General features: G+C 50.5%; 84 protein-coding genes, 19 tRNA genes, 3 rRNA genes and 1 pseudogene (2 of these 107 only partly in view). 24 read left to right on the top strand and 83 right to left on the bottom strand.

Going from position 1 to position 115,343, the window contains the following annotated elements:
• The 5 genes from ACYVUT_RS04935 to ACYVUT_RS04915 form a co-directional block, all read left to right on the top strand.
• Positions 1-45, top strand: the end of a protein-coding gene (locus ACYVUT_RS04935; protein ID WP_484501562.1) for an ABC transporter ATP-binding protein. 1,713 nt of this gene lie to the left of the window's left edge; only the last 45 of its 1,758 coding nucleotides appear in the window; its start codon lies beyond the left edge, outside the window; it ends in the stop codon at positions 43-45.
• Entirely contained in the window at positions 38-1,801 is a 1,764-nt protein-coding gene (locus ACYVUT_RS04930; protein WP_484501561.1) for an ABC transporter ATP-binding protein, read from the top strand. Before ACYVUT_RS04935 ends, ACYVUT_RS04930 begins: the two co-directional genes overlap by 8 nt.
• A gap of 126 nt (positions 1,802-1,927) precedes the next feature.
• The gene (locus tag ACYVUT_RS04925) at positions 1,928-3,856 is read left to right on the top strand and encodes an alpha/beta hydrolase family protein (RefSeq protein WP_484501560.1); all 1,929 of its coding nucleotides are present in this window, start codon (positions 1,928-1,930) and stop codon (positions 3,854-3,856) included.
• Between the two features lie 47 nt (positions 3,857-3,903).
• Positions 3,904-4,905: a D-2-hydroxyacid dehydrogenase gene (locus tag ACYVUT_RS04920; protein WP_484501559.1), complete on the top strand. Its 1,002-nt coding sequence runs from the start codon at positions 3,904-3,906 to the stop codon at positions 4,903-4,905.
• Between the two features lie 157 nt (positions 4,906-5,062).
• The gene (locus ACYVUT_RS04915; protein ID WP_484501558.1) at positions 5,063-5,971 is read left to right on the top strand and encodes an alpha/beta hydrolase fold domain-containing protein; all 909 of its coding nucleotides are present in this window, start codon (positions 5,063-5,065) and stop codon (positions 5,969-5,971) included.
• A 119-nt stretch (positions 5,972-6,090) separates the two neighbouring features.
• Here the strand turns inward: ACYVUT_RS04915 and nth are convergent, their stop codons facing one another.
• The 7 genes from nth to ACYVUT_RS04880 form a co-directional block, all read right to left on the bottom strand.
• Entirely contained in the window at positions 6,091-6,720 is a 630-nt protein-coding gene (nth, locus tag ACYVUT_RS04910; RefSeq protein ID WP_484501557.1) for an endonuclease III, read from the bottom strand.
• Positions 6,721-6,740: 20 nt separating this feature from the next.
• Complete coding sequence (locus ACYVUT_RS04905; protein WP_484500111.1) at positions 6,741-7,388, bottom strand: DnaD domain-containing protein; 648 nt, start codon at positions 7,386-7,388, stop codon at positions 6,741-6,743.
• Positions 7,389-7,478: 90 nt separating this feature from the next.
• Positions 7,479-8,777 (bottom strand): asparagine--tRNA ligase, encoded by a 1,299-nt coding sequence (gene asnS / locus ACYVUT_RS04900; RefSeq protein WP_484499122.1) that lies wholly within the window; start codon positions 8,775-8,777, stop codon positions 7,479-7,481.
• A gap of 62 nt (positions 8,778-8,839) precedes the next feature.
• Positions 8,840-9,334, bottom strand: a complete 495-nt coding sequence (locus tag ACYVUT_RS04895; RefSeq protein WP_484501556.1) for a hypothetical protein — start codon at positions 9,332-9,334, stop codon at positions 8,840-8,842.
• 1 nt (position 9,335) lies between these two features.
• Complete coding sequence (locus ACYVUT_RS04890; RefSeq protein ID WP_484500109.1) at positions 9,336-12,119, bottom strand: helicase C-terminal domain-containing protein; 2,784 nt, start codon at positions 12,117-12,119, stop codon at positions 9,336-9,338.
• Positions 12,120-12,147: 28 nt separating this feature from the next.
• Complete coding sequence (gene addA, locus ACYVUT_RS04885) at positions 12,148-15,831, bottom strand: helicase-exonuclease AddAB subunit AddA (protein WP_484500108.1); 3,684 nt, start codon at positions 15,829-15,831, stop codon at positions 12,148-12,150.
• Between the two features lie 12 nt (positions 15,832-15,843).
• Positions 15,844-19,383, bottom strand: a complete 3,540-nt coding sequence (locus ACYVUT_RS04880) for a PD-(D/E)XK nuclease family protein (protein ID WP_484500107.1) — start codon at positions 19,381-19,383, stop codon at positions 15,844-15,846.
• A gap of 133 nt (positions 19,384-19,516) precedes the next feature.
• Between ACYVUT_RS04880 and mvk the strand changes: the two genes are divergently transcribed.
• From mvk to fni, 4 genes are all read left to right on the top strand, one after another.
• Positions 19,517-20,428 carry a mevalonate kinase gene (gene mvk / locus ACYVUT_RS04875; protein ID WP_439775859.1) on the top strand — a complete coding sequence of 304 codons (912 nt, stop codon included), beginning with the start codon at positions 19,517-19,519 and terminating at the stop codon, positions 20,426-20,428.
• Between the two features lie 55 nt (positions 20,429-20,483).
• Entirely contained in the window at positions 20,484-21,443 is a 960-nt protein-coding gene (gene mvaD, locus ACYVUT_RS04870; protein ID WP_484501555.1) for a diphosphomevalonate decarboxylase, read from the top strand.
• A 76-nt stretch (positions 21,444-21,519) separates the two neighbouring features.
• Positions 21,520-22,602 carry a phosphomevalonate kinase gene (locus ACYVUT_RS04865; protein WP_439775861.1) on the top strand — a complete coding sequence of 361 codons (1,083 nt, stop codon included), beginning with the start codon at positions 21,520-21,522 and terminating at the stop codon, positions 22,600-22,602.
• Positions 22,603-22,612: 10 nt separating this feature from the next.
• Entirely contained in the window at positions 22,613-23,638 is a 1,026-nt protein-coding gene (gene fni / locus ACYVUT_RS04860; RefSeq protein ID WP_484501554.1) for a type 2 isopentenyl-diphosphate Delta-isomerase, read from the top strand.
• Positions 23,639-23,973: 335 nt separating this feature from the next.
• Here fni and ACYVUT_RS04855 read toward each other — a convergent pair whose 3' ends face one another.
• The 4 genes from ACYVUT_RS04855 to parE form a co-directional block, all read right to left on the bottom strand.
• Positions 23,974-25,341, bottom strand: coding sequence for an IS4 family transposase (locus tag ACYVUT_RS04855; protein ID WP_484499632.1), 1,368 nt, complete (start codon positions 25,339-25,341; stop codon positions 23,974-23,976).
• Between the two features lie 226 nt (positions 25,342-25,567).
• On the bottom strand, positions 25,568-26,503 hold the full coding sequence (locus ACYVUT_RS04850) for a manganese-dependent inorganic pyrophosphatase (RefSeq protein ID WP_484501553.1): 936 nt from the start codon (positions 26,501-26,503) through the stop codon (positions 25,568-25,570).
• 104 nt (positions 26,504-26,607) lie between these two features.
• Entirely contained in the window at positions 26,608-29,091 is a 2,484-nt protein-coding gene (parC, locus tag ACYVUT_RS04845) for a DNA topoisomerase IV subunit A (protein WP_484501552.1), read from the bottom strand.
• Positions 29,092-29,104: 13 nt separating this feature from the next.
• Positions 29,105-31,039, bottom strand: coding sequence for a DNA topoisomerase IV subunit B (gene parE / locus ACYVUT_RS04840; RefSeq protein ID WP_439775869.1), 1,935 nt, complete (start codon positions 31,037-31,039; stop codon positions 29,105-29,107).
• Positions 31,040-31,131: 92 nt separating this feature from the next.
• Here parE and plsY point away from each other — a divergent pair, with 92 nt between their 5' ends.
• On the top strand, positions 31,132-31,776 hold the full coding sequence (plsY, locus tag ACYVUT_RS04835) for a glycerol-3-phosphate 1-O-acyltransferase PlsY (protein ID WP_439775865.1): 645 nt from the start codon (positions 31,132-31,134) through the stop codon (positions 31,774-31,776).
• A gap of 106 nt (positions 31,777-31,882) precedes the next feature.
• Here plsY and ACYVUT_RS04830 read toward each other — a convergent pair whose 3' ends face one another.
• From ACYVUT_RS04830 to ACYVUT_RS04800, 7 genes are all read right to left on the bottom strand, one after another.
• Entirely contained in the window at positions 31,883-33,706 is a 1,824-nt protein-coding gene (locus ACYVUT_RS04830; protein WP_484501551.1) for an ABC transporter ATP-binding protein, read from the bottom strand.
• 1 nt (position 33,707) lies between these two features.
• A complete protein-coding gene (locus tag ACYVUT_RS04825) occupies positions 33,708-35,432 on the bottom strand; it encodes an ABC transporter ATP-binding protein (protein WP_484501550.1) in 1,725 nt (574 codons plus the stop codon).
• Positions 35,425-35,907: a MarR family winged helix-turn-helix transcriptional regulator gene (locus tag ACYVUT_RS04820; RefSeq protein ID WP_439775868.1), complete on the bottom strand. Its 483-nt coding sequence runs from the start codon at positions 35,905-35,907 to the stop codon at positions 35,425-35,427. Before ACYVUT_RS04820 ends, ACYVUT_RS04825 begins: the two co-directional genes overlap by 8 nt.
• 120 nt (positions 35,908-36,027) lie before the next feature.
• Positions 36,028-36,831 carry an HAD family hydrolase gene (locus ACYVUT_RS04815; protein ID WP_484501549.1) on the bottom strand — a complete coding sequence of 268 codons (804 nt, stop codon included), beginning with the start codon at positions 36,829-36,831 and terminating at the stop codon, positions 36,028-36,030.
• Positions 36,832-36,955: 124 nt separating this feature from the next.
• A complete protein-coding gene (locus ACYVUT_RS04810; protein WP_484501548.1) occupies positions 36,956-37,537 on the bottom strand; it encodes a hypothetical protein in 582 nt (193 codons plus the stop codon).
• Positions 37,538-37,543: 6 nt separating this feature from the next.
• Positions 37,544-38,704 carry a diguanylate cyclase gene (locus ACYVUT_RS04805; RefSeq protein WP_484501547.1) on the bottom strand — a complete coding sequence of 387 codons (1,161 nt, stop codon included), beginning with the start codon at positions 38,702-38,704 and terminating at the stop codon, positions 37,544-37,546.
• A gap of 42 nt (positions 38,705-38,746) precedes the next feature.
• Complete coding sequence (locus ACYVUT_RS04800) at positions 38,747-40,432, bottom strand: EAL domain-containing protein (RefSeq protein ID WP_484501546.1); 1,686 nt, start codon at positions 40,430-40,432, stop codon at positions 38,747-38,749.
• Between the two features lie 387 nt (positions 40,433-40,819).
• Here ACYVUT_RS04800 and ACYVUT_RS04795 point away from each other — a divergent pair, with 387 nt between their 5' ends.
• The 6 genes from ACYVUT_RS04795 (at position 40,820) to ACYVUT_RS04770 (ending at position 46,504) form a co-directional block, all read left to right on the top strand.
• Positions 40,820-41,434, top strand: coding sequence for an ECF transporter S component (locus tag ACYVUT_RS04795; protein ID WP_439775905.1), 615 nt, complete (start codon positions 40,820-40,822; stop codon positions 41,432-41,434).
• A complete protein-coding gene (locus ACYVUT_RS04790) occupies positions 41,431-42,207 on the top strand; it encodes an energy-coupling factor transporter transmembrane component T (protein WP_484501545.1) in 777 nt (258 codons plus the stop codon). The genes ACYVUT_RS04795 and ACYVUT_RS04790 overlap by 4 nt, the downstream gene beginning before the upstream one ends.
• Positions 42,186-43,004, top strand: a complete 819-nt coding sequence (locus tag ACYVUT_RS04785; RefSeq protein WP_484501544.1) for an energy-coupling factor ABC transporter ATP-binding protein — start codon at positions 42,186-42,188, stop codon at positions 43,002-43,004. Before ACYVUT_RS04790 ends, ACYVUT_RS04785 begins: the two co-directional genes overlap by 22 nt.
• The gene (locus tag ACYVUT_RS04780) at positions 42,994-43,761 is read left to right on the top strand and encodes an energy-coupling factor ABC transporter ATP-binding protein (protein WP_484501543.1); all 768 of its coding nucleotides are present in this window, start codon (positions 42,994-42,996) and stop codon (positions 43,759-43,761) included. Before ACYVUT_RS04785 ends, ACYVUT_RS04780 begins: the two co-directional genes overlap by 11 nt.
• Positions 43,762-44,008: 247 nt before the next feature.
• Positions 44,009-45,553, top strand: coding sequence for a YfcC family protein (locus ACYVUT_RS04775; RefSeq protein ID WP_484501542.1), 1,545 nt, complete (start codon positions 44,009-44,011; stop codon positions 45,551-45,553).
• Positions 45,554-45,919: 366 nt separating this feature from the next.
• Positions 45,920-46,504: an NUDIX hydrolase gene (locus ACYVUT_RS04770; RefSeq protein ID WP_484500102.1), complete on the top strand. Its 585-nt coding sequence runs from the start codon at positions 45,920-45,922 to the stop codon at positions 46,502-46,504.
• A 36-nt stretch (positions 46,505-46,540) separates the two neighbouring features.
• Here the strand turns inward: ACYVUT_RS04770 and ACYVUT_RS04765 are convergent, their stop codons facing one another.
• Entirely contained in the window at positions 46,541-47,611 is a 1,071-nt protein-coding gene (locus ACYVUT_RS04765) for a glycoside hydrolase family 18 protein (RefSeq protein ID WP_484501541.1), read from the bottom strand.
• 63 nt (positions 47,612-47,674) lie between these two features.
• Here ACYVUT_RS04765 and ACYVUT_RS04760 point away from each other — a divergent pair, with 63 nt between their 5' ends.
• Positions 47,675-48,331, top strand: coding sequence for an NUDIX hydrolase (locus ACYVUT_RS04760; RefSeq protein ID WP_484501540.1), 657 nt, complete (start codon positions 47,675-47,677; stop codon positions 48,329-48,331).
• A gap of 331 nt (positions 48,332-48,662) precedes the next feature.
• On the opposite strand, the gene abc-f is transcribed toward ACYVUT_RS04760, so the two are convergent.
• Positions 48,663-50,168 (bottom strand): ribosomal protection-like ABC-F family protein, encoded by a 1,506-nt coding sequence (abc-f, locus tag ACYVUT_RS04755; protein WP_484501539.1) that lies wholly within the window; start codon positions 50,166-50,168, stop codon positions 48,663-48,665.
• Between the two features lie 401 nt (positions 50,169-50,569).
• Here abc-f and bsh point away from each other — a divergent pair, with 401 nt between their 5' ends.
• Positions 50,570-51,544, top strand: coding sequence for a choloylglycine hydrolase (gene bsh, locus ACYVUT_RS04750; protein WP_439775914.1), 975 nt, complete (start codon positions 50,570-50,572; stop codon positions 51,542-51,544).
• Between the two features lie 73 nt (positions 51,545-51,617).
• Here the strand turns inward: bsh and ACYVUT_RS04745 are convergent, their stop codons facing one another.
• From ACYVUT_RS04745 to ACYVUT_RS04715, 7 genes are all read right to left on the bottom strand, one after another.
• The gene (locus ACYVUT_RS04745) at positions 51,618-53,276 is read right to left on the bottom strand and encodes a sensor histidine kinase (protein ID WP_439775915.1); all 1,659 of its coding nucleotides are present in this window, start codon (positions 53,274-53,276) and stop codon (positions 51,618-51,620) included.
• Positions 53,276-53,953 carry a response regulator transcription factor gene (locus ACYVUT_RS04740; protein WP_439775916.1) on the bottom strand — a complete coding sequence of 226 codons (678 nt, stop codon included), beginning with the start codon at positions 53,951-53,953 and terminating at the stop codon, positions 53,276-53,278. The genes ACYVUT_RS04745 and ACYVUT_RS04740 overlap by 1 nt, the downstream gene beginning before the upstream one ends.
• An 85-nt stretch (positions 53,954-54,038) precedes the next feature.
• Entirely contained in the window at positions 54,039-54,677 is a 639-nt protein-coding gene (gene phoU / locus ACYVUT_RS04735) for a phosphate signaling complex protein PhoU (RefSeq protein WP_439775917.1), read from the bottom strand.
• An 18-nt stretch (positions 54,678-54,695) separates the two neighbouring features.
• Positions 54,696-55,454 (bottom strand): phosphate ABC transporter ATP-binding protein PstB, encoded by a 759-nt coding sequence (gene pstB, locus ACYVUT_RS04730; RefSeq protein WP_439775918.1) that lies wholly within the window; start codon positions 55,452-55,454, stop codon positions 54,696-54,698.
• A complete protein-coding gene (gene pstA, locus ACYVUT_RS04725; RefSeq protein WP_439775919.1) occupies positions 55,454-56,329 on the bottom strand; it encodes a phosphate ABC transporter permease PstA in 876 nt (291 codons plus the stop codon). Before pstA ends, pstB begins: the two co-directional genes overlap by 1 nt.
• A 2-nt stretch (positions 56,330-56,331) precedes the next feature.
• Positions 56,332-57,240, bottom strand: coding sequence for a phosphate ABC transporter permease subunit PstC (pstC, locus tag ACYVUT_RS04720; protein WP_439775920.1), 909 nt, complete (start codon positions 57,238-57,240; stop codon positions 56,332-56,334).
• Between the two features lie 19 nt (positions 57,241-57,259).
• Positions 57,260-58,144 (bottom strand): phosphate ABC transporter substrate-binding protein, encoded by an 885-nt coding sequence (locus tag ACYVUT_RS04715; protein ID WP_439775921.1) that lies wholly within the window; start codon positions 58,142-58,144, stop codon positions 57,260-57,262.
• A 355-nt stretch (positions 58,145-58,499) separates the two neighbouring features.
• Here ACYVUT_RS04715 and ACYVUT_RS04710 point away from each other — a divergent pair, with 355 nt between their 5' ends.
• Complete coding sequence (locus ACYVUT_RS04710) at positions 58,500-60,461, top strand: EAL domain-containing protein (RefSeq protein WP_484501538.1); 1,962 nt, start codon at positions 58,500-58,502, stop codon at positions 60,459-60,461.
• 58 nt (positions 60,462-60,519) lie between these two features.
• Here ACYVUT_RS04710 and ACYVUT_RS04705 read toward each other — a convergent pair whose 3' ends face one another.
• The 18 genes from ACYVUT_RS04705 to ACYVUT_RS04620 all read right to left on the bottom strand — a co-directional run bounded on the left by ACYVUT_RS04705 (position 60,520) and on the right by ACYVUT_RS04620 (position 64,256).
• Positions 60,520-60,762 carry a hypothetical protein gene (locus tag ACYVUT_RS04705; RefSeq protein WP_439775923.1) on the bottom strand — a complete coding sequence of 81 codons (243 nt, stop codon included), beginning with the start codon at positions 60,760-60,762 and terminating at the stop codon, positions 60,520-60,522.
• Positions 60,763-60,851: 89 nt separating this feature from the next.
• Complete coding sequence (locus ACYVUT_RS04700; RefSeq protein ID WP_484501537.1) at positions 60,852-62,471, bottom strand: peptide ABC transporter substrate-binding protein; 1,620 nt, start codon at positions 62,469-62,471, stop codon at positions 60,852-60,854.
• A gap of 363 nt (positions 62,472-62,834) precedes the next feature.
• Positions 62,835-62,919, bottom strand: a tRNA-Leu gene (locus ACYVUT_RS04695).
• A gap of 17 nt (positions 62,920-62,936) precedes the next feature.
• Positions 62,937-63,021, bottom strand: a tRNA-Leu gene (locus ACYVUT_RS04690).
• Positions 63,022-63,049: 28 nt separating this feature from the next.
• A tRNA-Cys gene (locus tag ACYVUT_RS04685) sits at positions 63,050-63,120 on the bottom strand.
• A gap of 29 nt (positions 63,121-63,149) precedes the next feature.
• A tRNA-His gene (locus ACYVUT_RS04680) sits at positions 63,150-63,222 on the bottom strand.
• 13 nt (positions 63,223-63,235) lie between these two features.
• Positions 63,236-63,306 (bottom strand) — tRNA-Trp (locus ACYVUT_RS04675).
• 4 nt (positions 63,307-63,310) lie between these two features.
• A tRNA-Tyr gene (locus tag ACYVUT_RS04670) sits at positions 63,311-63,392 on the bottom strand.
• Between the two features lie 8 nt (positions 63,393-63,400).
• A tRNA-Phe gene (locus tag ACYVUT_RS04665) sits at positions 63,401-63,473 on the bottom strand.
• Between the two features lie 6 nt (positions 63,474-63,479).
• A tRNA-Asp gene (locus tag ACYVUT_RS04660) sits at positions 63,480-63,553 on the bottom strand.
• A gap of 3 nt (positions 63,554-63,556) precedes the next feature.
• Positions 63,557-63,630, bottom strand: a tRNA-Met gene (locus ACYVUT_RS04655).
• Positions 63,631-63,639: 9 nt separating this feature from the next.
• Positions 63,640-63,727: transfer RNA gene (locus ACYVUT_RS04650), tRNA-Ser, on the bottom strand.
• A gap of 41 nt (positions 63,728-63,768) precedes the next feature.
• Positions 63,769-63,840: transfer RNA gene (locus tag ACYVUT_RS04645), tRNA-Glu, on the bottom strand.
• Between the two features lie 3 nt (positions 63,841-63,843).
• A tRNA-Val gene (locus tag ACYVUT_RS04640) sits at positions 63,844-63,916 on the bottom strand.
• A gap of 2 nt (positions 63,917-63,918) precedes the next feature.
• Positions 63,919-63,992: transfer RNA gene (locus ACYVUT_RS04635), tRNA-Arg, on the bottom strand.
• Between the two features lie 29 nt (positions 63,993-64,021).
• Positions 64,022-64,093: transfer RNA gene (locus ACYVUT_RS04630), tRNA-Gly, on the bottom strand.
• A 13-nt stretch (positions 64,094-64,106) separates the two neighbouring features.
• Positions 64,107-64,180: transfer RNA gene (locus ACYVUT_RS04625), tRNA-Pro, on the bottom strand.
• A gap of 3 nt (positions 64,181-64,183) precedes the next feature.
• Positions 64,184-64,256, bottom strand: a tRNA-Asn gene (locus tag ACYVUT_RS04620).
• A gap of 533 nt (positions 64,257-64,789) precedes the next feature.
• Between ACYVUT_RS04620 and asnB the strand changes: the two genes are divergently transcribed.
• Positions 64,790-66,382, top strand: a complete 1,593-nt coding sequence (gene asnB / locus ACYVUT_RS04615) for an asparagine synthase B (protein ID WP_484501536.1) — start codon at positions 64,790-64,792, stop codon at positions 66,380-66,382.
• Positions 66,383-66,423: 41 nt separating this feature from the next.
• On the opposite strand, the gene ACYVUT_RS04610 is transcribed toward asnB, so the two are convergent.
• The 6 genes from ACYVUT_RS04610 to ACYVUT_RS04585 form a co-directional block, all read right to left on the bottom strand.
• Positions 66,424-67,299, bottom strand: a complete 876-nt coding sequence (locus ACYVUT_RS04610; RefSeq protein WP_484501535.1) for a TrmH family RNA methyltransferase — start codon at positions 67,297-67,299, stop codon at positions 66,424-66,426.
• Between the two features lie 108 nt (positions 67,300-67,407).
• Positions 67,408-67,524 (bottom strand): 5S ribosomal RNA (rrf, locus tag ACYVUT_RS04605).
• Positions 67,525-67,591: 67 nt separating this feature from the next.
• Positions 67,592-70,498: ribosomal RNA gene (locus ACYVUT_RS04600) — 23S ribosomal RNA — on the bottom strand.
• 127 nt (positions 70,499-70,625) lie between these two features.
• Positions 70,626-70,698, bottom strand: a tRNA-Ala gene (locus ACYVUT_RS04595).
• 68 nt (positions 70,699-70,766) lie between these two features.
• A tRNA-Ile gene (locus ACYVUT_RS04590) sits at positions 70,767-70,840 on the bottom strand.
• 114 nt (positions 70,841-70,954) lie between these two features.
• Positions 70,955-72,516 (bottom strand): 16S ribosomal RNA (locus ACYVUT_RS04585).
• The 16S, 23S and 5S rRNA genes sit together here with 2 tRNA genes alongside, the layout of an rRNA operon.
• A 611-nt stretch (positions 72,517-73,127) precedes the next feature.
• Here ACYVUT_RS04585 and adhE point away from each other — a divergent pair.
• Entirely contained in the window at positions 73,128-75,830 is a 2,703-nt protein-coding gene (gene adhE, locus ACYVUT_RS04580; RefSeq protein ID WP_484500091.1) for a bifunctional acetaldehyde-CoA/alcohol dehydrogenase, read from the top strand.
• 110 nt (positions 75,831-75,940) lie between these two features.
• Here the strand turns inward: adhE and ACYVUT_RS04575 are convergent, their stop codons facing one another.
• The 5 genes from ACYVUT_RS04575 to ACYVUT_RS04555 all read right to left on the bottom strand — a co-directional run bounded on the left by ACYVUT_RS04575 (position 75,941) and on the right by ACYVUT_RS04555 (position 85,102).
• Positions 75,941-76,711: a formate/nitrite transporter family protein gene (locus tag ACYVUT_RS04575; RefSeq protein ID WP_439775495.1), complete on the bottom strand. Its 771-nt coding sequence runs from the start codon at positions 76,709-76,711 to the stop codon at positions 75,941-75,943.
• A 201-nt stretch (positions 76,712-76,912) separates the two neighbouring features.
• A complete protein-coding gene (locus ACYVUT_RS04570) occupies positions 76,913-78,808 on the bottom strand; it encodes a hypothetical protein (protein WP_484500090.1) in 1,896 nt (631 codons plus the stop codon).
• Complete coding sequence (locus ACYVUT_RS04565; RefSeq protein ID WP_484501534.1) at positions 78,795-80,639, bottom strand: glycosyltransferase; 1,845 nt, start codon at positions 80,637-80,639, stop codon at positions 78,795-78,797. Before ACYVUT_RS04565 ends, ACYVUT_RS04570 begins: the two co-directional genes overlap by 14 nt.
• 18 nt (positions 80,640-80,657) lie before the next feature.
• Complete coding sequence (locus ACYVUT_RS04560; protein ID WP_484501533.1) at positions 80,658-81,962, bottom strand: nucleotide sugar dehydrogenase; 1,305 nt, start codon at positions 81,960-81,962, stop codon at positions 80,658-80,660.
• A gap of 23 nt (positions 81,963-81,985) precedes the next feature.
• A complete protein-coding gene (locus tag ACYVUT_RS04555) occupies positions 81,986-85,102 on the bottom strand; it encodes a polysaccharide deacetylase family protein (RefSeq protein ID WP_484501532.1) in 3,117 nt (1,038 codons plus the stop codon).
• Between the two features lie 278 nt (positions 85,103-85,380).
• On the opposite strand from ACYVUT_RS04555, the gene ACYVUT_RS04550 reads away from it, so the two are divergent.
• Positions 85,381-86,001 (top strand): DUF3862 domain-containing protein, encoded by a 621-nt coding sequence (locus ACYVUT_RS04550; RefSeq protein ID WP_439774824.1) that lies wholly within the window; start codon positions 85,381-85,383, stop codon positions 85,999-86,001.
• 164 nt (positions 86,002-86,165) lie between these two features.
• Here the strand turns inward: ACYVUT_RS04550 and ACYVUT_RS04545 are convergent.
• The 15 genes and pseudogenes from ACYVUT_RS04545 to ACYVUT_RS04475 all read right to left on the bottom strand — a co-directional run bounded on the left by ACYVUT_RS04545 (position 86,166) and on the right by ACYVUT_RS04475 (position 99,002).
• Positions 86,166-86,249: transfer RNA gene (locus tag ACYVUT_RS04545), tRNA-Leu, on the bottom strand.
• A 54-nt stretch (positions 86,250-86,303) separates the two neighbouring features.
• Entirely contained in the window at positions 86,304-86,969 is a 666-nt protein-coding gene (locus ACYVUT_RS04540; protein WP_484501531.1) for a biotin--[acetyl-CoA-carboxylase] ligase, read from the bottom strand.
• 9 nt (positions 86,970-86,978) lie between these two features.
• Positions 86,979-87,743 (bottom strand): enoyl-ACP reductase FabI, encoded by a 765-nt coding sequence (gene fabI / locus ACYVUT_RS04535; RefSeq protein WP_439774822.1) that lies wholly within the window; start codon positions 87,741-87,743, stop codon positions 86,979-86,981.
• A gap of 9 nt (positions 87,744-87,752) precedes the next feature.
• Positions 87,753-88,520 (bottom strand): carboxyltransferase subunit alpha, encoded by a 768-nt coding sequence (accA, locus tag ACYVUT_RS04530; RefSeq protein WP_484501530.1) that lies wholly within the window; start codon positions 88,518-88,520, stop codon positions 87,753-87,755.
• The gene (locus tag ACYVUT_RS04525; RefSeq protein WP_484501529.1) at positions 88,513-89,361 is read right to left on the bottom strand and encodes an acetyl-CoA carboxylase carboxyltransferase subunit beta; all 849 of its coding nucleotides are present in this window, start codon (positions 89,359-89,361) and stop codon (positions 88,513-88,515) included. Before ACYVUT_RS04525 ends, accA begins: the two co-directional genes overlap by 8 nt.
• Positions 89,348-90,716 (bottom strand): annotated as a pseudogene (gene accC, locus ACYVUT_RS04520) (acetyl-CoA carboxylase biotin carboxylase subunit). Before accC ends, ACYVUT_RS04525 begins: the two are co-directional and overlap by 14 nt.
• Positions 90,709-91,152 (bottom strand): 3-hydroxyacyl-ACP dehydratase FabZ, encoded by a 444-nt coding sequence (fabZ, locus tag ACYVUT_RS04515; RefSeq protein WP_484501528.1) that lies wholly within the window; start codon positions 91,150-91,152, stop codon positions 90,709-90,711. Before fabZ ends, accC begins: the two are co-directional and overlap by 8 nt.
• Before the next feature lies 1 nt (position 91,153).
• Positions 91,154-91,621, bottom strand: coding sequence for an acetyl-CoA carboxylase biotin carboxyl carrier protein (gene accB, locus ACYVUT_RS04510; RefSeq protein ID WP_484501527.1), 468 nt, complete (start codon positions 91,619-91,621; stop codon positions 91,154-91,156).
• 2 nt (positions 91,622-91,623) lie between these two features.
• On the bottom strand, positions 91,624-92,844 hold the full coding sequence (gene fabF / locus ACYVUT_RS04505) for a beta-ketoacyl-ACP synthase II (protein ID WP_484500079.1): 1,221 nt from the start codon (positions 92,842-92,844) through the stop codon (positions 91,624-91,626).
• A 9-nt stretch (positions 92,845-92,853) separates the two neighbouring features.
• Positions 92,854-93,576 carry a 3-oxoacyl-[acyl-carrier-protein] reductase gene (fabG, locus tag ACYVUT_RS04500; protein ID WP_484501526.1) on the bottom strand — a complete coding sequence of 241 codons (723 nt, stop codon included), beginning with the start codon at positions 93,574-93,576 and terminating at the stop codon, positions 92,854-92,856.
• Positions 93,560-94,504 carry an ACP S-malonyltransferase gene (locus tag ACYVUT_RS04495; RefSeq protein WP_484501525.1) on the bottom strand — a complete coding sequence of 315 codons (945 nt, stop codon included), beginning with the start codon at positions 94,502-94,504 and terminating at the stop codon, positions 93,560-93,562. Before ACYVUT_RS04495 ends, fabG begins: the two co-directional genes overlap by 17 nt.
• Before the next feature lie 12 nt (positions 94,505-94,516).
• Positions 94,517-94,762, bottom strand: a complete 246-nt coding sequence (locus ACYVUT_RS04490; RefSeq protein WP_484501524.1) for an acyl carrier protein — start codon at positions 94,760-94,762, stop codon at positions 94,517-94,519.
• Positions 94,763-94,838: 76 nt separating this feature from the next.
• A complete protein-coding gene (locus tag ACYVUT_RS04485) occupies positions 94,839-95,798 on the bottom strand; it encodes a beta-ketoacyl-ACP synthase III (protein WP_484501523.1) in 960 nt (319 codons plus the stop codon).
• Positions 95,799-96,078: 280 nt separating this feature from the next.
• On the bottom strand, positions 96,079-97,152 hold the full coding sequence (locus tag ACYVUT_RS04480) for an AI-2E family transporter (protein WP_484501522.1): 1,074 nt from the start codon (positions 97,150-97,152) through the stop codon (positions 96,079-96,081).
• A 74-nt stretch (positions 97,153-97,226) separates the two neighbouring features.
• Entirely contained in the window at positions 97,227-99,002 is a 1,776-nt protein-coding gene (locus ACYVUT_RS04475) for a DUF2207 family protein (RefSeq protein WP_484500074.1), read from the bottom strand.
• 233 nt (positions 99,003-99,235) lie between these two features.
• Between ACYVUT_RS04475 and ACYVUT_RS04470 the strand changes: the two genes are divergently transcribed.
• The gene (locus ACYVUT_RS04470; RefSeq protein ID WP_484501521.1) at positions 99,236-99,859 is read left to right on the top strand and encodes a hypothetical protein; all 624 of its coding nucleotides are present in this window, start codon (positions 99,236-99,238) and stop codon (positions 99,857-99,859) included.
• A gap of 70 nt (positions 99,860-99,929) precedes the next feature.
• On the opposite strand, the gene aspS is transcribed toward ACYVUT_RS04470, so the two are convergent.
• The 5 genes from aspS to prmA all read right to left on the bottom strand — a co-directional run bounded on the left by aspS (position 99,930) and on the right by prmA (position 107,206).
• Positions 99,930-101,774 carry an aspartate--tRNA ligase gene (gene aspS / locus ACYVUT_RS04465; protein WP_484500072.1) on the bottom strand — a complete coding sequence of 615 codons (1,845 nt, stop codon included), beginning with the start codon at positions 101,772-101,774 and terminating at the stop codon, positions 99,930-99,932.
• Positions 101,775-101,789: 15 nt separating this feature from the next.
• Positions 101,790-103,076 carry a histidine--tRNA ligase gene (gene hisS, locus ACYVUT_RS04460; protein WP_439774896.1) on the bottom strand — a complete coding sequence of 429 codons (1,287 nt, stop codon included), beginning with the start codon at positions 103,074-103,076 and terminating at the stop codon, positions 101,790-101,792.
• 286 nt (positions 103,077-103,362) lie between these two features.
• Positions 103,363-103,809, bottom strand: a complete 447-nt coding sequence (dtd, locus tag ACYVUT_RS04455; protein ID WP_484501520.1) for a D-aminoacyl-tRNA deacylase — start codon at positions 103,807-103,809, stop codon at positions 103,363-103,365.
• Positions 103,810-103,837: 28 nt separating this feature from the next.
• Positions 103,838-106,099: a RelA/SpoT family protein gene (locus ACYVUT_RS04450; protein WP_439774898.1), complete on the bottom strand. Its 2,262-nt coding sequence runs from the start codon at positions 106,097-106,099 to the stop codon at positions 103,838-103,840.
• Positions 106,100-106,261: 162 nt separating this feature from the next.
• A complete protein-coding gene (gene prmA / locus ACYVUT_RS04445) occupies positions 106,262-107,206 on the bottom strand; it encodes a 50S ribosomal protein L11 methyltransferase (RefSeq protein WP_484500069.1) in 945 nt (314 codons plus the stop codon).
• Between the two features lie 62 nt (positions 107,207-107,268).
• On the opposite strand from prmA, the gene ACYVUT_RS04440 reads away from it, so the two are divergent.
• Entirely contained in the window at positions 107,269-107,775 is a 507-nt protein-coding gene (locus tag ACYVUT_RS04440) for an aminoacyl-tRNA deacylase (RefSeq protein ID WP_484501519.1), read from the top strand.
• 62 nt (positions 107,776-107,837) lie between these two features.
• On the opposite strand, the gene ACYVUT_RS04435 is transcribed toward ACYVUT_RS04440, so the two are convergent.
• The 7 genes from ACYVUT_RS04435 to ACYVUT_RS04405 all read right to left on the bottom strand — a co-directional run.
• Positions 107,838-109,196 carry a threonine/serine exporter family protein gene (locus ACYVUT_RS04435; RefSeq protein ID WP_484501518.1) on the bottom strand — a complete coding sequence of 453 codons (1,359 nt, stop codon included), beginning with the start codon at positions 109,194-109,196 and terminating at the stop codon, positions 107,838-107,840.
• Positions 109,197-109,363: 167 nt separating this feature from the next.
• On the bottom strand, positions 109,364-110,527 hold the full coding sequence (locus ACYVUT_RS04430; protein WP_439774902.1) for a hydroxymethylglutaryl-CoA synthase: 1,164 nt from the start codon (positions 110,525-110,527) through the stop codon (positions 109,364-109,366).
• Positions 110,528-110,530: 3 nt separating this feature from the next.
• A complete protein-coding gene (locus tag ACYVUT_RS04425) occupies positions 110,531-111,757 on the bottom strand; it encodes a hydroxymethylglutaryl-CoA reductase, degradative (RefSeq protein ID WP_484501517.1) in 1,227 nt (408 codons plus the stop codon).
• A 1-nt stretch (position 111,758) separates the two neighbouring features.
• Complete coding sequence (locus ACYVUT_RS04420) at positions 111,759-112,859, bottom strand: thiolase family protein (protein WP_484501516.1); 1,101 nt, start codon at positions 112,857-112,859, stop codon at positions 111,759-111,761.
• A 154-nt stretch (positions 112,860-113,013) separates the two neighbouring features.
• Complete coding sequence (locus ACYVUT_RS04415; RefSeq protein ID WP_484501515.1) at positions 113,014-114,273, bottom strand: sensor histidine kinase; 1,260 nt, start codon at positions 114,271-114,273, stop codon at positions 113,014-113,016.
• 2 nt (positions 114,274-114,275) lie between these two features.
• Entirely contained in the window at positions 114,276-114,944 is a 669-nt protein-coding gene (locus tag ACYVUT_RS04410) for a response regulator transcription factor (RefSeq protein WP_484499202.1), read from the bottom strand.
• A 2-nt stretch (positions 114,945-114,946) separates the two neighbouring features.
• On the bottom strand, positions 114,947-115,343 hold the 3' portion of the coding sequence (locus tag ACYVUT_RS04405) for a GTP pyrophosphokinase (RefSeq protein ID WP_484501514.1). It continues 212 nt past the right edge of the window; only the last 397 of its 609 coding nucleotides appear in the window; the start codon falls outside the window, past its right edge; its stop codon occupies positions 114,947-114,949.

The following is a 115,343-nucleotide window of genomic DNA, read 5'->3' as shown; positions in this document are numbered from 1 at the left end:
ATCGTCTCTTCACAATTGTCAAAGGAGGAAATGAGCCATGAGTAAGAAAAATACAGGTTTTGCCTCCAACCTGAAGACCGCTAAAGAGTTTATCGCCTACCTGGGCCGCTACCGGCTCGGCTTGATTCTTTCCATCATCGTCGCGGTTATTGGTGCCCTTTTGAACGTCTGGGGACCAAGCAAGCTGTCAGAAGTCACCAACTTGATCTCCGCAGGCTTGACCGGCCCGATGAACATGAAGAAAATTGGCTCAATTGGTACTTTATTGATAATAATCTATTTCATTGCCGGCCTCTGCAACCTTTATCAAGCCTGGACCATGTCCACGATTACGCAGACTATGACCAAGCAGATGCGGCAGGATATTTCCGCAAAAATCAACCGCATCCCCCTAAAATATTTTGACGGCCACACAACCGGCGACACCTTGAGCCGGGTAACCAACGACGTTGACACCATTGGGCAAATGATGAACCAGAGTATTTCCAACCTGGTCTCCTCTTTGGCCATGCTGGTCGGTTCCATCGTCATGATGCTCATGACCAACTGGATCATGGCCCTGGCCGGGATGATTACCGCCCTCCTAGGCTTCATCTTCTCCACCGGCCTCATTTCCTCATCACAGCGCTACTACAACAGCCAGCAGCAAACGCTGGGCACTTTGAACGGGAAAGTTGAAGAAAGCTACACTGGCTTGGCAATTGTCAAGGCCTACAATGGAGAAAAGCAACTTGGCCAGGAATTTGACCAGGTCAATGACCAGCTTTATGAATATGCTTGGAAATCCAATGCTCTTTCCGGCTCCATGAATCCAATCATGCAGTTTGCCGGCAACGCTGCTTACGTGGTTGTCTGCATCGTCGGCGCCATCGCTGCCCACCAAGGGCAGATCGGCTTCGGGACCATCGTGGCCTTCATGATCTACATCCGCCTTTTCTCAGAGCCCTTGCAAAACCTGGGGCAAATGGCTTCGAGTTTAGAAATGCTGCTGGCCGCTTCCCGCCGGGTCTTCGACTTTTTGGACGAAGAAGAAATGCCAAAAGAAGAAGGCAAAAAGCAGCTGAACCAGGTCAAGGGCCAGGTCAGCTTCCAGCACGTGGTCTTTGGCTACAACTACCCAGAGCAGGTCATCGTCCACGACTTCACCGCTGAAGTTGCTCCTGGTGAAAAAGTTGCCCTGGTTGGGCCAACCGGCGCCGGCAAGACCACTATCGTCAACTTGCTGATGCGCTTTTATGAGATCAATTCCGGCTCAATCAAGATCGACGGCGTCTCTACCAAAGATATTACCAGAGAAAACGTCCACCAGCTCTTTGGCATGGTCTTGCAAGACACCTGGCTTTTTAACGGGACTCTGAGAGAAAATTTGGTCTATAACCAGACTGGAGTAAGTGATGAACGCTTGGATGAAGTCTGCCAGGCAACTGGCCTCAGCGACCTGGTTGACCAGATTGGCTATGATACCCCGATCAAGGCCGACGACCTGTCAGCCGGGCAAAAGCAACTGATTACCATTGCCCGGGCCATGATCAAAGATGCCCCGCTTTTGATTCTGGACGAAGCAACGTCCAGTGTTGACACCAGAACTGAACTCAAGGTCCAGGCTGCCATGGACAAGCTGATGGAAGGCCGGACCAGCTTCGTTATTGCCCACCGCCTGTCTACCATCCGAGATGCTGATCTGATCCTGGTTATCAACCACGGTGACATTATGGAGACTGGTAACCACGAGGAGCTCCTGGCCAAGGGCGGCTTCTATGCTAGCCTTTATAACTCGCAATTTGAAAACGCTAATGACTGAAAAAGCTGGAATACTTGCTGTAAAAAAGCAGGTATTCCAGCTTTTTTATCTGCTAAAATATATGACAACAGGATAAAAACAAGAATAACTGTCAACAAGACTTACAAAAATAGAAAAGAGGAAATTATGGAAGCAATTCAAATTGAAGACATCTTGCACTATGCCAACCTGGGCAAGCTTAAGGCCAAGGGGCAGAACCTGGTCTGGGTCAAGGGCCTGCCAGACGCCGGCAAAAAGGACAAGTACCTCTATACCTTAGAGACACTAAAAAACGGGCAAGTCACCCCGCTTAGCTCCTTTGGCCAGGAAAAGGACTTCGTCTTTCTTGATGAAAACACGGTCTGCTTTGCCGGTAACCGAAGAAAGGAAAAAGGCAAGACTTTTATCTACCAGCTCTCTTTAACTGGCGGTGAAGCAAGGGAAATTGCGGCTTTAGAGGGAGAAGATTTCGCGGTCGAAAAGGTCCTAGAAGACGGCCGCCTGCTTTTAGGCCGGCGGGTTGACCTGCGCGAAGCGGAAAAGAAGCAGGATCCGGATGAAAAAGATTATGTGGTCTTAGACGAATTCCCTGCCTACTTCAACGGCGATGGCATTATTTCCAAGTTCCGCGACCGCCTCTTCATTTTTGACCCGGCCAAAAATGAACTGACCGAACTCTTAAAAGATGACCCATACTTCAACTTTGACCTCCACTATGTGAGCGGCTCTGTCCTCTACTTCACCGGGGACTCTTACACCAAGTCCAAGGCCCGCAAGTCCGCTCTCTACCAGCTGGACTTAAAGAGCTTGGAGTACCGTCAGCTTTTGCCAAAAGAAGAATGGTCAATTTTTGCCATTTGCATTTTAAAGGGCCAGCTCTACCTGGTGGCCACTGATGAAAAGCGCTACGGGTCAGAAGAAAATCCGCAGTTTTACAAGTATGACTCAGAAAAGCAAGAATTATCCTTAGCCGCGGCTTGGGAAGACTGCTGGGGCGACTGCGTTGACACCGACCTCTGCCTGTTAGACGTGCGAACCAGTCAAGTCTTTGACGACTGCCTTTACTTCACTACTACCAAGGTCGACCACACGGTCTTGGAGTGCTTTGACGGTGAAAAAATTACCCCAGTCTTTGAATTCCCCTCAATCGAATTCTTTGACTTTACGGAAGATGGCACTTGCTGGTTCACCGGTCCAAATGCCAACGAGACCCAGCAGCTTTACAGCTTTAAAGACGGACAGCTGACCAAGCACTCCAGCTATAACGAAGCTGCCTTAAAGGACCGCTATGTCGCTTCCGCTTTTCAAGTTGACTACCAGAATTATGCTGGCAATACTCAGCACGGCTGGGTTCTTTACCCGAAAGACTTTGATGAAAAGCAAAAATATCCGGCTATTCTCGACATTCACGGCGGGCCAAAGACCGTCTACGGGACGCCATTTTTCCATGAAATGCAGGTCTGGGCAGGCAAGGGCTACTTTGTCTTCTTTGCCAACATCTACGGTTCTGACGGCCAGGGCAACGACTACGCCAACATGCGGGGACACTGGGGCCGGGAAGACTACAATGATTTGATGAAATTCACCGATGCAGTTTTAGCTCAAATCCCGCAAATTGATGAAAGACGCCTGGGTATTACCGGCGGCTCTTACGGGGGCTACATGACCAACTGGGTAATCGGCCACACTAACCGCTTCAAGGCTGCCGCCAGCCAGCGATCCATGTCCAATTGGTTGAGCGATGCCTTTATGTCTGACGTGGGTCCTTGGGATGACCTTTACTCCATTGATGCTAAGGATCTAGATGAAAAGCTGGACTACGCCTGGCAGCAGTCTCCTTTGAAATACGCTAAAAAGGTTACCACGCCGACCTTGTTCATTCACTCATTGGAAGACTACAGATGTCCTTTGCCGGAAGGGATGCAAATGTTTCGGGCCCTGCTCTACTACGGGGTAGAAAGCAGAATGTGCCTCTTTAAAGGCGAAAACCACGAGCTTTCCAGAAGCGGGCAGCCAAAACACCGGATCCGCCGCTTGCAGGAAATTACTGCCTGGTTTGACCAGCATTTGCGGTAGAATATAAGTAGTAAAAAGCAAAAGCTGAAGTAACAAAGGAGTTTTTTATGACTAAAATTGCCATGTATAACGTCAGCCCGATCGAAGTGCCTTACATTGAAGACTGGGCTAAGAAGAACGATGTTGAAGTCAAGACGACTGACCAGGCCTTGACCAGCGCGACTGTTGATTTAGCTGAAGGCTGCAGCAGCGTTTCCATCAAGCCCCTGGGCCCGGTTGACGAAGAAGTTGTTTACCAAAAATTGAGCGAATACGGGGTCAAGTGCATCGGCCTCAGAATCGTCGGCTTCAACACCATCAACTTTGACTGGACCAAGAAGTACAACTTACTGGTGACTAACGTCCCAGTCTACTCCCCGCGGGCCATCGCTGAAATGACGGTTACCCAGGCCATGTACCTCTTGCGCAAAATCGGGATCTTCCGCTATCAAATGGACCATGACCATGACTTCACCTGGCCAAGCAACTTGATCAGCAATGAAATCTACAACTTGACTGTCGGCTTGATCGGGGTCGGCCACATCGGCAGCGCTGTAGCGGAAATTTTCTCAGCCATGGGGGCCAAGGTCATTGCCTATGACGTGGCTTATAACCCGGAATTTGAACCATTTTTGACCTACACCGACTTTGACACGGTTTTAAAGGAAGCTGACATTGTCTCCCTTCACACCCCACTCTTCCCATCAACTGAAAACATGATCGGCGAAAAGCAACTGAAGGAAATGAAGAAGTCTGCCTACTTGATCAACTGTGCCCGGGGTGAATTAGTCGACACTGAAGCCTTGATCAATGCTTTGCAAGATGGTGAAATCGCCGGTGCCGGCCTGGACACCTTGGCTGGGGAATCCAGCTACTTCGGCCACAAGGACCTTAAGGACAGCGAAATTCCAGAAGACTACAAGACCCTGGCCAAAATGCCAAACGTCGTCATCACTCCTCACTCAGCCTTCTACACGGAAACTTCCATCCGCAACATGGTGCAGATCTGCCTCAGCGACCAATTGACCATCGCCAAGGGCGGTCGGCCAAGAAGCATCGTCAACCAGTAATTTTTACTGAATCTATAAACGCGAAAACACCGTCAGTTTAATCTCTGCCGGTGTTTTTGGTGTATTGTAATTTCTATTGAAAACGCTGACTTTTTGCCTGGAATAATCCTTTTTCCTGCCCTACAATTGAATTAGCATGTGAAAAGGAGAAAAAATTATGGAAATTAAAAAATGGTCTTACGCGGATTTTCCGGAATACCAAACCGACTTGCCTGACGTAAAATATATCGACAGTACAGGCGATGAAGTCAGAGTCCTCTACCACCCAAACGTTGAATACGCTGATTATGGCGGGCAGAAACTAAGCTTGCAGATCTTGGAACCATCCACGCGAAATCATCCAAATGATCTGACTTACCCGATCTTTGTTTACGTGCAAGGCTCTGCCTGGATGAAACAAGATGTTTACCGGGACCTGCCCCAGATGGCAAAAATTGCCGCTCTCGGCTATGTCGTCGCGGTTGTCGAATACCGGGGCAGCGACGTGGCTTCCTTCCCCAAGCCGATTCTGGATGCCCAAAACGCCGTTCGCTTCATGAAGCTGCATGGGCCCGAATACCAGGGCGACCCAAAGCGGGTTATTTTAGCGGGCAACTCTTCTGGCGGCCACACTGCCGTTTACGCCAGCTTTTTCCCGGAAGGCGAAGACAATCTCTACCCTGATGTAAATGCCAAAGTAAGTGGTGTAGTCGACTTTTACGGCTCTGTCTCCGTCATGCGGGAAGACAGCAACCCGACAACCATCAACCACCTGCAGGCTGACAGTCCTGAAGGGATGGAAATGGGCCGTGTCGACTTAAGAGAGCAGGCAGACCTGCGCCGGAAATTGTCAGTTGAGTGCAATATCAGCAAGGACACCGATATTCCGCCAGTTTTGATCATTCATGGCACAAAAGACCGGACGGTCAACACAGCCGGCAGCACCGACCTCTACTTGAAATTAAAGGAGTGCGGCAAAGAAGCCTCCTATATCTTGATCAAGGGTGCTGACCACGGCGGCGGGGAATTCACCTCTCCAGCTGTTTTAAAGGAACTGGATGCTTTTATCAAGCATGTTTTAGCATAATATATATAAAAAAGGCCGCCTTCTCCGGCGGTCTTTTACATGCCCAAAACTTCTTTTTTAATCGTGTCAAGGCAATCAATTTTATCACTGCTAGCTCCTCAAATTTTTTTTTTCTCAGCTTAATCTAAATAGCTGTAGGGATCCGGGTTCTTGGCCCGGGCGGGCATCTTGTAGCGGCCAAAGAAGATCATGGCATGGTGGGTGTGGATCCACTCGTCCTTTGGCAGCAGCTCTTCCAGCCGCTTCTCCACCTGCAAAGGAGTTGCCTTTTCCGGCACGATCTTGAACTTCTTGGCAATCCGGGACACATGGGTGTCGACCGCGATGGCCGGAATCCCCCAGCCTTCAGCCAAAACGACATTGGCCGTCTTGTTGCCGACCCCGGCTAATTTGACCAGGTCCTCCTTCTTGCCCGGTACCTGGCCGCCGTATTCATCAACCAGGGTCTGGGACATTTCCTTGAGGTGCTTGGCTTTAGAATGATAGAGGCCAAGCCGGGAAATATCTGCCTCGATTTCCTCCTGGCTGGCCGCCGCCATGGCTTCCGGGGTCGGAAAATCCGCGAAGAGCTGCGGGGTCACCTTGTTGACCATCTTATCTGTCGTCTGGGCGCTGAGCAGGACAGCGCAGATCAGCTGGAAACGGTTGTCCCAGTTCAGCTCCCCTTTAGCCTCCGGGAACATGGCATCGATCCGCTGTAAAACGCTTCTTGCTTCTTCATCACTCAAGAGCTTTTCGTCTTTTCCCATCAAAATCCTCCGTAAACTTACTAACGATTTCTTTCCAAGTACTGCTGGACCTCGCTTGCGGTCTTTAAATTCATTCTCTGCCAATTCAGCAAAATCCGGTCAACGTACTTGAAGCTCATAGCCCGGGACAAGACTGCTTCCCGAAGAGCCAGCTTGATTATCTCCGGGGCATAGTGATCCAAATTCAGCCAGTCCTGGATTTCTTCCCGCTCAATCGGGGTCAAGTAGCGGCCAAATTCAATCTCAAACTCCCGGGCCAGGTCACTCATTGGGTCGTTGTTCAAGCTGTCCTTAGCTTCTTCCAGGACTTCCCCATTCATGTCCTTGACCTGGACATGCTGGTCTAGATACTGGTCCAGCTTGTCATAGAGCTCATCCAGGCTGTAACGGCTGCTGATCTTCCCGCTGGCGTCCTTTGCCTGCCTCAGTGACAGGCAGCCCTTGTCCAGCAGGCTCTGGATCAAGAGAGTGACGTCGCTGACGCTGAAATTGGTGTTGGCCGCGATTTTTTCATTGCTGGGGAAGTAATTTCCCCTTTGAAAAAAAGCTTCCAGCTGCAAGACCAGGGCCAGTTCCGCTTCAGTTAGGCCCAAGCGGGCATAGTAGGCAATCAAGCCATTGCTGATGCTGGTCACTCCCAGCTGCCGGTAAAAATTGTAACTTGGCATTTTCTCACGTTCTTTCACAAAAAATAAAAGAGTGAGTTAACTCACTCTTTTATTTTAGCTTTTATACTTGTTAAAAAACAACTAATGCGCTTATGGCTGCATTCTGTTGATCATTCTTGGGAATGGAATAGCTTCACGAACGTGGTCCAGCTTGCAAATCCAGGCGATAACCCGTTCAAAGCCCATCCCGAAGCCGGAGTGCGGCACGCTGCCGTACTTTCTCAGGTCCAGGTACCAGGAGTAGTCATCCAGGTTGAGGCCTGCTTCTTCGATTTGCGCCTTCAAGGTGTCGTAGTCAGCTTCACGTTCTGACCCGCCCATGATTTCCCCGTAGCCTTCTGGTGCTTCCACGTCGGCACAGAGGTAAGTCAATGGGTTTTCCGGGTTCTTCTTCATGTAGAATGGCTTGATGGCCACCGGGTAGTTGACGATGAAGAATGGCCGGTCGAATTGTTCTGACAGGAAGGCTTCATCTGGCGCGCCGAAGTCGTCGCCCCACTTGAAGTCCTTGCCGGCTTCTTGCAGCATCTTAACCGCGTCATCGTAGGACAGGCGGGTGTAGTTGCCTTCAGCAGCTGGGCGCAGCTTGTCCAGGTCCCGGCCCAGGATGCTCAATTCGTATTCACAGTGCTCCAGGACTTGGCCAACTACGTAAGACAGGAAGCGCTCTTGCAGGTCCAGGGATTCATCTTGGTGCATCCAGGCCATTTCCGGTTCCATCATCCAGAATTCAGTCAAGTGCCGGCGGGTCTTGGAAGCTTCTGCCCGGAAGGTTGGCCCAAAGGTAAAGATCTTGCCGAAGGCTTCTGCCCCGACTTCCCCGTAAAGCTGGCCGGATTGTGACAGGTAAGCATCGTGGTCGAAGTAGTCAATGTGGAAGAGTTCCGTAGTGCCTTCTGGCGCTGAGTGCATCAAAAGCGGCGCGTCAAACTTCACGAAGCCTTCGTTTTCAAAGAAGTCGACCGTGGCCTTGAAGATCCGGTTTCTGATCTGCATGATGGCAAATGGCCGCCGGCTTCTCAGCCAGAGGTGACGGTGGTCCAAAAGGAAGTCGATCCCGTGTTCCTTGTTGGTGATCGGGTAGCCTTCGTTGTTGGAAACAACTTCCAGGTCGCTGATCTGGATCTCATAGCCAAAGTGGGACCGGGCGTCTTCATGGATGGTCCCAGTGATGTAAAAGGAAGCTTCCTGGCGCAGGCCCTTGGCTGCTTCAAAAACTTCCTCGCTGACATTGTTCTTGCGGACAACGCCTTGGAAGAAGGCCGTGCCGTCTCTTAATTGCAGGAAGACGATCTTCCCGCTGGACCGCTTGTCAGTCAGCCAGACATGCATTCTGACTTCTTCGTCAACGTGCTTGGCTGATTCTCTGATTGAAATCAATTCTGTCATTCTTTTTTATTCCACCTTATTTTATTAACTCTATCCATGATAGCAGATTTTTGCCCGCTCTTCTATAACTTATCGACTAGAGACAGGAGCTTGCCGTCTTTAAACTTGTAAATGGCATAGCAGTAGCTGCCATCGCTGTTGACCGCCGTAACTTCCCAGACGGCTTGCTTTTGATACCAGCCCAGGTTGACTTCCTTGATGGTCTTCTTTGGGTATGACTTCTGGAAGTTGGCTTTCACCGTGCTTTCGCTAACGCCGTCATTAGCTGAATAATAGTAGGCTTTGTGGCTGCCAGGCAAATAGATGAAGTAGGCCGCCTTGCCCTTGCTGGTTTTCCCGCTGGCTGAATAAGAACTGACGCCGCGGTTTAAGTGATAGTACTTGTCAATCTGCTTCATGGAAGTCTGCTTGATCAGCTTGGCGACTTTCTCCTTGTGCTGGCTGTAAGGCTTGGCGGCCTTAGCTACGACGGCTACCGTTCCCGCGTAAAGCAAAAACAGGAAAAAGACCAGCCAGGCCAGATATTGCAGAACATTTTTGACTCTTTCGTTAAGCATTTTACCTCTCGAACTTTAACTTATTTTTTAATTCACTTGCTTTGACCTTCTGCACCGGAGCCGGCAGGCTGGACCGGAAGGCCGGGCCATAGCTCTTGGTCCAGATCCGGGGATCCAGGATCAAAAACTGCCCGTAATCATCCTCGCCCCGGATCAAGCGGCCGCATCCCTGCCGCAGGCGGAGAATCGCCCGGGGCAAAGAGTCTTCTTGAAAGACATCCCAGCCTCTTTGGGCCAGATAGTGCTGCCTGAGGCTAACCTCCGGCAGGTCCGGCGATTCAAATGGCAGACGGGTAGCAATGACCAGGTCAATCCCGCAATTGTGGAAGTCCACCCCTTCCCAGAAGCTGTCCGCCCCCAGCAAAATTGACCTTTCCGCGATAACGAAGCGGCGGGTGATCCGCTCGTTTGACCCAGTCAAGCCCTGGGCCAAAAGCTCATAGTCCTTAACCCGGGGATCATTCAGCAGTTCAAAATAGAGCTGCTTGATCAAGTCCAGGTTGGTAAACAGGCACAAAATATGCTTTTGCCCGCTTAAGTCCTTGGTCAGGATATTTTTCAATTCTTCCAAAAAACGCGGACTGTCTGGTTCCGGCTGTCCTTCCCCCATGGCCAGGATCTCTAAGTGGTCGGCCATTGGGAAGCTGGCCTTGCCCTTGTAGCAGGAAACGCCCAAATTTGGCAGGGCCAGGACCTGCTTGGCAAAGGCAAAATTGCCGTCATTAGTTATTGTCGCACTGATCATGCTGATATGGTCAAAGCGGTCGTAAATTTTATGCAATTCTTCAGAACTGTCCAGGCTGAGCCAGTGAAGGTTGCTGCTGAGAGCATCTTCGGGATTGGTCACGTTGACCACAAAGCCCAAATGATCTAAGAGCGGTTGGTTCAAGAGGTCAGCCAGCTGGTAGCTCTTTTCCGTGTAGAATTCCAGCAAGTCAACCTGGTCGTTCAATTCTTCCAGCAGGGATTCTTCATCTGTTAAAAAGCGGTCTTTTTCCTGCTCCAGCAAGTAGCGGATCTGGTTGGTATGGATCCGGACCTGTTCCAATTGCTGCTGGAACTGTCTGAGCAGGGGCTTAAACTGGGAGTTCTCCGGGAAGAGATCCTGGCCCTGGATAGTGAGCTGTAGGCTCTTGTTGGGCAAAACCACCTGGCTGATTGCCTGCCCCTTGTGCTGGTAGAGATACTTTTGCATCCGGTTCAAACTGTGAATCAGGTCCAGGCTCTCCTGGTCCAAGAGATCCAGCATGAACTGCAGCTGGACATTTTCCTCACTTTGCCTGAGCAAGTTGTTGTCCGTAAAATAGAGCAAATTGCGCAGGTGGCTGATGCTGCCCCAGATCGCTTCCAGGCGAAGTGAGTCCGTCCGGGCCGTCTGCAGGTTTTCGCTGAAGCGGTGGGCTTCGTCAATTACCAGGTAAGGGTTCTGTCCCCAGATGGAGTCCATGTAGTGGTTGACCAAGTAAGCGTGGTTGGTCACCAGAATGTTGGCCTGCTCCTGCCGGCGGCGGGCCAGGTTCCAGAAGTCAACGCTGGCGAACTGGCTGGCCACCCGGGCATCCCCGGGGTGCTTGAGCTGGTTAAAAATCGGCAGCTGCTGGCTGGTCAGCTGCAATTCATCCATGTCCCCCGTCGTCGTTTCCGTCAGCCAGACCAGGATCTGCATCTGCAAGAGCAAGGTCGCCTTGTTAGGTGAATTCTGGTAGAGGGTTTGGGCAAAACCGTCCAAATCCAGGTAGTGGCTGCTGGACTTGACCATTTCCGCGTTTAAGCCCAGGCCCGTAACCCGCAGGAGCTGGGGAATTTCCTGGTCTAAGAGCTGCTGCTGGAGAACCTTGGTCGGCGTGGCAATGACCAGTTTTTTGCCAGAGTAAAGCTGGTAGGCATAGGCGAAAAGGTAGGCAAAAGTCTTCCCTGTCCCATTTGGGGCCTCAGCCAGCATGACTCTTTGCCCTTCTTCTTCGACAAAGTCGTGCAGGCGGTCGATCAAGTCCACCTGGGCTTGCCGGTAATTGATCTTGCCTTTAAAAAGCTTGCGCTTGTCAGCGTCTTTAACTGGGAAATGCCCGTTTTCCCCATGTTCAACCGCGGGAATTTCCTGCCTCTTCAAGACCAGGTTGCGGACCTGGATCTTGTCTTTAGGCAGCTTGCGCCGGCTTTGCCGGGACTGGTCGGCAATCTCCTTGATCACATCGCCCGTGTCCCGGATTAACCCCCCGGCCAAAGAGCCCAGGACATTCAAAGTTGCCTGGGGCAAGGAGGCCAGCTTATCGATGATCTTGATGAGCAAAACGGCTGTCCCATAAGCATCAGAATCGGCCTTGTGAGGGTTGGCGTGCTTAATCTCCAGGCTGGCCGTCAAGTCTCGCAATTTGTAAGAAGGCAGGGTCGGAAAAGCGATCTTGGCCAGTTCAACCGTATCAACCGCCTTGCAGGTCAAGGCTTCAAAGCCGGCATTGGTCAGTTCATAGTTCAAGAAGGGAAAGTCGAAATTGACATTATGGGCCACAAAAACCGTATCCTGCAAAATCTCGCGGATTTTCGGGGCATAGTGCTTAAAATCAGCCTGGCCAGCCACCATCTTTTGGTCAATCCCGGTCAGATTGGTCACGGCTAGTGGAATTTCCCGGTGGGGGTTCATCATAAAAGAATAGGTCTTGACCACTTCGCCGTCTTTGACCAAGGCGCAGCCAAACTGAATGATCCGGTCCCCCTCCTCCTTGCGCGTCCCGGTCGTTTCCAAGTCAACGACCGCGAAGGTTTCGCCGGCAAAAAAATCCGCCATTTTCCGCTCCTTTCACTCCTAAAAACTTCTAATCAACTTCAACAATTTCCCGGCAGCTCAAAAGCACCAGGTACTTTTTCAAAACAGGCAGCCGGCCTGATTCGTTCAAGGCTCTTTCATAGAGGCGCAGCTGGCCCTGGTACTTCTCTTTCAGCTTCTGGATTGCTTCATCCTGCTTACGCGGGTTAACGTGGTCAGTCTTGTAGTCAAATAAAATGATACCATTCTCTGCTTCATAATAGCCATCGATTGTCCCATGAACCAAAATTTCTCCTGGAAAATCGCTGAAATCCTTAAATAAAGTCTTCGGTGACAAGATGGTGGCAAAATTTTCTTCCCGGTAAAGGCGGTCGGGGTGCTGGTAAAAGTCCTTGGCAAAGTCGCTCTTGACAAACCAAGACAAGGCTTCCCGATCCAACTTGCTGGCCAAAGTTGGGCTCAGCCGGCCTTTTTCAACCAGGCCGGCAATGCAGCTGTCAATTGCATCCCTGTCGCCCTTGGCATAGTCATAGTACTGCAAGACCAAGTGGCTGGCCGTCCCCAGTTCAGCTGAGCTGACCGTGTTTTGGAAGAGGAATTCTGGCTCAGTATCGATCGGCTGCAAATAGCGGTTGGCTGACTGCAGTTCTGAAATGTGGGAGTCGGCCAGTTCGTCTTCGATCGGGTCGCCAAAAGCCTTCTTGATTTCAGAGACCGCCTGGTAGGCCGTCGTCCGGCTGGCATCCAAGTAGGGATAGCCGCCCTGGCTGAAGGCATAGAGTTTTTCCGCCTGCTCAAAGACGGCTTCTTCCTCTTCAGTCAAGTCTTCCCCGCCGGCAGCTGCCGCTTCATTTGCCGGCAGCTGGGCCTGGTCTTTCTTTGGGTCAAAGTGGACAAAGACCAGACTGTCTTCCTGGCCAACTGCCAAGTCACTGACGGCTTTTTCTCCCAGCCGCTTCACTTGCTTGGCGTGGGCTAAGGCCGGGGCTAAAAAGTCCAGGGGCTTGGCCACCTTCATCTTGTCCAAAAGGGGCAGGCGGCCAGCTGAAATTTCCTTGGCCCACTTCTCTTCCAGGCCTGCCAGGTCAGTTTTAGCCGGCAGCTTGATATTTGCCGCCAGGATCAGCTTCTGCTTAGCCCGGGTCAAAGCTACGTAAAGCAGACGGGCTTCTTCTTCCAGCAGCTTCTGCTTTTTGGCAATCTTCAGCCAGGCATTGACCAAAGTATCTGCCCGGTATTCCGCTTCATCAAACGGGTAGGCAAAGGACAAACCCAGCCCGCTGGCATCTAAAACATAGTTGCCGGTGATGTCTTGCTGGTAATTGTAGCGGTGCTCCAAGCCCAGGACAAAGACGACCGGGAATTCCAGCCCCTTTGAGGCGTGAATGGTCATCAGCTTGACTGAATTGTCAGCATTTTCGCTCAAGATCGGCTGGGCCAGGTCCTTCTGGTTCTTCCGCATTCTGGCGATAAAGTTGATGAACTGGTAAAGGTCCTTGAAGCCCGAGCTTTCGTAGGCGCTAGCTCTTTCATACAGGGCGGTCAAATTGAGCCGGCGCTGCTGGCCGTTGGTCATGGCGGTCACGATTTCCAAAAAGCTGGTCCGCTCATAAATGGTCCAGAGCAGTTCTGAAATCCGGTGGCTCAAGGCAAAGTCCCGCAAATCTTGCAATTGGTCCAAAAAGTCCCGGCAGCGGGCAGCCAGATCAGTATCTTTTTTAGCATATGTTCTTAAAGCCGCGTAGAAGCTGATGCTCTTGTTGACCAGGCGGATTTCCGCCAAATCAGAACTAGAGAAGTTGAAGATCGGAGACCGCAAAACCGCCACCAGGGGAATGTCCTGGTCCGGATTGTCGATGATCTTCAAGTAGGACATGATGACCGTCAATTCAAAGGTCTGAAAGTAGTTCTGGACATCCATGACAAAAAGCGGAATCCCGTAACGGTCAAATTCCTGCTTGATGTCCAGGTTGCTGGTCTTGGACCGGGTCAAAATGGCAATGTCTCCATAGCTGATCGGCCGGGTCTGCCCGGTCTTTGGGTCAAAAATTGGCGTCTGGTCGTTAAGCAACTTTTGGATCCGGCTGATCACCATGGCCAAATCGCCCTGGTCCAATTCCCCGTCATCTTCTGAAGCAGAAGAATCTTCTTGGTAGAGGACTTCTGTTTCTGTTGGCAAGGCAGCGTTTGGATCATAACCGGCCGCGAATTTCAGCTGCCCTTCGTTTTTGTAGTCAATCCCGCCAAAGTCCTTGGTCAAGAGGCTGTCAAAGATCAAGTTGACGGCCTGGGTGACCGGCTGGCTGGAGCGGAAGTTTTCGGCAAAAATAATCCGCTTCTTGCCTGCCGAATTTTCCTGGCCATATTCGTCATACTTGGCAATAAAGAGACTGGGCTCCGCCTGGCGAAAGCCGTAAATTGACTGCTTGACGTCCCCAACCATAAAGAGGTTGTTCTTCCCGTCTTTTTTCAGCCGCTGGATCAAACCGTCCTGCAAGGCGTTGGTGTCCTGGTATTCATCGACCATGATTTCCTTGAAGCGGTTTTGGTAGTAAGCCCGGGCCAAGTCGGAATTTGAACTGTCCTGGGTCAGGATTTCATAGGCTAATTGCTCCATGTCGCTGAAGTCCAGAACCCGGTCATTCCGCTTTAACTCATTGAAGCGATCGATAAAGGCCAGCTCGACTTCAGCTGCTGTCTTCACGATTTCAGCCCCCTTGGCCAAAAGGGCCTGCTGGTCAGCATTGCTATTTGCGTAAAAACTGGTGTAGACATTGAAGACCAGCTGCTTGCCAGCTTCTTTAACCTCCTTTGCCTCCTCGACAAAGTCGGCGATGTCCTTGTTAGTCCGCAAGGTCCCGTCAAACCGGCAGCTGGCCAGCAAGTCTCTTTGCCGGTCAAAGGGATCATCTGTAGCCAGGCTTTCCCGGTAGCTGGATAAGCTGGCGGCGAAAGCCCTAAAAGGTGGCTGGTATTTGACAAACTTTTCATGGTCAAAGTCTGCTTCGGCCATCAAAGCCGTCAGCTTGTCAGCCAGGTTGGAAAATTCTTCTTCCAGGTAAGGCTTGATCTTCTCCTGCCACAAGGGGCTGTCGACGACGTCGCTGGTCTCCAGCTGGTAAGAGGCAGGCAATTTTTGCAGCCAGCCTCGGTAGTTTGGCCGGGCCATGGCAAAATGGTATAACTCCAATAGCAGGTCTCTGGCCGCGTCCACGTTGCTGTCGCCGGCAAACGCATCGTAAAAGGCCCTGAAGCGGTCTTTTTTCTTCTGGTCTTCATTTTGCAGGTAGCCGTTTTCGACATCCCGAAGAGCTCTTTCCTTTAACAGCTCAATCTGGGTCGCGTCAGTTAAAATGCTGAAGTCCGGGTCGATATCAATCACGAAGTAGAAGCGGCGGATGACATCCAAACAGAAGGAGTCGATCGTGGAAATGATCGCGGTATCAATCTGGGCCAGCTGCCGGCGCAAAAAGTCGGCCTGGCTGCTGTCTGTTTCCACTTGCAGGCGCTCTTGCAGTCGCTGCTTGATCCGCTGCTTCATTTCACTGGCCGCGGCCCGGGTAAAGGTGATGACCAAGAGCTGGTCAACTTCCAAGTGGTCTTCCATGATTTCCCGGATGACCCTTTCAACCAAAACGCTGGTTTTGCCTGAGCCGGCAGAAGCCGAGACCAAAAGATCCTGGCCCCGGCTTTCGATAGCGCTGGCCTGGTCTGGTGTGTATTTTACAGCCATACTTTTTCCTTTCTATATACCCTGCCCCAGCCTTTTTTCAATCAAGGCCAGCAGCTCAGCCTTTTTCAGGCTTGGCAGGTCCCGGTAAGAGTTGGTCGGCAGCTGCTGGTCAAAGTAGAAGATGTCCTTGTAGTCACTATATGTTAGGCCAGTGCTGGTCCCCTGCCGGAAGGGATTTAGGGCGATCTGCCCGCTCAAGATTTCGCTGGCCGCGTCTTCGATCAAGGCTTCGACATACTCTAAGAGCTCCCTCATTTCGTCCTGGCTGAAGAAGTTGTCTTTTTTGCCAAAAGTGCCACTCTTATTCAGCTTAAGGCCCCGATAGACCGGACTGGCTGACTTTTTCTCCAGGACTTGGTCAACTTCCTGGTACCAGGCTGGCTCGCTGACAAAGACCCCGGACAGTTTCAGCTTGTCTTCCCCGCCCAAAAGGTTCTCTTTCAGCTGCAGCTTGCTGTCAAACAAGGCCCCATTTGATGAAGAATTGACGGAATTCAGCTTCCGGGTGACATACTGATAAAAGGCACCAAGAAGGTCAAACTGCCGCCCGCCAGCCAGGAGGTCCCGGTTCTTTTCCAAGACATCCAGGTAGGCAATCATCTGCAGATCCACCCCGCCGGCAAAACGGGCCAGGTTGAAGCTGTGGTCAGAAGACTTGTAGTCAATCAGTTGCCCTAAAACGTGCTGGTCCCCGTTAAAGAGGTCGACCCGGTCAATCTTGCCCCGGAGGCTGATCTTCCGCTGGCCGGCAAACTTCTTCAAAGGCAGGACCAGGCCGGCCAATTTTTCCGCCGGGCCAAAGGCCAGTTCCCCGTATGTAGCCCGCATTTTGTTCTCCTGCTGCTTTCTCCGGTAGTTCTGGGCCACCTTGCTGGTCGTCTTGTCAAAAGCTTTGAAGAGATATTGATTAAAGGGATCGCGCAAAAACTGTTGGTAAAGGGGTTCTTGCAGGATCTCGCTTCTGACCTGCTTGAGCAAAAGCTCCAGGTCCAGCTCGCTGAGCTTGTCAATTTCGATATTTTTCTTTTGCATTTCCTTGAGCAAAAGCTCAAAAGTCCGGTGGAAGTAGTTGCCGGACTGGATGGCGTTCAGCTCGTTTTCTGCCCGGGGCCGCAGGCGCAGGCCATAGTTAAGGAAGTATTCAAAGGAATTCTGGTAGTAGCTTTCCAGCTGGGAGACCGATGACAAAAGGTCTTTGCCGTACAGGCGCTCAGCCAGGTCCTCTGAGATGTCTTGCGGATTGTTGTCGTAAGCCATCCCTTCCGCGATTTCTTCTGCCTTTTCTTCTTCATACTGCCGGCTGAGTTTGACTAATTTGGTCACCAGCGGACTTTGGGCGGAATTTTCCTCTGCATAGGCCAAATAGCCCAAGCTGGCCTTGGGACTGGTCAAAAAGAGCAAAAGCTGACGGGCAAATTCGGTCCGGTCTTTTTCGCTGTTGTCTGGCAGGTCCCTTTGCCGGTATTCCCGGCCGTTAACCATCTTCAACAGACGCTTGTAATAAATAGAAGGATCCAGCAAGTCGTTATTGGAATTGATTACCGGATAGGAAATGTAGACCCGGTCAGAGGCCAGGGCTAAAGCATTGCCAAATTGGTATTCCTGGTCCAAGTTGCGGAGCTGCTGGGCATCTTCTAGGTAGGCGTCTTCAGCAAAAAAGTCAGCCAAACTGGCCAGGTTTTCCGTGGTCAAAAAGTTGGGCTGGTCACTGATTTGCGGCAGGCTGCCATTGGCTGCCCCGATGATGAAGACCTGCTTGTAGCCACTGGTCTGCACCATCCCGTATTCTGACAAAGTGACAGCGTCCAGGCTGGCTGGAATCGTCGCGAAATTGGCCTGGGAAAAGGCCGCCGTCAGCATCTTAAAGAAGTCAGCCCAGGCAAAGTTTTCCGGGTTGACCAAAAGGTAGTCTTTCAGAAGAGACAAAAGCAGATTCCAGCACTGTTCCGGCTGCTGGGCCTGCTGCAAGTCCCCGCTCTCGCTGGCTTTTAAGCGCCAAGCTTCCAGGCGGGCACTGACCCCGTTTTTGACCAAGAAGTCAAAGAAGAGCTTAACGGCGGTCATGCTGTCTTTTTCATTTTTCAGCTGGCTGGAAAGGCGGGAGATCTTGCTGACAAAAAAGTCCCGCAGCTTATCCAAACGCTCCAGGCGCTTTTGATATTGCTCTTGGTCCAGGGCAATCACCTGGGCCTTGGTGAAGTCCTTGAGGGGCTTTTGCCAAAGGCTGTACTTGATCCCGTGGGCTAAGGCAAAATTTTCCAGCTGGTCGACATCGCGTAAATACGCGGCTTCCCCAGCTTCTTCATCCCCTTCTAAATACCAAGCCGGGATCAAGAGGCGGGTCTTCATGAGGCTCAAAAGAGCTGGCGTATCGCCTGGCTGCTGGAGAAGCTTGCCTAAATTTTCCAGCAAAATCACCAAAGGGTGGTACTTCATTTGCTGCTGCAAGTCATCAAAGAAGGGAATCTGGTTTTGCCGCAAGATCGGGGCCAGGTAAGTTTCATACTCTTGCAGGTTCGGAGCCAGGACCAAAAAGTCCCGGTACTGGCAGCCTTTTAAGGCCACCTCGTCATAGATGGTCCGGGCCACGAAATAGGCTTCGGCGTAGCGGGAATCCGCCTTGACCAGCTGGAGGTTGTTTAAGTCCGGCACGCTTTCCCCCTGCCAGGCCCTGTTTAAACTTTCTGCCGGGCTGCTTTGGCTGGTGATTTTTTCACTTTCCCAAGCAAAATCATGAGCAGAGAAATAGCCAGTCAAGTCCCGGATGGTCTTCTGGACCACGTAGTCGTATTCGCCTGCCACGGGTTCGAGCAGGCTGCCGTCAGCGGTCTTGAAGGCAAAAGTCATGTCGCTGGCAAAAGCCGCCAGCAGCTGCATGGTCATTTTTTCTTGAATGGAAAAATGGGAGAAATCAGTCACATAGAAGCTGGCCTGGCTGACCAGGTCTGGCTGGCTGGCCAGAAGCTGGTTCAGCTGGATATTCAGTTCATCCTTGGTGGCAAAGTGCTTGTCGCTGACAACTTGCAAAAAATCCTGGTAGATCAAGTCCAGGTCATGCAGCTTATCTCTGGTTTCATTGTCCAGGTCCAAGGATACTGCCGGGTCAGCTGCCCGCTCTAGAAGGCTGGCCAGGTCCAGCTGGCCGGTATGAACCTGCAGGATCGTGCTGTAGACTTGCTTGATCATGCCAGAATTGGCGTGGGTGTTTTTAAAAAGCAAGAGTTCATCCCTGCGCTTGTTGATGATCTGCTCCAAAATCATGGTCGCGGCCGCGTCATCCAGGCTTTCTGGCATGAGCAGGTCAGCTTTTTTAAAGAAAAACCAGGCCAGGCGGGAGAAGGACAGGACGTGCAGGTGCTTAACGCTGGTCTCTTTCCGCCCTTGAAGTTGGGCGACTTTGCCTATTGCGGCAACTTCTGTGTTAAACTTGATATGGTTTGGAACAATAATAAAAGTATCTTTGCCAGGCTGAGCCAGATAATTTCGGGCAGCCCGGCCGATGATTTCAGTTTGCAGGGGATCGGACTGTCTGCCGGTTAAAATTTTGATCATTGCTTCCACTCCTTTGTTGACTGATCGATCAATCTAAATTTTATCAATCTCTTTCCTTTTTGGGAACTGATTGCCATTGATTCTAAGCAAACGTTAAGCGAACTAGCGAAATTGTTTATTGAGGTGATTCTTTTTGCAGACTTCTTGTACTGCTCATGGAAAAGTAATTTTGATCGGCGAGCATTCCGTTGTTTACGGCTATGACGCCCTGGCCATGCCGATTCAGGCTCTCCACATCAAGACGACTGTCAGTGATTATGCCGGTCCGGTCTGGATGGATACCAAGCTCTACCAGGGTCCTTTTTTTGACGCGCCGGACGACTATAACGGCCTTAAGTATGTCGTCAAGGAACTTTTTGCCAGAAGCGGGAAAAGTCCCCAGATCAAACTTACCTATACCGGGGAAATTCCCATGGAGCGCGGGCTTGGCTCCTCAGCCACTGTTGCCTATGGCACTACCGTCGCCTTGAGCCAATACCTGGGCCTTGAGCTGAGTGAAAGCGAAGTTATGGACATCACCAACCAGGCAGAAACGATCAACCACGGCAAGGCTTCTGGCTTGGACGCGGCCACGGTTAATTCCGATTACCTGGTCTTTTTTAATAAGCAACAGGGCGTTAAAAAGCTCTCCTCGAAATTAGGCGCCAGCCTCTTGATCATGGACACGGGCGATTTGGGCAATACCAGAGAAGCCGTCACCATGGTCGCCAAGCTTTTAAATGAGTCTCCGGACGCGCAAGCAAGAATGCGGCAGTTGGGGCAACTGGCTGACGAAGTCAAAGCTGCCTGGCTTCTTCAAGACCCAGAAAGCGTTGGTAAATTTTTCAATCAAGCCCAGGAGCTTTTAGCCTCCTTTAATTTGTCGACGGCCAAGATCGACCGGATCTGCCAAATCGCCCAAAAAGGCGGGGCCTTAGGCTGCAAATTGTCCGGCGGGGGGCTGGGCGGGATCGTCATCGCTCTTTGCAAAGATGCCGGTGCTTGCGAAAAGCTTGCCCAAGCCTGCCAGGCTGAAATCAGTGACTACTGGATTGAAGAAATTTGATTTTTGGCAAAAAGTTATTGAAAAACAGAATTGCACAGTAAAGGAATGAAAAAAGATGAGTAAAACTGCCCGCGCCCATACCAATATCGCCTTGATCAAGTACTGGGGCAAGAAGGACGCCAAATTGCGCCTGCCGCTCATGTCCAGTCTGTCCATGACCCTGGATGCTTTCTACAGCGACACCAAAATCTCAGACAGCGAGCAAATGTCCTTTAAATTGAACGGCCAAGCCGTTTCGGGCCCGGCTGCTGACCGCGTTTTCGCCTACCTCCGGGCTATGCAAGACCGCTTTGGGGTCAAGGGAAATTTGGCGGTTGAATCAGTCAACCAGGTGCCAACCGCGGCTGGCCTGGCCTCTTCCAGCTCAGCTTTCGCGGCCATGGCGGCGGCTTTTGCCGACCACTACCAGTTAGGCGTTGACAGACGGGAACTGTCCAGAATGGCCCGGATGGGGTCTGGCTCTGCTTCAAGATCTGTTTTTGGCGGCTTTTCCGTCTGGCAAAAAGGCGACAGCGACGAAACTTCTTATGCTTACCCGCTGGATGAAGCGCCTGACATGGACCTCCGTCTTTTGGCCGTTGAAATCAACGACCAGGAGAAGAAAATTTCTTCAACCAAGGGAATGGAAATGAGCAAGAGCTCACCTTTCTATCAACTTTGGCTGGACAGAAACGACAGTGAAATCGCCGAGATGGAAGAAGCAATCAAGCAGGCTGACTTTAGCAAATTGGGTTCTCTGGCTGAATTAAATGCTAGTGAGATGCATGCTTTGACTTTCACTGCTGTCCCTGGCTTCACCTATTTTGAGCCTAATACCATCAAGGCTATCAAGCTGGTTCAGGACCTGCGCCAGCAAGGGCTGGAATGCTACTACACCATTGATGCCGGCCCGAATGTCAAGGTCCTCTGCCAGGGAAAAAATTCTAAAGATATTATTAATCACTTTGAGTCCTCCTTTGATCGTGTTAAGATTATTGAGGCAGGTTTTGGTCCAGGAGTCACTCTGTTGGACTAAAGCTTATTTAATTGGCTATAATGTCTAAAGGCATAAAATAAAAGAAAAAATTAAAAGAATAAGAGGAAGAGTTTTTTTGATTACTGAAAAAGCACCAGGCAAGCTTTACATTGCCGGGGAATACGCTGTTTTGGAACAAGATTGTCCAGCCATTCTGGTCGCCCTTGACCAGTACGTCAGGGTCTCAATCAAGCCAAGCAGCAGCGATACTGGTTTGATTCACTCCAAGCAATACTCCCAAGATTCAATTCACTGGGTCAGACGGGGGTCAAAGATGGTGATCGACAACCGGGACAATCCTTTTGAATACATTCTGTCAGCAATTTCTTTTACCGAAAGATACTGCTTGGAACAAAAGGTCAAGATGGGCGTTTACGACTTGTACGTCAACTCTGACCTGGATTCAGCAGATGGCAAGAAGTATGGCCTGGGTTCTTCAGCCGCGGTAACGGTCGCGACCGTTAAGGCAATCCTGCGCTTTTACGGTGTCCAGGCAAGTAAGGATTTGATTTACAAACTCTCCACCATTTCCCACTACTCAGTCCAGGGCAACGGCAGTGCCGGCGACATCGCGGCCAGCGTTTACGGGGGATGGATTGCCTACCAGACCTTCAACAAGCTTTGGCTGAAAGAAGAACTGGCAAGCAAGTCCCTGTCAACAGTGGTCGGTGAAGCCTGGCCAGGTCTGAAGATCCAGCAATTGGTTCCGCCAAAGGGCATGGAGCTCTTGATTGGCTGGAGCCAACAGCCGGCTTCAACCTCCCGCCTGGTTGACAAGACCAACGCCAACAAGAACAATCTGCGGACTGAATACGCCAAGTTTTTGGCAGACTCGCGCAAGTGCGTTTTGAAGATGATCCGCGGCTTTGAAGAAGCAAACATTGCTTTGATTCAAAAGCAGATTGGCATCAACCGCCGCTTGCTGCAGCATTTTGCCGCTATCAACAATATTGCCATCGAAATTCCCCGCTTGACTGAGCTGATCGAAATCGCCAACAAGTATGGCGGCGCGGCTAAGACCAGCGGCGCGGGCAACGGCGACTGCGGCATCGTCATCGTCAACAAGGACACCGATATTGACCGCCTTCGCAAGGACTGGGTCAAGAACAACATCCTGCCCCTGGAATTTCACATTCACCAATCTGAATTAACCTACTAAGAGCATTGCGATGTCACAAAGATCTATAAGAAAAGAAGAACATCTGGCTTTGACACAGATGTTTTTTAATGCCCAAAAAACGAATTCCTTTGACCAGGTTCACCTGCTCCGCCCGGCCCTGCCAGAAAGCCAGGTAAAGCTGAACGCGATCAAGACGACCTGGTTTGGCAAAGAACTGTCTGCCCCCTTCTTCATCAACGCGATGACTGGCGGGTCGGAAAAGTCCAGGCAGATCAACCGGCAGCTGGGTGAAATTGCCAATAAGCAGCAAATTGCCTTGGCCTTAGGTTCGGCCAGCATCTTGACCAAGGAAGAAGACCAGCTGGAATCCTTCTATGTGGCTAGAGAAGCCAATCCAGACGGCCTATTATTTGCCAACGTCAATCCCTTGACCCCAGCTAAAGCGGCCGCCAAGATCGTCAAGGATCTGCAAGCAGATGCCCTGCAGATCCACCTTAACGTGGCCCAGGAGATTCCCATGCCTGAAGGTGACCGCGACTTTGTCTGGCTGGACCGGATGCTGGAGATTAAGGAAGCAGCTGGCGTGCCAGTCATCGTCAAGGAAGTCGGCAGCGGCTTAGACCCAGTCAGCCTGCAAAAGCTGCAGGCAGCTGGCTTTAGCTGGTTCGATATCGGGGGAGCTGGCGGCACTAATTTTGCCCAAATTGAAAATTCCCGCAATCCCCACCCCATGGCTTATTTGAATGACTGCGGCCTGCCAACGGCCCTGGCTGCCCTTTTGGCGGCTCCATTGACCAAGCGGCTGATCGTCTCTGGCGGAGTCAGAAACCCGCTGGACGTCTTCAAGGGCTTGGCCCTGGGCGGCAAATTTGTGGGCGTAGCCAACCACTTCCTCCACACCCTTTTAAACGAGGGAGCTGACGGACTGGATGAAGAAATCGGCCGCTGGAAGGAAGAGCTTGCCTACCTTTTTGCCTTATATGGACAAGACAGCTTGCCAGTCAAGCAGCCGTATTACTTGGACTTGGAACTGAAAAACCAGTTTGACCAGCTTAAGCAGCATTCTGGCAAATAAAGCTACAAAGAAAGAACAAAAGAAATAACTGTTGACAAATTCTCACCCAGGATTTACTTGTTAACAGTATTTTTATTGGCGCGGCAGAGCCGCGCTTTTTATTTTTTATAAAAATTGTAGTAACGAGTAGGACTTTAAAAATGCAACAAAAAAAGAATCCAGTTTACACTCAATGTCATTAAGTTAAGGGATTGACATTGACCATAGATCGGTTCTAAATAAAAACTTGTTCAATATCACGCCGTTTTGGTGTGATCCTTGAACAAGTTTTTTTGTTTCTACGCATGACAAAATAGTCCTTAGTAGGACTTGAAAGCTATGCAAACCTTACAAAATTAGAGCCGGTAATTGAAAACTACTGCACTTCTTGGATGTATATTTCGATTGTAACTTCGGTTTGGCCTAATCATCCCGATATACATCGAAATCATATACAGTAACTCCTCATAATTCTTCTTTAGCCATCCAGCACCTAGTAAATAATGTGCTAAAAAGAACGCCATGGATAGGTTTATCTGGTATGGGCTGTCAGATTTTGACTTAGGATGCGGAGCATAAGCCTGGTTCACCATGGTCATTATCACATTGTAGGCAATCAGATGGGCATACAGCTCCATCTTTACAAACTCGTCTTTCTTGGAATGGAACTGGATTCCGCAGTCATCGTACTTAAGTGTCTTGAAAGACTTCTCAATTCCCCAGCGTAAATTGTATAGTTCTTTCATTCTGTCGAGCGGAAACTTATCTGCGTCAAGATTAGTTACCAGGACTTCCCACTGCTCCTTATTCGGAGCATCATCAGGGTTGATTCTGAACTTGCATACACGGAATCTCACATGACAAAACTGTTTAAAGTCCCAGCTGTTGTCCTTACTATTCTTGGATTTGAACTTCTTGTACTGATGATTTACATGGTTTACCAGATGTATATTGAGATGATCTTTGTTTTGGGTATAGAAATGGTTAGATGTAGTTACCCAGCAGTCAAGGATACCGTCATATTCTTCATCGGGCAGCTGGCTGATTTCCTTGATCGCAGTGAAACCCGTTTTTGACCTTATCACGTAGTAGCAGTCTTTGTTTACGTTGCAGTGCTGAATCATATTGAAGGATAGATATCCGCGATCCATCAAGACGATATATTTTCCGCAATCAAGCCTAGAAAGCATCTCAACGGCTGCCTTTCGTTCATCCATCCTGTTCTTAGGTTGAATCACACAATCTTGATAGATCTTATTTTCAAGATCGTACAGGGCATTAAGATGAACCTGGCAGTAAGGTTTGCGATTGGCGCCTTCAAAACGGACGATATTTTCAGATTTAGGATTCCATACTTGATTAAAGTCTGAGCCGTCAATGGCAAACAGTCTATATTCATCATTGTATAGTTTTAGACTCGTAAGATTCATATTAAGCTGGTCAAAAATGTATCTGAATATGTCAGGTTTAAGCTTAGCTTTGGCTTGTACAAAAGCGGAAGCTGTAATACTACAGCCAGAAAGCGATATGTTCTTGAACAGCTCCTTCTGAATGCTCTCGGACTGCATATTGATGATCAACATAATCAGCTTAGAAACGTCAATCACACGGTGTCTGCTAAAAGCAGTTGGTTTGGTGGTAAATTCCGAAATTTTGGATACCGCTTCATTGATAATAGAATCAAGTAGAGCTAAAATATTTACAGGTAGAGATTGAGATTTCATAGTTTACACAGCTTTCAATATATTTCTACTGTTTACGAAAAACGTGGGAGTGCTAATGACACTTCCACGTTTATTTTTATTCCGAATCCTACAAAAGTCAAAAGAACCGTACTACCCAAATTTTGGATAATACGGTTCTTTCTTGTTGTCAATCCCTTAACTTAATGACATTGAGTTTACACTGGATTCTTTTAGTTTCTATTTTCGCTTATTGCTACTTTGCTAATTAAGCTTCAAATGCCCGGGTCAATGGCGGAACGATTTGCTTCTTCCGGGAAACGACGCCTGGCAGGTGAGCTTCTGAGTCAACCAGTTCCTTGCCGAAGGCCTTGGCAAAGACTGACTTGCTTTCGTCGTCCCCGATGAAGAGAACTTCTGAGTCTGAGTCCAAAACGTTGGTAATTACCAGCATGAACAGGTCGTAGCCATTTTCCTTGGCATCCTTTTCCATGGCTGCCAGGAAGGCATCCTTGCGTTCCAAGGCTTCTGGGACGTCAACAACGTTGACTTGGGCGATCCGGGCAGTCTTTGAACCCAGTTCGAAGCTCTTGGCGTCCAGGTCGATCAGTTCTTCAACTGACTTAGCAGCAATGTTGGTACCAGCCTTAAGCAATTCCAGGCCGTATTCCTTGTAGTCAACGCCGGCAATCTTAGCCAGGTCTTCAACTGCTTGCTTGTCGATATCAGTAGTGGTTGGTGACTTCAAGAGCAAGGTGTCGGAAATGATAGCACTCAGCATGATACCAGCAATGTTGGCTGGAATTTCCATATTTTGTTCCTTGAACATTTCCCACAAAACAGTGGAAGTGCAGCCAACTGGTTCAGCCCGGTAGAACAAGGGGTCGATCGTCGCGAAGTTGCTGATCCGGTGGTGGTCAATTACGTGGGTAACCTTGACTTGATCCCGGTCTTCAACGCTTTGTTGTGGTTCGTTGTGGTCAACCAGCATGATGGCCTTGACTTCGTTTGCGACAGTCTTGACCACGCGTGGTGCTTCAAAGCCGAACTTCTTCAAGGCAAAAGAAGTTTCGTCGTTGGCTTCACCCAAAGCAACAGCTTCAGTGTTGTAGCCATGTTGGTTCTGGAAGTATGAGTAGGCAATCGCCGTGCCGATCGCGTCAGTATCTGGGTTTCTGTGACCAAAAATCAGTTCTTTTTCCATCTTGGAATTTTCCCTTCTAGTTTTAGCTAAAATTAATTCTCTCTAATTAAGTCTACTAGAAAATCAGCGCTTTGTTCAATCTTTTCGCAATCTTTTTTGCTTTTTTAGAACAAGCGGCTGACATCCTTGGCCTTGTCCGGCAAAGGCCGGCCCATGAGCAGCTCCTTGGCTTCCCCATCTGTCCTGACATCAATGACAAAGGAGCCATTGCTCTGCCGGTCGCCGACTGGCTGATCGCTGGTCCGGATGACCTGCTTGCGCAGGCTGGAGGTGATCAAGATAAGCTCATGGTTTTGCCCGTAAGCCTTCAAGGCCACGATCCGGTGCGGCTTGGTCTTCAAATTACGCAGAACCAGAACTCCCCGCTTGGCCCGGCTGGTCTTGCCGATCAAGTTCAGCGGCATCTGCTTGAAGGCCCCTCTTTGAGTTACCAGTCCCACCTTGAGCAGGTCTTCATATTGCGGGTCAGTTACCAGGCAGGCAACGACATAGTCGTCTTCCTTCAAGTTGATTGACTTGACCCCAGCTGCCCGGGCCCCGACTTGCGGAACTTCGTTAATATCATACTTCAAGGCAAAGGCCTGGTTGGTAAAGAGGGTAATTTCCCGCTTTTCACTTGTCTTGACCAGGTCCACAGTGATGACGCGGGAATCCTCCCCCTTCATCTTCATGGCCATGATTGCCCGGGATTTGTAAGTTCTGGTTGGCTGCAGGTCAGCCAGGGCCACCTGCTTGATATAGCCGTCGTTTGTGGCCAGCAAGAAGGAGAAGTCCGGATCATCCAAATGATCCAAGGCAAAGACCTGGATGATGCTTTCGTCAGCCGCCAGGCCCAGTTCCTGGGACAGGTGCTGGCCAACATCCTTCCACTTGCTTTCAACCAGTTCATGGACCGGCCGGTAGATCAAGTTGCCATGGTTGGTAAAGAGGTAAAGGTTGGTCAAAGTCGACAGGGTCCCTTCATAAACCACCCGGTCAGTTTCTGGCAGGCCGTTGTCGCCAGCTTCAGTTGACTGGAAGGACCGCAAAGATGACCGCTTGATGTAGCCGTCGCGGCTGATCAAGACCCGGACGGATTCTTCCGTGATCAAGGCTTTTTCATCGACTTCAACTCTGGCGGTTTCATCACTGATTTCGCTCAACCGGTCTGAACCAAATTCCTTCTTGACTGCCCGGAGTTCCTTGATAATTTCCTTTTGCAAAACCTTGGGGTCAGCCAAAATCTTTTCGTAAGCCGCGATCTTGCCTGTCAGTTCCTTTTCTTCAGCTTGCAGGGCCAAAACGTCAGTGTTGGTCAAGCGGTAAAGCTGCAAGGAGACAATAGCTTCGGCCTGGCGGTCAGTGAAGGAAAATTCGGCAACCAGGTTCTTCTTGGCGTCAGACTTGTTCTTGGAAGCCCGGATGACCTTGATCACCTGGTCCAAGATACTCATGGCCTTGATCAGGCCCTGGATGATTTCCAGCCGGTCTGAGGCCTTCTTCAAGTCAAACTGGGTCCGCTTGGTTACAACTTCTTCTTCGTGTTCCAGGTAGGCAGCCAGAATCCGCTTAAGGCCAACTTGAACCGGAGTCATGTGGTCAATGGCCACCATGTTGAAGTTGTAGGAAACCTGCAAGTCAGTATTCTTCAAGAGGTAGTTGAGGATGTTCTGGGCGTCAGCGTCCTTCTTAAGCTCGATAACGATGGAGAGACCGTGACGGTCCGTTTCGTCTCTGACTTCGCTGATCCCGTCCAGTTCCCGGCTGACCCGGATTTCGTCGATCTTCTTGACCAGCTGGGCCTTGTTGACCAGGTAAGGAATTTCCGTCACCACGATCTGCTGGCGGTGGCCCCGGATCTCTTCGATATGGGTCTTCGCCCGGACCTGGATCCGGCCTTTACCAGTCTTATAGGCATCCCGCAAGCCCTTTTTACCCATAACAATCCCGCCAGTCGGGAAGTCTGGCCCTTTAACAAAAGTCATCAAGTCTTCCAAGCTGGCATCTGGGTGCTTAAGAAGGTGGATAGTCGCGTCTAAAACCTCGCCCAAGTTGTGGGGCGGAATTTCCGTAGCGTAACCAGAGGAAATCCCAGTTGACCCATTGACCAGAAGATTAGGAAAGCGGGCCGGCAAAACCGTTGGTTCATAAGCGGTGTCGTCGAAGTTGAGCACCATTGGCACGGTTTCCTTGTCAATGTCTTCCAGCAAGACATTGGAAATCTTAGACAAGCGGGATTCGGTGTAACGCATGGCGGCAGGACTGTCGCCGTCCATTGACCCGTTGTTGCCATGCATTTCGATCAAGGGCTCTCTCATCTTCCAGTCTTGAGACAGGAAGACCAGGGCCCCGTAGATGGAGCTGTCGCCGTGCGGGTGGTAGTTACCCATGATGTTACCGACAGCCTTGGCTGCCTTCTTAAAAGGCTTATCAGCCGTGTTGCCGTCACGGTACATGGCGTAAAGAATCCGCCTTTGCACCGGCTTGAGCCCGTCGCGGATGTCCGGCAGGGCCCGTTCTTGAATAATATATTTGGAATAGCGGCCAAAGCGTTCGCCCATGACCTGTTCCAAAGGCATTTCACGAATTCGCTCGTGAGTTTCTGGCATAAATTGCTTCCCCCTAATCATTTACCTTGTCTAAGATCGACTCTTCATCGCCCAGGCGGAACTTGACGTTTTCCTCAATCCACTTTCTTCTGGCGGAAGCCTGGTCCCCCATCAAGGTGGTCACCCGGCGCTCAGCCAATTGGGCATCATCGATTCTGACCCTGATCAGCATCCGGCTTTCCGGATTCATGGTCGTCTCCCAGAGCTGGTCAGCGTTCATTTCTCCCAGCCCCTTGAAGCGCTGCAGGGCATAACCCTTGCCAACCTTCTTTTCATCCTCGTCGCGCTCTTCATCAGTCCAAGCGTAAAGGTTAGTCTGCTTCTTGCTGATCCGGTAAAGCGGCGGCAGGGCGATGTAGACCTTGCCTGCTTCAATCATCGGCCGCATGTAGCGGTAGAAGAAGGTCAAAAGCAGGATCTGGATGTGAGCCCCGTCGTCGTCGGCGTCAGTCATGATGATGATCTTGTCGTAGTTGGAGTCTTCGACCTTGAATTCGGTCCCGACCCCGGCCCCGATCGTGTGGATCATCGTGTTTATTTCTTCGTTCTTAAAAATGTCAGCCAGCTTGGCCCGCTGGGTGTTCAAGACCTTCCCCCGCAAAGGCAGGATGGCCTGGAAACGCCGGTCCCGGCCTTGCTTGGCACTGCCGCCGGCTGAGTCCCCTTCGACCAGGAAAAGCTCGTTTTTCTTAGGGTTTCTGGACTGGGCCGGGGTTAATTTCCCGGACAGGACTTCCTTCTTGTGCCGCTTCTTCCCGTTTCTGGACTCGTCTCTGGCCTTCTTGGCCGCTTCTCTGGCATCCCGGGCCCTTTGGGCCTTCTTAACCAGGTCCTGGGCCCATTCACCATTTTCCAGCAGATAGTAGGACAATTTCTCGTACACGATGCTGTCGACCGCGCTTCTGGCCTGGGGAGTCCCCAGCTTGCCCTTGGTCTGCCCTTCAAATTCCAGCAGTTCTTCCGGGATCTTGACGCTTAAAACGGCGCTGAGCCCTTCCCGGTAGTCGGACCCTTCTAGGTTCTTGTCCTTCTTGCCCAAAAGGCCCTGCTTCTTGGCATAGTCGTTAAAGGCCCGGGTAAAACCACTTCTGGCCCCAACTTCATGAGAGCCGCCGTCCGCGGTCCGGACATTGTTGACGAAGGAAACAAAGTTCTCTGAGTATGAGTCACTGTACTGGCCGGCAAATTCGATTTCCATCCCATCCTGGCTGCCTTCAAAGTAGAAGACCTTGCCGATCGTTCCCTTGCCTTCGTTGAGGTAGGCAACAAAGCTTTCAATCCCGTCGTCATACTGGAAGACGTCGTGGTGGTTGGGCGTGCGCTCGTCGGTCAGAGTGAACTTGACTCCCTTGAGCAGGAAGGCCGATTCCCGGATTCTTTCCTGGATGGTCTCGTAATTATACTTAGTCGTTGAAAAAATCATCGGGTCCGGCTTGAAAGTGATCGTAGTCCCCGTCTTTTCCTTGGTCGCCCCCAGGCAGCGGAGGGTGCCGATTGGGTGGCCGCCATTTTGGAATTCTTCCTCGTAGGCCTTGCCGTCACGCACCACGTGCACCTTCATGTAGCTGGACAGGGCGTTGACAACGGAAGAACCGACCCCGTGCAGACCACCGGAGGTCTTATAGTTCTGCTCCGTGAACTTGCCGCCGGCATGCAGGACAGTAAGGATGACTTCAATGGTTGGCCGGCCTGAGGCATGCATCCCTGTCGGCATCCCCCGGCCGAAGTCCTGCACGGTCACGGAATTGTCCTCGTGAATGGTCACGTTGATTTCCTGGCCAAAACCAGCCATGGCTTCATCGACTGAATTATCAACAATTTCATAGACCAGCTGGTTCAAGCCGTGGATGTCGGTTGAACCGATGTACATCCCTGGCCGCTTACGGACTGCTTCCAGCCCGTGCAGAATTTGAATTGAAGAATCATCATAGGTGTTCTTTGGCAAAATAAAACATCTCCAAGCTTTAGATTAATAACTTCGTATCAATTCAGTCCGTTATTTGTTAAAATAGCAGGTACAAGATAAACGGAGTTGATTTGATGTTTGCAATAAAATTTGCATTACTTTTAATTTTAGCATACTTAATTGGTTCTTTTCCGACCGGTGTTTTAGTCGGCAAGCTCTTTTACCACAAGGATATCCGGGACTATGGGTCACACAATATCGGGACCACCAACACCTTCCGGGTTCTGGGCCCCAAGGCCGGCACCCTGGTCTTCCTGGTTGACTTCTTCAAGGGGACCCTGGCTACCTGCCTGCCCCGGATTTTTCACTTGGGCGACCACCACTTGTGCTTGATTTTCGGGGCAGCAGCCATTTTCGGCCACGCCTTCTCAATCTTTCTCAAGTTTAAGGGCGGCAAGGCCGTGGCCACAACAGCCGGTTTCCTCCTGGGCTACAATGTCCAGTTCTTCGGCCTCTGCGCCTGCTTCTTCATCCCCTTGCTCTTAATCACCAGCATGGTGTCCTTGAGCAGCTTGATTTCAGTAGTCCTAATTTTTATTTCCAGCTTCTTCTTCCATGATACTTTCCTAACTATCATGTCAGGGGTCCTGGTTGTCCTCATCTGGTGGAGCCACCGGGCCAACATCAAGCGGATTGCCGCCGGAAATGAAAACCTGGTCCCCTTCGGCCTTTACTATCACATCAAGCAAAAGCAAGGCAAGGACAAAAAGCAGAAGTAATTTTTGAACCAATCCTATTATACGGAACACATGTTCAAAATGCAAAGGGGTATTTTTTAAATATTGCTAAAGCAAAAGCCATGATTCAGTTGAATCATGGCTTTTTTCAGATTTCCTGGCCTAAAAACTGGCTCTGGTAAAGGTCAGCGTAAAAGCCGCCCTTGGCCAAAAGGCTTTGGTGGTTGCCACTTTCGACGATCTGGCCGTGGTTGATCACGATGATCTTGTCGGCATCTTGAATGGTTGACAGGCGGTGGGCGATCACGAAGCTGGTTCTTTCCTGCTTGAGGTCCGCCATAGCCTTCTGGATCAAGCTTTCAGTCCGGGTGTCAACTGAGCTGGTTGCTTCATCCAGGATCAAAATTTCCGGATCGGCCAGAAAGGCCCGGGCAATCGTCAAGAGCTGCCTTTGCCCCTGGGAAATATTGGACCCTTCTTCGTTTAACAGAGTCTGGTAGCCATCCGGCAATTGGCGGATAAAGCTGTCGGCCCTGGCCAGGCGGGCAGCCCGGTAAACTTCCTCATCACTGGCAGCTTCTCTGCCGTACTTGATATTGTCAAAAATCGTCCCGGTAAAGAGCCAAGTATCCTGCAAGACCATAGCAATATGGCCGCGAAGCTCTTCCCGGCTCATTGACCTGGTTTCCCGGCCGTCTAAGTAGATTTGCCCGCCCTTGACATCATAAAAGCGCTCCAGCAGGTTGATGATCGTGGTCTTGCCGGCCCCAGTTGGTCCGACGATAGCCACCATCTGCCCTTTTGGCACTTCCAGGCTGAAGTTTTCAATAAAAGGCGCGTCAGTATAGCTGAATGACACGTCTTTAAAAGTCAGTTTAGCATCTGTTGCCAGTTCAGCTGCCGGATGGACTGTTTCATCCATGTCTTCAGCATCCAGAACGGCAAAAATTCTTTCCGCTGAGGCAATGGTCTGCTGAATCGTGCTGGACATGTTGGCCAGCTGGGTCAAGGGCTGGGAGAACTGGTTGGAATACTGGAGGAAGGCCTGGACATTGCCCAGGCTGATGGCCCCCTTGATGACATCGATAACCCCAAAGACGGCAATCAAGAGATAACCGACATTTTTGACAAAGTTCATCAAGGGGAAAATCATGATGGAAAGAAATTCTGCCTTCCAGGAAGCGTCAAAGTAGGCGTCATTATGGTCAGCAAAAGTCTCCTCTTCATTTTCTTCCTGGCCAAAAACGCGGACAATGCCTACCCCGGCATAGATTTCTTCTACCTGCCCGTTGATCTTGCCCAGCTGCTCTTGCTGGCGGCCAAACAGCTTCTGGGCCTTAGGGGCAATCGTACCCGTGATCAAAACGGAGACTGGAACGGTCAAAAGAGCCACTAAAGTCAGCTTCCAGGAGATCGTGAACATGACGGCCAGGGTTCCGACCAGGGTAATAGTACTGGTAATCAGCTGGATCAAGGTCTGCTGAAGAGTGCCGGAAATATTGTCCATGTCATTGACCATCCGGCTCATTAGGTCACCTTTGGAGTGGGTATCGTAGTAGGATACCGGGACATGGCGCATTTTTTCTTTAAAATCAGCCCGCAGATGGCAGACAACCTGCTGGGAAATCCGGGTCATGATGATCTGCTCGGCAAAATTGAAGACGCTGGAGATCAGGTAAAGACCGATTACCCAAAGCCCGATCTTAAAGACGCCGGCAAAGTCGATTGGCAAGCTGGTCAAATGCTGGCCGGCCTTCTCTTGAGCATAGCCCTTCATCACTCCTTGATAGATCAAGGTCGTGGCCTGGCCCAAGACTTTCGGGGCAAAAATCGAGAAAACCGTGGCAATAATGGCAAACACTATCGACAAGCCCACGCCAAAGCGCCAAGGGCGCAGATATGCCAAAAGCCGGCGGCTGGTCGGCCAAAAGTGCTCAGCCTTGTCAATTTTTCCTTTATGACCGTGATGCATCCTAATCCACTCCTTTCTGGAACTGGGAAGCGACAATCTGCTGGTAGTTCGGGCAGGTCCGCTTCAATTCTTCATGCTTGCCCTGGCCGACTACCCGGCCGCTGTCTAAGACCAGGATCTGGTCAGCAGACGCCACCGTAGAGACCCGCTGGGCCACGATGACGGTAATGGCCTGCCGCATCTTCGGATCAGTCGCCAGGGCCTTTCTAAGGGCCGCGTCAGTCTTAAAGTCAAGGGCAGAAAATGAGTCGTCGAAAATATATACATCGGCATCTTTGATGATGGTCCGCGCGATGGCCAGTCTTTGCCGTTGGCCGCCGGAGAAGTTGGCCCCGCCGGCTTCGACCGTGCTGTCCAGGCCCCCGTTTTCTTTGACAAAGTCTGCTGCTTGGGCAATTTCCAAGGCCTGCCACATCTCTTCCTCACTGGCATCCCCCTTGCCAAACAGCAGGTTTGACCGGACTGTCCCTTTAAAAAGCACGGCTTTTTGCTGGGTCAAGGAGACCAGCTTGTGCAAATCTGCCTGTTTCAAGTCAGTCACCTTAACCCCGGCAAGTTTGACCGCGCCTTTTTCCACGTCCAAAAGGCGGGGAATCAAATTGACCAGGGTCGACTTGCCCGACCCGGTTCCCCCGATCAAAGCCAGGGTCTGGCCAGCCTTGACTTTAAAATTAATTCCTTCCAAAGCTGCTTCTTCAGCTCCGGCATAGCGGAAGGAGACCCGGTCAAATTCCAGCTCTGCCGGGCCTTTTGGGAGGGGTGCCGGCTCTGCTGGGTCCTGCAGCTGATTTTTCGCGTCCAGTACTTCATTGATTCTTTTGGCTGATACAGAAGCCCGCGGAATCACGATAAACAGCATGGACAGCATCATGAAACTCATCAGAATCTGGGTAGCATAAGTCAAAAAAGTCAAAAGACTGCCGACTTCCATGACCCTGCCGCTAATCAAGCGGCTGCCCAGAAAAATGATCCCCACGTTGGTCAAGCTCAGCACTAGGGTTACGGCTGGTTGCATGAAAGAAATGATTGTGTAGGCCTTGATGCCGACCTTGGTATAGTCCAGATTAGCCGCGGCAAAGCGGTCCTGCTCGCGCTGGTCCTGCCTGAAGGCCCGGATGACCCGGACCCCTGTCAAGCCTTCTCTGAAGATCAAGTTGATCCGGTCGGTCTTTTGCTGGATGCTCTTAAACAAGGGCATGGCAAAATGCATGAGCAAGAAAATGATGGCCGCCAAAATTGGCAAAGAAATGGCGAAAACTTTTGCCAGGCGGGGCTGCTGAAGATAAGCCAAAACGGTCCCAGCCACCAGCATGATCGGGGACTGGAGCAGCATCCGCAAGAGCTGCATAAAGGTCATCTGAACCTGGACGACGTCATTGGTCGTTCTGGTAATTAAAGAGGACTGGCCAAAGCGGCTGATCTCTTCATCAGAGAAAGTCAGTACCTTGGCAAAGAGCATGGCCCGGAGGCGCTGGCCAACCTGCATGGCCTGGTGAGAGGCAAAATAGATGTTGCCAAAAGCAGCCAGCAGGCCCAAGGCGGACACCAAAAGCATCTTGCCTCCGGTTTGCCAGATATAAGGCAGGTTCTTGCCAATGATCCCCTTGTCAACCAGGTCAGCCGTCACCGTCGGCAGGTACAAATCACATGCAACTTGTACTAATAAAAAAAGACTTGCCAGGCAAGTCGCCCAGCAAGTCAATGTTTTTCTAGCAATTTTAAGCATGGTTTTCACCCTCTTTTTTGGCATTTTCTTCCATGCGTTCTTCCAAGAATAATGCCTGTTTGTCCAGCTTCTTCAAGATGTTCAAGTATTCGGCCTTTTCGCCTTCGCTTAAGGGGCTCATCAAATCGCCAACAAAGCCCAGCCAGCTGGAGTGGTTGCGCTCATTTTGTTCTCGGCCCTTTCCAGTCAAGTAGAGGCGGAAAACCCGGTGGTCGCTGTTGTCCCTGCGCCGTTCGATCAAGCCGTGCCGCTCCAGGCGGTCAACGACTTCACTGATTGAGGACGGCCTTACTCGGGCAAAGCGGGCCAGTTCTGCCTGCTTCATCCCTTCATTCTTGCTGAGCAGCGCCAAAGTCCGGTTCTGCCCCCGAACGCCGCCATGCAGCTTCTCATACCGCATCCCCATTTGGGCCAGTTGCCGCTGCAAACGCATGCTCCGGTGAAACAATTCTTCATTGAGTTCTTCTTCTGCCATCCTGCTTGTCCTTTCTGCAAAAAATAATCAAGAAATTAATATTCGGTACCTAACTATCAAGTATACCTGGATCATGCACAATGTAAAGCAAAACAGCCGCCAAAAGGCAGCTGCCAACAATTAATCAAACAATTTTCGCAGAATTTGCATTACTCCTTCATCGTTGTTGCTTGGAGCAATATGGTCAGCAATCTTTTTAAGGTCCGGGTGGGCATTGACCATAGCATAGCTGGTCCCGGCTGCCTCTAACATGGTCAAGTCGTTTAAGTAGTCGCCAAAAGCCAGGGTCTCTTCTTTCTTGATTCCCTTTAAATCTGCGATCTTCTTCATCGCTGCCCCCTTATTGGCGTCCTTGTTGACAATGTCAATCCATTCCGGCCCGGCCAAAACCGCGCTCAAATTGCCCGGCATTTCCGGCAATTGCCGGTAGATTCTTTCTGCTGCCCCGCCTTCAATATAGGCTGTAAACTTGATAATTTCATCGCTGCTTATTTCAGCTTTGAGATCAGTAACATACCGCCGCTTGATATAGTAGGTATCCAGCTGCTTTAAAAAGTTCTGGTCTCCTTCCGGGTCGCGGCAAATAGCCTGGCTGGCCCCGCAAAGGATCGGATTGGCTAAAGGTTCTTTTTCAAAAAGATCAAGGCAAAATTCAGCTTCTTCAGCCGTAATGCCGGCCTTGGCCAAGACCTTGCCCTGCTGGTAGATCAAACCGCCATTGTCGCCAATGAAGATCAAGTGGTCCTTAATGTCCTTGAAAAGCTCTTCATTGGTGTAATATGGCCGGCCGCTGGCGATCACCATCTGCTGGTCGGGGTGATTCAAAACCCAGGGGGCAAAAGACGCTGGCACTTCTTTGGCGTCATTGACCAAAGTGCCATCCATGTCGGTCGCGATTAATTTGATTTCTTGCTTATTTTCCATGTAAAATGCTTTCCGTAAATTAATTCTCTCTATTGATTCTTCCCTTATTATTCCATTATTTTTGCAAGAATTCAAAGATTTTCAACTAAAAAAGCAGGCTGTCGCCTGCCGATAATTCTTGCTTTTAGCCATAAATATTGTTGACTGCCTGCCGGTAGAGGTCGACTGACAAAGCAGAAGGATCTTCATTTTTCAAGCGGAGATATTCACCGCGCAGGTCTTCCCACTGGTCCCAGTCCTTGATCGTCTCTTCCTGGATGGTCAAAAAACGGCTGTTAAAGGCTTCGCTCCACTTGCCCCCATCAGTTTTAACCAAGCGGTATTCATCCCCGTCTTCTTCCTTGATGACGGTCAAGTCTAACTTGAAGTTGACCTTGCCGCTCTTCTTGGCCCGGTGCAGGAAGGTCAAAGCCTGGCTGTTCTCCCGGCCTGCTTCAAATTTATCCGCCAGGCCCGCCATTAAGCCCTCGCTGATTTTACTGAGCAAAAGTGCTGGATCTTCTTCAGCTGACTTTACCAGCTTTAACTGGTAGTCCAGGTCCACCACCCCGTCGTTTTGGGTCACGAAGTTGCCGGCCGTCCCGACCGTGCTCTCCAGTTCCAGGCTGATGCCCTCCTGGCGCAAATCCGCCAAAGCGGCATTGACCGCATCAACGGTCAAATAGCGGTAAATCTTGATTTGTTCTTTTGGGATGTAGCTGTACATAATGCCTCATTTCTGCTTTTCGCCAACAATCTGGTTCTTGCCTTGGTCCTTGGCCTGGTATAGATAGTCGTCAGCCAGCTTGATTATTGCCCGCAGCTCTTCTTCATCATCGATTCTACCGGTAGCATAGCCGATGCTCAAGGTGGCTGGCTCTTTTAACTGCCGGTTTAGTTTAGCATATTCTTTTTGAAAAATCTGCAATTTTTTGACAAAAGCGCCATCTTCCATGCCCGACGCGATAATTAAAACCTCGTCGCCGCCATAGCGGTAGCTCCGCAGGTGCGAGTTCATCCAGTCTTTTTGCAAGTAGCGACCAAGTCTAGTCAAAACCAGGTCCCCATATGCATGACCATAATTGTCATTGAAACGTTTAAAGTCATCCAGGTCAATCATTGCCACGCCAATCTCTTGCTTGAGATAATTTGGAAAATCTTCCCGCAAGGCAAGCCGGTTGTAAAGACCAGTCAATTCATCCGTCCGGCTGCTGACAAAGAGTGATCCATTTGCCCGGTGCAAGATGTAGTTGTACCAGGATGCCTGCCGAAACCAATGTCGGCGCAAAATAATACAGGATTGGCAAATAAAGTAAAAAAGAAACAAGTCATATGCATCCTGCCCGGCGACCTGGACATGATTTATAAAAATAACTGACAAAGTTGACAGCAGACTCAATGCCACCAAGGCAATGCCGCGGCCTTTTTTATAATATGGCAGAACGCAGATGACCATCATAATCAAGACCAGCTCAAAATAGTAGCTGCTTCCCTCTTGAGTACTGTATAAAGTAAGGCCCGATAAAAGAGCATTGATGGCCATGTTTGCAAATATTATTCTGATTTCTTCTGCTGCTGGCTGCCGGTGTTTATTCAGCCAGATCAAAAAGAGCAAGTGGGGCAAGTTGGACAAGATCAGCAAAAGGTAGATCCACTCACTTGGAATCATTGGGAAGGCCGAAATGTCCGCATAATATGAATTAAGGCCAAACATGCCTAAAAAGCCGATAACCGTGATCAAGCTGGAGACAGCAATTCCCATGGTGATATTGTTGTCAGCAACCTCTTTTTGAAATTCTTCAGAATCAAGATAATCAGCATACACCGCCTCTTTTTCATTGACTAATTGCCAGCTGAGGCCATGAACTTTTCTCCTGTTCCCTTTCTCTTTCATAGTAATCACATCACTTTTCAACATCCAACACTAGCGCGTTGCCTAAGAAACAACCTGCTGGTTTTCATCCAATTTGACCGGTTTGCTGAAAAGAAAGCCTTGGAGCAAGTCGCAGCCAGCTTCTTGCAAAAAATCTCTCTGCTCTTCGGTTTCTACCCCTTCTGCCAGCACCTTCATTCCCAACAGGTGGGCTACTTTAGCGATTTCCGGTATCAAAAGCTGGTTTAAAGGCCCGTCATCAAGGTGGCGGACAAAGACCATGTCGATCTTGACCAGGTCAAAGCTGTAGTCATTTAATGCATTCAAAGATGAGTAGCCGCTGCCAAAGTCGTCCATCCAAACCTCAAAACCATAAGCGCGCAGCTGCTTGATCTGCTCTTTTAACCGGACAGTGTTGGTCGACAGATCCCGCTCGGTAATTTCAATCTTGATCAAAGACCGGTCCAGGCCTGCTCCAGTAACCAGGTTGTTGATCTTTTCAACCATATTGGGCATTTCAAAGTCTTCATGGGCCAGATTGACGGACACTGGCTTGAGGTTCAGGCCACGCTTTTTCCACTGCCGCAATTTGGCAACCACTTCCCAGAGCATGTACATGTCCAGGTAATAAGTCAAATGGTGCTTTTCAATCACTGGGATAAAGGCGGCAGGTGAAACCAAGCCCTTTTCCGGGTCCTCCCAGCGGGCCAGGGCCTCATAAGAAGCAGTTTTTCCGTCTTTTGCCGAGCAAATTGGCTGGAAGTAGGATGTCAGCCAGCCTTCATCCATGGCCCGGCTGAAGTTGTCCAAAAAGTAGCTTTCTTCCAAGTCTTCCTCTTCAACGGTCGGATTATACTTCTTTACGTAAAAGCGCCGGTCATGGCCGATCTCCTTCATGGCCTGGTTGGCCCGGTGAGTGATCGTCATGATATTCTGATCTTCGTCTTGAATGTCATAAAGGCCAAATTGCAGGTCCACGGCCTCGTTTTTGGCCAGGCTAATAATTTTTTCATGGATTTCCTTAATTTTTTCGTCAAGACCATTTGCAGTCGTCAAAATCAAGAAATGGTCATCCCGGTTGTAATAAACATGGCCCTCTGTGATCTTGCTTACCAAAAGCTCAGCCAGTTCTTTCAAGAGCTGATCGCCCAATTTCAAGCCATAGAGATTGTTATAGACGCTCATGCCAGCAATGTTAAGACTGACGCAGACCGGCTGCTCTTTAGCCAGGCGGAGCTTGGCCACTTCTTCCATGCCAAAAATTTCCATAAAGCGGCGATTTGGCAGATTGGTCAAGCGGTCCTGGTACATCTGGTCATTGGCATACTTTTGGTAGTGGGTGTCTAAAATCTGGTTGTTCTTGCCAGATTCTTCCGCGTCCGTATAAAAAAAGAAACCTAAAGGAACGCCGTCGACCATCACATGGTTGGCCACAGAGTGAAAGATGTGGTAATCCTCCATGTTTGGCGTCTTCCAGCGGAAAAAGACGTCGTATTTCTCATCTGAGTGTGCCGCGAACTGCTTGCCAAAATATGCCATCCGGCCGATGTCGTCTGGGTGGACAAAACCAAACATGCTCTTGTCAAGATTGGCCACTAAAAAGTCGCGGTCAACCCTCAGCATTCTGCACAATTCATCGGTAACCAGCAAGGTTTTGATTTTGCCATCAATAATTTGATAAATTGCCATCCCTGTTGGCAGATTTTCATAGTCTTTCCTCTTCTGGTCTGAAAATTTGATTTCTTCCATGGTACTTGCTCCTGTTTTTCCGCTACCCGGTTATCGGGATTTCGTGCGCTTACATTCATTATAAAATAAGAATGATATTTATTAAAGAAGAAAAATAGTATTTCCGTAAAATCGGCCAATACTCTCTTTTTTTCTTAAATAATCATAGTTTACCTATAATGCAAAAATTATCATTTTAACAAACGCTATAGAAAAAATTATATCTCAGCAAAAAGACTTGCAAAAATCTTTTTTTAATAATCCCTTGTCCTTGCCAGGATCTGGTGGTAAGCTTGCAGTAAATCATTTTCATAAAAGTATAGGTTACCTTTACTTTTATGAGTGGTTCGACGATCGCCTGTTTTTATGTCATTTTCTTTTTGTTTATATTTTTCACGAGGTTGCAAAATGGATTCTAAAGAAATCAATTCTAAAAACAAGGCCAGCTTCTGGTCCTTCAAGCTTTCCGCCCACGCCATGACCCTAATTCCGGCCGCCGTTGGGATCAACTATGTCGCCAAGGCCTTTGCTGAAGGACTTAAATTGCCGGTCTGGCTGGGATCACTGGGTACCTTCCTGGCCAGCATGCTGGCTGGTCCTGTCGCCGGGGCCATCAGTGGCTTTATCAACAATGTCATCTACGGTTTGACTTTGTCCCCTATTTCTACTGTTTACGCTTTGACCAGCATCGGGATCGGCCTCGCAGTTGCCTGGCTGAACCAGCGGGGCTTCTTCAAGCGGCCAGTTACTGTCTTGCCGGCGGCTATTATCATTGCCCTGGTTTCAGCCCTGATCTCTACCCCGCTCAACGTCATCTTCTGGAGCGGGCAAACTGGGATTGCCTGGGGGGATGCCCTCTTTGCCTCCCTGGTTGCCAAGCACGTCAACATCTGGATCGCGTCTTTTCTTGATGAATTCGTCCTTGACCTTCTGGACAAGACGGTCGTTAGCTACCTGGCCTTTTTGATCTACAAGCAGCTGCCAAAGCGCCTGGTCTACTTCTTTAAGGGGACTGAAGAATGAGAAATAACGCGGAAGACCTGGCCCTGCCCGCCTGGCAGGCAGCCATTGATCCTATCAGCAAGTTGCTCTTGATCCTCCTTTTCACGATCGCGGCTTTTGCTGCCGGCAATCTGCCTAGTGCTATCATCATCCTCGCTGCCAGCTTCATCCTGGCCCTTTTGACCAAAAATTTCCATGCACTTTGGGGAATGTGCGCCTTCAGCCTCTTCCTCATCTTGACCATGCTTTTGATCCAGGGGCTCTTTTGGCCACAAAACCATACCGCGGCTTTTGCCATCGCTTCTGTGACTTTTTACCAGGAAGGACTTGACCACGCGGCTCTCTTAGCCTGCCGGATTTTAATCATTATCTTCTCCAGCAGCTTTTTCATCCAGACGACGACCATTTCAGAGAACGCCCGCTATTTGGAAAACTCCGGTTTGTCCTACCAGCAGGTCTATGTCCTTATGTCAGTCTGCTATATCCTGCCGCAGATGCAGCAAAACCTGCACAAGATCCAGCTGGCCCAGAAGGCCCGGGGGATTGCTCCAGCCAAGTCTCTGCTCTCCTGGATCAAAAATCTCTTTCCTGTCCTGTTGCCCTTGATCGTGAAGAGTTTCCAGCAGGCCATGAGCCGGTCAATTGCCCTGCAGCTGCGGGGCTATGCCAACCCAAAAAGGCGGCCAGCCAGTCTGAAAAATGAATACTGGAAAGACAAGTTCTGCCACCGCCTGCTCATTGCCAGTTGCCTGCTTCTTTTAGGAGTGAAAGCATGTCTGATAATTTTCAACTAACCATCAATGAGCTCTGTCTTCGCTATGTCGGCTTTGACAAACTAGCTTTAGAAAAGATCACTGCCGAAAGCCGCGGCCAGCGCATCGGCATTATCGGACCCAGCCATGCCGGCAAAAGCAGCCTTTTGGCCCTCTTAGCCGGAATTGCCGGCAAAATGATTCCCGCCAAGTTTTCCGGTTCAGTCCGGATCAACGGCGAAGACCTGGAAACTTGGAAAAGCCAGCACGAAATCGCCCTGCTTCTGCAAGACCCGGCCAGCCAGCTCTCTGGCCTTTCTGACACGGTTTATGACGAATTAGCCTTCTCCCTGCTCAACCAAGGCAAGAGCGATGAAGAAATTGACGGAGCCGTTAAGCGGGCTGCTGACCAGCTGGACTTGACCAATCTGCTGGGCCAGTCGCCAAACCAGCTTTCTGGCGGGCAAACCCAACGGGTAGCGATTGCCACCGCCCTGGTTACTGAGCCCGACCTGCTTTTGCTCGACGACCCGACCAGCCAGATGGACCCTTTGGGCCGCCTGCACTTTTTCAGCTGGCTGGCAAAGCTCTCCTGTCCTTTCCTGATCGTCTCCAGTGAGCTTGACGACTTAGCCGCCCTCTGTGACCAGATCTGGGTCTTAAAAGACGGCCGCCTGCTTTTGGCGGACTCTCCCCAGGAAGTCTTCAACCAGTTGGATGACCCGGCAATCGACAAGCCAGTCGCTTGGAAAATGGCGAAAAAGCTGGACCTCACGCTGAATGGTTGCTATCCGGTCAATGCCAGTGAACTTAAGAAAGCTGCCGAAAATGCAAATTAAGATTGAAAACCTTCATTACACTTACCCAGAGTCAAATTTTGTCCTGGACATCCCGAAACTGACTTTTTCTCCCGGCTTGATCTGCCTGGTTGGCCAGAACGGGTCTGGCAAATCCACCCTTTTGAAGCTTTTGGCTGACCTCTTGCCAGCTGGCAAGGCTATTTCCGCTGATGGCCAGGCTTTGGCGGATTACCTTGCTTGCGGCCGCTTGAGCAAGATTGCCTATGCCTTTCAAGACCCAAATGACCAGCTGTTCAACTCCAGCGTGGAAAAAGAGCTGGCTTGGTCCATGAAGCAGGCTAAATTGCCGGAAGCTGAAATTGCCAGCCGGACTGAAGCCACCCTTAAAGAATTTGGTCTGGCTGAATTCCGGGACTTGAATCCATATGACCTCTCTCTTTCAGGAAAAAAATTATTGACCATCGCCAGCGCCCTGGTCCTTGACCCAGAGGTCTGCCTGTTAGACGAGCCCTTGATGAGCCTGGATTATCCCGGCCGCTGCCTGGTCACCCAGTTAATCCAAAAAAGGGTGGCCCGGGGCAAAACCGTGATCATGATCACCCACGACATGGACTGGCTGGCTGAAGAAAGCCAGGAGGTCTACGCAATGAGCCAGGGCCGCTTGATCTACCATGGACCAGTTCACCAGCTCTTTAGCGACCAGGAAATGTTGGACCGGCTGGGCCTTTTGCCGGCCAAGACCTGGCAGCTCAGCCAGTTGCTTGGGCTCAAGCCGGAATTGCTTACGTTAAAATAAACCGCCGCATTGACAAAAATATCGTAAATATTATGTATGCGCTTCATCTCACTCTCATTTACCTAACTTCTTCTTAGGCCCGGCACTATAACTTTTAGTTTGCTTTTCCCGCTTTTTAACCTAAAAATCCTCTTAAAGGCAGGTAAAATCAAGCTTAACTTTATACGAAAGCGTTTGCAAAATCATCCCCACTTTCTTACAATTAATTGTGTAAGGAAAGCAAAAGCAAACAAGGAGGATGATTTTGATGCTTTTTCACCGCAGTGGGAGCAAGAAACGCAAGCATGAATTTCCGACCGCTTATTCGGTCATCATTATCGTTTTGGTGCTCGTCCAGCTTTTAACCTTTTTCATACCGGCCGGCAACTATGCCACGGTCTCTTATGACCAGTCGGCCAAGGATTTTGCCATCACCATGCCTTCTGGCAAGGTCAAGCATGAGCCAGCTACGCAGAAGACTCTTGACCGCTACAAGGTCAAGATCGATGCTAAAAAATTAATCGACGGCACTATCTACAAACCGGTGGCTATTCCAGACTCTTACGAAAGAGTCAATGTCAAAAAGCCTAATTTCCGGGAAGCTGTCGTCCAGTTTTTGACTTCCCAGGTGCAAGGGATTGCCGATTCAATCGACATTATCACCTTTATCTTGATCCTCGGTGGGATTATCGGGGTTGTCTACGCCAATGGGGCCATTAATTCTGGGATGCAGGCCTTGTCTGAACATATCAAGGGCAAGCAGATCCTCTTGATCGTCATCGTTATGGGCTTGATCGCCCTGGGCGGGACCACTTTTGGCCTGGCCGAAGAAACCATGGCCTTCTACCCGATGCTGATCCCGGTCTTCTTGGAGGCCGGCTATGACACGATGACCGTGGTCGCTACCATCTTCCTGGGCACGACTTTGGGGACTTTGGGTTCAACCATCAACCCCTTCTCAACCGTTATTGCTTCAAACACGGCTGGGGTCAACTTCGCCCGGGCCCTGCCTTTGAGAATCGTCATGCTCCTGGTTTCCCTGGGGGCCGGGATGCTCTACACCATCATCTATGCGGAAAAAGTCCGCAAGGATCCAAGCAAGTCCTTGGTCTACGACCAATACGAGGAAAACAAGAAGAAGTACCTTGCTTTTGACTCACAAGCTGACAAGGGCGACTTCACCTGGCGGCAAAAATTAACTTTGCTCACCTTCGTGGCCGGCTTTTTGGTCATGATCTGGGGCGTGCAGAGCCAGGGCTGGTACTTTACTGAGATCGCGGTCGTCTTCCTGGCCGTTTCCTACCTGCTTTTCCTGGTTTCCGGCTTAAGCGAGCACCGCTTCATGGAAAGCTTTGTCAGCGGTGCGGCAGACCTTTTAGGGGTTGCCTTGACGGTCGGTTTGGCCCGGGCGGTCTCCATCGTGATGGATGAAAGCCACACCAGCGACACGATCATGTACTTCTTCAGCAAGCAGATCACTGGCATGAACAAGCTGGCCTTCGTCTGGGTCCTCTTCTTGATCTACATCGTCCTCGGCTTCTTCATCCAGTCATCATCTGGTTTAGCTGTGCTGTCCATGCCAATCATGGCGCCGTTGGCCAACATCGTCGGTGTCGACCGGGCCAGCGTGATCGATGCCTACAACTGGGGGCAGGGCTATATCGGCTTAATCGCACCAGTTGGCCTGATCTTGATGTCCCTGGCCATGGTCAACATCAGTTTTGACCGCTGGTTTAAGTTCATATGGAAGCAACTGGTCATCCAGTTCGTGATCTGTCTGATCTTCCTGGGAATCGGCCTCCTGGTCTACTAAACAGTTAACACTTTACAACTGCTTCAAAGAAGCAAGGCAAGGGAAATTCTTTTGCCTTGCTTTTTTGGTCAATATTTGACTTTTTCCACTTTTACCGTTTCACGCTGTCGCGATTTTTTAGCCTTTCTTTTTTAAAGGCCATAAAACGCTTGGTATAACTAGTTACATCGTTAAATTTATGCTTTTAACAGCCTTGGTGCACAAATGATTTTTGTCCAGTTTTTAAAAGAAAAAGCTTGGTATTACGGGATTCCTTCTCTTTCGCTTGTAACCGGTTAAAGTAGCATTTTTGTTTCACATAGCCATGACAAAAAGCCTTTTTGCTGGTAAAATCGCCCTAAAAGCGTTGAAAATTCGAGGTAAACTATGGAAATTCTTGATATTGTGGATAAAGAGGGCCGGCCAACCGGGCAGACCATTGAACGGAATGAAGCCCACCAGATTGGGGCCTGGCACCGCTGCGCCTCTGTTTGGATCATCCGGCAAAAAGAGGGCAAGTGGCAGGTCCTCCTGCAGAAAAGATCAGCCAATAAGGACTCCTACCCAGGCTGCTTTGACACCTCTTCAGCTGGCCACATTGATGCCGGAGACGAACCCCTGGAGACTATCATCAGAGAGCTGGAAGAAGAACTAGGCATCAAGAGCCAGGCCGCTGACTTCACCTTCATCGGCACCTTCCACAACTGCTATGACGAGGTCTTCCACCATGCCGAATTCAAGAACCGGGAAGTTTCCTTTGTGCATGTCTACTCTAAGCCTGTTGACGAAAAGAAATTGCACTTGCAGGAAGAAGAAGTTTCAGCTGCCTCTTGGTTTGACTTGGATGAAGTCTGGAAAAAGTCTTTGGCCAAAGATCCGGCCTTCTGCACCCCGGTGGGCGGATTAAAGCTTTTACGGGAATACCTGCAAAAACTATCGACGAAAGAAAAGCAAGAAAAGAGAAAAAACTAGCTGATTTTTCAGCTAGTTTTTCTTTCCTATATCAGTTTATTCCATCCGCCAAATGCTGATGCCGACCTTTTTCCCGCTGGCCTTGTCCAGGGTCTTGGCCCACAGCTGCAGGGTAGTTTGATCGGCATACCAGACGGTATGGGTGCCATATTTGAAGTAGAGGGCGCCGCTGTTTTTATCGCGGACGGCCTTGGCCTTGTATTTCTTTTTAATTTGCTGAGCTTCAGGGCCTGTCACGGAAGTTACTTCATCCCCGTTAAAGTCAAAGCCCCCGTTTGACAAGGCATAAGAAATATTGCCTAAGCTGGAGAAGTCCTTGACCGTCTTCTTCAAGAACTTGTAGTCAGCCTTGGGTCCTGGATTCGTCCCGTAGCCATAAAGGTTGTAGCACATCACGACATATTCTGGTCCCTTAGGGAAGTTGATCTTGCTTACCGGCGTTGACGGCTCAAGCACGATCCGCAAGTCCAGTCCTGCCTTCTTAGTCCGGGCGTAGAGGGCTTTTTCAAAGACTAAAAACTTCTTCCACAGGCTGAGATTGTCCCTAATCTGCTCATAGTCGATTTCCACCCCGGTAAAATTGTACTTTTTGGCCAGAGCCACGACTTCTTTAGCATGCTTGTCCGCGTTTGACTTGCTGGACAGGAGGGTCTCCAAGAGCTCGGTGCTCTTGTCTGCCGTCCGGGTGTCATTAACCACGGTCATGTAGCGCTTGATCTTGCTGGTCTTGGCCGTAGTCCGCATTTCCTTGCCCAGCTTCTTGCTGCCATCTGCTAAAAAAAGCTCGTAGTTCTTGTTTTCATCGTAAAAAGCCGCGAAGGTCCCGACCGCGTCGATATTCTGGCTTTCTTTTTGAATGGTCTGCCAAGGCTTGTCTACGTCCCAGTAGACCGTCCAGGCAAACAAATCCCGGCCCTGGCTGAGTTTCGCCAAAGTCCCGGTCGCCTTCTTACTGGTCTGACTGGTCTTTGTCTCAGTTTTGCTCTTAGTCTGCTTGGCCTTTTGCCCCTGGCTGCATCCCCCGACTAACAGGCCCAGGGCCACAATACTCAAAAATTTGCTGATTTTCTTCATGACTGCTCCATTCTTACCGTTAAATTTCAGCAAAAAAGCTCTCCAGCTTTTTTCCTGGAGTAAAATAAAAGTGATATAAGGAGGACTGACACTTTTATGCAAGAACCCAAAATTTCCCGTGACCAGAGCAAGACTCTGGCCGCTACCAAATACGTCAAGCTTTACGACCTGGCTTATGAAAACGGGGTCCACTACTATGACGCTTCCAGAAGAAATCCTGACCAGCTCTTTGCCTTCAAGCAGGACCCAGAGCTTGGCAGCGCCCTGCCCGACGCGGCTTGCGCCTACGTCATCGTCAAAGAAGCGGGCCAGGAAGACAAGCTCCTGCTCTTTTATGAGTACCGGTATCCAGCCGGCAGCTACCTGCTCGGCGTGCCTGCAGGCTTGATTGACCCAGCTGACCTGGCCAGCTCCGACCCAATCAAAACAGCCATGATCCGCGAGATCAAGGAAGAAACAGGTTTTAGCGTCGGCGAAAATGACACGGTTGAAGTCATCAACCCCTTGGTCTTCACGGCTTCCGGCTTTAGCGATGAAAGCAACGCCATCGTCAAGGCTGTTATCCATGTCGATGACTTGTCCGCGCTTAACCACAAGGGCGCGGAAGGGACTGAAGTCTTTGGCGATTTCAAATTGGTTGACAAGGAAGAAGCCCGTCGCCTTTTAAAAGAAGGCAGAGACGACTATGGCCACTACCTGCCCTTGGTTGCCTGGGCAGCCCTGTGCTACTTTGTCAGTGACCTCTGGAAATAATTGTAGCAAGCCTTTGTTACATAGATATTACAAGACGAAAGCCACGGCAGAAAATGCCGTGGCTTTTTAGCGCAGTTGTATTTTTGAGAAGAGTTTATCAATGAGTAAGCTATGCCGTCAGCCCCAAATATGCCGTGGCGATGATGCCAAGTACAATAAAAGCAATGATGCTCCAATAAGTCAGCTTGGGCTTGTCCGGTTTGCATAAAACGTACCGTGTCATGCTTTTCCGCCCCCTTTAGTTAACAGAATAAACTAAGGAAGTAAAATCAAGTAAAAGGCTCTTATTAAATTAATGTAAATTTTAGGGCAGGACAGGCATTTTTGCAAATTATAAGACTGGCCGCAAGCTGACTTTTTCTTTGGCGACCGCGTCGATAAAGGCCTGGTCGTGGTCAACCAAAAGCATGGCCGGTTGCTCTTTTTTCAGCAGGTCAATCAGCTGGTCCTGGTTGAAAAGGTCCAAATAGTTGGCCGGTTCATCCCAAAGATAGAGGCTGGCTTCTTCAGTTAAGGACTTGGCTAGGGCCACCCGCTTCTTCTGCCCCTGGCTCATCTCCTCAATCTTTTGTTTAAAGGCCTCCCGCTCCAGGCCTAATTTTTTCAGCTGGTTTAAAAAGTTTTCGTAGTTTAAGCCATGTTCTTTGGCAAAAGCTTCCAGCCGGCCCCGGTAACTTGACAGGTCTTGGGGCAGGTAGCTGATTTTAAGCCCCGTCTGCAAATCCCAATCCCCTTGGCAGGCCAAATCTTCTTTCCCTAAAAGCCAGGAGAAAAAACTGGTCTTGCCGCTGCCATTTGGCCCGGTCAAAGCCACGATGCCTCGGCTGGACAATTCCAAATTCAGCCCCTTAAACAAGGTCCGGCCGGCAATCTCTAAGCTTAGATCGCGCCCGGTAAAGATGGTCTGGTGGTAATTGGGCTTAAAATTCAAGTTTAATGCCGGTGCTTCTTCAATATTGGACAAAAGTCCCTGCTTAGCTGCCTCCTCTTTTTCCTGCCGGCGGGCTACATTTTTCGACCGCTTCATTACTTTGGCAGCTCGCTTGCTCAAAAATCCCTTATCACTCAATTCTGCCCTGCGGTCCGGCTTGATTTTCCCCTTAGCATGGATGCTGCTCTCAGCTTTTTGTGCATTGGCCGCCAGCTGTTTGCGGCTCTTCTCCAGGCTCTTGATCTCCCGGCGCAGCTGCTGGTCTTTCTCTTGATTGGTCTGGTCTCGCTGCTTTTTGGTCACTTGGTAGCCGGCAAAGTCATCCTGGTAAAGGTGAATTTCCCCGTTCTCCAGGGCCAGGACATGGTCGCTGACTTCTTCTAAAAAAGTCCTGTCGTGGCTGACCACGATATAGCCGGTCTTGGATTTTTTCAGGTATTCAGCTACTTCTCGCCGGCTGGCGCTGTCTAAGTGGTTGGTCGGTTCATCCAGCAAGGGAAAGACGCCATCTTGGCTGAAGGCCAGGGCCAAAAGCAGCTTGCTCTGCTCTCCCCCGCTGAGAAGGCCAAAGGGCTGGTAGAGAAGTTCTGGCTCTAAGTTCAGCCGGTTCATTTCTTTTTCCAAGCGCCAGAGTTCAAAACCTGCTTCGTCCATCAAGCTGAAGTAGGCCGCTTCATCTTTTGGCAAAAAGCGAGGATAGTAAGTAAAGGTCAAAGGAGACTTGACTGCTCGCTGGTCTCCCAATTGTCCGGCCAAAAGACGGAGAAAGGTTGTTTTGCCCCGGCCGTTCCGGCCAACCAGGGCCAGCTTCCAGCTAGAGTCTAAATCCAGCGACAAATCACTAAAAATCGCTTCTGCCTGGCTGGGATAAGTGTAGGAAAGGTGCTTAATCTGAATATTTGTCATAATTTATACCTCGAAAAGAAAAAAGAGAGTCTGCACCCCTGCAATGGACAGACTCTCCGCGGCAAAAGCAGCGTCAATCTTGCAAAAGTGCATAGTAACCCCCTTGACCGCGCAACAAATAAAGCTGCTTGAATCATGATGGTTGCCTATGGAAAATGCAAGATTACAGACGCACCGCTTTCGCCTCCTTTTCGATCATTTATTTGCCTTGTATACTACCATAACTTGCGCAGGGCGAGCAAGCACTTTTTTAAACAGTTTTGCTAATATTCTAATTCTAAGGATTATTGCCCTATTTTTTATTTGTTTTATTATATTTCTCTCTACTAAAATTTAAGTAATTTTGCTTTCCTTTTCCGGTGAAAAGTTCTACAATAACGTTAACAGGAGGTATTTATATCATGTGTACAGCAATTACTTTCGCAACTGACGACCACTACTTTGGCCGTAATTTGGACCTGGACTTTTCTTACAATGAAACAGTCACCATCACTCCAAGAAACTATGTTTTCCCAATGCGGAAAGTACCGGACCTGGACAGCCACTATGCCATTATTGGGATGGCAACAGTTGTCGGCGACTACCCGCTTTACTATGACGCCGTCAACGAAGAAGGGCTGGGCATGGCCGGCTTGAACTTCGCGGGCAATGCCTACTACTTCCCTGACCAGGAAGGCAAGGACAACATTACTTCCTTTGAATTCGTCCCATACATTCTGGGGACCTGCAAGAGCGTGGCTGAAGCCAAGGAAGCCTTGAAGAACATCAGCATCTCTGCCGAAGACTTTTCAAAAGATTTCCCAACCAGTACCCTGCACTGGATGATCGCCGACAAGGACGCTTGCATCGTGGTTGAATCAATGGAAGACGGCCTGCACGTTTACGACAACCCAGTCGGCGTCATGACCAACAACCCGCCATTCCCGATTATGAAGTTCGCCTTGAATGACTACTACGCCCTTTCAGCTCACCGTCTGGACCACAAGTTTGCTGACGGCGTTGAACTCACTGAATACTCCCGCGGCATGAGCGGTTTAGGCCTGCCGGGCGACTTGTCCAGCAAGTCCCGCTTCGTCCGCTGCGTCTTCACCAAGTACAACAGTCTCTGCGACAAGGATGAAGCCAGCTCAGTCAACCAATTCTTCAAGATCCTGGGCTCAGTTGAACAAGTCAAGGGCCTGTGTGAAGTTACCCCAGGCGAATATGAATACACCATCTACTCATCCTGCATGAACCAGGAAAAGGGGATCTACTACTACACCACCTATGGCAACCCGGATGTCCACGCCGTAGACATGCACAAGACCGACCTGGACAGTAAGGAACTGACCAGCTACAAGCTGCAAAAGGACCTGCAATTCCACTTCGACAACTAAACTTATTTTTTAAACATATAGTAAAAACCAGTCCACTGCTTACAGTGAACTGGTTTTCTTCTGTCATTCTGCTTTATTTGCTATTTTCTTCTGCTTCCGCTGGCATAGCCGGGAAAATAACCGTAAAGGTTGACCCCTTGCCTAACTCACTTTCCAGGCGGATGGTCCCGTGGCACTGCTGAACGGCATGCTTGACGATCGACAGGCCCAGGCCCGTCCCCCCAGTCTTGCGGCTGTGGCTCTTATCCACCCGGTAAAAGCGTTCAAAAATGCGGCTCTGGGCTTCTTGGGGAATCCCAATCCCAGTATCTGCCACCTGCAAGATTGCCTGGCCCCGGTGCTTCTTAACCGTGACCTTGGTCTTGCCCTTTTCCTTGTTGTAGCGGATGCTGTTGTCAATCAAGTTGTAGGCAATTTCATAGACGAGACGGAAGTTGGCAATAATCATGCAGTCGCCCAAGTCAGTTTCCAGCTTGATTCCGTGCCGGTCAGCTGACCCCTGCAGGGCTTCCAAAGCCTCCGTCACCGGACTCTTCAAATTAAGCTTGATTTCTTCAAAGCGCTGGTTTTCATCCAGGTGGGACAAGCGAATAATGTCGTCAATCAAGGTCAAGAGCTGGGCTGAAGATTCGTGGATCTTCTTGTAAAAGCCGTCCCGGTCCTCTTCTTTGACCAAATGGTTTTCCAAAAGCTCTGCTGATCCCATGATCGACTGGAGAGGCGTCTTCAGTTCATGCGACACGTTAGCCGTGAATTCCCGCCGGACCTGCTCTTCATGGTACTCTTCCGTCACGTCAACCACCAAGATCGAAGTCCCCTTCAAAATCTTGCGACTGGTAATCGGACTGGCGCTGATCTGAATGTTGCGGCCATTTCTTTCAACAATTCCCTCAGCATGGGCCAAGCGGCTGTTTTGATCAATAATCTCCTTGACGTCAGCTGGCAATGGATCGCTGTCGTGCAAACCCAAAAGCGAAACGACAGCTGGGTTAGATAGAAGGATCTTGTCTTCCAGGTCAATCAAGATCAAGCCCTCTTGCATGGCATCAGTCACTGTCTTAAATTCCTTCTCCCGATGGTGCAGCTGTTCCATTTGATCAGCAATCTGCTTGTTTTGGCTGTCCAGCCGGGTCAAAAGCGGCTTAATTTCATCATAGGCCTTGCTTTCCAGCGGTTTGTCCAAATCCATCTCATTCAGCGGCTTGACAATCGACTGTGAGATTGTCTTAGCCAGGAACCAGGAAACCAAAACAGCCAAGAGCATGATCAGCAAAAGTGGCGACAAGAGCCGGAGCAGCATTCGCCAGAAGGAGTTTCTGGTGATTGCCACCCGGATGACCCCGCCGTTTTTGAGCCGCTCCGCGTAGTACATGGTCACGGTTGACAAAGTAGTGCTGTAGCGTTCACTTGTCCCCGTGCCATTTTTCATTGCTTCAGCGACTTCCTCGCGGTGGGCATGGTTGCCCATCTTCTTTGGATTCTCTTCATTGTCGTAGAGAACCTTGCCCTTGGAATTTATCCAAGTAATCCGGTAGTTCTCTCCTTTAAGGCTCTTGAGATACTTCTTGCCGCTGGTATTTACCCCGCTGGCCGCCAGGTCAGCCTGAGAAGCCAGGGCTGCCATCTCATTATGGTCAAAGTCAATGCTCAAGACAATAGCGCTCAACAAGACAGCAAAGAAGAGAACCAGGGAAGTCAGCAAAAAACTTGCTCGAAATATCTTCTTAAACATTAGTCTGCTTCATGGTAGCGATAACCGACCCCGCGCACTGTTTCGATATGCTTACCAGCCTCACCCAGCTTTTGTCTCAAGGTTCTCACGTGAACGTCAACCGTGCGCGTTTCACCGTAAAAACCAGTCTCCCAGATCTGATCCATGATTTCTTCCCGAGAAAAGACGGTTCCCGGATGAGTGATCAAGAGCTTCAAGAGTCCATATTCTTTCAAAGTTAAATCGACTTGGTGGCCGTTTTCGAAAACTTCATGCCGTTTCAAGAGAATCTTGATCCCGTCTTTCTCGATCTTGTCCTCCTTCTTGTGGTTGGTCCGCCGCAAGACGGCCTTGACCCGGGAAACCATTTCCATCATCCCGAAGGGCTTGGTTAAGTAGTCATCTGCCCCAGAGTCCAGGTTCTTGACCTTGTCATATTCAGCCGTCTTAGCACTGGCAATGATGACCGGCAAGTCTTCGGTCGCGGAAGTAGATCTGATCTGGTGGAGGATTTCACTGCCGTCTTCATCAGGCAGCATCAAGTCCAAAATCACCAAATCAGGCCGGTTATTGTCCAGGGCCTTGAAAAAAGATTGTCCATCTTCAAAGCCGCGGACCTTGAAGTTCATTGATTCCAGCGTGTACATTTCGATTTCGCGGATGCTTTCGTCGTCTTCCACGCACCAAATTTCAGTCATAAAAAATCCCCTTAACCTTTCTTAAACTTAATTATAGTTGACAACCATAATCATTCACAAGAGTGGTAAGGGGAATTTCATGGACTTATCTGCCAGCCTTGCCGGTAGTTACAAATAAGGACCATTTAGCAATATTGACGGCGTGATCGCCGATTTTTTCAAAGTACTTAGCGACCATCATCAAATTGATCAAATATTCCGGGTTGCCATCCTTGTTGAAGTTATCGATCAAAAATGCCTTCGCTTTGTCAAAGCTTTCGTCGACTTGGTCATCGCGGCTGATAACCGCCTTGGCCAACTCATCATTTTTCGTAGCCAAAGCAGTTACCGCGTCGTTGACCATGCCAGTAGCGATTTGGGACATGCTCTTCAAGTTCAGCATGTCGTTGGCCACTGAAAGGTGCTCATTAAGTACCAGGTCAGCGATGTCCGCGCCGATTTCACCGATTCTTTCCAAGTCATAAACTGCCTTTAAAGATGCGCTGATCACCCGCAGGTCGGTGGCAACCGGCTGCTGCTCCATCAAAAGGCGCAGGCAGGTGTCTTCAATATCACGCTCACTCTTGTGGATGCGGTGGTGCAGGTTGATCGTGTCCTCTGCTTCATGGTAGTTGCCGGTAAACAGAGTATCAGTTGATTCAGAAATGGTTTCCTTGCAAAGCTGGCCGATTTCTTCCATCGCTTCTTGCAAGTGGTCCAATTCTCTATCAAATCTCGTTCTCATTTTTGGCCTCCTCTAGCCTTAACCGAACCGACCGGTGATGTATCTTTCAGTTCTTTCATCCTTAGGCATGGAAAAGAGCTGGTCAGTTTCACCGAATTCAACCAGGTCACCCAAGAGGAAGAAGCCAGTCTTGTCAGAGATACGTACAGCTTGTTGCATGTTGTGCGTAACGATGACGATCGTGTAGTTCTTCTTCAGTTCCAAGGCCAATTCTTCAATTTTAGAGGTTGAGATCGGGTCCAGAGCACTGGTCGGTTCGTCCATCAACAATACTTCTGGCTTGACAGCCAGGGCCCGGGCAATGCAGAGTCTTTGCTGCTGACCACCGGACAGACCCAGGGCTGACTTCTTCAGCCGGTCCTTCAGGTCGTCCCAAATAGCTGCCTGCTTCAAAGAAGTTTCAACGATTTCGTCCAGTTCCTTCTTGTCAGTAATCCCGTGGATCCGCGGACCGTAGGCAACGTTATCGTAAACGCTCATCGGGAACGGGTTTGGTCTCTGGAAGACCATGCCGACTCTTTGCCGCAGGACGGTCACGTCCAGGTCACCATTGTAGATGTCAGTGCCATCCAGCTTAACTGAACCATCGATGCGGCAGCCTTCAACCAGGTCATTCATTCTGTTGAGTGACCGCAAAAGAGTTGACTTCCCGCAGCCTGACGGGCCGATGAAGGCAGTAATTTCATTCTTTTGAATGTGCATGTTGACGTCATGCAAGGCGTGGAAATCGCCGTAGTAAAGATTCAGATTTTCGATTGTAATTTTGTCTTCCATCATTAATTTCCTCCGTTATTGCGCTTGCGCATCTTGTCTGAAATGCGGCGCGTAACCAAAGTGAAGAGCAGGGCCAAAACGACCAGAACTGCTGAAGTAAAGTTGGCGATCTGGGTAGCTGACGGGTTCAAGGCCCCTTCAGTTCTCATGACCCAGATGTGCAGGGACAGGGTTTCACCACTTCTGAACGGATTCAACGGTGAAGTTGGTGAGGTAACCTTCCAGAAGTTTTGCCAGTTGATGTAAGTTGACTGGCCGGAAGTGTACAAAAGGGCAGCGGCTTCACCGAACCCACGGCCGGCAGCCATGATTACCCCGGTCAAGATCTGCGGCATGGCCGCTGGAATCAAGACCTTGCGGATGGTTTCAGACTTGGTCGCGCCCAGGCCCAGGGAACCTTCCTTGTATTCCACCGGCAAAGACCGGATGGCGTTATTGGTTTCAGTAGTTATCAGAGGAATAGAAAGAATTGAGATCGTCAAGGCACCTGCCAGGATGTTCCAAGACATCCCGGTCCACATAATGAAAGCCAGGTAGCCAAACAAACCGATAACAATGGATGGCAGGGATGACAATGATTCAATACTGATTTCAAACATTGTCAGGAACTTGCCTTCCTTGGCGTATTCAGCCAGGTAGACCCCAGCCCCGATGCCGATCGGCACTGAGAATAACAGTGAGAGGAAAACTAAGTAAATAGTGTTGAAGAACTGGTTGAAAATCCCGTTCCCGGCTGCTCCCAGGAAGTCCCACTGGAAGCCTTTCAAGCCGTCAAAGATGATTGAAAGGGTCAAGTAGAGCAGGAAAGCCAGCATAATCCAGCCGATGGCGTAGAAAAATCCCGTCATCAGCCGATCTTTTCTTTTAGCACGGCTCATGTTTATTTTTCCTTCTTTCCATTGCCAAGCTTGTGAATCAAGACGATCAAAACGATTGAGATGATGAAGAGCAAGAGGGCCATTGACCACAGAGCTAAGTTGTATTCCCCGCCCTGGGCCGTGTTACCCATGTCGGCGGCGATTGCACTGGTCAAGTTGCTGGTTGGTGACAAAAGACTCGTTGCAAATGATCGGGTCTTACCGATAACCATGGCTACGGCTAAAGCTTCACCGATTGCCCGGGCCAGACCCAGGATGATCCCGGTTAAGATACCGCCAGAAGCGGCTGGCAAAACAACCTTGCCGATGACTTGCCAGCGGGTTGCACCCAAACCGTATGCCCCTTCTCTGTAGCTGTTTGGCACCGCCTTGATGGCGTCAGCGGCCACAGTAGTGATCGTTGGGAAGATCATGATGGCTAAGACGATTGAGGCTGCCAGGACTGAGAAACCGCCCATCTTCGGGTGGAAGATGTTTCTGATCAAAGGAACCAGCTTGGTCAGGCCAAACCAACCATAAACAACGGATGGGATGCTGACGTAGATTTCAGTAGCTGGACGGAAGAATCTTTCACCGATTTTCGGTGAGATTTCGGTCATGTAAACGGCTGAGCCGATAGCAAATGGCAGGCAGATGATCAAGCCCAGCAAGCAGGTTTCCAGGGAACCAACGATGTAAATAGCAGCCCCGACTTTGCCCCCGAACATGCCGGTCTTGTCAAGTGGTGCCCAATCACTGGTAAACAGGAACTCCCAAACGCTGTGATGAGCCTTGAGGAAGGTCTGGCTGCCTTGGTAGAGCAGGAAGGCCCCCATCAGAAGAGTCAAAGCAACGATCAAGAGACCACAGGCGATGTAGACCGCGCGCCAGCGCTTATCGCTGGCAATTGCTTTTTGAACTACTTTGTCCATAATGCCTTATTTCTCCTTCTTACTTTGTACGGGTGGCTTTAGCGGCAGCCGTCAGCTTGGATGCTAAGCCATAGCCCATGGCTTCGATCTTTTTACCGTATTCCTTGCTGAGCATCTGCTTCAAGAATGCCTTGGCAGCACCCTTTGGCTGGCCCTTAGTGTACATGTGTTCATAGCTCCAGACAGTGTACTTGCCGTTGTAAACGTTCTTCAGCGTCGGCTTGATGCCGTCAATTGATACGATGCCAACTTGCGGGTCACCAGTCAGGTATGACAGGGACACGTAGCCAATTGAGCCTTGAACGCTTTGGATCATTTGAATCAAAGTACCTGAGTCGTCAGTTTCCAGAGACTGGTTGGACTGGCTGGCGTGCTTCTTTAAAGCGTATTGCTCGAAAGTTGCCCGGGTACCTGATGAAGATGGTCTTGAAACCAGAACGATCTGGCAGTCATTGCCGCCGACCTGCTTCCAGTTGGTTACCTTGCCAGTGAAGACCTTGATCAGCTGTTCAGTGGTCAAGTTCTTGACCCCAGCATCCTTGTTAATGATTGGGGCAATCGCGGTAATGGCCACCTGGTGGTCAACCAGCTTGCTGGCTGACTTCTTATCCAGCTTTTCTTCAGCGAACAAGTCTGAGTCCCCGATGTCGATGGTACCGTCAGAAACTTGCTGCAGCCCCTGGCCGGACCCACCCCCGTTAGTGTTGATGACACTGTCCGGGTTCTGGTCCATGAAAGTCTTGGCCGCGCTCTGCGCTAAAGGCAGAAGGGCGGATGACCCGGCGATGTTGACTGTCCCGGAAACTCCCTTGGTATCAGCTTTGGAGCTGCCGATTACGCAGCCGGTGACGATTGCCAGCAAAACAAGCGCAACAATAGCGACTTTGGTTTTTTTGCGTGACATGTTTATTCCTCCTTGAATTCTTACTGATTCAATCTTAATGGAGGCAAGTTAAATGCATTCAGTGATGATTGTTAAATCAATGTAAAATACTTAATTTATCTAAAGCCACGGCAGTTTCTTAACAAAATTTCAAAGCTTTCGCAAGGCTCTACTTTACTTTTTCAGTTTATTTTGCTTAATTAACTTATTTTTTACACTGCGAAATAGCAGCGCTTACATCCCTTTTCCAGCCGCCTTTACACGAATTTAACTTTACTAAAAAAGGCCAATTTTCCATCCGCTTTGGACAGAAATATATGTTAAAATCTATATGTAAACAGTTTTATTAATAAAGATATTATTTGAGGAAAAACACATGCTAGCTTGGTTTTCAGCCTTCTATTCCCGCAATCACACTTTTCTCCTGCAAGCTTTTTTGATAGCTTTGATTAGTGATCAGTTATTTTTTAAAGAAGAAACCATCCCTAAACGGATTGGCAAAAGTCTTGGAGCCTTCCTTCTGTCATTAAACACGTCCATGATCATGACCGTCTGGCTCTACCAAAAATTGAGTCCCATACTTAGTTTCAATGCTTTGAGCGACTTCTTTTTGGCAACCAGCCTCATCCTTTTGACCTTGCTTTTGGTCATTGCCCTTTATCAACGCTTGATAAATAAGAAGGCTTCCGTGGCCCTCTTCACCTACTGTCAATTTGTCATTGCCGCCGAAATATCCTCTCTTCTGGCCAATCAAGATTGGCAATGGGACTTCTTCACCATTCTTTTAACTCTTGGCCTGTACTTCCTCTTTAGAAAGGAAATTCTCTACATCAGCCAGGAACATACCGTAATCACTGAAGACAGCCGTTTTTTCTGGTCTACCCTGCTTTGCATGGTCCTGGTTGTTGCCCAGGCTGAATTTCCCCGCATGTTTCTTGACGGCAGCAACTCGGCAATGCCCACCCCCATCGGCTACGTGGTCAGCATTTTAGCCCTGATTTCCTGCATCATGTACATCGTGTTCATGAAGTATAATATTTTCAGCATTACACGCTATGAAAACTACCTGCAAAAATACAGCGATGATCCCTTAACTGGTTCCAAGAATCTTTACTACTTTTTGGAACATTCTGACGATATTATCAAGCAGCTGCCCCAAAACAAAGATTTGTTCATTTTTTACAGTTCCCTGGTCAATTTGCATGACTACAACCTGGCTAACGGCTACCAGGCCGGGACCAACCTGCTCAAGCAGGTTCATCGCAAGTTAAAAGAAAATTTTCCTGAAACTGCTATCGTTCGCAGCGGCGGCAGCCACTTTATCGGCGTAATCGTCGGAGATGAAGAGAAAAAATTCCTCTCTATTGCCCAAGATATTGCTACTGGAAGCAGAGGTGAGACACTCCTTTTTAAGGTTGGCCTGGCGCCTTTTACGCCAAGCAGCAAGCTTCTGCGCCGCCAGCGCACTACCGACCTGGTTCATGTTCTCGACCAAGCAGGCAGCGCCTTAAACTCTGTCAAAGATACAACAGATGTAATCGGTGTCTATAATGATGAATTAGCCAAAGCCGATGAAATCCGGGTACATGTTTTGGAAAATATCGATCAAGCCTGCCAGGACAACTGGCTCAAGATTTACTATCAGCCCTTGATTGACATTAAGACCATGAAATTGGCCGAATGCGAAGCGCTGTCGCGCTGGATTGACCCGGCTTACGGCTTTCTTTCACCAGACAAGTTCATTCCGGTCCTGGAAGCAAACCAGATAGTCTACAAGGTCGACTGCCATGTTTTGGAAGGCTATGGCCTGGATACTCAAAAGTTAATGGAAGAAGGAAGAGAGATTTTCCCGATCAGCTTCAACATTTCCAGAACAGACTTAGAAGCTTGCGATATTTACCAAAAAATTGAGCAGACGGTCGCCGAATATGGACTCAGCCGCAGTCAGGTGCACATCGAAATTACCGAAAGTGCCCTTAATGGCAGCCAGGCTATGGTTGAAGCGGTCCAGCGCTTCCACGACTTGGGCTATCAAGTCTGGATGGATGACTTTGGCAGTGGCTATTCCAGCTTAAACGTCCTCAAAGATTACAATTTCGACGTCATCAAGATCGACATGGTCTTCCTCCGGAAGTTCGACGACCGGTCCAAAACAATCGTTGCCAACATCTGCCGGATGGCTAAAGAATTAGGCATCAAAACCGTTTGTGAAGGGGTTGAAACCCAGGAGCAATTCGACTTTCTTAAAGAAGCCGGCTGTGATCTAGCCCAAGGTTTCCTTTTCAGCCCACCAGTTCCTCTAGATGACCTTTACAAGAAAATGGCAGCTTATTTATAGGCAAGACAAAACCGCTAGTCGCGTGACTAGCGGTTTTTACATGTTTATTTTTCAATTACTATTTACCAGAGCCGGCAGCAACCGCAACAAAGCAAACCACGGCCAAGATCAAAAGCAGCCAGAGGACGATCTGCCAAATCAAGGCCAGAGTAATCCAGCCTTGCATTTGATTTAACTGTTCGTCCTTTCGCTTGATAAAAAGGTAAATTGCCGGCACTATCCCGAAGATCGGCCAAACATAAGCCGCAACCAACAGAATGATCAGCCAAACATTGTAAACGAATGAATTTGAGTCCTTCATTTTTTGCTCCCCCTGTTTGCAAAAGTCTTTTAATTCTGCCTTCAGTTTAACAAAAGCAAGCCTTTTTGACAATCGTTCTACCTGTTCCTTTACTGCAAATAAGCGAATTCGAAGTAGTAGCTGCCGTTGTAGATCAGCCCCTTGACCTTGCTATTCAGCATCCAGGCACTGCCGGATTGAACCAGCGGCGTTACCCCCTGGTCGGTCATCAAGATATTTTCCGCCTTGGCCAAAAGCTGCATCCGCTGCTTGGATGAAGAAACAGTCTTTGACTTAGCGATCAGCTGGTCATACTGCTTGTTTGCCCACTTGCCGGAATTGTAGCTGTTGCTCGAAGTCATGCAGTCCAAAAATGAAATTGGGTCGGCAAAGTCAGCATTCCAGCCGCTCACGCAGGCTTCAAAATTGCCGCTGTCCATCTTTGCAAACTGGGACTTGGTTGGCAGGCTCTGCACCTTGACGGAAATCTGTTTGCCAAAAGCCGTTTCCAAAGCACTTTGGATGTATTCGCCAATTGCCTTTGAGCTGTCGTCATCAGCCGTCAGCAAGGTGAAGGATAACTTCTTCAGCTTCAAGTCCTTGAGAGCCGCTTTAAAGGCCGTCTGAGCGGCTTTTTTGTGGTAGCTGGTGATTTGCTTGGTCGTCTTATCCTGGGCCAGCTGGGTAAAGTCCTGCCCGTCTACCTTGGTCATATCAGCCGCGGTAAAGGTCGTCGCGCCGGTAAAGCCGCCGCCCAGGGTCTTAGCCAGGGCCTTCCGGTCAAGCGCCATGGACACTGCCTGACGGAGCTTGGTGCTCTTAAATTTAGCCAGTTTGGTATTGAACTGCATGTAGGTCGTGCCGTTGTTCTTTCTGATCACGTAGCCGGCCTGCTTTTGCAGGTTTTTAGCCGCCTGGGCGCTCAAAATGGCCGTGTCCAGCTTGCCATCCTGGTAAAGGTTGTAGGCAGTCGACGGTGACTTTTCAACCGTGAAGTTAATCTGAGACAGTTTGACGGCCGATTTGTTCCAATAGTTCTTGTTCTTGACCATCTTCCATGACAGGTTGGCCCCAGTCCAGCCTTTTTGAATGAATGGCCCATTGAAAACAGTGGTCTTGGAAGAAGTGCCATACTTGCTGCCATATTTTTCAACAGCGCTTTGGCTTTCCGGAAAAAAGACCGGGAAGGCCATCAAGAGCTTGAAGTATGGCAGTTTGTGCTCCAATTTGACCTGCAGCTTGTACTTGCCAAGAGCTTTCACGCCAAGGCTTGCCGGCGACTTCTTCCCTGCCACGATCGCGTCAGCGTTCTTGATACCGGAGAAGATATAGCTGTATTGGGACGCGGTTTTTGGATTAACCGTCCGCTGCCAGGAGTAGACGAAGTCTTTAGCGGTAACCGCCTGCCCGTTTGACCACTTGCCGTCTTTACGCAAAGCAAAAGTCCAGGTCAGCCCGTCCTTGCTTTGGACTGCCTTAGTCGCCAGGGCATTCTTGACCTGGTTGTTTTTGCCTAACTGATACAGGCCCTCCATGGTGTTTTCCATCTGAGTGAAAGAAGTCGTGTCAGTTGCCTTAGATGGGTCCATAGTGATGATTTCCGCTGAAGTCATCCAGTTCAGCACCTGCTTTTCACTTACTCCCTTGCTTTGCCCGCAGGCCGTCAAAAACGCCCCAGAAAACAAAACAGCAGCACCAGCCAATAAAGATTTTCCCTTGTTCAATTCCAATACCTCGCATAAACAATTAACAGTTTCCAGTTAACGATGCCATTGGCGCGAACAGAAAAAATCTCACAGCCGTGCTGCTTGAAGATTATTCAAGAATTTTTGCATTAAGAGCAAAAACATGACAAAAATCGGCTCGCCTTACCAACGACACCGCCAAGCCTGCAAGTATTGATACCAGCTTGAGTCATGCTATTTGCTCCTTTCTAAATAAAAATCGTTCTTCCTAATATGCTTACTATACTAACACACTTTCAGCTTTATGCAAGCCATTTTGGCAAAAAGAGGATAAAAAGCAGTTTCTTTCATAACTTTCCTGCAAATGAAAGCAAAAAAAGAGCGCCTCCTCAGAGTCGCTCCAAATTATAGCGGTGATCGGGGTCGAACCGATACGTCCGTAATGGACACCAGATTTTGAGTCTGACGCGTCTGCCAATTCCGCCACACCGCCGTAATATTAAACTTGAATAGCGGTGATCGGGGTCGAACCGATACGTCCGTAATGGACACCAGATTTTGAGTCTGACGCGTCTGCCAATTCCGCCACACCGCCATGCTATTCTACTTGGCCGTTAAGCCTAAGGCGGGGATCGGAGTCGAACCGACGATTAAGGTTTTGCAGACCTCTGCCTTACCACTTGGCTACACCGCCACGATTATTCTTTTCTGCCCTTCGGCTAGGGCGGTATGTGGGAATCGAACCCACGTATGCTGGATCCACAAACCAGTGTGTTAACCACTTCACCAATACCGCCATATTTTCTTAACAGGGATAGTAGGAATTGAACCCACACCGACGGTTTTGGAGACCGTAGTTCTACCTTTAAACTATATCCCTATTATGGAGGAAAGTGGATTCGAACCACCGAACTCAGAGAGAGCGGTTTTACAGACCGCCGCGTTTAGCCACTTCGCTATTCCTCCATTTTCAATGGCGCGGGACGGAATCGAACCGCCGACACATGGAGCTTCAATCCATTGCTCTACCAACTGAGCTACCGAGCCATCAAACGGTCCATGCGGGATTTGAACCCGCGATCTCCTCCGTGACAGGGAGGCGAGATAAACCACTGCTCCAATGGACCATATTGCGGGAGCTGGATTTGAACCAACGACCTTCGGGTTATGAGCCCGACGAGCTACCAGACTGCTCCATCCCGCGATAATAAAAAGGAGGATGTGGGATTTGAACCCACGCACGAGTCGCCCCGTCTAACGGTTTTCAAAACCGTCCCCTTAAGCCACTTGGGTAATCCTCCAGATAATGGATAGAAAATATTCAATTCTTGCCTTCCGGCAATGACCCGTACGAGATTTGAACTCATGTTACCGCCGTGAAAGGGCGGTGTCTTAACCACTTGACCAACGGGCCAGATGGAGGATACAGGGCTCGAACCTGTGACCCTCTGCTTGTAAGGCAGATGCTCTCCCAGCTGAGCTAATCCTCCGATGCACCCAGTAGGACTTGAACCTACAACCTTCTGATTCGTAGTCAGACACTCTATCCAGTTGCGCTATGGGTGCATTATTCAATTAAGCATCGCTTGATGCTAAGCGGAAGACGGGATTCGAACCCGCGACCCCCACCATGGCAAGGTGATGTTCTACCACTGAACTACTTCCGCGTATATCTCTTGATCGGGAAGACAGGATTTGAACCTGCGACCCCCTGGTCCCAAACCAGGTGCTCTACCAAACTGAGCCACTTCCCGATACTCCGCCTGTCAGACTCGAACTGACGACATCCTGATTAACAGTCAAGCGCTCTACCAACTGAGCTAAGGCGGAATTTTCTTTTGCATCTCGGCGACGCAACAATTAATATTTTACAGGGCTTAGGGAAAATGTCAACACTTTTGGTAGAAAAAATCAAAATCTTTCTTGCAAGGCCTTTCCCACTTATCTTTTTAAAATCATTTTAATTCAGACTTGATTTTTCTCTCATTCGTTTTACAATAGATCTTAATTAAAAAAGCAAGCCATAAAAAGACGAGTAAAGGCGGGCAACCTCCAGTGAGCTGATGACAGTGGAAATTCAGCAGGCTCTGCCCTCCTTGAATAACACTTTTTCAGCTGCCAACCGAAAGGCTTCTGCCCAGTAGACTTGGCCGGTTCTGGTCCGTTACCGCCGGATGAGCATAATTGTGCTCAAGAAGCTGGCTCTATTGACAGAGCAATTTGGGTGGTACCGCGGAACAAAGCCTTTCGTCCCTAACTGGGGAGCGAAGGGCTTTTTCTTTGCTTGGCGACCCTTTTTTCATTAAACAGCAATTTTTACTTGCTTAAATTATTTTTTGCTTAGAAAGAAAGAGGCAGCAAACATGTGCGGATTTTTAGCTATCGACTCCAAAGAATTTGACTTGAAAACCTTCGACGAAGCCCTGGTCAAGTGCCAAGACCGGGGGCCGGACATGACCAAGGTCTTTGATGAAAGAGACATAACTTTCGGTTTCAACCGCCTGGCCATCATGGACTTGACGGAAAGCGGGATGCAGCCTTTTGAAACCCTGGACTGCACCCTGGTCTGCAACGGGGAAATCTACAACTACCCGGAACTGAAAAAGAACCTGGAAACTGACTACGAATTTACTTCCAGCAGCGACTGCGAGGTTCTGATCCCCCTCTACCGCAAATACGGGATCGAGACGATGGTTAAAATGCTGGATGGGGAATTTGCCTTCGTCCTTTATGACCACCTCTCAAAGACGATTTACGCGGCTAGAGACATCATCGGCATCCGGCCCATGTTCTATGGCTTTACCAAAAAAGAAGGCAAGATCGCTTTCGCTTCTACTGGCAAGAACCTGCTTGACCTCTGCGGCGAGATTCACCCCTTCCTGCCTGGCCACTACTATGATGGGGAAAAGATCGTCGCCTACCATGAACCAGATCTTACGCCAAAGATGAGCACTGATGATTTTGAGGCCGCGACTCACAAGATTCATGACCTGTTGGTTGAATCAGTTGACCAGCGCCTGGCCTCAGACGCCCCAGTCGGCTACCTCCTTTCAGGGGGCCTTGACTCCTCCCTCGTCTGCTCTATCGCTGCCCGCCTGCAGCCTGACACCAAGATCAGAACTTTTGCCATTGGGATGGACCAAAACCCGATCGACCTTAAATATGCCCGGGAAGTGGCTGACTACCTGGGGACTGACCACACGGAATTCATTATGACCAGAGAAGATGTGCTGGGCGTTTTAAGAGAAGTCATCTACACTTTGGAAACTTGGGACATTACCACCATCCGGGCTTCAATCGCTATGTACATTCTTTGCAAGAAGATCCACGAAACGACTGACTTGAAGGTCATCTTGACTGGTGAATGCTCTGATGAGCTTTTTGGCTATAAGTACACTGACTTCGCTCCAAGCCCGGAAGAATTCCAAAAAGAAGCAGCCAAGCGCCTTAGAGAGCTCTATATGTACGACGTGCTGCGGGCTGACCGCTGTATTTCCGCCAACTCTTTGGAAGGCAGAGTACCCTTCGCTGACCGGGAATTCGTCGACTATGTCATGAGTGTTGACCCAGATCTCAAGATGAACCACTACCACAAGGGCAAGTACTTGCTCCGGAAGGCTTTTGAAGAAGGCGACTGGCTGCCGCGCGACATCCTTATGCGGGAAAAAGCAGCCTTCAGCGACGCCGTGGGCCACTCCATGGTAGATGACCTTAAGGAATACGCTGAAAGCAAGTACAGCGATGAAGACCTGGCAAAAGCCGGCGAAAAGTACCCATACCGGACGCCATTTACCAAGGAATCTCTTCTTTACCGGGATATTTTTGAAGAATTCTACCCTGGCAAGGCTGACTGGATCAAGGACTACTGGATGCCAAACAGAAGCTGGAAGAGCCTGGAAGGAGTTATGGATCCAAGTGCCCGGGTTCTCAGCAACTACGGGGCCAGCGGTGAATAAGGAAAAAAGAAAAATAAAATAAAAACAAAAAGGACTGGAAGCTAATCCAGTCCTTTTTTGACTTCCCAAAAGGCTAAAGCACTAGCAGCAGCAACATTTAAAGAGTCCACCCCTTCAGCCATCGGAATCTTGATCGTATAGTCGCTCTCAGCGATCGTTTGCGGCAACAAGCCTGGTCCTTCAGAACCCAGAATTACAGCCAGGCGATCTGCTTCTTTTAAGACCGGATCGTCGATATCAACCGTATTGTCTCTTAAAGCCATAGCCGCGGTCTTAAAGCCCAATTCCTGCAAGCTGGCCACGCCCTTTTCCCGCCAAAGGGTTTTATCCAGATAAGTCCAAGGTACTTGAAAGACCGTCCCCATGCTGACCCGGCCGCTTCTCCGGTATAAAGGATCACTAGAGTCTGTCGTGATCAAGACCCCATCCATGCCTAGAGCGGCGGCTGAGCGGAAAATGGCCCCGACATTGGTCGGATTAACGACGCTCTCTAAGACCCCAACTCTGGCATGCTTGGGCAAGGCAGCGGCAAATTCAACCAGACTTGGCCGTTTTTTTCTTCTAAAAGCACAGATGGCACCGCGAAGCAGATTATAGCCTGGCAGCTGGCGCAAAAGCTCTGATTGGGCAATAAAGATCGGAAAATCAGGCAAGTGATCGTGGTTAGCGGCCAACTCCCGGTCAAAGTCTGCCAAATCACGTTCTAAGGCCTTTTCCTCCACCAGCATGGCGATTGGCTCATAGCCAGCCCTAATTGCCCGTTCGATTACTTTGGGACTCTCAGCGATGAAAATACCGGCTTCTGGCTCATAGTAGTGAAAGAGCTGGGCTTCATTGTAGTCCGTAAACAGCTTCAGTCTGGGATCATCAAAAGCCTTAACTCTGATCAGATTATTTTCTCTGTCAATTCTGTCCATGTCTTTATATCTTTCTTCGTACTTTTACAAGTGTACTTAATCTCTATACCCTCACCTATTTTACTATAGAAAACAAAAAGAGCCAGACTTCCGTCTGACTCTTGTCTCGCGCGGCAGCTTCCTATCCTCGCAGGCAGTTTCCCACCAACTACTTTCGGCGTTAAGAAGCTTAACTGCTGTGTTCGGCATGGGAACAGGTGTATCCTTCTTGCCATTGCCACCGCACTCTCTTTGAGCTTGCACGCTCAAAACTGAATATCTTTCCAAGTCAAAACCTCATTGCTTCGCTCTTTTGGTCAAGTCCTCGACTGATTAGTACCGGTCCGCTCCAAAGCTCACGCTTCTTCCACTCCCGGCCTATCTACCTCATCGTCTCTGAGGTGTCTTACTTTCTTAAAGAAATGGGAAATCTCATCTTGAGGGGGGCTTCGCACTTAGATGCTTTCAGCGCTTATCCCGTCCGCACATAGCTACCCAGCGATGCCTTTGGCAAGACAACTGGTACACCAGCGGTGCGTCCATCCCGGTCCTCTCGTACTAAGGACAGCTCCTCTCAAATTTCCTGCGCCCACGACGGATAGGGACCGAACTGTCTCACGACGTTCTGAACCCAGCTCGCGTGCCGCTTTAATGGGCGAACAGCCCAACCCTTGGGACCGACTTCAGCCCCAGGATGCGACGAGCCGACATCGAGGTGCCAAACCTCCCCGTCGATGTGAACTCTTGGGGGAGATAAGCCTGTTATCCCCAGGGTAGCTTTTATCCGTTGAGTGATGGCCCTTCCATGCGGTACCACCAGATCACTAAGCCCTACTTTCGTACCTGCTCGAGTTGTCTCTCTCGCAGTCAAGCTCCCTTTTACCTTTACACTCTGCGAATGATTTCCAACCATTCTGAGGGAACCTTTGGGCGCCTCCGTTACACTTTAGGAGGCGACCGCCCCAGTCAAACTGCCCGTCAAACACTGTCCTCGGCCTGGATCACAGGCCTGAGTTAGAGCATCCGTCAAGCAAGGGTAGTATCCCAACAGCGCCTCAGATAAGACTGGCGTCCTATCTTCTCCGGCTCCTACCTATCCTGTACATGCTTGACAGATACCCAATATTAAACTGCAGTAAAGCTCCATGGGGTCTTTCCGTCCTGTCGCGGGTAACCCGCATCTTCACGGGTATTATAATTTCACCGAGTCTCTCGTTGAGACAGTGCCCAAATCATTACACCTTTCGTGCAGGTCGGAACTTACCCGACAAGGAATTTCGCTACCTTAGGACCGTTATAGTTACGGCCGCCGTTTACTGGGGCTTCAATTCAAACCTTCGCTTGCGCTAAGCTCTCCTCTTAACCTTCCAGCACCGGGCAGGTGTCAGCACCTATACTTCATCTTACGATTTTGCAGATGCCTGTGTTTTTGATAAACAGTTGCTTGGGCCTTTTCACTGCGGCTGATCTTGCGACCAGCGCCCCTTCTCCCGAAGTTACGGGGCCATTTTGCCGAGTTCCTTAACGAGAGTTCTCTCGCTCACCTGAGGATACTCTCCTCGACTACCTGTGTCGGTTTGCGGTACGGGTGCACCGTCTCTGGCTAGAAGCTTTTCTCGGCAGTGTGACGTCGCAGCCTTCGCTACTTTAATTTCGCTCCTCATCACGCCTTGTCCTTATGAGAGCAAGCATTTGACTCGCTCTCAGACTTGACGCTTGAACGTGGTATCCAGCACCACGCGCTGCTAGCCTCCTGCGTCCCTCCATCGCTCATAACGATTCGGTGCAGTACAGGAATCTCAACCTGTTGTCCATCGACTACGCCTCTCGGCCTCGCCTTAGGTCCCGACTTACCCTGGGCGGACGAGCCTGCCCCAGGAAACCTTAGTCTTGCGGCGGACAGGATTCTCACCTGTCTTTCGTTACTCATACCGGCATTCTCACTTCTAGAAGCTCCACATGTCCTCTCGGTCATGCTTCACCGCCGCTAGAACGCTCTCCTACCACGTGCATAATGCACATCCACAGTTTCGGTATCATGCTTAGCCCCGGTAAATTTTCGGCGCGGCGTCACTCGACTAGTGAGCTATTACGCACTCTTTGAATGATGGCTGCTTCTGAGCCAACGTCCTAGTTGTCTGCGCAACTCCACATCCTTTTCCACTTAGCATGAATTTTGGGACCTTAACTGGTGATCTGGGCTGTTTCCCTTTCGACTACGGATCTTATCACTCGCAGTCTGACTCCCGCACATAAATGTCTGGAATTCGCAGTTTATCTGAATTCAGTAACCCTTGACGGGCCCCTAGTCCAAACAGAGCTCTACCTCCAGCATCCTCTTTGCGAGGCTAGCCCTAAAGCTATTTCGGAGAGAACCAGCTATCTCCAAGTTCGTTTGGAATTTCACCGCTACCCACAACTCATCCCCGCAATTTTCAACTTACGTGGGTTCGGTCCTCCAGCGCGTTTTACCGCGCCTTCAACCTGGTCATGGGTAGGTCACTTGGTTTCGGGTCTGCGTCAGCCAACTGCTCGCCCTCTTCAGACTCGCTTTCGCTGCGGCTCCGTCTTTTCTGACTTAACCTTGCTGACTAACGCAACTCGCCGGTTCATTCTACAAAAGGCACGCCATTACCCCTTAACGGGCTTTGACTACTTGTAGGCACACGGTTTCAGGTTCTCTTTCACTCCCCTCCCGGGGTTCTTTTCACCTTTCCCTCACGGTACTGGTTCACTATCGGTCACTGGTTAGTATTTAGCCTTGCGAGATGGTCCTCGCGGATTCAAACGGGATTTCACGTGTCCCGCCCTACTCAGGATACTGATAGGCCTTCTTTGGATTTCGCTTACGGGGCTCTCACCCTCTCTGGCGCGTCTTCCCAAACGCTTCTGCTATCCTCTGAAGTGCCATGTTTCAGTCCTACAACCCCGGCAGATAAATCTGCCGGTTTGGGCTCTTTCCTGTTCGCTCGCCGCTACTTGGGAAATCGATATTTCTTTCTCTTCCTGCAGCTACTTAGATGTTTCAGTTCACTGCGTGTTCCTTTCTTGTGCTATGTATTCACACAAGAATAGCATGTCTGCACATGCTGGGTTCCCCCATTCGGAGACCTCCGGATCAAAGCCTACTTACGGCTCCCCGAAGACTTTCGCGGTTAGTCGCGTCCTTCATCGGCTTCCAGTGCCAAGGCATTCACCGTGCGCCCTTCTTCACTTGACCTTGCAAGTTTGTTCTTTCGAACTCTCTCGGTCGCTTTGCAATGTTTTCATTGATCTCAATGATTCTCGGTTTTTTCTTGGAATTAAGATATTCAGTTTTCAACGTACAAACTTGGCCTTGCGGCCAATGGAGGCAAACGGGATCGAACCGATGACCTCCTGCTTGCAAAGCAGGTGCTCTCCCAGCTGAGCTATGCCCCCGTAAATATCAACTTTTAAGATGTTACTCCATCTTGGCCGAAATGTAAAGACTTTTCTTTGCATTTCAATGGGCCTGGATGGACTTGAACCATCGACCTCACGCTTATCAAGCGTGCGCTCTAACCAGCTGAGCTACAGGCCCAAGTTCTTATTGTTGGTACTCTCAAAACTGAACAAAGTTTCTTTTGCAGTGTGCTTCCGTAACTCACAATCGTCTATTAGTGTTCCCACTCTCTGATTGTGTGTCTTTCCTTAGAAAGGAGGTGATCCAGCCGCAGGTTCTCCTACGGCTACCTTGTTACGACTTCACCCCAGTCATCTGCCCTGCCTTAGGCGGCTGACTCCTAATGGTTATCCCACCGACTTTGGGCATTGCAGACTTCCATGGTGTGACGGGCGGTGTGTACAAGGCCCGGGAACGTATTCACCGCGGCGTGCTGATCCGCGATTACTAGCGATTCCAGCTTCGTGCAGGCGAGTTGCAGCCTGCAGTCCGAACTGAGAACAGCTTTAAGAGATCCGCTTGCCTTCACAGGTTCGCTTCTCGTTGTACTGCCCATTGTAGCACGTGTGTAGCCCAGGTCATAAGGGGCATGATGACTTGACGTCATCCCCACCTTCCTCCGGTTTGTCACCGGCAGTCTCTCTAGAGTGCCCAACTTAATGATGGCAACTAAAGACAAGGGTTGCGCTCGTTGCGGGACTTAACCCAACATCTCACGACACGAGCTGACGACAGCCATGCACCACCTGTCTCTGCGTCCCCGAAGGGAAAGACTTATCTCTAAGTTTTGCACAGGATGTCAAGACCTGGTAAGGTTCTTCGCGTTGCTTCGAATTAAACCACATGCTCCACCGCTTGTGCGGGCCCCCGTCAATTCCTTTGAGTTTCAACCTTGCGGTCGTACTCCCCAGGCGGAGCGCTTAATGCGTTTGCTGCGGCACTGAGAACCGGAAAGTCCCCAACACCTAGCGCTCATCGTTTACGGCATGGACTACCAGGGTATCTAATCCTGTTCGCTACCCATGCTTTCGAGCCTCAGCGTCAGTTGCAGACCAGAGAGCCGCCTTCGCCACTGGTGTTCTTCCATATATCTACGCATTCCACCGCTACACATGGAGTTCCACTCTCCTCTTCTGCACTCAAGAATGACAGTTTCCGATGCAGTTCCACGGTTGAGCCGTGGGCTTTCACATCAGACTTATCATTCCGCCTGCGCTCGCTTTACGCCCAATAAATCCGGACAACGCTTGCCACCTACGTATTACCGCGGCTGCTGGCACGTAGTTAGCCGTGACTTTCTGGTTGATTACCGTCAAATAAAGACCAGTTACTGCCTCTATCCTTCTTCACCAACAACAGAGCTTTACGATCCGAAAACCTTCTTCACTCACGCGGCGTTGCTCCATCAGACTTGCGTCCATTGTGGAAGATTCCCTACTGCTGCCTCCCGTAGGAGTTTGGGCCGTGTCTCAGTCCCAATGTGGCCGATCAGTCTCTCAACTCGGCTACGCATCATTGCCTTGGTAGGCCTTTACCCCACCAACTAGCTAATGCGCCGCGGGCTCATCCTAAAGTGACAGCTTACGCCGCCTTTCAAACTTGAATCATGCGATTCATGTTGTTATCCGGTATTAGCACCTGTTTCCAAGTGGTATCCCAGTCTTTAGGGCAGATTGCCCACGTGTTACTCACCCATCCGCCGCTAGCGTCCAACAAATCATCCCGAAGGAATCTTTGAATTCAGCTCGCTCGACTTGCATGTATTAGGCACGCCGCCAGCGTTCGTCCTGAGCCAGGATCAAACTCTCAATTTGAAAATTGAGCTCTTTTTAATCTGCTCCAGATTATTTGCTTGCGAATTGACTTCGCTTATTTGTTTGGATCAAACTTTGTTTGACCCGCACACTGCGAAACTTTGTTCAGTTTTCAAAGTACCAACTTGCGTCAAGTGACGCAACGTTTTATATCTTACTCGCTTGTCGACTTCTTGTCAACAAGTTTTCGATATTTATTGTCTTCAATTGCTTTTCATTAAGAAAGCGCTTCGCGTTTTGCTTGAAGACATTTACTACTTTACCCCCATTTGTTAATTTCGTCAATCTTTATTTTCAATTTTCTGCTAATTTTTCTCTATTTTCATTCCTACTCTTCGCTAATCTATTCTTGCCTTGCTGTTTATTTATCATCTATTTTCTAGGTCTAGCCCAGCTTGTAAAAGTGATGTTATTCACTATTTTTGCTTTTTTCTGCGCTTTCAGCATTCTACTCCGACACAGATGTAAGCATTTACATAACTCGAATTCATTGAAATTTATAGCCTTTTTTGCCTTGACAAAGAAAACAAAGAGACTATCATGTTAGGTGAAAAGGTTCACAAAAAAGCAGAACCTCAGAAAAAATGTAGTAGTTTTTATGGAGAGAAAAAATGGTTGATGTAAAGAAAACACAGACCGCTGTTGAAACAGGCAAGGAATTGTCTGCAGAAGAAAAAATGGAAGAAGCCAAGCGTTATACCGGTGAATTAGTTAACAAAGCCCTGGTTGCTGAAGAAGCCTACTCGACTTACAGCCAGGAGCAAGTTGACAAGATCGTGGCTGCCATGGCTCTGGCCGGCAGTGAAGCCTCCCTTGAGCTTGCTCACGAGGCAGTAGATGAAACCGGCCGCGGCGTGGTAGAAGATAAGGATACCAAGAACCGCTTCGCTACCGAAAATGTCTACAACTCAATCAAACACGACAAGACCGTTGGCATTATCGAAAGAAACCAGGTTGAAGGCTATATCAAAGTTGCTGCTCCTCTAGGCGTTTTAGCCGGGATCGTGCCAACCACCAACCCAACTTCAACGACCATGTTCAAGATTTTGGTAGCCCTAAAGACCAGAAACGCGATCATCTTCTCCTTCCACCCAAAGGCGCAGAAATGTTCAATCCATGCTGCCCAGATCTTGTATGACGCGGCAGTAAAGGCTGGTGCCCCAAAGAACATCATTCAGTGGATCGACAAGGCCAGCCTGGAAAACACCACCGCCTTGATCCGCAACCCAAAGATCGCTTCTATTTTGGCAACTGGTGGTCCCGGCATGGTGCACGCAGCGCTGCAGTCTGGCAATCCGTCAATGGGGGTCGGTGCCGGTAACGGTGCTGTTTACGTTGACCACACCGCCTTTTTGGACCGGTCTGTTGAAGACATCCTTTTATCCAAACGCTTTGACAACAGCATGGTTTGCGCGACTGAAAACTCAGCCGTAGTTGAAGCACCAATCTACGATAAGTGGCTGCAAATGATGCAGGACAAAGGTGCCTACCTGCTTCCAAAAAAGGACTACCAAAAGCTGGCCGACTTCGTCTTCAATGACAAGCACGGGGTCAATGGTCCGGTTGCCGGAATGAGCGCCCGCTGGATCTGCGAACACGCCGGCATCACCCTGCCTGAAGGCAAGGATGTCATCCTATTTGAACTGGATCCAAAGAACATTGGTGAAAAACTTTCATCCGAAAAGCTCTCCCCGCTTCTGTCAGTTTACAAGGCCAAGGACCGGGAAGACGGGATCAAAATCGTCAAAGCCCTGCTCGACTACCAAGGTGCCGGCCACAATGCCGCCATTCAAATTGGCTCCCAAGACGACCCATTCATCGATGAATACGGCAAGGCAGTCCAAGCTTCCAGAGTCCTGGTCAACCAGCCAGATGCTTTAGGCGGGATCGGTGACATTTACACTGATGCCCTGCGGCCGAGCTTGACCTTGGGGACTGGGTCGTGGGGGAAGAACTCCCTGTCTCACAACCTGTCAACCAGCGACCTTTTGAACATCAAGACCATTGCCAAGCGGCGCAACCGGCCGCAATGGATCCGCCTGCCAGAGAAGATTTTTTACGAAAAAGACTCCATTACCTACCTCTCAGATGAAAATGAGCAGGAAATCAACCGGGCCTTTATCGTCGCAGACCCAGGCATGGTCAAGTTTCACTTCGTTGACAAGATCTATGAGCAATTAGCCTTAAGAGATAATCACGTCGACACGGCAATCTACAGTGAAGTATTGCCTGACCCGCCGCTGAGCCAAGCGATCAAGATTGCCAAGAAGATGAAGAAGTTTGAGCCCGACACCATTATCGCCATCGGCGGCGGCAGCGCCCTGGACGTCTCCAAGATTGCCCGCTACATCTACGAATACAGCCTGGACCAAGAAGAAGGCTGGCTGGACAACTATGACAATGTGAGCGAGCTCTTTAAGGAACTGCAGCAAAAATTTGTCGACATCAGAAAGCGGATCGTCAAGTTCAAGCATGAGACCCGGACCAGCTTGATCTGCATCCCAACCACTTCAGGGACCGGATCAGAAGTCACCCCATATGCCGTCATTACCGACGACAAGCAGCATGTCAAGTACCCGCTGACTGACTACGAACTGACCCCGCAAGTCGCCATCGTTGACCCGGCCTTTGTCATGACCGTGCCAAAGCATACCGTGGCTTTCTCCGGCTTTGACTGCCTCTCCCACTCTTTGGAAAGCTACGTCTCTGTTGCCGCCAGCGACTTCACCCGGCCATGGTCGCTCAAAGCCATCCAGCTGATCATGAACAACCTGGAAGCTTCTTACAAGTATGATCCAAAGCACCCGACTTATGAAGGCGAAAAAGCCCGGGAAAACATGCACTACGCGGCAACCTTAGCCGGGATGGCTTTTGCCAACGCCTTCTTAGGCCTTAACCACTCTATCGCCCACAAGCTGGGCGGGGCCTTTGGTTTCCCGCATGGCCTCTGCATCTCGATTTCCATGCTGCCGGTCATCAAGTTCAACGGAGCCAGCGGCAATGTCAAGCGGACCCCATACCCAAGATATGAAGTTTACCGGGCCCAAAAAGACTACGCTGATATCGCCCGCAGCTTAGGCCTGCCAGGCAAGAATGACGCTGAACTGGTTGATTCTCTTTGCAAGCGGATCCGGGAACTGATGAAGGCCTGCGACATTCAGCCCTCCCTGTCAGCCAACGGGGTCAGCAAAGAAGCCTTCGACGCTGCCTTGCCAGCCATGATCGACCGGGTCTACGATGACCAGTGCACGGTACAGAACCCGCGCCAGCCAAGCATGGCTGAAATCAAGCAGCTGCTGATCAGCATGTATTAAAAATTCCTTCCCTAGATTTTCTAAAATTTTAGTCATCTGTAATACACCAAAACAAGTCCTGTTTGAGTTCATCAAGCAGGACTTGTTTTTGTAAAAGGAGTTTTCAGTTATTATTGCTTGTCCTTGGCAGCCAGCCAGTATGGCAAGGCCACGAAGACGATACCGCCAACCATGTTGCCCAGGGTTACCCAGAGCAGGTTGTAGAACATGCCGCCAGCTGAAATGGCGCCTGCCCCTTGCACTGGAGCCAGCAAGGCAACGATGAAAGTCGTCATATTGGCCACGCTGTGTTCAAAGCCAGTTGAAAAGAAGGCTAAAAGGCACCAGAAGATCATGATCAGCTTAGCTGAGTCGCTCTTGGTCTGGAAACCTGACCAAACAGCCAGGCAGACCAAGATGTTACAGAGAATACCCCGCAAGAAAAGCTGGCCAGCTGGCGCTGCCATTTTAGCGGCTGCCGCCTTGGTAAAGACAGTTGCCGTAACTGGCAAATCCAAGCCAGACTTGACAAACATCCAAGCCAAGATGCCAGCCCCCAGCAGGTTGCCCAGCCAGCAAAGCAGCCACAAGAGAGCCGCCTGGCTCAGCTTGACCTTCTTTTCCAGCAGACCGGCACTCATTACAAAGTTGTTGCCAGTAAAAAGCTCAGCCCCGGGAATTACCACCAGACTCAAGGCAACCCCGAAGATCAACCCCTTGATCAAGTTGGCAAAGGGGCTTGTCCCTAATTGTCCCCCAACCGTAAAAGCCAGCAGGATCCCAAAGCCGATGTACATCCCTGCCAAAACGGAAAGTAGGACATAGCCAGCTGGATTATTCTTGAGCAGGTTAAATTTCTTTTGTGCCGCGCCCGCAGCTGCGGCAAATGATTCCTTGTACATTATGTTACCTCTTATTCTTTTGCATGAAAGCACTTAATTCCTGTAAATCATTATATTCTTTTCTTCGACTTATGTAAACGCTTTTTTGATATAAATCAAATATTTCTCTAGTCAGAAATATTCTTTACGGGAATAGCGGCGAGTAGAAGCCACAAAAGAAAAAAGCTCAATCCTTGCAGTTATGCAGGATTGAGCTTTTTCTTACAAATTGACAATGAACCAGTCAACCACCTTATTCCAGAAGAGATTCCACTTATATGAGACCAGTTCCCAGCCGTGCAGGCGGTTGTCGTAATAGACCTTTTCCCCGTCCGGGCTGGTGATGACAAGGTCCTTGAAGGCCCCGTCATAAACATCATCCGCGATGTTGCGCTGGCTTTGGCCAAAGCCACCAAAAGCACTTTCCAAAGCTACCCCGCCGGCTGCCTGCGCCTTGATCTGCCGCTGGCAGAGCTTTTTGCCATTAACCGTTAAAGTCAGGCTGCTCCCCTTAACAATCAGTTCAGCTTTGACGTCACCTGGATCCTGGATCTGGATTTCCGGCACGTACTCTTTCGCCCCCTCTTTAACGCTCTTGGCCTTCTGCCGCTTCTTTTTAAAAGCCTTGAGCTTGTATAAAGAAGCCGTGGTGCTGTTTTGGGCAAAGCGGCCGCGGACATTCAGTTCTGAGCTTAAAGCTGCCCGCTTGTCTTCGGGCACGGAAACCGGTTTATCATCCTCCAGCTTGAACATGTCAACCTTATACAGGGTCGTAATTGCCCCGTCCTGCTTTTGCCGCAGGTAGAGAATATTGTTTTCTAAAGACAGTGACAGGTAGCTGGAAAAATTGTGCTTGCCTGAAGCTGTCCCCTGGGTTTTCAAATAGACCGTCTGCTGGCCGATCTTATTGCCCAATAATTCGCAGTTCAGCTTGCAGTCGCCAACTTTTGCCTTTTTCAAAGTCAAAAGACCGTTGCTTTCCGATTCTGAAGTCAAGGCAATCAAATTCTGCTTGAATTCCGCCGCTCCCTTGACCAGCTGCCACTTCTTATAGCGGCGCTGGCTGCCCTTGACGAACTTGATCTGCTTCTGCTCTTTGGCTGGCAGGTCGTCTTTAATCCGCATCAAAAGGTGGTTGGTATACCACCAGGCCTGAGGCTCAAGACGCGTCAGGTCATAGGGCGAGGATTTCCGGGTATTATAGGAAAAGCCTTCCCGGTTGACGTTCAGCTTGAACATTTTTTCCAGACTGGCCGCGTTGGCACTTGAAACATTGGCGTTGTCCCCGTAGCGGCTGGTATTGGAGTGCATGATGCAGTAAAGATCCGGCACTTCTCCCACCTGCTCTTTATAAATCCGGTCCATCAGCTGGTAGTCACGCTTGATCCGCTTACGCATCTCTTTAGTAGTCTCTACCGGCATCCCGTCCTTGTCTCTGATATAGTCCATCAGATAGTGGTTGTAATTCCGGCCGATATACTGGTTGATCTCGACAAACTCCCTTGAGTCCAGCTGGCCCAAAAAGCGGTGATAGCGGTCATAACAGTTGATATAAGACAGGCGGTAGCCGTTGGTCCCCAGTTCCCAGAAGCCTTCTTTTTGTAACTTTTTCAAGTCCTTGGCCGAGATGAATTTCTGATCGTCACGCTGAAATTTTTCCGCGTAGGTTAAAATCGTCGCCTTGTAGTTCAATTTTTCCAGCAATTTTTCCGTAAAAAGAACCGTATCCTTTCTCCCGTCTTCAAACAAGAGAAAAAGGGCTTTTTTAGGCAGGGGCTTGCCCCGGTAATAATAGTCTTCCACGTCTTTTTGGCTGATTGTCACATAGCCCAGCCGCTTTAAAGCTGTCAGCTCTTCTTCCAGTCTTTTTAAGGAAATCAAGCTGTCGCTGCCTTCCCGGTCAACCCCAAAGTAGGCCAGGGAAATAAAGCCATGGTCCTGCCCGTCAACAACTTCAGGATCATTTTTGCTATAGGGCTGGTAGCTTTTGAAAACGAAAAGGGCCTTGACCACCATGACCGCTAAAACAATCAAGCTGATCCATTCCAAAATTGATCTGACTAATTTGACCACATCCTTCTTGGTCTGCAGCCAGGGCCGGCGCTTATTCTTTTTCATTTGCACCACCCTCCATCTTCGCTTGCCGTTTTAGCTTCCGCTGGTCCTTTTTCTCCTGGGCCGCCACATCACTTGGCGTCTGCCGGGTCCCCCAAGTCGACTTCCAGAAGGTAACCCAGGCAATCGGCATCTGCCAGAGCAAGACCAGCTCGTAATAAATGCAGAAGAGGAAGCCAAAGGTCCAGGTCGTGCTCTTTCTCAAGAAGAGCTGGGCAAAAGACATCATCAAGCTCATCAATAGAAGGCCGACCAAAAATGTCCGCGGGAAAATATGCTGGGTCAATGGTACGTAAAGCAAGTTATAAACCACCACAACCGGGGCCATGATCGGCACGATCAAGCCGATATAAAAATTGATGGCCGCGTAAGGCTCCTTGCGCCACATAAAGCGGCCGGCCATCAAAGATTCTCTCAGCCAGGACCGCTTCCAGCGCATCTGCTGCTTTAAAAAGACCCGGTGCTTGCGGGGCACGATCGTCGAGCAGACAGCCGTATCCTGGTAGCAGCAGCGGTGGTGGTTAAGAATAAAGTTGGTCATGGCCCGGTCATCGCCAAAAGTAGCCTTGTGGCCCAAGAAGCGCTGGTTGATCCAGCGGTCCTTGTACTTCATCACGAGTTCGCGCCGGTAGCAGGACAAAGGACCACTCAAGCAGGTTACCGCGTCAAAGACTCCTTCAGCTGCCTTCATGATCCGGAAGGCAATGTAGTAGCGGACCGACTGCATTTCGGTCAAGGCATTGGTGTAAGTATTAGCCACGTCACATCTGCCCGCGCAGCCGCCCATCTTCGGGTCCTGAAAGGGCTGGACTATATTGCGGACGGCATCTGGTTCTAAAAAGGAGTCAGAGTCGACAAACATGACCAGGTCAGTGTCAGTCTGCTCCACCCCCCGGACCAGGGCCACCCTTTTGCCACCGTTTTTCTCCTGGACGAAAAGCTTCACCCGGTCATTTACCCGGTAACGGTCCCCTTCCTTGTCGTTCAGCCTCTCTAGCAGCTCATGAATTTTAGCTACTGACTGGTCACTTGAACAGTCGTCAACGACATAGACCTTCAGCTTGTCGACCGGATAGGCCTGGTCCAGGCAGGACAAAATCGTCCGCTGAATCCATTTCTCTTCATTAAAACAGGGAATCACGATCGTCACCGAGGGGGTAAAATCAGGATTGATCGGGACCGGCCGGTAGAGGCTGCCAAAAAGGTAACGGGTCAGCAAAAAAGCAGCCGCGATCAAGGAATAGCTGTACAAGATCGCGTTGTATTTGAAGTAGATGACTGATTCTGCCCGCATCAAAACCACGCAAAGGCTGACAAAAGCCAGGAGGATTGCCGCGCAAAGCAATAAATAGCGGTCCTTATGCCGGTCCATGTAGCTGGGCAGGGTCTGGGAAAATTCAATCCCCACTGCCTGGCTGGAGTCGACGCCGCGGACGACTTGCCCGCTGATCCTAAAGCGCATTTCGTGGCCTTCCGGCATGCTGCCGGCCGGGACCTTGAAGTTGAGGTGGACGTTTTTCGCCTCTTTTAAGAGGTCATAGTCGTCTTCTACCGCCAGAAGCATCCCCGTATCCGAAATATCCCGGCACTCCCCGGTCACCTTAAAAGGCCGGCCCTTGCTCTCCGCCTTGACTTTAACTGGGAAACGGCTGATATAGCGGACCCCTAAGGCATGTTCTTTTATCAGGGTCGTCAAGTCTTCATCATTAGTATACTTGCCCCGGCGGTCAAGATTGGTCCGCTGGCCCAGGGGGTCAGGAACGTGCGGCAATAGACGCCGGTCGCTTTTTTCTTTTAAGAGGACTTCCTCCTCTTTTTCTTGGCCCTTAGCCATCTTGCTCACCCCAATTCCTTACAGGCGCCAGTAAGTCAGCCCCAGCGCCTCTTCTTCTTCAGCAGGATACAGGCCCTTGACGTCAACCAGGACCCGGTCCTTATTTGCCAGCTCTTTTTTGTAAAAACTATTCAGATCCAGCTTTTTAAACTCGTCATGAGCCACGGCAATGACCAGACCGTCCAAATCCTTCATCTCGCTCATATCCGTCAAATCGATCCCATACTTTTGCTTGATGTCCCGGGGACTTGCATGCGGATCTGCCACCAAAACCTGGACTCCATATTCTTCCAGGCCCTTGACGATATCAGCTGCCTTGCTGTTTCTGGCGTCAGCTACGTTTTCTTTAAAAGTGATCCCCAGAAGGCCAACCCGGGCTCCCTTGACCGGCCGGCCAGTCAAGGCCAGCAATTTGATGGTTTTTTCGACCAAAAAGCCCGCCACCCGGTTGTTGATCTCCCGGCTCATCCGCAAAAGACTGGCATCGGCATTGTATCTTTCTGCCTGCTGGATCAAATAGTAGGGGTCCACCCCAATGCAGTGGCCGCCGACCAGGCCCGGCTGAAAGCCCAGGGCATTCCACTTGCTGTTCATCCCCTTGAGGACTTCCTGGGTATCCAGGCCCAATTTGTCAAAAATCGCCGCGCATTCATTCATAAAGGCAATATTGACGTCTCTTTGGCTGTTCTCCGTCACTTTGATGGCTTCGGCTGCCTTAATTGAAGAAACCGGCACCGTCGCCTCGATGACCAGGTCATAGACCTCCTTGACCGTTTGACAGGTCTCCTGGTCCATGCCGGAAACGATCTTTTTAATATTGGTCAGGTGGTGCTGGCAGTCACCAGGGTTGATTCTTTCTGGCGAATAGGCGATTTTAAAATCTTGGCCAATTTTCATGCCGCTGGCTTTTTCCAAAATCGGCCCGCAAAAGTCTTCCGTCATGCCCGGATACACAGTTGATTCATAAACAACGACCGCTCCTTTTTGCAAATTCCGGCCAACTGTTTGACTGGCCCCTTTTAAAGGCCGGAGGTCAGGCTCATTGTCCTCGTAAACCGGGGTCGGGACCGCGATGATCACAAAATCGGCTTCTTTGATCCGCTTTTCATCGCTGGTAAAGTCGATCCCGCTTTGGCTGACGTCGCCCATTGAATGGGTCGGGTCTGCCCCCTTCCGGTAAGCCATAAGCTTATCCTCATTAATGTCAAAGCCGATCACCGGCACTTTTTTGGCAAATTCCACCGCCAGCGGCAGGCCGACGTAACCCAAGCCCACCACGCAGAGCTTGCCCTGTCCTTTGGTCAGTTTGTCAAAAATCCTCATTATTCCAAGTCCCTCTCTTTTCTCTAATTGCTTTCCTTCGCTCTTTGCCGGGAATAAGCTGCCGTATACTGGTCAACCCGGGCAAAGCTGTAGCCCGCTTTTTTCCAGATGGGAATCATGATGTCCAAAACCTGGGCGGTATACTTGGCATTTTCCAGCATGTGCATGACGATCACGCTGCCGTTTGTCACCTGGTAGTCATTGTCATCCTTGCCCGACCCGTATTTCAGGTCATGCAAGTACTTCTGGAAGCTGGTCTGTTCATAGTCATTGGTTGAAACGTCGCCGGAAACCGCGTACTGGAAGCCCACGTCAAAGACCGCCTCCAGGCCCTTTTTGGAAACTTCCAGAGTTGGCGGCCGGAAGTCCAGGGACAGGGCCTTTTTCCCGGCAACTTGGACGTTACCGACATACTTGTTCAGTTTCTGGTAAGACTGAGCCAGGTCTTTGCGCATGGCCGCGGTCTCCTTAACAGTTAGGTTATGATAAGCCCCGTTATTACTGGTTGCCAGGGGCCAGTGCGAGTTGGAGTGGCTGGCGATTTCATGACCATCAGCCGCGATTGCCCGCAGCAAGTTGGGATTTTTGTCCACGTTTTCGGTCAAGACGAAGAAGGTTGCCTTGACATGATGCTTTTTCAACACATACAGGATCTTATTGATGGATTCGTCGCTACCCCAGTCGTCAAAAGTCAAAAAGAGAACGCGGTCGTTTGTCAAACGGCCAACTTGATCCAGGCGGTTAGTTTCCCAGTAGTCAAAGCCCGGCATCTTGACCGGGGAGGTGACGAAATTGCTGCCAACATAATGCTGCTCCAGATAAGCAAACTCCCGCCAATAAGGCTTGAGCTTGGTCAAATTCCGCTTGCCGGCTTCTACCAGCTTGCTCTTTTTGTCGTTAAAGCTGTAGCAGGCTTTAGAAGCCTTAAGCTGGCTGACCGTTTTCAATTTGTAGCGGCTGGCAGCTTCTATCTTTTTGCCCCGGGGATGATAGGCAATGGCATCCAACTTGTCTTTCAGCAGGTCTTGCACCATCTGCCCCATGACGGTTTTCTCCCCCTTTTGCCGGACCTGGTCCGCCTCATAATAGCCCAGGTTGATTCCTTCAATTGCCCCCCGGTTAAAACGGAGCTTGGCAACTTCCTGCCGGTTTTTAGCCAGGCTGGAAAAAGTGCTGTCCTGGCTCTTGGCCTTGATCAAGGCCTGCTTGGGGGCAATGGCCGTCAGCTTGGCCGCCTTGATAGCTTCTAAGACTTCGGCCTTGGACTTTTTGCCAGAAACGACCACTAATTTTGGCTGGTAATTAAAGCGCCATTGGCAGTATTCGAGGCAATTGTGCAAGTACTGGCTGGCTCCCTTGAAAGTAGCTGGAAAAGCCTTGCTCTCCTGGTAAACCAGGGCCAATTCATGCCCCTCTTTTAAAAGCTGCTCAATAGTCAAGGCCTCATCTTGGAGTTCGCCAAAAGAAGCAGCGAAAGTCGCGGCCCCATCCCGGTCCTTGACGATTTGCCCCACTTCCTGGTCAACTGCTGAGTGGCTGAGATTGGTCAAAAGCAAAGACAGGGCCGGCTCAGTCGTCAGCACTTGCGTAAGCGGCTGATCTTTTTGCCCTTGGTTCTCCTTGCGCATTTTAGCTATTTCCTGCTGGCTGAGGGCCTTGATAGCAGGATTTTTGACTAAGCTGGCCAGGGTCGTGAAAGAGTAGCCAGCCTTCTTGCCCTGCTTGGCAAAAGCTGCCATTTTGCCTGCTTCCCCTGCCTTGAAAAAGATATAGCGGCCGGGTTTCAGCTTTTTAGCTGAATTTTGAGCAACCGGAGTGAGGTCGGTCTGCCAGCAGGCCCGTCTGACGGCGCTGCTTTGGTCGCTCTTTTTCAAAACGTAAGCTGCTGGCTTGGAAATTTTCGCGAGCCGCTCTTGCCCATTTTTCAAAGTCTGATAAGCCGTCCAATTATTTGTTAAAGCAGTCTGGCTGGCCAGCTGCAGGCCATAGCCGGCTTCCTTGATCTGCTTAATCAATGCATCTGGCGTTTTTTCATCGCTTAAAAAAGTTGCCGGGATTCCTGCTTTAACCAATACTTTTTTAAACTTCCGGTAGCTGCTCTCCTGATGCAGCGGCCCAATCACCAAGGCCACTTTTTTCTTATTGGTCAAAGAATAGCGGTAAAGCGTGGCTTGCTGGTCATCGTCAGCCATCTGGGCCTTGATATAGCTGGAGGACTTAACCGGCTTGAGGCTGCTTAAAGGCTGGCAGGAAATTTTTTCTTCTTTTAAGTCTTGCAAAAGCAGGCGGACGACCTGGTCGATTTCCAGCTCCTTCTTGCTTTTCTTCTGCTGGTCAGCCAGCTGGGCCTGCTTGTCCAGGGCCGGTTTAGCGACCTTGACAGCTGGCTCCTGGTGGACAGGCGCCTTTAAGCCGGCCAGGTTGACCACGATGATCCGCTGGCCGGACAATTGCTGGACATAGTTCTTGACTTGACTTTCCTTGGTAAAAGTCTGCCGGTCAAGCACATCCCTGTTTTCCGGACAAACCAGGGCCTCGTAGCCGCAAGTAGCAGCAGCCTTAGCCAAGTAGTCGGCTTTGCCAGGCAAATAGAGCTGCTTGATCTCTTGCCTGCTTTCAGCTTCCAGGCTCTTTTTGGCCAGTTGCAGCTTGGGCAGCAAGACTTCGGCTGCCTGGCTGCCTTCTGTTCCCATAATCCCGCTGCCGATCAGCTGCTGGCGGCTTTTTACCAGGTCTTTGATCATCACGTCGTTTTCCCGCGCCCGGGCGGCTGGCAGGGCAAAAGCGGCCGAAACACCAGCTTTTTTGAGGTAATCCAGAATTTTTTCATTTGTTTCCTGGCTGTCGGTTAAACCGGCAAAGACCAAAACAGCGGACCGCTTCTTCGCGGCAGTTTGGCTGGTAAGAAGGTCAGTGGGCTGTGCTGCCTCATATTTTGCCAGCAGCTTGGCTGAAGCCTTCCCGCTCTTCAGCTCTTTTGTGCCGTCAACTTTCACGTCAACCTGCCGGCTGAGGCGGGCTACTTGCACGGCCCGGTAGGTCAGCCAGCCGGCTAAGACCACTGCTATAGCAATAACGATGGTCAAGATCCCCCAGCCGGTCTTGTCCAGCTTTCTCTTTTTCCTTGCTTCCTTGCGCATTTTTCAATCCCCCATTTTATTTTTTGAAAAAATTGCATTCGCTTCAGTCATTCTTATTAGTTAATCGCACTTCTATATTTTATTCTAATCCATATTGTATTATGTATACAGCGCTAACAAGGGTAATATCATTTTTGTTTAAAATAGATTTATTTCTTTTGGGTTATCAAAAGTCCTATTTAATCTGTTTAAGAATTATTTGCCGGCGTGGACAAGGGAGCCTTTACTGTCTAAAATAAAAGGGATGAAAATCCAAGAACGAAAAGACGGAGGGTGTCATGAAAAAGAAAGTTCTCTTGATTGCCTTTGCTGCCCTGGCTCTAACTGCCTGCTCCAGCAAAAAGACCACGACTGACAGCGAAAGCGCCAAGAAGGCAGCGAGCTCAATTTCCAGTTCCAATGTAGTCAAGCAGACCAGCAACAAGATCAATCTCACTAATTACAAGAAGATCAAGGTCGTTGAAAAGACCGGGTCCACCCCCAGCCAGGTAACTGACCTCCTGGGCCGGGAAGCAGACGCCAAGAGCAAGGCCAACACCAGCAAGCTGAAGGCTACCATTTACACTTGGGAAGGGGTCCAAAACGGCAGCGCCGGCTCCAACCTGGCCGTTGAATTCGCCAACGGGGTGGCGATCGCCAAGCAGATTTCCGGCCTTGTAGTCAACCGGTCCAAAAAGATTACGCCAAAAGACTACAAGTCTCTCAAGAAGGGGATGACCCAAGAAGAAGTCGAAGCCATTGTCGGCAAGCCTAACGGCTACTCAGAATCTGACTATTCCAATTCTGACGTGGTCCTCTGGCTCTACACCAGTGGCCTCAAGAGCGACGGGCAAGCCAACTTCTACGTTACCTTCCAGAAAAACAAGCTGGTCGCCAAAAAAGCCCAGAACTTTAACTAAAGCAAAAGAGCTCCCGAATACCGGGAGCTCTTTTTGGACCTAAAAAATAAAATAGAGATAGAAAGTATGGAGTAGAAGTAAGGAATAAAAGATAAAGTAGAAAATTGAAAAGGAGATGGAAAAACAGAAAACAAAAAAGCAAGCATTTCTGCTTGCTTAAGTCATGCCCACTAAAGGAGTCGAACCTTCACTCTGTTGCCAGAACAGCGACCTGAACGCTGCGCGTCTGCCAATTCCGCCAAGTGGGCTTTCCGATGACAATATTTATAATAGCAAAAGTTTTCGGAAAAGGGAAGGTTTTTTTACAAAAAACTTGTCTTAATTACCTCTCCGCTGGACCAGGCACTGACCTTTCCGCTTTTTTCCAGCAAGAGCCGGCCCTGGTCGTCAAAGCCGGCGCAAATGCCGGAGATGGTCCGCCCAGCGATTTTCAAAGTAACCACCCGGCCAGGCAAGATGCTCAATTCCCGGTAGCGGGGCAGAAAATCCTGCCAGCTGCCGGCCCGGCAAATGACACAGGCCAAATCATCTGCCAAAAGCGGATCAAAATCCCCTGCGGCCAAGAGGCGGCCGGCCTGGGGCAGATTAGCCGGAAGTTCCGAGCCCAAGTTAAGGCCCAGACCGACTACTATCCCGCCTGCCACCTGCTCAGTCAGAATGCCGCCAACTTTTTTCTCCTGGAAATAGAGATCATTGGGCCACTTAAGGCCGATTTCCAGTCCATACCTGGCCCGTAAAAAATCGGCTGCTGCCGTCCCCACCGCCAGGGTCAGCAGGGGATTCTCTTGCTTTTCCAGGCAAACTGACAGATAAAGGCCATTTTTAGGCGAATAAAAGGCTCGCCCCTGCTTGCCATAGCCTTTCGTCTGTTCAATTGCACTAACGGCAAAAGGCGGCTTTTTCTTTTTGAGCAGCTCCTTGGCCAAATCCTGCGTAGAAGGCAAGACTGGATAGCTGTAAATCTCCATCACTGCCTCCTAGGACAGGTGAACGCCCTTGTCAACATAGATGATGTCGCCAGTCAGGCCGCTGGACAGGTCGCTGAGCAGGAAGGCACAGCAGTTGCCCAGTTCTTCCAAGCTCACATTGACCCCGTCAACCGTCAAGGACCGGGACTGTTCCAAGAGTTCCTTGTGCCCGCCAATCCCCGTTACGGCCAAAGTCTTCATGGCCCCGGCGGAAATCGCGTTGACCCGGCTGCCAGTCTTGCCCAGGTCCCGGGCCAGGTAGCGGACGGAACTTTCCAAAGCCGCCTTGGCAATCCCCATCGTATTGTAGTTGGTAATGGCTCTTTCCGACCCGATAAAGGTCAAGGTAACGATTGAAGCCTTAGGGGCCAAAAGTTCCTTTTCCTGGGCGGCCTTGGCCACGGCAATCAAGGAATAGCTGGAAATGTTTTGAGCAGTCAGGTAGCCCTCCCGGCTGGAATTAAGGATGGACCCTTCCAGTTCGTTTTTCGGGGCAAAAGCCACCGCGTGGACCAAGCCGTCGATCTGGCCAAACTTTTCTTTCACTTGGTCAAAAGCCGCGTCAATGCTCTCATCGCTGGCCACATCGCATTCAACCAATTTGTCTGCCGCTATCCCCAGCTTGAGCAGGCTCTTTTCCAGGCGGTCATTTTGATAGCTGTAGACCACTTCCCCGCCCTGGGCCTTGATCTGCTCAGCGCAGCCCCAGGCAATGGACCGCTTGTTGGCCACGCCCATTACCAAAAACTTTTTTCCAGCTAAAATTCCTGCCATCTTCTTCACCTAAAACTTTCTGAAACGTTCATAGCGCCGGTTGAGCAAACTGCTGACCGGCAGCTTTTTCAATTTTGCTAATTCTTCTTCTAAGACCCGAGCAATTTCCCGGCATTGGGCATCCTTGCTGCCCTCTTGCTTGATCACGCCCTCAATCACCTGCCCCTTTAAGAGGGATTCCGGCGTCAGGCCCAAGAGCTCAGCTGCTTCAGCCGCCCGGCCCGCGTCCTTCCACAAGATAGAGGCAAAGCCTTCAGGAGACAGGACCGAATACATGGAATTTTCCAGCATCCAGACCTCATCCCCGCAGGCCAAGGCCAAAGCACCGCCAGACCCGCCTTCACCGAAAATCACGCTGATAATTGGCGTTTCGGCCTGGCCAATATCTGTCAGACACTGGGCAATCGCCTGCCCCTGGCCGGCATATTCAGCTTCTTTGCCGGGAAAAGCCCCGGCGGTATCGATAAAAAGGAGCACCGGCCGCTTAAAGCGGGCTGCGTCTTTGACCAAGCGGGCAGCTTTCCGGTAGCCGGCTGGTTCCGGCTGGCCAAAGTGCTTGGCCAGGCGTTCTTCCAGCTTATGCCCCCGGCTGGTGGTGATCACCGTCACCGGCTGACCGGCAAAAAGGCCGATCCCGCCCACGATAGCCGGGTCATCTGCCCCCTGCCGGTCACCGTGCAGCTCAATAAAGTCGCTGAACAAGTGACTTCGCAGATAGTGGGCCGACAATTTGTCGCTGGCCCGGGCTGCCCGGACCGTTTCCATTGCATCAGTCATCCTGCATCCCTCCGTACTTTAACAGCCAGGCCAGGGTCTCTTTTTCTTCCTGCCGCAAAACGATCCGGTCGATAAAGCCGTGCTTTAAAACAGTTTCTGCCCGCTGGGCGTCTTTTGGCAGCTTTTCATGGATGGTCTGCTCAATCACCCGGCGGCCGGCAAAGGCCACCATGGCGTGGGCTTCAGCCAAAGTAATGTCGCCTTCACTGGCAAAGCTGGCCGTCACCCCGCCGGTAGTCGGATCGGTCAAAACGACCAGGTATAAAAGGCCAGCTGCCTTATGCCGGTTAACGGCGTTAACCACTTTAGCCATCTGCATCAAAGAGTAGATCCCTTCCTGCATCCGGGCCCCGCCACTGGCCGTGAAGACTACGACCGGCAGCTGTTTCTCGGTAGCTGCTTCAATGAGCCGGGTCAGTTTTTCCCCGGTCATCTGGCCCAAAGAGCCCATGATAAAAAAGGGATCCATGATGGCCAGGGCTGTCTTTTGTCCGCCAATGCTAGCTAAACCGGTCCAAACCGCTTCATTTAAGCCGGTCATTTTCTTTCCGCTGGCAACTTTTGCCTTATAATTTGGAAAATGCAGGGGGTCGCTGGGTTTAATGTCCCCAAACCACTCTTCACTTTCCTCGCAGAGCCAGGCCAGGCGCTCTTTAGCGGTCAAGCGGAAGCCGTAGTCGCAGTCAGGGCAGGTCTTGTACTTGTCCAGGCGGCTGGCGAAAAATTCCAGTCCGCAATTCGGGCACCGCTGCATCAAACCACTCGGCACTAAGTCTTCCGCCCTTTTATTGGCCTTGACGTGCCGCTCAGAGATCGTGTTTCTTTTTTTAAACAGCCTCATGCTTGTCTACCTGTTCCTTCCAGCGGGGCAAAAATTCCCTCTCCAAATAAGTATTGGTAAAAGTCCCCTGCTTAAATTCCGGATCGTCCAGAATGGCCAGGTGAAAGTCCTGGTTAGTCTTGACCCCCCGGATCACCAGCTCCTTTAAAAGCCGCCGCATCCGGGCAACGGCTTCTTGCCGGCTGCTGCCTAAGGCAATAATTTTGGCCAGCATGGAATCGTAAAATGGCGAAACCACCATGCCCTGGTAAAGAGCGGAATCGATCCGCATGCCCGGGTTGCCGACCGGCAAAAAGAGGTAGTCCACCTGGCCGGTTGACGGCATGAAATCCCTGCTGGAATCTTCAGCGTTGATCCGGCATTCGATAGCGTGGCCCTTAAAGCTCAAGTCTTCCTGCTTAAAAGGCAATTCTTCCCCGGCCGCGACCAGGATCTGGGCCTTGACCAGGTCAACCCCGGTAACCATTTCCGTCACCGTGTGTTCAACCTGCAGGCGAGTGTTCATTTCCATAAAGTAGAAATTATGGTCCTGGTCCATCAAAAATTCAATCGTCCCCGTATTCAGATAATCAGCTGCTTCAGCAGCCCGGACAGCGATCTGGCTCAGCTTTACTGATCAGCTCACAAGGGCTCTCCTCAATCACCTTTTGCTTGCGTCGCTGCAGGCTGCAGTCTCTTTCCGGGAAGTAAACGCAGTTGCCAAACCTGTCCCGGATAACCTGGACCTCGATGTGCTTGACCTTGGTCAAAACTTTCTCCAGATACATCTGGTCATTGCCAAAATCCAGCCGGGCTTCGTTTTGAGCCAGGTCAAAAGCATCAGCCATTTCACCAGGCTCCTTGACCTGCCGGATCCCCTTGCCGCCTCCGCCGGCCGCGGCCTTCAGCAAGACCGGATAACCGACTTCTTCAGCAACCTTTTTGCCTTCTTCTGGCGACTTGATAAAGTCCCGGCTGCCCGGAGTAACCGGCACCTTGTGCTTGATCATCAGCTGGCGGGCATGTTCCTTGTTGCCCATCTGGTCGATGGTTTCCGCCTTTGGCCCGATAAAAGTCAAGCCGCAGGCCGTGCAGAGGCTGGCAAATTCCGCGCTCTCTGACAAAAAGCCATAGCCCGGGTGGATGGCCTGGGCCCCGGTCCCAGTAGCAGCGGAAATGATGTTTTTGATGTTCAAGTAGGAGTCGCTGGGGCGGCTTCCGCCCACGCAGACTGCTTCATCAGCCAGCTGGACATGGAGGCTGTCTCGGTCAGCTACTGAATAGATAGCGACGGACTTGATGCCCATTTCCTTAAGGGTCCGGATGATGCGGACCGCGGCTTCGCCCCGGTTGGCGACCAAAACTTTGTCAAACATTTTTCTCACCTGAAATCATGAAGGTCAATTCCGCCGTGCAGGCCTTTTTCCCGTCGACCCAGGCAATCCCCTGCCCCAGGCCGATCTGGCCCTTAACCTTTTCCAAAGTCACTTCCAGCTTAACCTGGTCGCCCGGCTTGACCATTTGGCGGAACTTAGCATTTTTGATGCCGCCAAAATATGCGGTCTGCCCCTTGAAGCGGTCATCGCTCAAGAGCGCCACCGCCCCGGTTTGGGCCAGGGATTCCACGAGCAAGACCCCGGGCAGGACAGGATTTCCCGGGAAATGTCCCTGGAAAACTGCCTCATTAATTGTCACGTTGCGGATAGCCACCGCCCTTTTGCCAGGAAGCAGGTCAATGACCTTGTCTATCAAGAGCATGGGATAGCGGTGGGGGATGATCTCCTGAATTTGGCTGGAATCCAAAACTGTCATGCTAGGCCTCCTCAATCAAAAAGAGCGTTTGCTCGCATTCGACCAAATCTTCATTTTCCACGCAGACTTCCTTGACAGTGCCGGAAACATCGCTCTTGATTTCCGTCATCATTTTCATGGCTTCCACGATGCAGACAGTTTGGCCGGCCTTGACCTGGTCGCCTGCCTTGACAAAAGCGGGCTTGTCCGGAGCAGGCTGCAGGTAAATCGTCCCGACTAGAGGCGACTTGATGGCATGGCCAGATTCAGCTATTTCTCTTTGAACAATTTCTGCCGCTTCAACTTTTTCAACTGGCGCAGGAGCAGGACTTTCAGCTTTTTTGGCTGGCAAAACCATTTCTGCTTCTGTCTTTTGCGTGTACTCATTTTTGCTCAGAAAAAGTTCCGCATTATCCAAGCTCAGCTTCATTTCCCGGATGCTGGACTTTTCAAACTTGTCCAGCAGTCTTTCAACATCTGTTATTTCCAAAATCAAGCCCACTTTCTAAAAGCTAACACGGCATTGTGACCGCCAAAGCCAAAGGAATTGCTCAAGGCAAACTCAACGTCTTGTTCCTGCTCGCCCGCTTTAACCAGCTTGACCGGGCATTCCGGGTCCTGGTCAAAGCAGCCGACATTAGCCGGCAAAATTCCTTTTTGCAGGCTGGCGCAGGTGATGACGGCTTCAACCGCTCCCGCGGCCCCTAAGAGGTGACCGGTCATCCCCTTGGTTGAGGAAACCAGGACCTGGTCGCCAAAGACTTCATGAATCGCCTTGGCTTCCCCGCTGTCGTTGGCCTTAGTCGCCGTACCATGGGCATTGATGTAGCCGACTTGGTCCGGCTTGATGCCAGCTTCTTCAACTGCCAGCCGCATGGCTCTGGCCGCTCCCTCGCCTTTTGGATCAGGACTGGTGATGTGGTAGGCATCGCTGGTCGCCCCGTAGCCGACTACTTCAGCCAAAATCTTGGCGCCTCGCTTTTGGGCATGGTCCAGGCTTTCCAGGATCAAGGCCCCGGCCCCTTCGCCTAAGACAAAGCCGTGCCGGTTTTGGTCAAAAGGCAAAGATGCCTCTAAAGGGTCAGTGCTGGTTGACAGGGCGGTTAAAGCCGCAAAGCCGGAGATCGCCGTTTCATTGACGCTGGCTTCGCTGGCCCCGGTAATCATAACCTCAGCCCGGCCTTCCTTGATCTGCCGGTAGGCTTCCCCGATGGAGTTGGTCCCGCTGGCGCAGGCCGTGACGATGGAAGTCGAGATATTTTTGGCATTGAAGCGGATGGAGATATTGCCGGCTGCCATGTTGGCGATAGCCATCGGGATGAAGAAAGGTGAAATCCGCTTTGGCCCCTTGTCATGCATCTTGATGACCTGTTCTTCAATCGTGGTCAGACCCCCGATCCCTGAGCCAAAAATTACGCCCATTTCTTCCGCCTTCACCGTTTCCGGCGTGAGGCCAGCCATATCGTAGGCTTCCTGGCAGGCCTGGATGGCGTATTGGGAATACAGGTCCATCCGCTTGCCGTTTTTCTTGCCGACGACCTGGCTGACGTCAAAATCATCGATTTCCCCGGCCACGCTGATGCCGGTCTCACTGGCATCAAACTTCTTGATCGGCTTGATGCCGACCACGCCATTTAAAGTATTTTCAACAAAAGCCTGGCAGCCATTGCCGTTCGGGCTGACTGCCCCCATGCCTGTAACTACTACTCGCATATCTTCTCCTTAAATGGTCATTCCCCCGTCAACGACCAGGGTCTGGCCGGTAACATAGTCGTTTTCCGCCAAAAAGACTGCCGCCTGGGCAACTTCTTCCGCCTTGCCGAAGCGGGCCAAAGGGATCTGGCTAAGCGCCTGCTCTTTGACCTCATCTGGCAAGACAGCAGTCATCTGGCTGGCAATCATCCCCGGCGCGATCGCGTTCACGCGGACGCCCCGCCCGGCAGCTTCTTTTGCCGCGGTTTGGGTCAAGGCAATCACGCCGGCTTTAGACGCCGCGTAATTTGCCTGGCCGGCATTGCCGTGCAGGCCAACGATGCTGGCCATATTGATAATGGCCCCGGACCGCTTTTTCAGCATTTTCTTCAAGGCCTTCTGGGTCACCATAAAAGTTGACCGCAAGTTGACCTTGAGCACCTGGTCAAAGTCGGCCAGCTTCATCCCGATCATAATCTGGTCGCGGGTGATGCCGGCATTGTTAACCACGATATCGATCTCGCCGATTTCTTTAAAAAGCCGCTTGACCGCGTCTTCGTCGCTGACGTCGGCGGAAAAGTACTGGTAGTCTGCCCCGATTTTTTCCAGCTGGTCAGCAATTTCCTCCGGCAATTCCGGCCGCCGGCCGTTTAAGAAAAGCTGGCAGCCCTTTTTAGCAAAAGCTAAAGCAACAGCTGCCCCGATCCCTTGCGTTGACCCGGTTACCAGGACCCGTTTATTTTGTAAATCCATTCTGCCCCTCTTCTACAAACTGCTGGTATTCATCCAGACTCCCGACCTGCCAGGTCTTCAGGCCCTTGTCCGCCTGCTTGGCAAAAGCTGACAGGGCATGGCCTGGCCCGATTTCCAGGCTGGCCGTCATGCCTAAGTCCAGCAAGCCTTTGACGCAGGCGGCAAAATGAGTTGGCGCCATCAACTGAACTTCCAGGATTTTGGCCAAGTCTTCTTTGACAAAAGGCTGGCTAGTGGTATTGCTGATGACTGGGTAAGTACCAGCATTGAAAGTCTCACCCTCCAGCCGCTGGCCCATTTTTCGGCTGGCTGCCTGGTAAAGCGGAGTGTGGAAAGCTCCGGCAACATCCAAGGAAATTGCTCTTTTGGCCAGCTTAAGGTCAGCGATTTCTGCCCCAAGCTCTGGCAGAAGCTGCTTTTCTCCAGCAACAACGACCTGCTTGGGTGAATTGTAGTTGGCCAGGTAAACAGCTTGGCCGGCAGCTTGCTTTTTCTGCAAAAAGTCTTCCAGGCCTGGAATATCTGGCTTGGTCAAAGCCAGCATCCCGCTGGCCGTCTTTTCTGAATCAAGCTGCATGTATTCGCCCCGGTCAGCGACCAGGGCCAGTCCTGCCGGCCAGCTTAAAAAGCCGCTGGCTAAGAGCGCCCCGTATTCGCCTAAGGAGAGGCCGGCCAGGCCGCAAATAGGCAGGTCCAAGTCCCGGGTAAGCATGCGCCAGATCCCGTATTCAAAGGCGACTAAAGCCGGCTGCACATATCTGGTTTCATCCAGCTGGCCGCGGTCATTTTTCCAGATTTCCGGCAAGTCCAAGCCGCATGCCTGACTGGCCTGGTCAATCGTTTCTTTAAACAGGGGGTCGCTCAGAAAGTCCAGGCCCATCCCGGCCTGCTGGGCCCCTTGGCCAGCAAAGAGAATTCCGAATTTCATGGTCTGTTCCCGTTAGTCCTTTTCTGCCAGCTGCTTTTGCACCAAAGCCACCACGTCAGCAACTGTCTTGGTGTTTTCATCAGCATCCAGTTCGATGTCGTATTCGTCTTCCAGTTCGTTGACGATTTCGAACAAGTCCAGGCTGTCAGCTTCCAGGTCATCCTTGATGTTGGCTTCCATGGTTACTTGGTCTGCTTCAACGTCCAGTTCTTCAACGGCGATCTTCTTTACGGTTTCAAAAATTTCTGCTTCTGACATGTGTCTGCTCCTTTTTTAAAAATAAAACTTAAAATCTAAATCAACTAATCTCAAACAAGTGAATAAACAAATGCTCTTATAGTTTGACCAGCTGGGCGGCGGCGGTTAAGCCCCCGCCGAAGCCGGCCAAGACGACCAAGTCGCCCGCCTTCGCCTTCCCTTCTGCAAGCAGTTCGGCCAAGAGAATGGCTTCGCTGGCTGCTGAGGTATTGCCGTATTTGGCAATGTTGCAGGGGAATTTTTCCTCCGGCAAGCCCAGCCTTTTGGCCACCTGCTTGATGATCCGGTAATTGGCCTGGTGCAAGAGGAAAAGGTCAACTTTCGCTAAATCCACGCCGGCTTCTGCCAAACAAGCATTGATTACTTCCGGCACCTTGTGGGTGGCGAACTTGTAAACTTCCCGCCCCTTCATCTTGAAGGGGGCCAGGCTCGTTACCGGACCAGGGAAGGGCTGCAAACTGGTCTGGCCAGCTGACAGGTACTTGGCCAAGTGGCCGTAGCTTCTCAATTGGCTAGCCAAAAAGCGCGGCTCAAGAGCGTCCTTTTTGACCAGGACCCCGCCGGCCCCATCTCCGAAAAGGACAGCCGTTGTCCGGTCCTGCCAGTCAACCAGCTTGGACAGGGTTTCCGCCCCGATCACCAGGGCCATCCCGCCAGGCCGCGTCAGCATTTTTTCAGCCACGTCCAAAGCGTAGACAAAGCCTGAACAGGCAGCCGACAGGTCAAAGCAGGCCGCGTTTTTTGCCCCAACCGCTGCTTGAACCAGGGCCGCGGTGGCCGGGGTGTAGGCATCGGGGGACATGGTCGCGACGATGATCAGGTCAACTTCTGCTGGGTCTTCGCCGACCAGGAGCTGCTTAGCCACCTGGATGGCCAGGTCAGAGGTATTTTCCCCTTCGCTGATCCGGCGGCTGGAAATCCCAGTCCGGCTCTTGATCCAGTCATCGCTGGTCTCCATGATCTGGCTTAGGTCGTCGTTGCTGACCGTGAATTCGGGCAGGTAACGGCTGCTTTTTGCAATTCTGGCGTAAGTCAAGGCAGGCCTCTTTCCATCTCAAAACTATAATTTTGTTGACATGTATAAAGTATAGTCCTGACTTAAGAAAAGTCAATACTGTTCACGTATCGTATAGTCTACAAATTCCTTATAAAGCTAGTATTCATAAGGCTTTTTGGATAGCAAAAAACTTTTTATTTTTTACTTTATCGGCCCATGTATAGCTTTTTCTTTTAAGAAATCCCCAAGAAAAAACAACAGACCCGGAGCTGCTGCTCCGAGTCTGTTGACTAATTTATTCTCTTTTTAAAAAATTATGCTATTTTTCCAGCCGCTTGTTCTCCAGCCGCTTTCTGGCCTCCTGCAGCTTCTCCTGCTTGCTGTTGATATTTTTGACACCCAAAATATCCAAAAAGAAAGTAAAGATTGGGACGCTGACGATCAAGCCCCAGGTGCCGAAGAAGTGCTCGCCAAAGAGCAGGACCACAAAGGTGTAGAAAATCGGCAATTCCGTCTTGCTGGACATGAATTTCGGGTTCAAGATATAGGTTTCCAAAGTGTGCAGGACGGCAATCATGATCAAAATATAGATCACGTCCTGCATCCCCCCGACCGTATAGGCCACCAAAGACAGAGGAATCAGGGAAATGATCACCCCGGCCACCGGGACCAGGCTGCAGATGAAGACCATGAGGCCCAGGGCAAAAATCTGCGGCATTTTCATAATGGCCAGGCAAATAATGGTCAAAACCGTATTGCAGATGGCAATCAAAAACTGAGCTTCCAGAACCACCCCAAAAGTATTGGTGAACTTGCGGCCAAAGTAGGCAATGTCTTCAAAAAGCCAGCCAAAAAGGCTTGACTTGAGAAAAGACTGGCTGAAGGTGTGCATTTCTTTTAGCTCGATCGTGTAAAAGAAGCTCAAGACCAGGGCCATGACAAAGGACATGGCTACTGAGCCAAAGCCCTTTAATGCCGCCGTCAGCGCGGTCAGGCTGCTCTTGACCTGATTGGAGATTGTTTTTTCAGAAACATACTTGTGCAGCTGACTCATCAGCCAGCCCACGTCATTGGTCTGGTAAAAATCAATCACCGACTTGGTCATCTTGGTCACCTGCTTGACCAAAACCGGGACATAATAGCGCAGGGCAAAGTAAAGCAGGACGACGATCAAGAGATAGGTCAAAGCGACAATCAATTTGTCAGAAACATGCTTGAATTTCCCCTGCACAAACTTGACCAGGTGCACAATCAAGTAGGTGAAGATAAAGGTGAGCAGGATCGTGTTCATCATTGCCCGCACGCAGTACAGGGCCAGAATGATCATGAGCAAGACCGTTGCCCGCCGCAAATGAGTATTGTTTTTAAATCTGTTCCATAAACTGGCTTCCATAGTGTCTTCCCTAACTATTAATCTCCGGAAAAATTATTTTATCTATTGTAAACTTTTTCACCGGGAAAAACAAATCAGAAGGCACCGCCGCCACTGCCGCCCCCAAAGCCGCCGCTGGAGGCGCTGGAGGCCGAGAAGTTGCCGCCAGAGCCAGCTGAAGAAGAAATTGCCTCGTCAAAGCTGGACGCAAAGGCCCCGTAGCTACTGCCGGCATAGTAGTAGGTCCAGTAAGGATCAGCCTCGATTTCTTCTGGGAATTCCAGCTTCAGCTGCTTGAGGACCTTCTTGGCCAGGCCAAAGGCAATGGCGTAAGGCATAACCTGCTCCCAGAGGGTCAGTTCCCCAATATCGCGCAGCTTAAACTGGCCGATATCATCCAGCATGGCTTCAAAGCCTAAAGCTTGTTCAGTAGCTTCTGCCCCCTTTTTTGTCAAAGATGAGAAGTGGTGCAGACGCAACACGGCAACTGCAAAGGCAGCCAAGATCCAGACAGCAACTGGAAAGAGCCACAGGAAATATTTATCATACAAGAAGAAGCTGACGAGAATAGCCGCGACTGACAGGATCATTACGGCTATGGTGTATAACGACAACATCTCCTCTCTGTCCTGCAATTTCTGGTCGATGTAGCCTTCTTTAATCAAGGCCTTTTGGCTGTCCTCTTGCCAGTTCTTGTAGCTAGAAGTAATCCCCTTGCTGTCGCCATATTTTTTCAAGTCTTTGTTGCTAAAGCTTTGTCCATTGCCGACCTTTTTGAAAATTCTGTTTAAAAGCGGCAGGTCGCCTTTATACTTGTCGGTCTTGGTATAAGTGAAGTTCTTTCCCTTCTTGCCTGGATCAATAGTAATTTCGCCCCGGCCGGCCCGGAGGGCAATTTCGGCTGCCAGGGCCTTGCCGTCTGGATCTTTTTTGGTCACCAGGATCTGGGCCGCAGTCGGGCTGAAACTTGGAATTTCAAAATTGTGGCCAATTTCTTTTTTGGCCTTGACCGGGCTGCCCGACTTTCTGCTCTTGATAAAGACTGGCAGATAGAGCAGCGGCGAGATGGCAAAAAGGACCAGGCCGATCAATTCATAAACATTGTGGCGGGACTTTTTAGCGGCAGTTTCTTTTGCCAGCGCTTTTTCCTGGTCCACGACCTTGGCCGCGATTTCCCCGGAATGCCGCTTTTTATTTTGGCTGACTAAACTGTTTGGGAAAAGCAGATGCAGCTCCAAAAAAGTATTTTCCGGCAAAGTGGCTACTTCTGCCTTGACCAGGCCCTTTTCCTTGTCAACGGTCAAATGACCATTGGCATTGACATGGGCCCAGCCCTTCAAGAAGGACAGATTTTTGCCTTTGAAGCGAACCGCGGCAGAAACATTGGAAATCTCTTTATCCCAGCCGTCCCCAATAATCTTGAAGTTCAATTCTGACGCGTCATCATAAGTGTCAACCGCCCTGGAAATCTTGTAGCGGTAGACCACCTGGACCTTCCCCTCTTCGACATGGTGGTAGACCTTGAACTTGTAGGAATTGCCATCTTTACTGAAGTGGTAGACATTGCCGCCGTCAGCCTGGTTGTTCAAGGCCGGCTTGACCGTCTTCCCGCTGGCCAGGTCCTTAACCTCGACGCTCTGCCCGCTGACCTTCTGTCCGCTGGCCAAGTTCTGGGTATAGTAGACCCCATTGGCTGAATCATCAAAGTCATAAACGATCTTCCGGGTCATCGACAAGGACCCGTCAGAATTGACGACTGCCGTGACATCCATCTTGGTTAGGTCATAATCGGCAAAAACTTTTTCTGGTAAAAAGAGGGCCGCAAAGCTGGCCAGAAACAAGGCTAGGACCCATAAATACTTCCGTTTCATCTTTTTCTCCCTTTCATTTTTTCATTGTTCAGACAAGCAAGGCTGGCTGACACAATTTGAGAATATTTTTTCTTAAAATTATTATAATTCAAGCAGCAATTGCTTGGCAACGCGAAAAATTTCAGCATTTATTTATGCAAAACAAGGCTTTCTTATGCTTACATCCGTAAGGCGTGGTATACTGTAGTTACTATCGTGGTCTAATAGACCAAATTGTGTTGGGAGGAAATACAATGCGCAAACCAATGCTGGCCGGCATCCTTGCCGCTGAGCTCGCCTTAGTCGGGGCAGCTGTCTTTTATCACCAAAGCCAGGCCGATAAGAGCGGCGAGTCCGCTGGCAGCAGCAAGACTTACAAGGTCTACAGCAAGACGGAAAAGACCAAGGCCAAGGCCGACAAAGAAGATGAAGGATCCAAATCATCAAGCAAAACAAAAGCAAAGAAAAAGAGCAAGAAGAAGTCATCCAGTTCTTCAAGCTCTTCAGAAGACGTGAGTCAATCATCATCCAGTGAGTCATCAAGCGACTCTTCAAGTTCTTCAAGCGACGACTCATCCAGCTCAAGCTACAGCTACTCCAGCCAGGCTAAGTCCAGCAAGAAGAAGTCGACTAAGAGCTCAAATGGCTCCAGCTCCACTACTTGGGGCTCTGCCTATAGCAACTCAACTTATAGCTACAACTACTCCAGCCCAAGCAGCTCCAAGAGCTCCTCGTCCAGGTCAACTGGTTCAACCGGCTCTTCAAGCTACACGACCAAGAAGAGTAGCACGACGACCAGTAAGTCCACGGCTGATGATGACGTCAACACGACTGAAGACCTGCCAGAAGAAAATGTCAATAATGACAGCGATAATTAAAAAGTTGGCAAGAAAAATAGTTCAAGATCCTAAATGATCTTGAACTATTTTTTTACGCTTTTTCAGTTTTTTATTCTTCGTGAGACTTAACGTCTTCAGCAGCTTCAGCTTCCAGGGCAGCTTCGTACTTTTCAACGCCTTCCTTGGCTGCTTCAGCTACTTCGATGCCCAAGTCGGTCAACTGCTGGTCGGCAACCGGAGCTGGAGCGTGCATCATTGGTTCGCTGGCGCTGGCGTTCTTCGGGAAGGCAATGACGTCACGGATGTTGTCCTTGCCTGCCAAAAGCATGGCGAAGCGGTCCAAGCCGATGGCCAGGCCGGCGTGCGGCGGGAAGCCCATGTCCAGGGCGTCCATCAAGAAGCCGAATTGTTCATAAGCCCGTTCCTTGGTGAAGCCCAGGGCCTTGAACATCTTTTCCTGGATGTCCCGCTTGTGGATCCGGATGGAGCCGCCGCCCAGTTCGTAGCCATTCAAAACGATGTCGTAGCTGCGGGCGTGAGCCTTGTGCGGATCGGTTTCCAGGAGCTCAATTCCCTTGTCATCCGGCATGGTGAATGGGTGGTGGGCAGCGATCCAGCGCTGGTCGCCTTCGTCGTATTCAAACAGCGGCCAGTCGACAACCCAGAGGTACTTGTAAGTGTCCTTTGGAATAATGCCTGTTTCCTTGGCGGTTTGCCGGCGCAGGTAGTCCAGGGAGTCGCAGCAAACCTTCCATTGGTCAGCGATGAAGAGGAGGAGTTCCCCGCCTTCCAGACCGAATTCTTCAACCAAGCCGGCCTTTTCTTCGTCACTTAAGAAACGGGAAACAGGACCGGAGAAGTCGCCGTCTTCATACTTGACCCAGGCCAGGCCCTTAGCGTGGTAACGCTTGATGTAGTCCTGCATGGCTTCGATCTTCTTGCGGGAGTAGAACTTAGCCCCGCCCTTGACCGCGATCCCGCGGACAAAGCCGCCGTTTTCCAAGGCAGAAGCAAAGACCTTGAAGCCGGACTTTGCAAAGACAGAGCCCAAGTCGTGGATCAGCATGCCGTAACGGGTGTCCGGCTTGTCACAGCCGTACTTGTCCATGGATTCCTGCCAAGTGATCCGCGGCAGCGGCAGCTTTAAGTCGATTCCCTTCACGTCCTTCATAACCTTAGCCAGGAGGCCTTCAGTTACTTCTTGAACGCCTTCTTCATCCATGAAGGAAGTTTCCAGGTCGATCTGGGTAAATTCCGGCTGCCGGTCCCCACGCAGGTCTTCATCTCTGAAGCAGCGGGCGATTTGGTAGTACTTGTCAAAGCCGGCCCCCATCAAGAGCTGCTTGAAGATTTGCGGTGACTGCGGCAGAGCGTAGAAGGAACCTGGGTAAACCCGGGAAGGAACCAGGTAGTCCCGGGCGCCTTCCGGCGTTGACTTGCCCAGGTCTGGAGTTTCAATGTTGATGAAGCCTTGGCCTGACAGGTAAGCGTTGGTAGCGGTCATGATCTGGGCCCGCATGATCAAGGCGTTTTGCAAAGTTGGCCGGCGCAGGTCCAGGTAGCGGTACTTCAACCGGGTCTGTTCGCTGGCTACCAGGTCATCCTTGATTTCAAACGGCGGAGTCTTGGCCTTGTTCAAGACCGTGATTTCGCTGGCGATGACTTCCACGTCACCGGTCTTCATGTCCGGGTTTTTGCTGGAGCGTTCGTTAACGTGACCCTTGACTTCGACCACGTATTCCTGGCCCAAGGAAGATGCTACATCCATCAACTCTTTGCCGGAATCGTGGTTGACAACGACTTGGACAATCCCTTCCCGGTCGCGCAGGTCGATGAAGATCAGCTGGCCCAGGTTCCGGACTCTTTGCACCCAGCCGTAAAGAAGGACGTCTTGGTCCAGGTACTGGCTGGTAATGTTGCCACAATAATCAGTTCTTTTTTCCATTTGCATCATTTTGCTAAAAATCTCCTATTTTTCGATCTTGGAAAGCAGGTCTGCCTTGTCTTCCAAGTCAGTAAATTCCAGACTGAACTGTTCCCCGTCGCTCAAGCGCTTGACGGTTAATTTCCCTTCAGCCAGTTCCTTGGCCCCCAGGGTTACGACGTAGCGAGCTCCGACCCGGTCAGCCTTTCTGAACTGGGCCTTGAGCTTCTTCTGGTCAACGTCGTATTGAGCGCTGAAGCCAAGGGAGCGAAGCTGGCGGGCAACTTCCACGGCCTTGATGTCGGTGCCTTCGCCGATATTGGTGATGAAGAAGTCGATCCCTTGGTCTTCAAACATTTCCGGATTTTGCTTGGAGAGAACCAGCATCAGTCTTTCTTCCCCAATCCCGAAGCCGACAGCTGGAGTTTCCGGGCCGGAAAATTCTTCAACCAGGTGGTTGTAGCGGCCCCCGCCCAGAACAGTAGACGGGCTGGACCACAGGGACTTGTCATCAACCATAAATTCAAAGATCACGCCGGTGTAGTAGTCCAGGCCCCGGACCAGGTCGTCGTCGATGACGTACTTAACGCCCAGCTTGTCCAAGCTGGAGAGGATCTTGTTGAAGTTTTCCTTTGATTCATCGTCCAAGTAGTCCCGGATCTTTGGCGCTTCTGGCAAAAACTGCTGGTCTTCTTCAGCCTTGGAGTCCAGGATCCGGAGCGGGTTCTTACCCAGCCGTCTTTGGGAGTCTTCTGAAAGCTGGTCCTTAACCGGAGTGAAGTATTCAACCAGGGCATCGTGGTAGGCCTGGCGGACCTCGCTGTCACCTAAAGTGTTGATGTGAAGCTCGTAGTTCTTAACCCCCAGTTCAGCCAGGAGGTCATGGCCCAAGAGGATGGTTTCAACATCAGCCAGGTAGCCGTTTGAGCCGAAACTTTCCACCCCGATTTGGTGGAATTCTCTTTGCCGGCCGGCTTGCGGACGTTCATACCGGTACATTGGGGCAATGTAGTAAACGTTGAAAGGCTTGACATAGTCAGGGCCATAGATCTTGTTTTCGACATAAGCCCGCACTACCCCAGCCGTGCCTTCTGGCCGAAGGGCAATGTGGCGGCCGCCCTTGTCTTCAAAATCGTACATTTCCTTTTCAACCACGTCACTGGTTTCACCAGATGACCGGGAAAAGAGTTCGTAGTTTTCAAAACTTGGCGTTCTTATTTCATGGTAGTTGGCCCGCTTGAAGAGGTCACGGGCGGTTTGTTCCACCTTTTCCCACTGGCCGGACGTTTCCGGGAGAATGTCGACTGTACCTTTTGGTCTTTGAACTCTCATAATTTCACCTTTGTTTCCTTGTTTTGACTAAGATAATAAAAAGCGCCCTTGAATTTAATCAAGGGCGCTTGAAAACAGCACGGTACCACCTTTTGCTTGCTGTCATTAACGCTGACGAAACGAACCATTATCTGCTAAAGGGTCACAGCTAGCAGCCATCTGCTCTTTCACCAAACGGGCAGTCTCTAAAATGGCCGGGCTATCTTCATTCTTTGTCATTGATAATTCTCATTAAGTTTATCCTGTTTTGTCTTCCTAATCAAGTTAGAAAGCGCTTTTTTACAGATTATTCTGCTGGCAGGTCCAAGACGATCGTGAAAGGACCGTCATTTTCCAGTTCGACCTTCATGTCGGCGCCGAACTCCCCGGTTTCCACGGTCAGGCCCCGCTTTTCCAGTTCTTGGTTAAAGTCTTCCCAGAGCTGGCTGGACTTAGGCGGCCGCATGGCGTGAACAAAACTTGGCCGATTGCCCTTCTTGGTATCGGCCAGGAGGGTAAACTGGCTGACGGACAGGATCTGCCCGCCGACATCATTGATGCCCAGGTTGGTCTTGCCGGCTTCATCTTCGAAGATCCGCATTTTGGCGATCTTGTCGGCGGCCTTGACTACCTGCTCTTCCCCGTCGCCTTCAGCCAGGCCGACTAATAAAAGCAGGCCCTTTTGAATCTGGCCGACATTCTTGCCGTCGATTCTGACGGCAGCATGGTTGACTCTTTGAATTACTACGCGCATTTTTTCTAAAAATCTCCCTACTTCTAGCCTAGTTGTCCGTCCGCTTGGTGTCGTAAACGTCTGGAATGTCCCGCAGCTTGGCCATGATGTCATTCAGTTGGGCGGCATTCTTGACTTCAACCGTGATGTAAAAGTGGGCAATATTTTCTTCATTGACGCTGGCTGAAACATTGGTGATGTTCTTGGTCAAGGCGTTCAAGCGGTTGATGACGTCACCAAGCAGCTTCTGCCGGTTGTAGCCAAAAAGCTCAAAGTTGGCGTTGAAGCTGGCCTGCTTGCCTTCATCAATATTGTTCCATTCAACATCGATCATCCGCCCTTGAGCAGCCGGGTCAGCGCTAACTACGTTCCGGCAGTCAGCCCGGTGGACAGTGACCCCCCGGCCCTTGGTGACATAACCGACGATCGGGTCGCCTGGAACCGGGTTGCAGCACTTGGCAAAGTGCAGGTCCAGGTCTTCCAGGCCCTGGACGCGGACTAAGCTGTCCGGCTTTTTGCCCTTGACCTTGGACTTGGCGTCGTCTTTTTGCGGAGCAGGCTTTTTAACCACGCTGGAAGCAGCGGCTTGCTGGCCGGCAGACATGATCTGGGCTTCAAACTGCTTCTGCTTTTCTTCTTCCTGCTGCCGGCGCAGGTCGGCCGTCAAGCGGTTGTAGATGGACAAGGCTGACATGTTGCCAAAGCCGATAGCCGCGTACATGTCTTCATCGGTCTTAAAGCTGAAGTGGTCCAGAACCTCGTCGATATGGCTCTTGTCTAAGTAGTCCTTGGCACTCAAGCCGTTTTCCTTAAGCAGGTCGGTCAATTCACTCTTGCCCCGGGCCACGCTTTCTTCCCGGTCAATGTCTCTGAAGTAGCGGCGGATCTTGTTCTTGGCCCGGGAGGTCTTGACCATTTCCGCCCAGTCTCTTGATGGCCGGGCATTGCTTTGGGTCAAGATGTCGACCACGTCACCGTTCTTCAGCTTGTAGTCCAAAGGAACCAGCTTGTCGTTAACCTTGGCCCCGATGGCATGGTCACCGACTTGGGTGTGGATGGCGTAGGCAAAGTCCAGGGTGACTGACCCTTTAGGCAGTTCGTAGACTTCGCCCTTAGGCGTAAAGACATAGACCTTGTCGGCAAAAATATCCGAATGAACGGCTTCCATGAACTCGTCAGCGTCGCTGGAGTCCTTTTGCAGCTCTAGGATTTCCCGGCCGATGTCCAGAGCCCCTCCGTCTTTTTCATCAACGCCTTGGAAGTTGCCCCGCTTGTAGGCCCAGTGGGCCGCAACACCATATTCGGCAACCTCGTGCATTTCTTCAGTTCTGATCTGGATTTCCAAAGGCTTGCCGCCAGGGCCAATGATGGTCGTGTGCAGGGACTGGTAGCCGTTAGCCTTAGGCATGGCAATGTAGTCCTTAAAGCGGCCAGGCATTGGCTTCCACTTGGTATGAACTGCCCCTAAGACCGCGTAGCAGTCCTTGACCGTTGGCACGATCACTCGGACAGCCAGTAAGTCGTAGATCTCGTTGAAGTCCTTGTGCTTGTTGACCATCTTTTTATAGATGGAATAGATGTGCTTCGGCCGGCCGCTGATGTCGTACTTGATACCTAAAGAATCAAGAGTCCCCCGCAAGTAGTCAATTGCATCCTTGATGTAGCCTTCCCGTTCGCTTCTCTTGGCGTCCATCATGGAAACAATCTTGTAGTACTCTTCCGGATTCATGTAGTGGAAGGACATGTCTTCCAGTTCCCACTTGATGGTCCCGATCCCCAGCCGGTCGGCTAGTGGTGCATAGATGTCCAGGGTTTCAGCGGCAATGCGGCGCTGCTTGTCCGGACGCAAATGTTCCAAGGTGTGCATGTTGTGCAGGCGGTCAGCCAGCTTGACCAGGATGACCCGGAGGTCCTTAGCCATGGCGATCAGCATCTTGCGGTGGTTTTCCGCCAGGAATTCCTTGTGAGACTTGTACTCGTACTTGTTTAACTTGGTGACCCCGTCAACGATGAAGGCCACGTCGGCGCCAAACTTTTCCTTGATATCGTCATTGGTGACCGCGGTGTCTTCAACCGTATCATGTAAAAAGCCCGCAGCTACCGTGTCCGGGTCCAGGCCTAAATTGGCCAGAGTTCCTGCCACCTGGGTCGGGTGGACAATGTAAGGCTGGCCGGAGGCTCTAGTTTGTCCCTCATGGGCCCGGGCCGCGAATTGATAAGCACTTTCGACAAAGGCCAATTGGTCAGCCGTCATGTATTTCTTGCAGGCGGCCATGACCTGCTCATGAGTCATTTCAACATACTTTGACATCTTTGATCACCAGTTTCTAACTTTTAATTAATCAGTACCTGTTATTTTAGCGCAAAAAGTTCCCACAAAACAAGCCTTAGCGCTTGACCGGGCTTACTTATTAAAAAATGAGAGTTTCTTTTGCTTTTATTTTAGCGCATTTTTCCTTAAATACTGAAAGAGTTAGTCATGCTTGCGGGAAATTGCCAGGCCAATCCAGCGGCCTGCCCGCATCTTGAGGTCGATTTGGAAGGAATTCTCTGCCAGGGCCTGCTCAATTTTTGGCAGCTGCAGGTAGTCAATACCGGAGAAGATGACCTGACCGTCTTCGTTTAAGTGGCTGTCCAGCTGCGGGATCAGGTCCAGGAGGATTTCAGCCAGGATGTTGGCCACGATCAAGTCAAACTTGCCGTCAACATCAGCCAGCAAGCTGGTCTTTTGCAAGGCAATGTCGTGGATGCCGTTCAAGGCCGCGTTTTCTTCAGCCGCCGTCATTGACTCATCAGAAATGTCAGTGGCCAAAACGCTCTTGGCCCCCAGTTTGTGAGCAGCAATCGCCAAAATGCCGGACCCAGTCCCCACGTCTGCCACTGTCAAAGGCTTGACCATGGCCCGTTCAATGCCCAGCATGGCTAATTGAGTCGTCTGGTGGTTGCCAGTCCCGAAGGCCAGGCCTGGATCCAGGCGGATGATTTCCTGGTCCTTAAAGGCTGGCTGGTAGTCTTCCCATTCCGGCACGATAGCCAGGTGGCGGGAGAGGTTGATGACGTGGTAGTACTTTTGCCAAACAGTGTTCCAGTCCTGGTCAGCCACGTAGTCAACGGAGATTTCGCCTGGGGCGGTCTTTAAGCCGTAGCCCGCCAGTTCAGCCAGTTTTTCCTTGAACCGCTTAACCGTTTCTTCCGGGTCAGTTTCTTCATCAAAGTAGGCGATGAATTCCAGTTCATCAGGCAGGTTGGGGATGTCGTCCATGTCAACGACCGTTGAGTCGTGCAGCCAGCCGGCTTGTTCAAAGTCGCTTCTGCGCCGGGCTTCCGTCCCCAAGGCCTTTAAGTCTTCCGTGGCAAAATAAGCCAAGGCATCTTCAACGTCGTAGCTGCTTTCGATCTTGATCTCAAGTAATTTCATGATTTCGTCTTCTTTCTTTAGCTTCTTCTCTTAAAATGGTATCATGGAAAGCGGTGATAACAATGTCAAAAAAGAAAAAGAATAAAGATAAATTAGACAAGACCCTGGTTGAAAAGATCCTTGACCAGCAAAAAATTGCCTATCAGCAGCATATCAGTGAAATTACTGAAGACCACGGAGTTGCCCAAGTCGGTGCCGGCAGCCCCATTTTAGATGGCCACCCGGTTTACAAGACCCTGGCGGTAAATGGCAACAAGACCGGCCCGATCGTCGGCGTGGTGCCGCTCAGCGGCCACTTAGACCTCAAGAAGATCGCCAAGGCTTCCGGCAACAAGAAGTGTGAAATGATCCCTCTCAAGCAGCTGGAAAAGACCACTGGCTATGTGCATGGGGCCAACACGCCAATTGGCATCTACCACAGCAAGAAGTTCCCGATCTTTTTGGATGAGAGCGTCTTAAAAGAAGACGGGATCTGGGTGTCCAGCGGTGAAGTCGGCCGCAGCGTCATGGTCAACCCGCTTGACTTGCAGAAACTGGTCAAAGCCACGGTGGCTGACCTGCAGGAATAAGACTAAAAAACAGCTTTTGTCCTACTTTTCGTTAGGCAAAAGCTGTTTCTTTTTTCTATTTTTTAATCAACCCGGCGCCACTTCTTGTCGGTCAAGATTCTGGCTGTCAAAAGGCCAGCTGGCAAAGACAAAACCAGCATGAGGGCTTCCGTCATCCAGGTAGCCCCGGCCCCAACATTAGTCAAGGCCAAGAGGAAGATCCCCCGGTACATGTAGAGGCCTGGCACCATGATGACGATGGAAGGCACGGTCAAAGCAATCCGCGGGTAGCCGACCTTTTCCCGGACATAGCCGGCCAAGAGGCCAGCCAGCAGGGCTGCTAAAAAGGCTGCCAAGGGAGCCGGAAAATGGGCAAAGTCAACCAGGGACAAGCGCATGGTATTGGCAATCGCCCCCACTACCCCGGCCGCGGCGGCCATCCGCCGGTGGGAGTTGAACATCAAGGAGAAGCCAAAGACCCCGCAGAAGCTGGCTAAAAGGCGGCAAACTGCCAGAAGAGGCCGGGAAAGGCCCAAGGCCGGCAGGTCGCCAGGCTTGATCTGCAAAGCCGTGGCCATCATCCAGCCGGTGCCAGTTGCGATCAAGATAATGAAGATGGCATAAGCCAGGCGCTCAAGGCCAGACCGCATGTCCAGCTTGGCAATGTCCAAACCTGAAGTAATAAAGGGAAAACCTGGAATAACAAAGAGCATAGCCCCGATGTAGCCGCGCATGTGGATCATGTCCACATTAAAGAGCAAGTGGCCCAGCATGAAGGCCAGGTAGTAGGACAAGCAAGCCGCTGCTACCCCAACCGCGGTCGTAGCCGCGACCGTGATCCTCTTTTTGCCTAAGCTGCCCCGGGCAAACTGGCCCAGGCCTGCCCCGATGAAGGAGCAGATGATTTCAGGGATCCCCCCGCCCAAGAGGAAAATAAAGCCGCCGCAGGCTAGTGCCGCGGCCAGGCTGGATCCCCAAAGAGGATAGCGTCCTTTGATATGCTCGATTTCCCCTAAGCGCCGGCGAACTGTTTTGATTTCGAAGTCACCGCTGGCTGCTTCAAACTGGCGGACAAATTTTTCCAGCTCATTCAGCTTGGCCATGTTGACCCCGGTGGTTGGCAGGGCCAGGCTTTGGGAGTATGACTGGTTGTCAACGTCGAAGTAGGTGCAGACAATGGAGATCAGACCGATGTCAGCGCTGCAGGTCAAGTCCAGGGTTCTGGCCAGGGTGTCCATGGCGTCCCGGACCCGCCAGGCCCCAGTCCCGCAGCTCAGCATCATCAAGCCGACCCGGGAGATGATCGATCCCTTTTCAATCAAAGTTGCATCCTTGATCTTAGTTTCGTCATCGCTTTGGAAGAATTCTTCCCACTGCACCCGCATGTGGTGGTGGTGAGAGAGGTGGTGTTGGTACTCTTGCTCAGTACTTTCGGTTTTCATGTTGACCGTGTTTGCCTTCTTTCATTTTTCTTTGCATTTCTCAACTTTTTCATTTTAGCATAAAAAGAGACTGCTATTTCCCGCCCTCCCCTATTAAAGCGCTTGCCAAAAAGAATATTTTTGCTGAGAAAAACCGTCCCAGCAAGCTGAGACGGTTAGCTTCATATTTACTTTTGCTTGTATTGGCGGACGTAGCCTTCTTGTCCGGCCAAATACCAGGTGCCGTGGTTGGCGTCGCTGGTAAATTCGACATTTTCCGGCAGGTTTTCCAAGCCTTCGGTGAAGATGTCTTCGTATTGGCCAACGCCAAGGCGGATTCTTTCCTTGAGCATGCGGGCGTGCAGGGCTGGGCGCAGGCGCTTTTGGTAGCCTTCGACCACCTTGCCGCTGAAGAATTCAGCCATGGCGCCAGATCCGTAAGAGAAGAAGCCGATTCGGTCACCGGCTTCAAGGTCCCCGTTTTCCAGCAGGCTCAAGACAGACATGTACAGGCTGGCCGTGTAGATGTTGCCGACCTGCCGGCTGTACTTGGCTGACAGCTGGAAGTTGTCGCTGAGGCGCTTGACGGTTTCGTCATCCTGGCCTTCAATGGCAATCTTGTGAGCCTTGTAACCCATCTTGGTATAAGGCAGGTGGTAGCAGATGCCGGCAAAATCAGAGACTTGCAGCTGCTTTTCTGCAAGGAAAGGCTTGAAGGTGCTCTTGAAGAAGTCCAGGTAGACATCGCGGCTGTAGTGGCCGTCGACCACGGCAGTGGCCATGTTGTTTGGCCGCCAGAAGTCATTGATGTTTTCAGAGTGGGAAGTGTGCCCGTCTTCCAGGGCAATAATTGCCGGATTTTCCTTGATCAGCATGCTGATGGCCCCGGCGCCCTGGGTAACTTCACCAGCCGTAGCCAGGCCATAGCGGGCGATGTCGCTGCCGATAATCATGGCAGAGTGGTGCGGGTGGGCCCGGACGTAGTCGCGGGCAACCTGCAAGCTGGCGGTCAAGGCAAAGCAGGCTTCCTTGATTTCAAAAGTTCTGATCCGGGCTGGCAGGTTAAGTGCTTCCTTGACAAAGAGGGAGGCTGACTTTGACTGGTCAATCCCGCTTTCGGTCGCAAAGATCAATAAGCCTAATTGCTCCAGATCAACCTGGTCAAGGTATTCAGCCGTCGCGTTGATCCCCATGGAAACTGCATCCTGGGTCTTGTCAGCGACCGCCATCCGGTCCTGGCCGATGCCGATCAAAAATTTGTTGGGATCTTGGTTTCTGGCGTTGGCCAGGTCAACCATGTCCACAAACTTGTTAGGAGTATAAAAACCTATCTGATCAATACCGATGTCCATTAATTATTGTCCTCGCAATTCTTTCAAAAAATTCTTGGCTGCTGTTTCGCCATACTTTCCCTGGCTAATCATCATTTGATAAACAGCTGCTTTTTCTTCAGGCGCTGCCGGCAGGGTCTGAACCACGTTGCGGCTCTGCAGGCGCATGTGGCCAGCCTGGATCCCCTTGGTGGAGATGGCATTCAAAGCCGCGAAGTTGTTGGCCAGGGCCACGGCCGCGGTCAGTTCTGCCAATTCAGCTGCTTTTATTTTACCTAAAATGGCATAGCTTTGTCTAATATCAGGCCGCGATGAAATGGAGCCGCCGACGACCCCTAAGGCCAGGGGCAGGGTGACTTCGCCAAGAAGCATATCGTCTTCCAGTTTCCAGGAGCTGAGGCTTTGGTACTGGCCGCTTCTAGCAGCATAAGCATGACTTGCTGCTTCAACTGCCCGGTAGTCATTGCCGGTTGCCAGCATGACAGCGTCCACCCCATTCATGATCCCCTTGTTGTTGGTTACGGCCCGGTAAGGATCGCTACTCCCGATTTTAGCAAGCAGAGCCATCTTTTTAGCAACCTCCCTGCCCTCTTCCGGATCTCCTTTTTTGCTGAGGAGACTAACAGGAATCGCCACCTTAGCAGTAGTCAGCTGGCTGGGATAGTTGGACAGGATGGCGAAGAGCTTAGCTTCAACGCCAGGAAAGGCCAGCATTTTCTGGGCCAGGAATTCCAGGATGGCGTTGGTCTTATTGGCCCCCATGGCTTCAGCTGGGTCAACCAGGGCCAGGAGGTAGACCAAGTCAGCTTCCTGGCGGGCGGTTAATTCTTTTAAGCCGCCCCCGTGCCGGATCAAGCTGGCAAATTCCTTGTTGGCATCCTTAATATAGGCCTGAAACTCCTCTTTAAAGTCAGCCAGGGAAAAAGCTTCCGTGACTTCTAGGACGATTTGCCCATAGATGCCGTCGCGGTGGCTGTTTGCTTTTACGCCGCCAGCTTTAGCGAAGACGGACATGCCGTGGTTGGCGGCGGCGACGACGGAGGCTTCTTCAGTCGTCATAGGGATCCGCCATTTTTTGCCGTTGACCAGGGCGCCGGTCAAACAGCTCAAGGGGAACTTGACCTCACCAACCACGTTCTCGCTCATCTCATCCAGGCGGGATAAGTCAGCGGCGGGGATGGCTTCCAGGGCAACCCCGGCATCTTGCAAAAACTGCCGCCTTTCTTCGGGCGGCAACTGATAGAATTTCATTTTATGCCTTCTCAATTTCAAAAGCGATGGCCAGGCCGCCCCCGATGCAGAGGCTGGCGATAGCGCGCTGGCCGCCTCTTTGCAGCTGGCGGGCAGAAGTAGCCAGCAGCCGGGTGCCGGAAGCGCCGAGCGGGTGACCCAAAGCGATCGCCCCGCCCTGCTTGTTGACCTTGTCCAAAGGAATTTCCAAGTCGCGGGCAACAGCCAAAGTCGTAGCGGCAAAGGCTTCGTTGATTTCAAAGAAGTCGTAGTCGGCTACCTGCCGGCCAGTTTCGTTAAGCAGCTTGCGGATAGCGTAGTATGGACCGTAACCCATGAATTCCGGATCATAGCCAACTTCGGCGTAGGCGCCCAGCTTGGCTAAAGGCGTCAGCTGGTATTCAGCAACTTTTTCCGCGGTAGCCAGGATGATCATGCTGGCCCCATCGGAGATTGGGGAGGCGTTGCCAGCAGTGACCGTCCCGTCTTCTGAGAAGGCCGGCTTTAGGCCTGCCAGGGCTTCCAGGCTGGTGTCCGGGCGGACGTTTTCATCTTGCTTGAGATCTTCAATTTGAATGATTTCGTTGGCAAAAAGTCCTTCTGCTTGTGCCTTGACGGCTTTTTGGTGAGATGACAGGCTGAAGGCGTCAGCGTCTTGGCGGCTGATGTGGTCGCGCTTAGCCACGTTTTCGGCAGTGATGCCCATGGATTTGCCGGAGAAGGAGTCAACGAGACCATCGCTGAACATGATTTCCTTTGGGGCGTTGGTCATGCTTTCGCTGCCGCCGACAGCAACCAGGCCCAGGTCACCGATTAACATTTGGGCTTCAGCCAGGCGGGCAGCCTTGAGGCTGGAGCCGCAGACTTCGTTGATGGACACGGCGACAGAGTCCTGCCGCATCCCGGCGTTTAAGGCGATTTGCCGGGCCATGTTTTGGCCCAGGCCAGAGGACAGGACATTGCCCATGAAGAGGGCGTCCAGGGCTTCGGCGTCAAGCCCCGCTTCTCTCAACGCGCCACGCAGGGCGATTTGGCCCAGGTCGATGGCGGAAAAGTCAGCCAATTGCTTGTGGTAGCGGCCGAATGGAGTTCGCTTGGCCGCAACAATATAAATATCTTGCATGTATTTGTTCTCCTCAACTAAGTTTTGTTTTGGGGATGCTGAGTTTGGCTCAGCTTTTATATAACCAGTATATTTTACTATAATATCTTACTGCTTGCTTGGTGAAGCGCTTGATTTAGCGAAATATTAAAAAGCACCCCGCGAGGGAGTGCTCTTAGTGAACTCGTTTGAAAGTTACCGTGAAGTTCATCACGCCATCCGACCAGCTGGCATTGATTTTGCCGCCAAAGGCCGAAACCAGGTCCTGGGCCATGGACAAGCCAATCCCAAAACCATTTTTCTGCTTCCCATCATAATGGTGGGATTCGTCTTCCCGGTAAAATCGTTCAAAGAAGCGGTTGGTGTCGATCCCAGCCCCATTCTTATATGAATTGGTGACCGTCAAAACCGCGTTCTGATTGAGCCGGCTCTTAGCCAGAATAACCATGACCTCGCCTTTAGAATCGCAATATTTCTGGGCGTTATCGATCAAAATATTGACCAATTCCAGCAAGCTGCGCCGTTCAGCATTGACATAAAGGTCTGGATCAATGCTGATGACATATTTCTTATTGTCCTTAGCCAGAACTGATTTGAAGGAATCCGCTGATTCTTTGGTAACCTCTGAAAAGTTGACCTTTGACAAAACCAGTTCTTCTGGCTCGCTCATCCGAGTCAACGTGACCAGTTGGTTGATCAAACCTGTCATCCGCACCACCTGCTCTTTGGTGCTTTCATTCCACTCATCATCATTGCCTAGGAGTTCTTCCATTTCGGCGTTGGCACTGATCACAGCCAATGGAGTCTTCAGCTCGTGTCCGGCGTTGGTGATGAAGCGGCGCTGCTTGTCATATGCCTCTTGGATTGGCTTGATTGCCCGGTCTGCCAGAAGCGCCATGATTGTAACGAAAATTACAATTCCGCTAAAGGTAAAGATCAAGGCATATCTTACTAGCAAAAGCGCCGACTGCATCAAAGGACTCAAGTCAATAAAGCAGACATAGTACTTGTTAGCAGAAATCTTTTTGGCCAAGTAGCGGAAGCGGACACCATTAGTACGGAGCGTTCCTTTTAATTGCCCAGCTGAAAGGCGTCTGGCAATCTGCTTTTTCCTGTTTGAAACTGAGTCAATTGAGTTGCCGATGATGTGATCCGCGTCAATTACGGTCAAAGTCTGTTTTTTTGTATTAACATTGGCCGTGAAATAGCGGTACTTAAACATCCCTTCCCTATTGTACTGATCGCCCAGCTTCTTTTTGGCCTGGACCTCGTCCAGCCGGCCATTATTCTTAACAATGATCGATAAGACTTGGTCAGCTTCATTGCTGGACTCAAAAAGGCTGATGCCAATCAAGCTGGAGAAAGAGAAAAACATGACCAAAAAAAGCGATAGCGTCGCCAGCCAGATAAAGCGACGCCTGATTTTTTTAATCATGATCAGGCCCTCTCAAGGCAGAAGTCCCCGCCCTTTTCGCCGGAAATCTGGACATTGGCCCCGATTGAGGCCAGCTTGGACCGAAGGAAGGAGACGTATACCCAAACTACATCTTCGCTTTCATCTTCATTCTTCCAAACGTGGTTGAACAGCTCTTCCGTACTGATGGCCTTGCCAGGGTTGAGCAAGAAGTAGCGCATCAAGCCTGTTTCCTGCTTGGACAGGCTGATAGAGTTGTTGCTAGACAGCTCTTGGGAGTTAAGGTCAAGTTTGAGGTTGTCGTAATTCAGTTCTTGAGTGCTGTTGTAGTCCTCGCTCCGGCGCTCTTTTGACCGCAGGCGGGCCAGCAGTTCCTTTAAGGAGAATGGCTTAGTCAAGTAATCGTCAGCCCCAACATCCAAGCCAGTTACCTTGTCGTCGATTTCAGACTTGGCGGTCAGCATCATAATGTAGGTCTTGTCACCGGTTGCGCGGATTTCCTTGACCGCGTCCAGGCCATTTTTGACGGGCATCATGATGTCCATGATGATGACGTCGTAGGGATGCTTTTTGACAGCATCGACGGCTTCCTGGCCATTAAAAACTGAGTCAACGTCGTAGCCGCTTTTTTGCATGGCGACCGTCAAAACTCTGTTTAATTGTGCTTCGTCTTCAGCTAAAAGAATTTTCATAGTTACCCTTCCTTGATCAGTTGGCGGATTGTTTGCATGCTTACATCGCAAGATGCCAGTTCGTCAGCAACCCGCTTGAGTTCCTTGCTGATACGTTCAGGATTCTTGATGTCATGCTTATACTTCATCTCGTGTTCTAGACTGGCCCAAGTGTCCATGGCAATTGTCCGCAGCTGGATTTCAACGTAGTAGGTGCCAGGCTTATTGCCGTGGACGTCTTCAAAGGGAGTGACTACTTCCATGATCAGGTGGTATGACCGGTAGCCGTTTGGCTTGGCATCGGTAATGTAGTCTTTTTCCTTAATAATCTTGAAGTTGTCCTGCTTCTTCAGCAAAGCGATACAAGTGTAGATATCGTCAATAAAGTTGCAGACGATCCTGAGGCCGATCGAATCTCTA

Source organism: Lactobacillus sp. WILCCON 0059 (genome assembly GCF_057197985.1).
The sequence above is the reverse complement of the archived record's forward strand: the minus strand, read 5'-3'. Positions and strand labels throughout refer to the sequence as shown.

Excerpts from the sequence above, each read along its gene's own strand:
- ACYVUT_RS04930 (WP_484501561.1), top strand. The coding sequence starts at position 38 with ATGAGTAAGAAAAATACAGGTTTTGCCTCCAACCTGAAGACCGCTAAA.
- ACYVUT_RS04925 (WP_484501560.1), top strand. The coding sequence starts at position 1,928 with ATGGAAGCAATTCAAATTGAAGACATCTTGCACTATGCCAACCTGGGC.
- ACYVUT_RS04920 (WP_484501559.1), top strand. The coding sequence starts at position 3,904 with ATGACTAAAATTGCCATGTATAACGTCAGCCCGATCGAAGTGCCTTAC.
- ACYVUT_RS04915 (WP_484501558.1), top strand. The coding sequence starts at position 5,063 with ATGGAAATTAAAAAATGGTCTTACGCGGATTTTCCGGAATACCAAACC.
- nth (WP_484501557.1), bottom strand. The coding sequence starts at position 6,720 with ATGGGAAAAGACGAAAAGCTCTTGAGTGATGAAGAAGCAAGAAGCGTT.
- ACYVUT_RS04905 (WP_484500111.1), bottom strand. The coding sequence starts at position 7,388 with ATGCCAAGTTACAATTTTTACCGGCAGCTGGGAGTGACCAGCATCAGC.
- asnS (WP_484499122.1), bottom strand. The coding sequence starts at position 8,777 with ATGACAGAATTGATTTCAATCAGAGAATCAGCCAAGCACGTTGACGAA.
- ACYVUT_RS04895 (WP_484501556.1), bottom strand. The coding sequence starts at position 9,334 with ATGCTTAACGAAAGAGTCAAAAATGTTCTGCAATATCTGGCCTGGCTG.
- ACYVUT_RS04890 (WP_484500109.1), bottom strand. The coding sequence starts at position 12,119 with ATGGCGGATTTTTTTGCCGGCGAAACCTTCGCGGTCGTTGACTTGGAA.
- addA (WP_484500108.1), bottom strand. The coding sequence starts at position 15,831 with ATGGCTGTAAAATACACACCAGACCAGGCCAGCGCTATCGAAAGCCGG.
- ACYVUT_RS04880 (WP_484500107.1), bottom strand. The coding sequence starts at position 19,383 with ATGATCAAAATTTTAACCGGCAGACAGTCCGATCCCCTGCAAACTGAA.
- mvaD (WP_484501555.1), top strand. The coding sequence starts at position 20,484 with ATGAGTAAAACTGCCCGCGCCCATACCAATATCGCCTTGATCAAGTAC.
- fni (WP_484501554.1), top strand. The coding sequence starts at position 22,613 with ATGTCACAAAGATCTATAAGAAAAGAAGAACATCTGGCTTTGACACAG.
- ACYVUT_RS04855 (WP_484499632.1), bottom strand. The coding sequence starts at position 25,341 with ATGAAATCTCAATCTCTACCTGTAAATATTTTAGCTCTACTTGATTCT.
- ACYVUT_RS04850 (WP_484501553.1), bottom strand. The coding sequence starts at position 26,503 with ATGGAAAAAGAACTGATTTTTGGTCACAGAAACCCAGATACTGACGCG.
- parC (WP_484501552.1), bottom strand. The coding sequence starts at position 29,091 with ATGCCAGAAACTCACGAGCGAATTCGTGAAATGCCTTTGGAACAGGTC.
- plsY (WP_439775865.1), top strand. The coding sequence starts at position 31,132 with ATGTTTGCAATAAAATTTGCATTACTTTTAATTTTAGCATACTTAATT.
- ACYVUT_RS04830 (WP_484501551.1), bottom strand. The coding sequence starts at position 33,706 with ATGCATCACGGTCATAAAGGAAAAATTGACAAGGCTGAGCACTTTTGG.
- ACYVUT_RS04825 (WP_484501550.1), bottom strand. The coding sequence starts at position 35,432 with ATGCTTAAAATTGCTAGAAAAACATTGACTTGCTGGGCGACTTGCCTG.
- ACYVUT_RS04820 (WP_439775868.1), bottom strand. The coding sequence starts at position 35,907 with ATGGCAGAAGAAGAACTCAATGAAGAATTGTTTCACCGGAGCATGCGT.
- ACYVUT_RS04815 (WP_484501549.1), bottom strand. The coding sequence starts at position 36,831 with ATGGAAAATAAGCAAGAAATCAAATTAATCGCGACCGACATGGATGGC.
- ACYVUT_RS04810 (WP_484501548.1), bottom strand. The coding sequence starts at position 37,537 with ATGTACAGCTACATCCCAAAAGAACAAATCAAGATTTACCGCTATTTG.
- ACYVUT_RS04805 (WP_484501547.1), bottom strand. The coding sequence starts at position 38,704 with ATGAAAGAGAAAGGGAACAGGAGAAAAGTTCATGGCCTCAGCTGGCAA.
- ACYVUT_RS04800 (WP_484501546.1), bottom strand. The coding sequence starts at position 40,432 with ATGGAAGAAATCAAATTTTCAGACCAGAAGAGGAAAGACTATGAAAAT.
- ACYVUT_RS04795 (WP_439775905.1), top strand. The coding sequence starts at position 40,820 with ATGGATTCTAAAGAAATCAATTCTAAAAACAAGGCCAGCTTCTGGTCC.
- ACYVUT_RS04790 (WP_484501545.1), top strand. The coding sequence starts at position 41,431 with ATGAGAAATAACGCGGAAGACCTGGCCCTGCCCGCCTGGCAGGCAGCC.
- ACYVUT_RS04785 (WP_484501544.1), top strand. The coding sequence starts at position 42,186 with ATGTCTGATAATTTTCAACTAACCATCAATGAGCTCTGTCTTCGCTAT.
- ACYVUT_RS04780 (WP_484501543.1), top strand. The coding sequence starts at position 42,994 with ATGCAAATTAAGATTGAAAACCTTCATTACACTTACCCAGAGTCAAAT.
- ACYVUT_RS04775 (WP_484501542.1), top strand. The coding sequence starts at position 44,009 with ATGCTTTTTCACCGCAGTGGGAGCAAGAAACGCAAGCATGAATTTCCG.
- ACYVUT_RS04770 (WP_484500102.1), top strand. The coding sequence starts at position 45,920 with ATGGAAATTCTTGATATTGTGGATAAAGAGGGCCGGCCAACCGGGCAG.
- ACYVUT_RS04760 (WP_484501540.1), top strand. The coding sequence starts at position 47,675 with ATGCAAGAACCCAAAATTTCCCGTGACCAGAGCAAGACTCTGGCCGCT.
- abc-f (WP_484501539.1), bottom strand. The coding sequence starts at position 50,168 with ATGACAAATATTCAGATTAAGCACCTTTCCTACACTTATCCCAGCCAG.
- bsh (WP_439775914.1), top strand. The coding sequence starts at position 50,570 with ATGTGTACAGCAATTACTTTCGCAACTGACGACCACTACTTTGGCCGT.
- ACYVUT_RS04745 (WP_439775915.1), bottom strand. The coding sequence starts at position 53,276 with ATGTTTAAGAAGATATTTCGAGCAAGTTTTTTGCTGACTTCCCTGGTT.
- ACYVUT_RS04740 (WP_439775916.1), bottom strand. The coding sequence starts at position 53,953 with ATGACTGAAATTTGGTGCGTGGAAGACGACGAAAGCATCCGCGAAATC.
- phoU (WP_439775917.1), bottom strand. The coding sequence starts at position 54,677 with ATGAGAACGAGATTTGATAGAGAATTGGACCACTTGCAAGAAGCGATG.
- pstB (WP_439775918.1), bottom strand. The coding sequence starts at position 55,454 with ATGATGGAAGACAAAATTACAATCGAAAATCTGAATCTTTACTACGGC.
- pstA (WP_439775919.1), bottom strand. The coding sequence starts at position 56,329 with ATGAGCCGTGCTAAAAGAAAAGATCGGCTGATGACGGGATTTTTCTAC.
- pstC (WP_439775920.1), bottom strand. The coding sequence starts at position 57,240 with ATGGACAAAGTAGTTCAAAAAGCAATTGCCAGCGATAAGCGCTGGCGC.
- ACYVUT_RS04715 (WP_439775921.1), bottom strand. The coding sequence starts at position 58,144 with ATGTCACGCAAAAAAACCAAAGTCGCTATTGTTGCGCTTGTTTTGCTG.
- ACYVUT_RS04710 (WP_484501538.1), top strand. The coding sequence starts at position 58,500 with ATGCTAGCTTGGTTTTCAGCCTTCTATTCCCGCAATCACACTTTTCTC.
- ACYVUT_RS04705 (WP_439775923.1), bottom strand. The coding sequence starts at position 60,762 with ATGAAGGACTCAAATTCATTCGTTTACAATGTTTGGCTGATCATTCTG.
- asnB (WP_484501536.1), top strand. The coding sequence starts at position 64,790 with ATGTGCGGATTTTTAGCTATCGACTCCAAAGAATTTGACTTGAAAACC.
- ACYVUT_RS04610 (WP_484501535.1), bottom strand. The coding sequence starts at position 67,299 with ATGGACAGAATTGACAGAGAAAATAATCTGATCAGAGTTAAGGCTTTT.
- adhE (WP_484500091.1), top strand. The coding sequence starts at position 73,128 with ATGGTTGATGTAAAGAAAACACAGACCGCTGTTGAAACAGGCAAGGAA.
- ACYVUT_RS04575 (WP_439775495.1), bottom strand. The coding sequence starts at position 76,711 with ATGTACAAGGAATCATTTGCCGCAGCTGCGGGCGCGGCACAAAAGAAA.
- ACYVUT_RS04570 (WP_484500090.1), bottom strand. The coding sequence starts at position 78,808 with ATGAAAAAGAATAAGCGCCGGCCCTGGCTGCAGACCAAGAAGGATGTG.
- ACYVUT_RS04565 (WP_484501534.1), bottom strand. The coding sequence starts at position 80,639 with ATGGCTAAGGGCCAAGAAAAAGAGGAGGAAGTCCTCTTAAAAGAAAAA.
- ACYVUT_RS04560 (WP_484501533.1), bottom strand. The coding sequence starts at position 81,962 with ATGAGGATTTTTGACAAACTGACCAAAGGACAGGGCAAGCTCTGCGTG.
- ACYVUT_RS04555 (WP_484501532.1), bottom strand. The coding sequence starts at position 85,102 with ATGCGCAAGGAAGCAAGGAAAAAGAGAAAGCTGGACAAGACCGGCTGG.
- ACYVUT_RS04550 (WP_439774824.1), top strand. The coding sequence starts at position 85,381 with ATGAAAAAGAAAGTTCTCTTGATTGCCTTTGCTGCCCTGGCTCTAACT.
- ACYVUT_RS04540 (WP_484501531.1), bottom strand. The coding sequence starts at position 86,969 with ATGGAGATTTACAGCTATCCAGTCTTGCCTTCTACGCAGGATTTGGCC.
- fabI (WP_439774822.1), bottom strand. The coding sequence starts at position 87,743 with ATGGCAGGAATTTTAGCTGGAAAAAAGTTTTTGGTAATGGGCGTGGCC.
- accA (WP_484501530.1), bottom strand. The coding sequence starts at position 88,520 with ATGACTGATGCAATGGAAACGGTCCGGGCAGCCCGGGCCAGCGACAAA.
- ACYVUT_RS04525 (WP_484501529.1), bottom strand. The coding sequence starts at position 89,361 with ATGAGGCTGTTTAAAAAAAGAAACACGATCTCTGAGCGGCACGTCAAG.
- fabZ (WP_484501528.1), bottom strand. The coding sequence starts at position 91,152 with ATGACAGTTTTGGATTCCAGCCAAATTCAGGAGATCATCCCCCACCGC.
- fabF (WP_484500079.1), bottom strand. The coding sequence starts at position 92,844 with ATGCGAGTAGTAGTTACAGGCATGGGGGCAGTCAGCCCGAACGGCAAT.
- fabG (WP_484501526.1), bottom strand. The coding sequence starts at position 93,576 with ATGGATTTACAAAATAAACGGGTCCTGGTAACCGGGTCAACGCAAGGG.
- ACYVUT_RS04495 (WP_484501525.1), bottom strand. The coding sequence starts at position 94,504 with ATGAAATTCGGAATTCTCTTTGCTGGCCAAGGGGCCCAGCAGGCCGGG.
- ACYVUT_RS04490 (WP_484501524.1), bottom strand. The coding sequence starts at position 94,762 with ATGTCAGAAGCAGAAATTTTTGAAACCGTAAAGAAGATCGCCGTTGAA.
- ACYVUT_RS04480 (WP_484501522.1), bottom strand. The coding sequence starts at position 97,152 with ATGGAAGCCAGTTTATGGAACAGATTTAAAAACAATACTCATTTGCGG.
- ACYVUT_RS04475 (WP_484500074.1), bottom strand. The coding sequence starts at position 99,002 with ATGAAACGGAAGTATTTATGGGTCCTAGCCTTGTTTCTGGCCAGCTTT.
- ACYVUT_RS04470 (WP_484501521.1), top strand. The coding sequence starts at position 99,236 with ATGCGCAAACCAATGCTGGCCGGCATCCTTGCCGCTGAGCTCGCCTTA.
- aspS (WP_484500072.1), bottom strand. The coding sequence starts at position 101,774 with ATGATGCAAATGGAAAAAAGAACTGATTATTGTGGCAACATTACCAGC.
- hisS (WP_439774896.1), bottom strand. The coding sequence starts at position 103,076 with ATGAGAGTTCAAAGACCAAAAGGTACAGTCGACATTCTCCCGGAAACG.
- dtd (WP_484501520.1), bottom strand. The coding sequence starts at position 103,809 with ATGCGCGTAGTAATTCAAAGAGTCAACCATGCTGCCGTCAGAATCGAC.
- ACYVUT_RS04450 (WP_439774898.1), bottom strand. The coding sequence starts at position 106,099 with ATGTCAAAGTATGTTGAAATGACTCATGAGCAGGTCATGGCCGCCTGC.
- prmA (WP_484500069.1), bottom strand. The coding sequence starts at position 107,206 with ATGAAATTACTTGAGATCAAGATCGAAAGCAGCTACGACGTTGAAGAT.
- ACYVUT_RS04440 (WP_484501519.1), top strand. The coding sequence starts at position 107,269 with ATGTCAAAAAAGAAAAAGAATAAAGATAAATTAGACAAGACCCTGGTT.
- ACYVUT_RS04435 (WP_484501518.1), bottom strand. The coding sequence starts at position 109,196 with ATGAAAACCGAAAGTACTGAGCAAGAGTACCAACACCACCTCTCTCAC.
- ACYVUT_RS04430 (WP_439774902.1), bottom strand. The coding sequence starts at position 110,527 with ATGGACATCGGTATTGATCAGATAGGTTTTTATACTCCTAACAAGTTT.
- ACYVUT_RS04425 (WP_484501517.1), bottom strand. The coding sequence starts at position 111,757 with ATGAAATTCTATCAGTTGCCGCCCGAAGAAAGGCGGCAGTTTTTGCAA.
- ACYVUT_RS04420 (WP_484501516.1), bottom strand. The coding sequence starts at position 112,859 with ATGCAAGATATTTATATTGTTGCGGCCAAGCGAACTCCATTCGGCCGC.
- ACYVUT_RS04415 (WP_484501515.1), bottom strand. The coding sequence starts at position 114,273 with ATGATTAAAAAAATCAGGCGTCGCTTTATCTGGCTGGCGACGCTATCG.
- ACYVUT_RS04410 (WP_484499202.1), bottom strand. The coding sequence starts at position 114,944 with ATGAAAATTCTTTTAGCTGAAGACGAAGCACAATTAAACAGAGTTTTG.